This is a genomic window from Kitasatospora sp. NPDC038210, from assembly GCF_055600605.1.
Genome location: NZ_JBVJYK010000002.1, coordinates 457,563 through 572,905, shown reverse-complemented (window position 1 = coordinate 572,905; position 115,343 = coordinate 457,563). Strand labels below are relative to the sequence as shown.

Genomic DNA, 115,343 nt, shown 5'->3' with positions numbered 1-115,343 from the left:
TGGACACCGAGTCCCCGGTGCGGTTCGAGTACCTGGCCCGGTTCAACGGCAGCGCCTACCGGCCGCAGGAGGCCCTGAACGCCCGCGGTGTGTCGGCCCTCGTCGAGCGGGTCAACTCGCTCGCCGGAGGCCCCTACACCGGGATGCCGTTCAGCATGGTGATGGCCACCGGTGACAACACCGACAACCACGAGCTGGCCGAACTCGACTGGTACCTCAAGGTCATGGGCGGTGGCCGACTGGCCCAGAACACCGGCGACCCGAACCGCTACGAGGGCGTGCAGAACTCCGGCAACGCGGCCTACTGGAACCCCGAACTCGCCTACAGCGACGGCTACAAGGCCAAGGGCTTCCCGCAGGTGCCGGGCTTCCTCTCCGCCGCCGGCCGCCCCTTCGACGCGCCGGGCCTGCGCACGCCCTGGTACACGACGGTCGGCAACCACGACGACAGCATCGAGGGCACCCTGCCGGACCTCGGGCTGCTCAACGACCTCTACACCGGCCAGTACAAGCTGGAGGGCTGCGACGACGCCACGGCCGCCCAGCTGATGGACTCGCTGCGCCGCGACCCGGCGGGTGCCGTGCTGCTGCTCGCCAAGCTGATCGCCAACGGCGAGGCGGTGCGCCGGATCACCCCCGACGAGCGCCGGAAGCCGTTCACGCTCAAGGAGTTCGCCAAGGCCCACCTGGACCCGGCCGCCACCGGCGCGGGCCCGTACGGGCACGGCTTCACCTCGGACATGGTGGGCAGCGGGAAGCTCTACTACACCTTCCGCATCTCGGAGAAGGTGGTCGGCATCAGCCTGGACACCACCAACCAGGCCGGGTTCGCCGACGGTTCGCTGGGCACCGCGCAACTGCGCTGGCTGGAGCAGCAGTTGAAGGCGCACAGCGGGCACTGGTACGACACCAACGGGAACCGGGTGACCGGCGGCAGCACGGACGACCTGATCCTGGTCTTCAGCCACCACACCAGCACCAGCATGGGCAACCTGCTGCCGGACCCGCGGAACATCTTCGAGAAGCGGCACGACGGCAACGAGCTGGTGGCGCTGCTGCAGCGCTACCCGAACGTGGTCGGGTGGGTGAACGGGCACACCCACATGAACAAGATCACGCCGCACGGCCACGCGGTGCCGGAGCGAGCGTTCTGGGAGATCAACACCGCCTCGCACATCGACTACCCGCAGCACGGCCGGATCATCGAGGTCGTGGACAACGGGGACGCCACGATCTCGCTGTTCACCACTCTGATCGAGTCCTCCGCGCCGTACGGCACGGACTTCGGCAGCACCTCGGACGCCAATCTCGCGGCGCTCTACCGCGAGCTGTCGTACAACGACCCGAACGGGCGGGTGACGTCGCTGCTGGGCTCGGGCGAGGACCACAACACGGAGCTGCTGCTCGCCAAGCCGACCCGCTGACGGCCGACGGCTGACGGAAAACGGATGACAGCTGACAGATGATGAAATCTGTCAGCTGTCAGCCGTTCGCCGTCACTCCGCCGCGGGGCCCTCGGCCTCCGGGTACCGCCGGGGCGTCCAGACGACCTCCACGCCGCCGCCGCGCTCGACGGCCCGGGTCTGCGAGGAGCCGATCAGCAGGATCGTCCGCATGTCGACCAGCGCCGGGTCCAGCTCGCCGAGCCGGACGATCCGCACCCGCTCGGTCGGCCCGCCGACGTCGCGGGCCATCACCACCGGCGTCTCCGGCGCCCGGTACTCCAGCAGCAGGTCCCGGGCGAGGCCGACCTGGGTGGTGCGGGACTGCGAGCCCGGGTTGTACAGCGCGAGCACCAGGTCCGCCTCGGCGGCGGCGCGCAGCCGCTTGGCCACCACGTCCCAGGGCTTGAGCCGGTCCGAGAGCGACACCGTCGCGTAGTCGTGCCCGAGCGGGGCGCCGGCCCGGGAGGCGGCCGCGTGGGCGGCGGTCATCCCCGGCAGGACCCGCACCGGGACGTCCCGGTAGGCCTCCTCGCAGGCGACCTCCAGCACGGCGGTGGCCATCGCGAACACGCCCGGGTCGCCCGAGGAGACCACCGCGACCCGGTGCCCGCGCCGCGCGAGGTCCAGCGCGTACTCGGCGCGCTCCGACTCGACCTTGTTGTCCGAGCCGTGCCGGAGCTGGCCCGGGCGCTCCGGCACCCGGGCCAGGTAGGTGGTGTAGCCGACCAGGTCGGTGGCCTCGGCCAGCGCGCCGCGCGCCTCGGGGGTGAGCCAGAGCGGTCCGGCCGGCCCGGTGCCGACGACGGTCACGCTGCCGGTGCCCTCCGACAGCCGGAGCTCGGGCTCCAGCGGCGCGACCTTGCTCGGCAGCACCGCGACCGAGAAGTACGGCACCGTCTCCTCGTCGACCTCCGCGAGCGGCGCGATGCGCTCCCCAGCCATGAAGGCCCGCTCGACGTACTGGGCGTCCGCCAGCCGCCCTGCCCGCTCCAGGGCCCGGCGGACGGTCGGGAAGGTGCGCCCCAGCTTCATGATCACGGCGGAGTCGGCCGACGCGATCCGCGCCGTCAGCTCCTCCTCGGGCAGCGTGCCCGGGATGACGGTGAGCGTCTCCTCGGCCTCGGTCAGCGGCTGTCCGAGCCGGGCCGCCGCGGCGCTGACCGAGGTCACGCCGGGCACGACCTCGGTCGGGTAGCGGTGCGCGAGCCGCTTGTGCATGTGCTGGTAGGAGCCGTAGAAGAGCGGGTCGCCCTCGGCGAGGACGACGACGTCGCGGCCGGCGTCCAGGTGGGCGGCCAGCCGGGCGGCGGCCTCCTCGTAGAAGTCGTCGAGCGCGCCCCGGTAGCCGCCGGGGTGGTCGGTGGTCTCGACGGTGAGCGGGTAGACCAGCTTCTCCTCGGTCTGACCACCCGTCAGATAGCGCTCGGCGATCGAGCGCGCGATGGACCGGCCGTGCCGGGCGCTGTGGTACGCCACCACGTCGGCCTTGCCGATGAGTTCGGCGGCGCGGACGGTCACCAGCGACGGGTCGCCCGGGCCGAGCCCGACGCCGTACAGCCGCCCGATCGAGGCGTTCTGATGCTCCGTCATTCTTCCTCGCTCGCAATCGCGTTGACGGCGGCGGCGGCGATCGCGCTGCCACCGCGCCGGCCGCGCACCACCATGTGCTCCAGGCCGGAGGGGTGTTCGGCCAGGGCCTGCTTGGACTCGGCGGCACCGATGAAGCCGACCGGGACGCCGATCACCGCGGCCGGGCGCGGCGCGCCCGCCTCGATCATCTCCAGCAGCCGGAACAGCGAGGTCGGCGCGTTGCCGACGGCGACCACCGCACCCTCCAGCCGGGGCAGCCACAGCTCCATGGCCGCGGCGCTGCGGGTGTTGCCCATCTTCCGGGCGAGCTCGGGCACCGACGGGTCGGTGAGGGTGCAGATCACCTCGTTGTCGGCGGGCAGCCGCTTGCGGGTCACCCCGCTCGCGACCATGTTGACGTCGCAGAGGATCGGCGCACCGGCGTGCAGCGCGGCGCGCGCGGAGGCGACCACGCCGGGCGAGTACACCAGGTCCTCGACCAGGTCGACCATCCCGCAGGCGTGGATCATCCGCACCGCGACCTGGGAGACGTCCGCCGGGAGGGCGGCCAGATCGGCCTCCGCGCGGATGGTGGCAAAGGACTGGCGGTAGATGGACGCGCCGTCCTTCTCGTACTCGATCACTTCGTGGTCCTCCTGGCCTCGGCGACCGCCTCGGCCATCTCCTCGTTCGTCACCTCGGCGGCCGTGGGGGCAGCCGCCGGTCCGTTCACCGTCACCCGGTAGCCGTGCCCCGTGGCGAGCACGTCCACCCACCGCCCGGCCGGGTGGCCGCAGCGCCGTTCACAGCCCGACCAGTGGACGGGCAGCGCGTCGTGGCCCCCGCCACCGGCCGCGGACCGGGGGTCGGCGTCCAGCGCCCGGGCCGCGTCCGAGCGGACGTCGGCGAGCGACTTGGCGCACCCCGGCAGCCCGGTGCAGGCGGTGGCCCGCTCCCAGGGCGAGCCCGGCTCGGTACGGAAACCGGCCCCGGCGAGCGCGGGCAGCAGGTCGGCGGAGGCGCCGGGCACGACCGCACCGCGCCAGGGCGTCAGCCGCAGCTCACCGGCGGAAGCCGTCGCGGCGGCGACCAGCGCGCGCCACTGAGCGGCGCTCGCCCGGCCGAAGCGCAGGCCCACCGAGAGCCCGCCGGGAAGCGCGCCCACGGCGGGCGCCGCTCCGGCGAAGGCGGGCAGCGGCACCGAGCCGGCGGGCAGCAACTCGGGCACCTCGCGCAGGTGCCAGGCCGTTCGGCCGCTCGTCCGCAGGGCGTCCAGGAAGGAGCGGGCCGCGTCCAGCACGGCCGTCACCTCCTGCCCGGCCTCGACCGGGTGCCCGTGGCCCGCGCGCCCGAGGCGCAGCAGGGCGGGCCGGTCACGGTCCGCGGTGGCGGCCCCCGAGCCTGCGATCAATGTCACATCGGCGTCGAGCGCGGCGACGTCGCCCCGCCCGTCGTCCAGCGCGAACAGGAACTTGCCGGAGAGCCCGGCCGCCCACTCGCTCGCGCACAGCCGCGCGTCCAGTTCCCGTACCCAGGCCCGGACATCGGCGGAGTCCGTGCCGTCCAGCCCCGCCAGCGGCGAGGCGACGATGTTGCGGACCCGCTCGTGGGTGTCCGAGGGCAGCAGACCGACGGCGCGCAGCCGCTCCGCGAGGTCCGCCGCGCACTGCGGTGCCAGGCCGCGCAGCTGGACGTTGCCGCGCGAGGTGGTCTCCAGCTCCCCGTCGCCCAGGGCCTCGGCGGCCTCGACCAGGGCGAGCGCCTGACGGTCCGTCAGCAGGCCTCCGGGCAGGCGGATCCGGGCCAGGGCGCCGTCGTCGGCCTGGTGCAGACGCAGCGCTCCGGGGCAGGCGTCCCCGCGCCCCCGGTCGGGCACCTCCCGGTCGGGCACGGCGGCGCCCGGCGCGGTGGCGTCGGGTGTCGGTGGCATGGCGGCGAGCATACAGATGATCCGATCGCTTGCCTCCGTCCGCTGCATCACACTCCGGCGCACCCGCCGCGTACGCCGGGCGGCCGGTCCGCACGACGGACAGCCGTGCGCCGGGCGGTCCGGAGCCCGCGACCGAAAGCTCACTCTCCCCCAGGTCAGCCGTACCCCGTACGATGCTGGGCGGACGGTCCGGCGGACCGTCCGCACACGCCAGCGACGGCGCAGGGGAGGAAACCGGTGCAAGCCCGGTGCGGTCCCGCCACTGTGACCGCGGTTCACCGGGAAACCGGTCGGCCGCGGGAGCCAGGAACTCCTGCCGTCCTCCACCGGCCCGGGGCGCGGACCCCGAGGAAGGCAGAAATGCACCAGCGCTGTCGCATGCCCGCACACGCGTCCACGGCCGTCCCCACGGCCACTCCGGCTCACTTCACGGCCGTCCCGGCCCATTTCACGGCCGTCCCGGCCACCGACGAGGCCGGGAGGGCCTTCGCATGATCCTGCTGCTGTCGACGTCCGACACCGACCTGCTCAGCGCCCGTGCCTCCGAGGGGCCGGTGCGCTACCGGCTCGGCAACCCGGCCCGGCTGACCCCCGAGGACCTGCCCGCGCTGCTGGAGGGCACCGACCTCGTCGTGGTCCGCCTGCTCGGCGGACGCCGTGCCTGGCAGGAGGGCCTGGACGCACTGCTGGCCGGCCCCCGCCCGGTCGTGGTGCTGACCGGTGAGCAGGCCCCCGACGCCCAGCTGATGGAGCTGTCCACCGTCCCGGCCGGCATCGCCGCCGAGGCGCACGCCTACCTCGCCCACGGCGGCGCGGCCAACCTGGCCGAACTGGCCTCGTTCCTCTCCGACACCGTGCTGCTGACCGGCCACGGCTTCGCCCCGCCCGCCTCCGCCCCGGCCTGGGGCCCGCTGGAGCGCGAAGCCCGTACCGGCGACGGCCCGACGGTCGCGGTGCTCTACTACCGCGCCCACCACATGAGCGGCAACACCGCCTTCGTCGAGACGCTCTGCCGGGCGATCGAGGACCAGGGCGCCCGCGCCCGGGCCTACTACTGCGCCTCGCTGCGCGGCGCCGAGCCCGAGCTGCTGGCCGCGCTCGGCGAGGCCGACGCGATCGTCACCACCGTGCTCGCCGCCGGCGGCACCCGCCCGGCCGACGCACAGGCCGGCGGCGACGAGGAGGCCTGGGACGCCGGCGCGCTCGCCGCCCTGGACCGCCCGATCCTGCAGGCGCTCTGCCTGACCTGGTCGCGCGCCCAGTGGGAGGCCAGCGACGACGGCCTGTCCCCCCTGGACACCGCCACCCAGATCGCCGTGCCGGAGTTCGACGGCCGCCTGATCAGCGTCCCGTTCTCCTTCAAGGAGCTGGACGAGGACGGCCTGACGGTCTACGCCGCCGACCCGGAGCGCGCCGCCCGCGTCGCCGGCACCGCCGTCAGCCACGCCCGGCTGCGGTACGTCCCGGCCGCCGAGCGCCGCCTCGCGCTGGTGCTGTCCGCGTACCCGACCAAGCACGCCCGGGTCGGCAACGCCGTCGGCCTGGACACCCCGGCCAGCGCCGTCCGCCTGCTGGAGCGGCTGCGCGAGGAGGGCATGGACCTCGGGCACGACCTGCCCGGCTTCGACGGCACCGAGGACGAGGGGCACGAGGGCGACGCGATCATCCACGCCCTGATCGCGGCCGGCGGCTACGACCAGGACTGGCTCACCGAGGACCAGCTGGCCCGCAACCCGGTGCGCATCCCCGCCGCCGACTACCGCCGCTGGTACGCCACCCTCCCGCAGGCGCTGCGCGAGCAGGTCGAGGAGCACTGGGGCCCGGCCCCCGGCGAGCTGTACGTCGACCGCTCGCAGAACCCGGACGGCGACATCGTGCTGGCCGCGATCCGCTCCGGGAACCTGCTGGTCCTGATCCAGCCGCCGCGCGGCTTCGGCGAGAACCCCGTCGCCATCTACCACGACCCCGACCTGCCGCCGAGCCACCACTACCTGGCCGCCTACCGCTGGATCGAGGCCTCGCAGGAGGACGGCGGCTTCGGCGCCCACGCCGTGATCCACCTCGGCAAGCACGGCAACCTGGAGTGGCTGCCCGGCAAGACCGCCGCGCTGTCCGCCGAGTGCGGCCCGGACGCCGTGCTCGGCAACCTCCCGCTGGTCTACCCCTTCCTGGTCAACGACCCGGGCGAGGGCACCCAGGCCAAGCGCCGCGCCCACGCCACCCTGGTCGACCACCTCGTCCCGCCGATGGCCCGCGCCGACTCCTACGGCGACATCGCGCGCCTGGAGCAGCTGCTGGACGAGCACTCCAACATCGCCGCGATGGACCCGGCCAAGCTGCCCGCCATCCGCGCCCAGATCTGGACCCTCATCCAGGCGGCCAAGCTCGACCACGACCTCGGCCTGGACGAGCGCCCCGAGGACGACGGCTTCGACGACTTCCTGCTGCACGTCGACGGCTGGCTCTGCGAGGTCAAGGACGCCCAGATCCGCGACGGCCTGCACGTCCTCGGCCAGGCGCCGACCGGCACCGACCGCGTCAACATCGTGCTCGCCATCCTGCGCGCCCGGCAGATCTGGGGCGGGGTCAGCGCCCTGCCCGGCCTGCGCGAGGCGCTCGGCCTGGACGAGGCGGCGCTGACCCTCGGCGCCACCGACGCGGCCGAGGCCAGGGCCCGCGCCCTGGTCGAGGCCATGGAGGCGCAGGACTGGGCGCCCGAGGCGGTCGAGAAGGTCACCGCCGAGCTGCCGGAGACCGTCCGGGAGGCCGTCCACGAGGTGCTGACCTTCGCCGCCACCCAGGTGGTGCCGCGCCTGGCCGCCACCACCGACGAGCTGGACGCCGTGCTGCACGCGCTGCAGGGCGGCTTCGTCCCGGCCGGCCCGTCCGGCTCGCCGCTGCGCGGCCTGGTCAACGTGCTGCCGACGGGCCGCAACTTCTACTCCGTCGACCCCAAGGCCGTCCCCAGCAAGCTCGCCTGGGAGACCGGCCAGGCGCTCGCCTCCTCGCTGGTCGAGCGGTACACCGCCGACAACGACGGCGCGTACCCGCCCTCGGTCGGGCTCTCACTGTGGGGCACCAGCGCGATGCGCACCGCCGGCGACGACATCGCCGAGGCCTTCGCCCTGCTCGGCGTCCGCCCGGTCTGGGACGACGCCTCCCGCCGGGTCACCGGCCTGGAGCCGATCCCGCTGGAGGAGCTGGGCCGCCCGCGCATCGACGTGACGCTGCGCATCTCCGGGTTCTTCCGCGACGCCTTCCCGCACGTGGTCGCCCTGCTGGACGACGCGGTGCGCCTGGCCGCCGCCCAGGAGGAGGCCGACTCGGACAACTTCGTCCGGGCCCACGTCCAGGCCGACCTGGCGGTGCACGGCGACGAGCGGAAGGCCACCGTCCGCGTCTTCGGCTCCCGCCCGGGCACGTACGGGGCCGGCCTGCTCCAGCTGATCGACAGCCGCGACTGGCGCACCGACGCCGACCTCGCCGAGGTGTACACGGTGTGGGGCGGCTACGCGTACGGGCGCGGGCTGGACGGGCGGCCGGCCCGCGAGGAGATGGAGACCGCGTACAAGCGGATCACCGTCGCCGCGAAGAACACCGACACCCGCGAGCACGACATCGCCGACTCGGACGACTACTTCCAGTACCACGGCGGCATGGTGGCCACCGTCCGCGCGCTCACCGGCAAGGCGCCGACCGCTTACATCGGCGACTCCACCCGCCCGGAGACGGTCCGCACCCGGACGCTGACCGAGGAGGCCGCCCGCGTCTTCCGCGCCCGCGTGGTCAACCCGCGCTGGATCGAGGCGATGCGCCGGCACGGCTACAAGGGTGCCTTCGAGATGGCCGCGACGGTCGACTACCTGTTCGGCTACGACGCCACCACGGGCGTGGTCGCGGACTGGATGTACGAGAAGCTGACCCAGGAGTACGTGCTCGACCCGGTCAACCGGGAGTTCCTCGCGGGCGCCAACCCGTGGGCGCTGCACGGGATCAGCGAGCGCCTGCTGGAGGCGGCGAGCCGCGGGCTGTGGGAGCAGCCGGACCCGGAGCTGATCGCGCAGCTGCAGGCCGCGTTCCTGGAGACCGAGGGGGACCTGGAGGGCGACGAGGGCTGAGGTCTCCCGGGCGGTCTCGCGGCCTCCCGGTCTCGCGGACGGCCTCCCGGCCTCCCGGCCTCCCCGGACGGTCCCGCGGCCGTCCGGGGAGGCGGGGCGGCAGCTCGCTGACGGTGTTCCCGTAGTCCATTCGGGTGAGGGGAACACTGGTGGCGCACGCCGTCCGAGCGGACAATACGGGGCATGCCGCGCCGCACCGGTCCCACCAGCCCAGACCTGAGCACGACCCCCGCCGACGAAGCCCGGGAAGCGGAGGAACACGAGCCGCCCGCGCCACACCGCTACCGGGCGCGGCTCGGGGCGCTCGCGGCCGGGGCGGTACCGGTGCTCGCGTTCCCGGCGCCGGGACAGGCCTGGCTGGCGTGGATCGCGCTAGTCCCCGGACTGCTGCTGATGCAGCGGGCGCCCGGGGGCCGGGAGGCGGCGGTGCGCGGCTGGTGGTTCGGAGCGGGGTTCATCCTGACCGCGATGTACTGGCTGGTGCCGTCCATCGGGCCCGGACTCCCGGTGCTCGCGGTGCTGTTCGGGGCGCTGCAGGGCGCCGTCGGGTACACCGTGCACCGGCTGCTGCACCCGCCGCTGACCGCCCGTCGGGCCCTGCTCGCGCTGGTGGTCGTCCCGGCGGTCTGGGTGTCCGCCGAGTACGGGCGGTCCTGGCCGGCGCTGGGCGGGCCGTGGGCCCTGCTCGGCGCCACCCAGTGGCAGCACCCGGCGATCCTCGGGCTGGCCTCGGCGGGCGGGATCTGGCTGGTCAGCGCGGCGGTGGCGGCGGTGAACACCGGGGTGCTGATCGCGCTCACCGCGGTGCACTGGCGACCACGGGCCGTCGCGGCCTCGGCGGCGGTGCTGGTGGTGGCCTCCGGTCCGCTGCTGTTCGCGCTGCGCGAGGCGCCCGCCGGGGCCGGGGCCGTCACGGTCGCGCTCGTCCAGCCCGGCGTCGTGGAGGACCCGCAGGCCCGCTTCGACGCGAGCGCACGGGCCACCGCCGCACTGGTCGGACAGCCGGTGGACCTGGTGGTGTGGGGCGAGAGCAGCACCACGGCCGACCTGGACCACGACCCGGCCGCGCTGGACACGCTGCGCGGCCTCGCCGCGACCACCGGCGCCCGGGTCATCGCCGGGGAGGACGCGCGCAAGGCGGACGGGCGGATCTCCAAGGACGCGGTGCTGGTCTCCCCGGCCGGTGTGGTGGACCGCTACCGCAAGATCCGGCTGGTGCCGTTCGGCGAGTACATCCCGCTGCGGCCGGTGCTCGGCTGGATCGCCGGGGTCAGCCGGGCGGCGGGCGAGAACCGGGCGCCCGGCACCGCCTTCCACCTGCTGCCGGCCACCGACCGGACGGGCGCTCCGCTGCCGGTCGGGGCGCTGATCTGCTTCGAGTCCGCCTTCCCCGACATGGCCCGCACCGCCGCGCGGGACGGCGCCCGGGTGCTCGTCTACCAGTCCTCGACCTCGACCTTCCAGCAGACCTGGGCGCCCGAGCAGCACGTCTCGCTGGCGGCGATCCGGGCGGCGGAAACCGGGCGGCCGGCCGTCCAGGCCTCGCTGACCGGGGTCTCGGCGGCCTTCGACGCGCAGGGCAGGGAGCTGGCCCGGCTCGGCACCGACGGCACCGGCGCGCTGACCGTCCGGCTGCCGCTCACCGAGCCCGCCACGATGACCTGGTACGACCGCGTCGGCGACGTGGTGCCGGCCGGGGCGCTGCTGGTCACGGCGGGGGCGGCGGTGGCGGCGGTGGCGGAGCGACGGCGCACGCGCGCGGAGCCGCGCCCGGCTCAGCCCTCCGTCGGGGGCCGGTAGACGCCGAAGGCGGCGCCCTGCGGGTCGCGCAGCACGGCGATCCGTCGGCCGCCCGGCATGGAGTAGGCGGCCATCAGCACGTCCCCGCCGAGGGCCACCGCCCGGTCGACGGTGTTGTCCACGTCGGCGACCGAGAAGTACGGCAGCCAGTGCGGCGGCACCTCCGGCGGGAAGGCGTCGCCCATCACCAGCATGCCGCCGAAGTCCTCACCGGCCAGGCCCCACTGGGTGTACTGCTCGGAGGGGGCGACGGACCAGCCGAAGACCGCCGGGTAGAAGGCGAGCGCGCCGTCCCGGTCCCGGGTGAGGAGCTCCACCCAGCCGAGCGAGCCCGGCTCGTTGAACACCCCGGCGCCCTTGAAGGAGCGGGCCTGCCAGAGCAGGAAGACCGCGTGGGAGCGGTCGGCGGCCACCGCGAAGCGGCCGCGGTCGAGGACGTCGGCGGGCGCCTTGAGGAGGGTGCCGCCGGCGCTCTCGACCCTGGCCGCGGTGGCGTCGGCGTCGGCCACGGCGAAGCAGATCGACCAGGCCGTCGGCTGCTGCGGCGCGTAGCGCGGGGTGATCGCGGCGACCGGGGTGTCCTTGAGGAGCATCTGGACGTAGTCGCCGTCCTCGGGCCGGTCGCCGTCGTCCTCCCGCCAGCCGAACAGCTCGCGGTAGAAGGCCCGGGCGGCGGTGGGGTCGGAGGTGCCCAGCTCGACCCAGCAGGGGCCGTCGGTGGTCACGGAGGTCTGCTTCATGGCGTCGGTTCTCCAGCTCGTTCTCGGCCCCCGGCCCTCTCCGCCCAGGATGCGGGGCAGGAGGGCCGGGGGCGGGCGCTGGTGGGCCGAACGGGGCGGGGCGGGAGACGGGACGACAGGAGGCGGGAAACAGAAAACAGATGACAGCTGACAGATTTCGAAATCCGTCAGCTGTCATCTGTCATCTGTCAGTCGTCACCCCCGCGGAGCACGCGCCACCGGGATCCAGAGCTCCGAGTCGGCGTCCTGCGACCCGGGGACGAAGCGGGTCCGCAGGATCTCCGGGCCCGGCCGGGCCTCGTACGGGTTGGACGGGAACCACTGGGCGGCTACGTCCCCCCACATCTCCTGCAGCGCCTGCGGGAACGGCCCGGAGTTGGTGAACACGGCCCAGGTGCCGGCCGGCACCTCCAGGACGTCCATGTCCTCCGGGACCTCGGCGCCCTCACGCGCCACCACCGCGTGCCAGTAGTCGAGCTCGGAACCCTCCTCGCGGTTCGGGGAGAAGTCGTCGCTCACCGACACGATGCCGACCGGGTCCTTGCCGCTCAGGGCCGTGATCCGCTCGACGGTCTCCTTGCCGAGCCCCTTGATGAACTCGGCGATGTGCGGGTTGACCCCCAGCCAGACCAGGGGCACCCGGGCCTTCCTGCCGACGATCCGGAAGTCCGGCTTCTCGACGATCCGGTATTCCATGCTGCTGCTTCCTTCCACTACGAGTCGGAAGGACATCCGGGGCTGGGAGGTGAGCACCGCACCGTCGCGCCGGGCCTCCCCCGGCCCGACCCCGTGCATCGCCCGGAACGCCCGGGCGAACGCCTCCCCCGAGGTGTATCCGTACCGGACCGCGATGTCGAGCAACGTCCGCTCGCCGTCGAGGACTTCGGCCCCCGCGACGGTCAGTCGCCGACGCCGCACGTACTCCGACAGCGGCATCCCGGCGAGCATCGAGAACAGCCGCCGGAAGTGGTACTCCGACGTCATCGCGATCCTCGCCAGCTCGGCCGCGTCGACCTCGCCGTCCAGGTGCCGTTCGATGTGCTCCATCGCCCGGTTCAGGTGCTCCAGCACTCCGACCCCGTCCTTCCTTGTGATCACCACCGTAGGAAGGACCCACCCTGCCGCACCCGACGATCGGTGCCCGCTCCGGTCGGGTACCGATCGCCGGGTCGGCGGCGGGAGCCGCAGGTCAGACCAGGCCCTGGGCCAGCATCGCGTCCGCGACCAGTTCGAAGCCCGCGATGTTGGCGCCCACCACGTAGTCCCCGGGCCGGCCGTAGCGCTCGGCGGTGGTGAAGCAGGAGTCGTGGATGTGCTTCATGATCCCGGCCAGCCGCTCCTCGGTGTGCCGGAAGGTCCAGGAGTCGCGCGACGCGTTCTGCTGCATCTCCAGCGCGCTGGTCGCGACGCCGCCCGCGTTCGCCGCCTTGCCCGGGCCGAACGCCACCCCGGCCTCCTGGAACACCCGGACCGCCTCCGGGGTGGTGGGCATGTTGGCGCCCTCGGCGACGGCGAGCACACCGTTGCGGACCAGGGCGAGCGCGTCGGCCTCGGTCAGTTCGTTCTGGGTGGCGCAGGGCAGCGCGACCTCGCAGGGCACGCTCCACACCCCCGGCCCCTCGACGAACCGCACGTGGCTGCCGCGCAGTTCGGCGTACTCGGAGACCCGGCCGCGCCGGACCTCCTTGACCTCCTTGAGCAGGCCGAGGTCGATACCCTTGTCGTCCACCACGAAGCCGGAGGAGTCGGATGCGGTCAGCACCGTGGCGCCGAGCTGCTGCGCCTTCTCGATCGCGTAGAGCGCGACGTTGCCCGAGCCGGAGACGACCACCCGGCGCCCGTCCAGGCTCTCGCCGCGGCTGTGCAGCATCTCGGCGGTGAACAGCACGCAGCCGTAGCCGGTGGCCTCGGTCCTGACCTGCGCACCGCCCCAGCCGAGCCCCTTGCCGGTGAGCACGCCGGCCTCGTAGCGGTTGGTGATCCGCTTGTACTGGCCGAAGAGGTAGCCGATCTCGCGGCCGCCGACGCCGATGTCCCCGGCGGGGACGTCGGTGTGCTCGCCGAGGTGGCGGTGGAGCTCGGTCATGAAGGACTGACAGAACCTCATGATCTCGGCGTCCGAACGGCCCTTGGGGTCGAAGTCGGAGCCGCCCTTGCCGCCGCCGATCGACAGCCCGGTGAGCGCGTTCTTGAAGATCTGCTCGAAGCCGAGGAACTTGACGATGCCGAGGTTCACCGAGGGGTGGAAGCGCAGCCCGCCCTTGTACGGGCCGAGGGCGCTGCTGAACTCCACCCGGAAGCCGCGGTTGACGTGGATGTCGCCGGAGTCGTCCGTCCACGGCACCCGGAACATCAACTGCCGCTCGGGCTCGCAGATCCGCTCGATGATCCGGGCGTCGAGGAGTTCGGGGCGGCGGGCGAGCACCGGGGCCAGGGTCTCCAGCACCTCGTGGACGGCCTGGTGGAACTCCGCCTCCCCCTTGTTGCGGCGGACCACGTCCGCGTAGAGGGTCTCGACCGCGCGCTGCTCGGCGTCGAAGCGGAGCCGGGTCGCGGTGTCGGTGGTGATGCCGGCGGCGACGGTGCCGGTGGTGGAGTCGGGGCTGCTCATGGGCATCTGATCAGGACCTTCCGTTGTCGTCGGTGGTCGTGCGCGGGTGCGTTCCCGTGCCCAGGAAACGGGAGGAAGTCTCGCAGTGTCGACACCCCGGGCCGCCTCCCTTCCACATGTTGGAACGCCGGACGGCGGCCGCGCGGGAACACGCGAGGCGGGCGGGGTGTTGTGCGCCTCCGCAGTCGTGCCCCGCACCTTCCGCCAGTTGTTCAAATTGGAACAACCGAGTACGGTCGACTTCCGATCCATCCCGGATCCCGACCGAACCCGGTCCGCCCCCCGATCGACGAAGGCCCGCCCATGCCTCAACCCGGCCCCGCCACGGTGCGCTCGCGCGTGCGCATCCCGCTGACCTTCCCCGACGGCTACCGCGCCGGGGCGGAGGTCTTCACCTTCCACGGCCTCGCCGACGGCGCCGAGCACCTGGCGCTCGCCCTCGGCACGGTCCCCGAGGGCGGGACGCCGCTGGTCCGGCTGCACTCCGAGTGCCTGACCGGCGACGTCTTCGGCTCCGAGCGCTGCGACTGCGGGCCGCAGCTGCGCGAGTCGGTGGAGCGGATCAGCGAGGCCGGCGGGTACCTGCTCTACCTGCGCCAGGAGGGCCGGGGCATCGGGCTGTACAACAAGCTCGACGCGTACGCCCTGCAGGACTCCGGGTTGGACACGTACGACGCCAACACCGCGCTCGGCCTGCCCGAGGACGGCCGGGACTACACCGCCGCCGCGCAGATGCTCGCCGCGCTCGGCGCCACCGGCATCGACCTGCTGAGCAACAACCCGGACAAGGCCGCGCAGTTGGCCGGCCTCGGCATCTCGGTGCGGCACCGGGTGCCGACGGGCGTGCACCTCTCGGAGAGCAACGTGCGGTACCTGACGGCGAAGGTGGAGCGGACGGGACACTCGATCGAGCTCTCCCGGCTGGTCGGCTGAGCCGGCCCGGCCGGCCCGCGGTCGCACCCGCCGAACCCCGTCAGGCCCGTCGGACCCCGTCAGGCCGTCAGGCCGTCAGGCCGTCGCAGGGTCAGGCGTCCCGGAACCCGATGACCCGTTTGACCGCCCCGCGCACCCGCCGGTCCAGCGCCGTCAGCGGCAGCCTCTCGCGGTAGTACGCCGGGGACGCCGCCGGCCGCGCGCCGAAGCTCTGCTTGAAGTGGGCCAGCGAGGACTCGGGCCTGGCATCACCCATGTCGTAGAGGCGGCTCCCGACCGCGCACGCGTCCTCGATCGCCAGCCGGTGCAGCAGGTGGTTGGCGTGGACCGGATGCGCCAGGCTCCGGTCCATGGCCCCGCGCCAGTACTTGGTGTGGGTCCCGTGCCGCAGCACGACGATCGCGGCGGCCGGCTGCCCGCTGCACCTGGCCAGCCAGATCGCGCAGGAGGAGCCGAACCGCTCCGCGACCGCCTCCAGGAGCCGCGGCGGTTCCTCCCGCCGCCGGCGCCACCGGGCCAGGGCGAGCGGCTCGTTCTGCTGCTCGGCCCAGCGGACGACCGACTCCTCGTAGAGGCGCCGGAACTGCGGCACCAGCCGCCCGCTCCGGTCCACCTCCACCTCGACGTCCTCGCGTTCGGCCCGCCGTACGCCCCGGCGCACCTGCTGGTGGAAGCGGTGGGACCAGACCTCCTCCCACCCGCCGTCGAGGTCGAGCAGGTAGGTCGTGCGGTCGACCGCCGCGAAGGCCCCCGGCGCGACCTCGTTCCAGACCGGTGCGGAGCCGGGGCCGAACCGCACCGCCACCCGCAGGGCGGGCCGGTCCGCGAGGTCGGCGAGGACGAGCCGGGCCTCCCGCGCGTCCGGTGCGCCGTCCGGCACGACGGCGCCGCCGACACCCCACCCGGGCCAGGACTCCTCGGTCAGCAGCCGCATCGGCCGGCGCCGGTGCCGGACCAGCGGCACGAGGAGCCGCCGGCCGTCGACGAACCGGTACAGCCGGCTCGCGTCCTCCCACGGCCAGGCCTCGCACAGGCAGTCCAGCCAGGTCGGCGTCTGCGTCACCAGCGCGTCGGCGTCGCGCGCGATCAGCTCCCACCACACCTCGCGCGGCGCCGGACTGGTCACCTCGACACCGGCGGGAAGCGTCCTGGGCATGGCGCGCCGACTCCTCTCCGGCTGAATCCGGCGGGGCCCCGGTTCCCGTCCGGCCGGTCCGGCGGGACCCCGGTTCCCAGGCTAGGTTCGCCCGCGGGCACCCGCCCGTCCGGCCGGGGGGCGTCGCCGTGGCCGGGCAGCGAGCGGGGGTCGGGTCATAAAATGGGCACGCCGGCCCGCCGGCTGCGGGCCGCGTCCGGACCGGGGTGGGCCGACGACGGGAGCTGCTGGTGGTGAGCAACGGAGCCGGCCCGTCCGCTGCCGTCCTCCGGTCGGTGCGGACCCGGGGCAGGGCTCTCCTCGGCTCCGCCAAGGGCTACGACCCGCTGCTGCGCAACGCGCACGTGCTGACCCTCAGTTCGCTCCTGACCTCCTTCTTCGGCGCCCTCTACTGGGCGCTGTCCGCCCACTGGTACAGCCCGGCCACCGTCGGCCGGAACGTCGCCGCCGTCTCCGCGATGATGTTCCTCGGCGGGATCGGCCAACTGAACCTCGCCAACGCCATGGTGCGTTTCGTGCCCTCCGCCGGGAAGCGCACCGGGCGGCTGGTGGGACTGGCCTACCTCACGGCCGCGGCGGTCACCCTGGTGTTCGCGGCCGGGCTGGTGCTGCTGATCCCCGTGGTCTCACCGGGGCTCGGTTTCCTGCACACCTGGGGCCTGGGCCTGGCCTTCGTCGTGGCCACCGCCGGCTACGCCATCTTCAACCTGCAGGACGGCGTCCTCACCGGCCTCCGACGGCCGGACTGGGTGGCGCTGGAGAACGGGCTCTTCTCGGTCGAGAAGATCGGGCTGCTGGGTCTGTTCGCCGTCGTCGGCGCGCAGAACGGGATCCTGCTCTCCTGGATGGTCGGGCTCGCGTTCGCCCTCCTGGTGACGAACACCTTCGTCTTCGGCCGCGCCGTGCCCCGGCACGAACGCACCCCGCCCAAGGCCCGCGCGGACACCTCGGCCCCGACCTTCGGCTACATCGCCGCGGACTACCTGGGCGCGATGTGCTGGCTGGCGGCGGTGAACCTGCCCCCCGTGATGGTGCTCAACCGCCTCGGTGCCGCCGACAGCGCGTACTTCTCACTGGCCTGGATGGTGCCGTTCGCGCTCTACTGCTTCAGCTCCAACATGGGCTACTCGCTGGTGGTGGAGTCCGCCCGGGACATCACCCGGCTCGACGACTACCGGCGGGTGCTGCGGCACTCCGGCCGGGTGCTGGTGGCGGCGGTCGTGGTGCTGATCGCGGTCGCCCCGTGGGCGCTGCGCGTGTTCGGCCGCGAGTACGCCAGCCACGGCACGGTCGCCCTGTGGCTGCTCGCCCTGTCCGCACTGCCGAACCTGCTCAACACCACCGTCGTGGCGCTCTCCCGGGCCCGGCGCCGGATGGGCGTGGTGGTGGGCGTGCTGGCGGCGCTCGCGGTCGTCGTGCTGGCGCTGACCGCGCTGCTGCTGCCGGTGCTGGGCATCACCGGCGCGGGCGCGGCGTGGCTGATCGGCCAGACCCTGGTGGCGGCCGTGCTGCTGTGGCGCCGCTCCTGGTGGCTGCCCACCCCGCCGCGGTGACGGGGCCGGGGAGCGGCCGCACCACACCCCGGCCCCGGCTCCGTTCCCGTCCCGGCCCCGGCCCCGTTCCCGTCCCCGTTCCGTGCCGCTCAGCGGCCGGCGCGCAGCACGGTGCGCTGGATGCCGAGGCACACCAGGGGAAGGGCGATCAGGACGGCCGCCCAGAAGGCGCTGTGGCCCCAGAGCCCGGCGATTCCGCGGTAGACCGGCCCGGCCACCGGGATGCGCAGCGCCTCCATGGGGCCGAGCGGCGGCGGCAGGGCGCCGAGCACCACCGTGCCGAGCAGCCAGAGGGCGAACAGCCGGCGGGCGGTGCGCGGCGCGGCCAGCGTGCCGGCGACCGACACGGCGGCCAGCAGCAGGGTGAAACCGGCCTGGTAGTCGGCGCCGACCTGGCCGGTGCCCCAGGACGCCGGGGTCGGGTGGTGCCCGGTCGCGGCCAGCCGTACCTCGACGGTGGCCCACAGCAGGACGACCAGGACGAAGGTGCTGCCGAGCACGAAGCGGGCGCGCTCCCGCGCACCGGCGCTGCCCGGGCTCCAGTCCCGCGCGGCGGACGCGGCCCCGGTCCGGCCCGTCCCGGTCCGGCTCCCGCTCCCGCCTGTCGCGGTCCGGCCTGCCCCGGTCCGGCCGGTCGCCGTTCGGCCGGTCGCGGTCCCGCCGGCAGCCCCGCCACCGCCCCTCGTACCGGCCCCGGCCCCGCCGCCGGCCGCCGAGGCCCGCGCCAGGCGCCGCCACTGCTCGGCCGTCCGCCGCCGGGCCTCGGACGCCGCGATCGACAGCCGGGCGGCGCGCTCGGCCAGCACCACGGCCAGGACGACCCCGACCGCCGCCGCCACCCCGGCCCAACTGCCCATGCCGCCCTCGAACACCACCACCCGGTCGACCACGGCGGGCGGCGGCTTGAGCACCGTCATCGGCGGCCCGAGCCGCAGGTAGCCGATCGCCGCGGCCCCCGCCGCGGCCAGGGCCAGCGTCCCGCGGCCGACCCGGGCGGGGAACACCGCCAGGACGAGGGCGGCCGCCAGGGCCGCACCCAGCTGCGGCGCCACCGACCGGGCCGCGAGCTCGCCGGCCGTGCGCAGCCGGTGGCCGAACGGGCCGTTCGGCAGGATCGCGAGGCCGTTGCCGGCGTCGACGCTGGTCCGGGCGAGCGCGCCGGCCCAGAGCAGCAGCGCCAGGGCCGTGCACACCAGCAGGGCCGCGGCCGCCTGGCGCGGCACGGCGATCCGGGCGTTGCCCCACCACACCCGGGCCCGGGGGACGAGGTGGGCCCACAGCCGCCGCGCGACCGGTTCCCGGCCGTCCGGCACCCGCCCGGGCGCCTCCTGCGTGCCGCCGGCCGCCCTGGCCCGCAGCGCCTCGGCGGCGACCAGGACCGCGCAGCCGGCCACCGTCCCGGGGTCGGCGCGCACCGCGCGGCGGCGCAGCGCGGACCAGCGGCGCCGCACCCCGTCCGCCGTCCCGCGGCCGGTCGGGGTCCTGGCCCAGGCGGCGAGCACGACGTCCACCACGACCGCGGCCACCACGGCGAGGACGGCCGACACCTGCGCGGGCAGCGGCAGCCGGTGCAGCGCGGTGGGCAGCGGGGACAGCCGGCCCAGCAGCCGGGCGTGCTCCTCGGGCTGGACGGTCAGCCAGACCGCCAGCCGGTAGGCCTCGGCCCGTTCCTCGGCGCTCAGGCCGTCCCCGGTGCGCCGGCCGCCGCCGAGCTCCCGGGCGGCCCGGTCGGTGTCCGCGACGACCTGCGGCACCCGGGCGAGCGCGATCAGCCGCCCGCAGTGCTCGCCGTGGCACTCCGGGTGGTCGCAGTCGTAGCGGGCGGCGACGGTCGAGACCGAGCCGGCGAGCAGGTCGTCGACGAAGGCGACGGTGTCCGGCCCGGCGGCGATCCGGGTGAGGCCGGCCGCGTCGACCGGGCGCTCGCGGTAGACCGGGGTGGCCGAGGGCGCGAACGCGGCGCCGAAGGCGAGGACGGCGAGTGCGGCCGCGTCGGCCCGCCGGGCACCCCTGGCGCTGTCGACCGCCCGCAGGTACTGCAGGTCGAACAGGGTGTCCCTGACCTCGTCGCGCAGCCAGTCCAGCAGGTGCTGCGCCCCGCCGTCGACGAGCCACTCCGCCGCCTCCGCGGAACGGTTCAGCATGCTCCAGGCCAGCACGGACGGGGCGTGGTACGGCTCGCCCAGGAAGGTGACCGGCCGGTGGGTGTGGCCGCCCGCGCCGCCCGCGGACGCGCCCTGGGGGCGCACGACCGCCGGGCTGGCCCCCTCCAGCCAGCCGGTGACCTGCTGGGCCTTCCAGCGGTGGGCCGGGTTCCTGGTCAGCAGGCCCTGGAGCAGCATCAGCCGGCGCGGGTCGGTGACGCCCGAGAGGTCCGCCTCCTCCCCGAAGACCAGGTCGTACTGCAGCACCTCGTCGCTGACCAGCAGACCCTCCGCGTCCAGGTAGTGCGGGCGGCCGGAGAACAGCTCGTACAGCACGTTGCCCAGGCCCCACCACGGCCCGGCCGGGTGGTTGGCCCCGGCGAGCTGCTCGGGGGCCATGTAGGCGATGGTCACCTGCATCTCGGGCGAGAAGCTGCGGCTGGCGGTGAGGCGGGCGACGCCGCCGAAGTCCGCGATCACGAACTCCCCGGGGCCGCCGCCGGGGCGCACCAGGATGTTGGAGGGCTTGAAGTCCACCGGGTTGCGCTCGATCCGCCGCTGCCAGAAGTCGAGCATGGCGACGAGTTCGCGGATGATCCGGTCGGTCTCCCGCGGATCGGTGTGCCGGCCCTTGTCGTGCAGGGCGGCGATGTGGTCGGCGAGGGTGACCGGCAGGTACTCCATGGCCACCCAGGCGCACTCCACGCCTGCGTGCTCGACCTGCCCGAAGTCGATGATCCCGGGAACGTGCCGCCGGTAGGCCGGGGTGCGCAGGTGCCGCAGCAGTTCGACGTCCATGGCCTGGCCCGCCCGGGCCACCTTGACCGCGGCGTCCCCGCCGCCGTCCGTGCGCCGGACGTGCCAGACGGTTCCCTCGGTGCCCGAGCCGGCGACCTCGTACGGCTCGTAGCGGTTCAGCAGGGCCGCGGGGAAGGCGCCGCCGAAGTGGCCGCCGCGGGCGGGGGCCGGCCGCCGCAGGACGGTCCGCGGGTCGGCGTCGCGGGGCGGGACGACCCTGGTCGGCGCCTCCGGGTGGGTACCGCGCGGCGGGACCACCCTCGTCGGCGCCTCCGGGTGGGCGCGGAACCGCTTGAGCCGCGAGGGCGGGCCGGCTGCCGGGTCGTCCTCGGGGCGCCCCCAGGGCCTCCGGTCCACCCGTGTGCGCGGTCCCGATCCCGTCGGCGCACCGTCGGCCATCCTGCAGCTCCCCTTCCAGCCGACATCTTGACGCGTCATCATCTCGCAGTCACCGGCCGGAGGTTGCCGACTTCGACCGGTTCCCGACCGGCCCGTGGCCAAGCTGTTACCCGCCCGGCGACCACGGGCCCCTCCACGCCCGGCGCGGTCGTGGGCCGCGCCCGGCGGTGGCGGTCGGGCACGCAGCGCGGCCGCACGGCCACGGATCCGGGCTGTCGTTCCGGGCCGGGCCGGTGCACCCTGGACGGAACGGGGGGTTCGAGGAGGAGACGCCCGATGCCCGTGCCGATCCCCGCGGACGCCGCGCCGACGGTCGCCGAGGCGGGTCCGGCCCCGTTCGCGCGGACGGCCGGCGCGGCGGCGGCCCTGGGCGGGCACGGCCCGTCCACGGCACGCGCCTCCCGCTGCACCACGCGCCGCCCAGCGCCCCGCGGGCCGCTGGAGGAGCAGGCGGGACGCCGGATGCCTAGAGTGGGGAGGCACAGCGGCTGCACGGCTCCGCGGGCGCTGTCCCCTCCTTCGGGAGCTCACGGGAGTCCACGAATGAACGATGCGCAGACCGCAGCGGCCGACGGTGCGCGAGCACCGGTGGACCTGCACCTCGCCGTGCCGGAACTGACCGACCGCCTGCTCGGACGCGCCGCCGGTGGACAGTGGCTGGACGCCTTCCTGCTGAGCGCCGGGCTGGTCCAGGTGGTCGAGGACGTGCTGCAGGGCACCGCGTGGCGCCCCCGCCGGCTGGTGGAGCACCTGGCGAAGGGCGGTCCGCCCGCAGCGGTCGGGGCGGCCCGGGCCGGGCTGCGGACCGCGACCGGCCTGTGGCTGGCCGCACCGCCGGCCCACCGGTTGCACGCGTGGTGCGGGCGGATGGCTGCGCTGCGTGACCGTCTCGCGCTGCGGGCGCTCCGGGACGGCCCGGCGACGGACGACCGGGCGACGAGCGGCCCGGCGGCGAACGATCCGGACGGTCCGGACGGTCCGGACGGTCCGGACGGTCCGGACGGTCCGGATGCCGGCCGGGACGCCGCCCTGTGTGCCGAACTGCGCGCCGCCGTGGACGAGTTGGCCCGGCTGCCGGGAGCCCGGCGGCTGTTCTCCGACGCGGTGCAGCGCCCTCCGGCCTGCTTCCGCAGCTTCGACCAGCACCCGCAGGACTGCGTCGCGCTGGCCCGGCTGGTCCACGCCCGCCACCCGGACCGTCACCGCCCGGTGCTGGTCCTGGGCGTGCGCACCTCCGGCAGCTACCTCGCCCCGCTGCTCGCGGCCCAGCTGCGCCGGCTCGGCCACCGCGCGGTGACGGTCGGAACCACCCGACCCGGTGCGGCACTGCTGCCGGGGCGGACGGCGGCGGTGCGCGACCTCCGGCGCCGGGGCGCCCTGGTGCTGCTGGCCGACGACCCGCCGGTGACCGGCGGCTCCCTGGCGAATCTCGCCGCGCTGGCCGTCCACGACGGTTTCGACCCGGCGGCGGTCGTGCCGGTCCTCGCCACCCTCGACGACGCGGGCGCCCTGCCGCCCGCCCTGCGCGGCCTGCCGTGCGTGACCCTGCCGGGCGGCGCCTGGCACGTCCGGACGCTGCTCTCCCCCCGGGCGCTGACCTCCCTGCTGCCCGCCCTGCTGCCGCCCGGACGACGGCTGCTGGACCTGTCGGTCGGCCCGCAGGGGCCGCTCTCCCGCCGCGCTCACCTGGCGGTCACCTGCACGGCCCGGACGACCGGCCCGGACGGCGCGGTGGAGAGCCTGCCACTGCTCGCCGAGTGGACCGGCGTCGGCTACTTCGGGGCGTACGCACCGACCGTCGCCGGGGTGCTCAGCGGGCTGGTCCCGCGGCAACTCGGCTTCGCCGACGGGGTGCTGCTCCGGGCCCTGCCCCCGACCGGACCGGCGGAGGAACCTACGGACGGCCCGACGACCGCGCCGACGCGGGAACCGCCGGACAGCCCGGCGCAGGAACCGCCGGACGGCCCGCCGACCGACCGGTGCGTCCCGCCCGCCGAGGTCGCCCGGTACGTGGCCGCCCGCCGGCGCCTGCTGGCCGTCCCCGCCGACCGGAGCCTGCGGCTGGCCGGCCGCGACCCCGTCTGGGAGGCCGCCGCCCGCCAGCTCGCACCCGCCTTCGGGCGCCTGCACACCGTGCTGCGCCCGACCCTGCTCGACCCGCTGACCCGCACCCTGCTGGCCTCCGACCGCCCCTGCGTGACCGACGGCCTGACCGCGCGTCACCGCTGGACCGCCGACGGCGCCGGCGGCTGGTACAAGACCGGCTACGCGGACGGCGCCTTCGGCCACCTCAACCTGGCCAGCTACGACGCCGCCTACGATCTCGCCGGCGCGGCCGAGCGGCCCGACGGGCCGGACCGCCCGCGGGCGGACGGGGACGCCGAACTGCTCGCCGCGTACCGGCGGGCCACCGGCGAGGAGGTCTCCGCCGCCCGGTGGTGCCTGCTGAGGCTCGTCCAGGCCCGGCACGCCGCCGTCCAGGACGGGCTGACCCCCTCCGAACGCACCCGCGCCGACGCCCGACGGGCCCAGGCCCGGGCGGTGCAGCGCTTCCTCGCCGACGTCTACCTCGCGGACCTGGACGAGGAGCCCCGGGGCCCGTGCTGCGTCCTCGACGTGGACGGCGTCCTGGAGTACGACGTCCTCGGCTTCCCGGTCTCCTCCCCCGCCGGCGCGCTGGCCCTGCGCGCCCTGCGCGCCCACGGCTACCGCACGGTGATCGCCACCGGACGCTCCGCCCCCGAGGTCGCCGACCGCTGCGCCGCCTACCGGCTGGCCGGCGGGGTCGCCGAGTACGGGGCCGTCCTGGTCGACGCGGCGACCGGCGGCGCCGAGGTCCTGCTCGACGACGGGCGCCGCCTCGCCGGCGACGGCGGGCTGCCGGAACGCCTGGGCTCGCTGGACCCGCCCGCCGTCACCGATCCGCTCGCCCGCTGGTGCGTGCGGGCCTCGGTCCGCGCGCCGCAGGACGGCCGACGGCACGCCCTGCCACCGGAGACCGTCGCCGCCCTCCTCGACGAGGCACCGATCGGCGAACTCTTCACGACCGTCCCGGGCCGGGCCCAGACCGACTTCGTCCCGCGCGGCACCGGCAAGCTCGCCGGAGCCCGCGCCCTGCTGACCCGCCTCGGGGCCGACGGACCGCCCGCGCTGGCCGTCGGCGACGGCATCGCCGACGTGGAACTGCTCGGCTGGGCGTCGCTCGCCGCCGCCCCCGCGAACGCGGAACCGCCGGTCCGGGCGGCCGGCGTCGCGGTGACCCGCCACGCCTTCCAGGCCGGGCTCACCGACGCCGTGGGCCGGCTGATCGGCCACCGCCCCGGCGGCTGCCCGCGCTGCCGGGCCCCGCGACCGCCCGCCGACGCCCGCGCGCTGCTGGCCGTCCTGGCCGTCCCGGAAGCCGGCCGGACGGGCGCGCCGCTGCGCCTGGCCCGGCTCGCCACCCAGGCCGCGCGCACCGCGGCGACCTCACCGACCCACCGGGGCCCGGGCAGATGAGCCGCCACCACGTCCTGCTCCCCCGGTACTCCCCCCGGCTGCCGCACGGCCGGCCGGACCGGGACGGCGGCGCCGCGCGGCTGCCGCTCTCCCCCCGGGCGCTGCTGCCGCTGCGCCGCCCGCCGCTGGTCTACGGCCCCGCCGACCGGCTGAAGGCCCGCCGGATCGCCCGTCGGCTGGGACTGGACGACCCCGGCGCCCTGCGGCCGGTGGCCCCCGGTCTGACCGACGTCCTGGTGCTCTCGCTGCAGACCCCGGGCCAGGCGCGGCTGGCGGTCAAGCACGCCCGCAACGGCCCCGCCGTCACCTCCCTCGACCACGAGTGGCGGGTGCTGCAGGCCCTGGCCGCCGACGACCGGCTCGGTGCCTGGCGCGCCCTCGTCCCCGCCCCCGTCCGCCGTCGGCTGACCGGACCGCTGCCGCTGATCACCGAGAGCTGGCTGCCCGGGACCACCGCCGACCGGCTGCTCCGGGACGGCCTCGGCACGGACACCGCGGTCGCCGAGCACGCGCTCACGGCCATCGCCGGACTGCACCGGGCCACCGGGCGCACCGAGGCCGCCACCGGCCGGCTGGCGGACTGGGTCGACGAGCCGCTGGCCACGATCCGGGCCGGCATCCCCTGGTGCCGCACCGGGACCGGAGCCGCCGGGCTGGCCGGCGTACGGGCCCGGCTGCGCGCCGGCCTGGCCGGCGCCGAGACCACCGTCGCCTGGACCCACGGCGACTTCCACGCGGGCAACGTCCTGCTCGACGAACGCTCCGGTCGGGTCACCGGCGTGATCGACTGGGGCGGCGCCCGGCCCGACGGCCCCTGCGCCATCGACGCGTACACCTTCGTCATCGCCCTGACCTGCCGCCGCGAGGGCCGCCAGCTCGGCACCGCCCTCCGGGAGATGGTGCGCCGCGGCGCCCTGCCCGGCCCGGACCTCGCCCTGATCGACGGCACCCGCACCGACCTGGTGGACCTGCGCCGGGGCGGCCCGGCCGGGCCGCCGGACGGCGCCGTGCTTCCGCTGCTGACCTGGCTCTGGCACATCGTGTCCAACGTGACCAAGTCCCCGCGCTACGCACGCAGCCACTGGTGGGTGACCCGCAACGTGACCCCGCTCCTGGAGGAGGCAGCCACATGGCCGGCGACCCGGCCGTGACGCCGTTGTCGGCGCCGAGGCCGCAACCGCCCACCGGGACGACGCGCGACCGCCCCCGGCGGTCCCTGCGCCTGCCCGCGCTGACGGCACGCCTGCTGCTGCCGGTGTCCCTGCTGCTCTGGCTGCTGGCGCTGCGCCACGTCGACCTCGACCGGATGGGCGACCTCGGCCTGCTGCAGGTGCTCCCCGTCCTGTACTGGGTCGCGGCGGGCCTGCTGACCGTGGGCTTCGTGCTCGCCCTGCGGGACCGCAGCCTCCGCCAGTGGTGGCTGGCCGCCTACGTCCTCGCCCTGATCGCGGTCGTCCACGCCACACCGACCCTGCTCTACGCCAACCTGCGGTACTCCTGGGCCTGGAAGCACGTGGCGGTGATCGACGCGATGCTCCGCCACGGCGGGGCGGTCCCGCACGCCGCCCTGCTCGACCCCTACAACCAGTGGCCCGGCTTCTTCGTCCTCAACGGCCTGCTGCTGAGGGTCACCGGACTGCACTCCGCGCTCGGGTACGCGAGCTGGGGGCCACCCCTGTTCAACGCACTGCTGCTCGCCCCGCTGCTGCTGCTCTACCGGGCGATCAGCTCGGACCGGACGGTGGTGTGGGGGGCGGTCTGGATCTACTTCTCCTGCTCCTGGGTCGGCCAGGACTACTTCTCCCCGCAGGCGTTCGCCCTGGTGCTGTACGTCACCGTGATCGCCGTCGTGGTGCGCCGGCTGCCCGACCGGAGCGTCCCGCGCGCACCCGGCCGGGCGCCGCCGGGAGGGGCGCCGCCGGGAGGGGCTCACCGCTCCGCCGCTCCCCGGGCGGCGAACGGGGCGGCGGGCGGCGGCGCGGCGGGGGCCGTGACGGCGAGCGGGGCGCGGGCCGGCGGCGCACGGGCCCCGGCGTGGGGGCTGCGGCTCCCGATGGTCCTGGTGCTGGAGGCCGCGATCGTCTGCTCGCACCAGCTCACCCCGCTGATGCTGATCAGCTCGCTGGCCGCGCTGGCGCTGCCGCGCCGCAACCGCCGGGTGGTCCTGCCCCCGCTGCTGGCCGCGGTCGTGATGACGGCGGTGTGGGACGCCACGGTGGCACGCCCGTACCTGGCCGCCAACTTCGGCCAGTTCGTCAAGGCGCTCGCCACGCCGGACTCCAACGTCACCTCCGGGTTCGCCAACCTCGGGACCGCCCCCGCGGACCAGGTGATGGTCGACTGGATCGACCGCGGGCTGACGGCGGCAGTGGTCCTGCTGGCGGTGATCGCGCTCGTCCGCCGTCCCTGGGTCCGGCGCACCCCGCTGCCGTACCTCCTGCTGGCCCCGGTGCCGCTGCTGGCTGCCAACAGCTACGGCGGCGAGATGCTCTTCCGCACCTACCTGTTCATGCTGCCCGCGGCGGCGTTCCTGGTGGCCGCCCTCGTGCTGCGGCCGACACCGCGGCCACGGCTGCGCTCGGCCTGCGCGCTGGTCCTGCTGCTGGCCGTGCTGGGCGGGCTCTTCTTCGGCTACGACAGCAAGGAGCGGATGAACCGCTACACCACCGCGGAGGTCACCGCGACGCAGCAGCTGTTCGCGGCGGCGCCGCCGTACTCGGTGGTGGTGTCCGTCACCGGGAGCGTGCCCGGGATCTACGACCACTACGAGGACCACCCCCAGGTGCGGCTGGCCGAGACGAGCGAGCCGACCCGGAAGCTGTTGACGCAGGACCCGCTCGGCGGGCTGGAGGCGGCGGTCGGGTTCACCCACCCGGGCGTGCCCGCGTACCTGATCCTGAGCCGGGCCCAGGCCGCCGAGACCTCGGTGACCGGCGTGCTGCCGGCCGACACGGTGGACAAGCTCTCCGAGGTGGTCGCCCGCACCCCCGGCTTCGAGCTCGTCTACAGCAATGACGACGCCGTGGTCTACCGCTTCGTCCCCAACCCGCTGCCCGGCCAGGTGCCCGAGGCCGCCCCGCCGGCCGCCCTGGCGCCGTTGCAGCCCTTCCTCCGGCAGGGAGGCGGCCCGTGAACAACGATCCGTCCGTGAACGGCGGCCCGTCGGTGCGCGGCGAGGCCTCCGTGGACTCCGCGAAGAACGACCCCTCGGTGGACGACGGCCCGTTCCCGGACGGCGCTCCGGCCGGGGACAGCGGCCCGTCCGCGGCCGACGTCCGGCTCGGCTGGGCGCTGGCCGTCTCCGGCTGGCTGACCCTCGCCGTCTACGCGCTGGCCGACGCGAACCCCGTCCGGGTGGCCGTGTCCGGCGTGTTCCTGCTCTGCTGCCCGGGCCTGGCGGCGGTGCGCTCGGCCCGGCCACGGCTGGCCGCCGCGGGCGCGCCGATGGGGCGGCTGGAGTCCTGGGTGATGGTGGTGGCCCTCAGCCTGGCCATCGACACCCTGATCATCGTGGCCTTCTACCTGACCGGCGGCTTCATCAGCGGCTGGGCACTGGCCGCCGCGGCCGGTGCCACCACCCTGCTGGCGCTGCCGCAGTGCTTCCCCCGCCGACGGCCCCCGGGCGGCCCACCACGGGCCGGACGGCGGGACGGTGGCCGGACGGGCGGACGCCACCGGAACGGCAGCCGGGACGACCACCGGGACGACCATGAGCCCGGCCGCAGGAACGAGCACCGGGCGCACGACCGCGACCGCGGGCGCGGTGGGCGGCGCCGGCGGCGGGCCGCGGCGGCCGGGGCCGGAACGGCGGGGCTGCTGCTGGTCGCCGCCTGCGCGGGCGGCGGCGCCTCCTCCTCACCGTCCGCCGCCGGGTACTCCGGCGGGGCCGCGGGCGGGACGAGTGCCCCCGGCCGGGCCCCGGCCGACCCGGCGGCCCCCGGCTCCTGGCACCTGGCCTTCCAGGACGGGTTCGACGGCGACCGGCTCAACCACTCGAACTGGACCACCTGCTACGACTGGAACCGGGACGGCTGCACCAACGCCGGCAACCACGAGCTGGAGTGGTACCGGCCGCAGCAGGTGACCGTGGGCGGCGGCGACCTGACCCTGACCGCGAACCGGTCGGCCACCGAGGGCAGCGACGGCACGACCTACCCGTGGACCTCCGGCATGGTCTCCACCGGCCGGGACTCCTGGAACGCGCAGCCGCGCCACACCTTCACCTACGGGTACTTCGCGGCCGCGGTGCGCATCCCGTCCGAGGCCGGCATGTTCCCCGCGTTCTGGCTCCTGCCCGAGTCCCGCACCACACCGCCGGAGCTCGACGTCGCCGAGTTCATCTCCACCACCCAGTACGTCCAGATGACCGTGCACTACACCGGTCCGAACGGCGAGGACAAGGACCAGTGGGAGCGCTACGGCCCGCAGGACTTCCCGGCCGGCTACCACGTGTTCGCGGTCGACTGGGAGAGCGACTCCCTCACCTGGTACGTCGACGGCGTGCAGCGCTACCAGGTGACGGACCCGGAGAAGATCCCGCACACGGCGATGGAGGTGCTGCTCAACCTGGCGGTCGGGTACCCGAGTTCACCGCCGCAGAGCGTCGACACGGCCCGCATGACGGTGGACTGGGTACGGGTCTGGCAGCACTGACCCCGGCAGTCCCCTGCTCAGGGCACGGCTCAGGACGCGGGTCGGGGCACGGCTCAGCGCGCGGTTCGGGGCACGGCTCAGGACGCGGCCGGTGACGACCCCGGCGGCCCGCCGACCGGGCTGCCGAGGCCGGACCGCAGCCTCCGGTAGGCGCGCCAACCCTTGGTGCGCAGGCGTTCGGGGAACGGGGAGACGGGTGCGCCGGTGCCCTCGACCCACTGGCCGAACAACTGTGGAGGGGTGTCCCGGCGCACCATCAGCCGGGCGATCCGCAGCGGCTCGTCGGCCGTGGAGCTGAAGGCGTCGGCGACGGCGCAGGCGCTGGTCCAGCCGGCTTCCTGGACGCAGCGGCGCACGGCCGGGCTGGAGTAGCCGTGCGGGTAGGCGAAGGAGTCGACGGAGTGGCCCAGCAGGTCCTCCAACCGGCCCTTGCAGCCCCTCACCTCGTCGTTCAGCCGTGGCCGGGAGAGGGTGTCGAGCTGGGGGTGGGTGCGGGAATGTCCGCCGATCTCGACGCCGAGCGCGTCGAGGTTGAGGAGCTGGCGCCAGCTGAGCATCTCGGCCGGCGGCAGCAGACTGCCCTCGGCGGGGTGGCCCGGGGTGCGCAGGGCACCGGTCGTCACGAACACGGTGGCGGGCAGGTCGCGTTCGGCGAGGAGGGGGGCGACGGTCCAGTAGAAGTCGGCGAAGCCGTCGTCGAAGGTGAGCACCGCGCAGTGGTCGGGCATGGGAGGGCCGCCCCGCAGGGCGGTGACCAGTCGGTGGAGCGGGACCACCAGCCGGCCGGCGTCGGCGAGCCGATCGAGCTGTTCGCCGAACACCCGTGGTGTGACGGCGAACGGGGCGATCCACTCGGGCGGGTCGTCGGACACCGAGTGGTAGAGGAGCACCGGAACGACCGGTGTCACCGCACACCTCCCGACCGGCTCCGTAGGGCGGACGTGGCGGACGTGGCGGACGCGGCCGAGGCGGCGGGCACGGCGGAGGCACCGCCCGGCTCGACGGACGGCACGGCGGAGGGCTCCCGCGCGGCCCGGGGCGCGACGAACGCCCGCGCACGGCCGAGCGCGTACCCGGCCACGGTGAGCGCCACTCCGGCGGCCAGCGCGCCTGCGCGCCGCGGCCCGCCGCCACCGGGGCGCAGACAGCCGCCGAACGCCCGCGGGACGGTCGAGCGCAGGTAGCGCCGTTCGCTGGAGAGCGCGGCGTCGGCCCCGCGGTGGCGCGCCACGGCGGCCTTGGACCAGCCCTCGGCGAAGCAGCGGGAGCGGAAGTAGGAGAAGCCGGCCCGGCCGGGCGGCACGTGGTGGTGGACGACGGCGGCCGGCTCGTGGAGCAGCAGCGCCCCTGGGTGGCGCTCGGCGACGCGGAGGCAGAACTCGGTCTCCTCGCAGCCGAGCGGCCGGGTGCCGACGCGGCCGAGGTCGGTGCGGAAGCCTCCGACGGCGAGCACCTCGGCGCGGCGGAAGGACATGTTCGCGCCGATGAAGTTCCGTACGGCGCTGCGGTGGACGGGCAGCCCGCGGTACGAGCAGCCGACCACCCAGTCGAACTCGGGCGGGAACCAGCCCGGCCGCCCGCCGTCCTCCCAGCGGGCGACCACCAGGCCGCCGACGCCGTACACCTCCGGATCCCGGTAGGGCGCGAGGAGGCGCACCGTCCAGTCGGGTTCGGCGGCCGCGTCGTCGTCGAGGAAGGCGACCACCTCGTGACGGGCGGCACCCACTCCGGTGTTGCGGGCACCGGACAGGCCCTGCCGCTCCCGGTTGGCGAGGACGCGCACGCCGTCGAACGCCGCCTCGGCCCGGCGGGCGAGGGCCGGGCAGTGGTCGACGACCAGCAGGATCTCCTCGGGCGGTTGCCGCTGGGCGTGCAGGGAGCCGATCGCCTCGCACAGGTCGTCCCAGCGGTCGAGCGTGTAGGCGCAGACGATGACGGAAAGGCCCGGGGTGTTCACGGCCGCCTCCGTTCGGTTGTCGGGTCCGCGGTCGGCGGGAGCCCGGCCGTCGAGCGCCCGGTTGTGCGAACTCCGTCCGCCGGAGCCGCGGCTGTCGGGGTCTCAGCCGCCGGCGGCGCGCAGGCCGGGAGCCACCGTGGCAGGGTACACAGCAGCGGGACGGCGAGGACGGTGGCGGCGATCAGCCAGGCCAGGCCGACCCCGACGAGGCCGAACGGCGGCAGCAGCCAGACCGTCAGGCCGAGGACGAGGACGCAGTAGACCCCCTGCAGGGCGACGATCGGGACCAGCCTCCGGCGGGCCCTGGCGGCGTCGACCGCGACGCTGAGCACCAGGTGCGGCAGGGCGGACAGGGCCAGCAGGCGCAACAGGGCGGTGCCGTGCTCGGCGTACTCGGCTCCGAACAGGGACAGCACCCACGGCGCGGCCGCCACCGTGACCAGCACCCCGGCCGTCACCAGGACACCGGCGTGCCGCAGCACGCGGCGACCGTGCTCACCGAGCCGGCCGGGTGCCCCGGCGGCCTCGACGATGAGCGAACTGCCCAGGTTGAGGGCGACGAGGTAGAACGTGTACGCGATCACCCAGGCGAGCGAGTAGTAGGCGATCTGATCCGGCCCGAGGGTGTCCAGGACGACCAGCGGGACGACGGTCGCGGCGGTCAGCCGCAACAGGGCGCCCAGGTAGTCCGCGGTCGCGTAGCGGGCCAGCCTCGGGACCGCCGTGGCGCCCTCCCGGCCGGCTGCGCCGTCGGAGGCGCGGGCGGCGGTCCGGGCGGGAGCCCGGCCGGAGGCGCGGGCGGGGGCCCGGCCGGGCAGGATCCGGCGGAAGAGCAGGACGTTGGCGGTGAGCAGGGCGGCCAGCAGCGCACCGGCCCAGGACACCAGGATCCCGGCCCGCAGTGCCCAGCCCGCCAGGACGGCCAGCAGCACGATCTTGACCACGGCGAACACGGCGTTCTCGCCGAGCACCCAGCCCGGGCGGCGCAGCCCGGTCAGCGCGCCGTCCTGGAGGGCGAAGAGCGTGTAGCCCGCGGTCATGGCCAGGAAGGCGACGGCGACGGGCGGGCTGCGCAGGAAGCCGAGGTCCGGTGCGATCGCCGGAACGAGGACGAGGAAGAGGCCGCCGACCAGCAGGGCGGCGGCCGTGGCGATCAGGTAGCAGCGGATCAGCAGGCTCCGCGCGCCCCGGCCGACGGCGGGCAGGAACCGGATCAGGACGTCGGTGAGGTCGAGCTGGCCGATCTCGGAGATCAGCACCACCGCCGTGAGCACCGCGTAGCTGAGGCCGACGAACTCCGAGCCGTACCAGCGGGTGGCGAGCATCCAGAAGACCGCGCCGAAGGCGGCGGTGAGGAGCGAACTGGCCGTCAGCACGTGCCCGTTGCGCAGCAGGGGTTCACCCGCCGTCAGGGCGCGCACCCGGGCCCGCAGCAGGCTGGCGTACGAGCACTCGCAGGGCAGCGGCAGCGGGCAGGAGCAGGCGGCCCGGCCCCGAGTGGGGACGGCGGAGGGCACGGCGGCGGGCACGGCGCGCGTGGACACGGCGGGTTCACCCCGCCGTCCGGACCGAGGCCCGGTGCCGGCGCAGGCTGCGCGCGTAGCCGAGCGGTCCGTAGACCAGGCCCTGGAGTTCGAGCCGGGCCAGGCGCCTGCCGGGCCGGCGGTCCACCGCGCCCGGGTCCGGCCGGGTGCGTGCGCGGCGGACCGCGTACCGGAGGCCGCTGGGGAGGCGGCGCAACAGGGCGGGCAGCATGGCGGGTTCGTGGTGCAGGGCGGCCGCGAGGTAGGCGCCGAAGCCGGCGCCGTAGCCGAAGGCCTGGGCGGGGACGGCGTCCATGGTCCGCCGGTGGCGGTGCCAGACGATGGCGTCCGGCGCGTAGGCGATGGCGTGGCCGGCGACCAGGATGCGGAAGAACGACAGCAGGTCGTCGCCGCCGCGGGCCGGGGTGCCGGTGCCGGTGGCGGGGTCGAAGCCACCGAGGGCGCGCAGCCGGGCGGTGCGGAAGGCCATGTTGGCGCCGGAGCCGAAGCGGCCCGCCGCGAACGGGAAGAGCGGGTCGGCGGGCCCGTCGGCGAGGGTCCAGGTGCGGGCGGCGAAGCCCTTGGCGAAGCCGCCGTGGCACTCCAGGGCGGCCTGGGCGGGGGTGTCGAGCTCGGCGGGCAGGATCAGGCCGGTGACACAGCCGATCCGCCGGTCCTCGGCGAAGGTCTGGGCGAGGGCGGCGATCCAGCCGGGGTCGACGAGGGTGTCGTCGTCGGTGAAGGCGGCGATCTCGCCGCGGGCGGCGGCGAGCCCGGTGTTGTGGGCCCGGGCCAGGCCCGCCACCGGCTCGCGCAGGTAGCGGACCCGGTCCCGGTACCGGTCCCGGATCAGTCGTTCGGCGGTGTCGTCGGCGGGGGCGTTGTCCACGACGATGACCTCGAACTGCGGATAGCCGTTCCGCAGCAGGGAGTCGAGGCACGATCGCAGGAGGTCCGCCCGGTTGTGAGTCGCGACGATCACGCTGACCGTGACCGGGTCCGCGGGCACCCGGGCGCGGCCTACCCGACCAGGGCGCGCCGCGGGTGTCGCGGTGGACAGGGAGGGAACTCGCAGTTCCCGGTGAGCGGCGTCGACCAGCGCCCGGCGCAGCGCGGCGCTGTGGCCTGCTGCCCCGGTGGCGGTGACCAGACCGAGCGGGTGTCCGTGCAGCCGCACCAACGCCAACACGCGTCCGTCCGGGGCGGCGGCACCGAGACCTTCGGGCGAGCGCAGCCCGCTCGGTTCGTCCAGGTCAAGGTCGACGACACGGACGGGGGTGTGGAGCGAGTCACGAGCGGCGGGGCGCGGGCAGGCGGCTCCGGCGCGCCGGTCGGTGCCATTCATCAGCGCTCCCCCGCGGGGGCGTCCGCCGAGGACCGGGCGCCGGGGCGCTCGGCGATCAGGGTCCTCAGCACCCGGCGGCCGTCGGAGACGGCGTGCAGGTGCGAGCGACCGCTGCGGCGGGGGAGTTCCAGGCTCGGCACTTCGGCGATCCGCAGCCCGGAGCGCAGCGCGTGCGCGACCATCTCGGCCTCGATCTCGAAGCCGGTGGACCGCAGGTCGAGCGCGTCCAGGAAGGAACGGCGGAAGGCGCAGTAGCCGTAGCACAGGTCGGTGAGGCGCGCGTCGTAGAGCCGGTTCACGACGGCGAGCAGGGCGCGGTTGCCGAGCGAGCGGACCCGGGTGAAGTCGAGTGAGCCGCCGCCGGCGATGCAGCGCGAGCCCTTGACGAAGTCGAACCCGTTGTCCAGGAAGTGCAGGAAGTGCGGGATCTCGCCGGGCCACATGGAGCCGTCGGCGTCCATCATGACGATGTACTCGCCACTGGCGGCGGCGAACCCGGTGCGCAGCGCGTTGCCCTTGCCGCGGCCGCGCTGCTGCACGCTGCGCACCGTCGGCAGGCAGTACCGGGCCATCGGGACGGTGGCGTCGCTGGACGCGCCGTCGACCAGGATGACCTCGTCCACGCAGCGGGGGATCTGTTCGAACACCCAGGGGATGTTGCGGGCCTCGTTGTGGGCCGGGATCACCAGGCTGACCGTCTGGGTGGTGACGACGCCGTCGCCGGAGCGGCGCATCGGCCGGTCGGTGCGGCGGCGTCCGCCGCGGTCCTCGGCGCGCCGGTTCGGGTGGTCCGGCACGGCCCGGTCGGGGGCCGAGGGGGCCGAGGGGGTGGTGGCGGGGGTCGTCGGGGCGGTCAGGGCCGTCGGGGCGACCGGAGCGGCTGGAGCAGCCGGTGGGGTGAGGAGCGCCGCGGAGGGGGCGGCCTCGGGTGAGTGGCCGGGCGAACCGTCGGCGGATGCGTCCGCCGCGGCGGTGGGCGACCCGTCGGGCGCGGTGTCGGGCGCTCGGCGGCCCGGTCCGGCCTGCGCCGGCGAGGAGCCGGAACTCCGGGCGCGGCGGGAGTCTGCGTCGGGGGGCATGGTGATGCTCATGGAGCGGCCTCTCGGGGGGAGGCGGTGGGCGGGCGCCGGCGGGGCGCGGGCCTGGATTATGGCGAACGGGCGACCACGCGGGCGGATACGCGCGGGTCGAGCCCTGCGGGGAAGCCCGGGGAAGGGCCCCGGAGCTGCCGATACGATGTGGAGAGCACTGGGGCGGCCGAAGGGGGTGCGCACCGCCGTCGCGCTCCCGGCGCCCGGAGGCGCCGATCGTACGAACTGGCCTATGTCCTCCCACCCCTGCGGGTGGGGGCCAGACCCCATCCTCGTCCAGTACGGACAGTCACGTCAAGGGTGTTTTGCCCGCTTTTACAGCAACTTTTGGTGACGTTCAGTGATAGTCGGCTGAACCGGGCCTGACCTGGCAACTCCGCCCCGACCCCGCCCCGCGGACGGCTCAGCCCTCGACGGGACGGCCCTTCGGCTCCTCCACGATCCGGCGGGCGATCTCGGACGGCCGCACCGGGCGGCCGAAGTGCCAGCCCTGCGCCCAGTCGCAGCCCATGGTCCGCAGCCGTTCGGCGTCCTTGGCGGTCTCCACGCCCTCGGCAGTGACGTTCAGCCCGAGCGCATGCGCCATCGACACCAGGCCGCTGACGATCCGCCACCCGGTGGACTCGTCCTTCCCCGGTTCGTGCAGGTCGCCGACGAAGGAACCGGCGATCTTCAGTCCGGAGACCGGAAGGTCGCGCAGGTAGGCGAGGTTGGACCAGCCGGTGCCGAAGTCGTCCACGGCCAGCGACACCCCGAGGTCGACCAGACCGTGCAGACTGCGCAGCGCCTCGTCCTCGGGGCCGACCACCGTCGACTCGGTGATCTCCAACTGCAGCCGGGCCGGGTCGAGTCCGGTGCCGTCCAGGATCCGGGCGAGGTCGTTGACCAGTGCGGCGTTGCGGGCCTGACGGACCGCCAGGTTGACGTTGAGCTGCGGCGCGTCGTCACCGAACCGCTTGATCCAGTCCGCGGCCTGACCGCACGCCTGCTCCAGCACCCAGCGGCCGAGCGGCATGATCAGGCCGGTCTCCTCGGCGGTGGTGACGAACTCGTCCGGGCCGAGCACGCCCAGCTGCGGGTGACGCCAGCGCACCAGCGCCTCGACGGCAGCCAGTCGGCCGTCCGCCAGCCGGTAGAGCGGCTGGTAGTCGATGAAGAACTCGCCGCGGTCGAGGGCCGCGGGCATCCGCACCGACACCGCGTAGCGGCTGACCGCGCGGGCGTTCTCCTTGGGGTCGAACAGCGTCCAGCGGCCGCGGCCGGCCTCCTTGGCGCGGTACAGCGTGAGGTCGGCGGCCCGGACGGCGGCACCCGGGGTGGTGGTGGACACCCGCCGCTCCAGCACGCCGACGCTGGCGCCCACGGCGAGCTTGTGGTCGCCGATCAGCACCGGCCCGGCCAGCGCCGCGAGGACGGTCTTCGCCGCGGCCACCGCCTCCTTCTCGCCCCGGCACTTCTCCAGCAGGACGACGAACTCGTCGCCGCCGAGCCGGGCCACCAGGTGCCCCAGCGGGGTGAGGGCGGCCTTCAGCCGGGCGGCGACGGCGGACAGCAGCTGGTCGCCCATGTCGTGGCCGAGGCTGTCGTTGACCACCTTGAAGCCGTCGAGGTCGACGTAGCAGAGGCCGAAGCGGGCGCCCGGCTCCGGGTCCTCGAACAGCTTCTCCAGCCGCTCGAAGAAGGCCGCCCGGTTGGGCAGGCTGGTCAGCGGGTCGTGGGTGGCCTGGTGGCGCAGCCGCTCCTGGAGCCGGTAGCGGTCGGTCACGTCCTCCAGCATCGCCACCTGGTACTGCGGGGTGCCGTCGTCGTCGCGGATCAGCGAGACGGTCAGGTGGGTCCAGACCACCTCGCCGTCCTGCCGGTAGTACGGCTTGTCGAACTGGAAGTACTCGCGCTTGCCGCTGATCAGCTCCTCGTACGCCTCCCAGACGCCCGGGGTGTCCTCGGGGTGCACCAGGTCGCCGACCCGGCGGCCGACCATGTCCGCGGGCCCCGCGCCGAACAGCTCCTGCAGGGCCCTGTTGACGGCCAGGATGTTGCCGTCGGTGTCGCCGATGCCGATGCCGATCGCGGCGCTCTCGAACAGCGCGCGGAACCGGGCCTCGGAGGCGCGCAGCGCCCGCTCGGCCTCCTTGCGGGCGGCGTCCGCGGCGGTGCGGATCGCCTCCTGCTCGCGCAGCGTGCGCTCCCGCAGGGCGGCGGCCCAGCCGGAGGCGAACGCGCCGGTCAGGGCGGGGCCGCGGTCGTCGGTGAGCGACTGGGCCTGGAGCAGCTCGACCGCCCGGGCCAGCAGCACCGGGTCGGTGAAGTGCGCGTCGACCAGCTCGGCGCCGGCCTGCGCGGCCAGCTGCGGCTCGAACGGCGCGTCCTCCTGGGCGCGGTGCAGCAGGGCGGCCGTGCGGGCCACCAGGCGGTTGAGCAGGCCGGGGTGGACGACGATGCCGTGGTCGGCGGAGAGCAGCCGGGACCACTCCTCGTGGAACCGCTCGGCACTGCCGACGGGGGTCCCGGTCATGTCCGTGCCCCTGTCGGTGTCCGTGCCCCTGTTGATGTCCGTGCCCCTGTCGGTCCGGCGGACCTCGTGGGCCCCGCGTGCGGCGGGCGGTGCCCGGCTCCGGTCCCGGCTCCGGTCCTGCCCCAGGTCACCGCGCAGCAGGGTACGGCCGCCGCCCGGTGCGCTCCCCGGCCGTCGGTCTCCCGCTCGCTGCCTCCACTCAAGGGCGGAACCCCACGCCCGCCACCCCGGTCATCCGCTCGGGGTGCTCGCCGACCGACTCCGGCTGGTCCGGGCGCCACTGCGGCAGGTAGACCACGCCCGGCTCGACCAGCTCGAAGCCGTCGAACATCGAGGTGATCTGCTCGCGGGTGCGCATGGTCAGCGGGGTCGGCGTCATCCGGTAGAGCTTCTGGTGGTCCTCCGCCTGGTCCGGGCGGCCCTCCAACGAGGCGTGCGAGAGGACCAGGGCGCTGCCGGGCGGCAGCACGTCGCGGATCGCGCCGATCAGCTTCCACGGGTCCTCGGCGTCGCTGACGAAGTGCGCCACGGCCACCAGCAGCAGGCCCAGCGGCTCGCCCTCCGCCAACAGCCCGGCCACCTCGGGGCGGGCCAGCAGATCGTCGACGTCACGCAGGTCGGCCTGGACGACGGCGCAGGCCCCGTCCCCCTCCAGCAGCAGGCGGCTGTGCGCGACGGCGACCGGGTCGCGGTCGACGTAGACGACCTTCGCCTCGGGGCGGATCGCGCGGGCGATCTCGTGCACCGCGCCGAAGGTCGGGATGCCGGAGCCGATGTCCAGGAAGCGGGTGATGCCCTGCTCCGCGAGGAAGGTCACCGCGCGGCGCAGGAAGGCGCGGTTGGAGCGCATGATCTGCGGCAGCTCCGGCCACAGGGCCATCGCCTTGCGGGCCATCTCCCGGTCGACCTCGAAGTTGTGCGAGCCCCCGAGGTAGTAGTCGTAGACCCGCGCGGCGTTCGGTTTGTCCAGGTCCGTACCCTCCGGTACCCAGCTCGGTCGCCGCATGCCTGTGACTCCTTCACTCCGGTCAACGGGGAGGCAGTGCCGCGAGGGCACTCCTGTGACAGCTGAGACTACAAGCACAGAAGATCCTCCTCCGCACCCCGAACGGGTGCAAGCGGAGTGCCGGGCTCCTGGCGGCCGGCGGACCGTACGGCCGGTGCGGGCGGGCCGCAGGGCGGGCCGGGGCGTGGCGCCCGGCGGTGCACCGGCCGGGCGTGTCGCGTCGGCGTGGTGCCTCCGGCAGGCCGGGGCGCTCCTGCCGGAGCCGGGGGCGCGGGCGCTCCTGCGGTGCCGCGGGCGCGGGCGCTCCTGCGGTGCCGCGGGCGCGGGCGCTCCTGCCGCGCCGGGGGCACGGGTGCGTCCCACAATGAGCTTGATGACCTTAGCCATCGAGGACTACGCCCTCATCGGCGACCTGCAGACCGCCGCCCTGGTGGGCCGGGACGGATCGGTCGACTGGCTCTGCCTGCCCCGCTTCGACTCCCCCAGCTGCTTCGCCGGGCTGCTCGGCGACCAACGCCACGGCGCCTGGCGACTGGCCCCGGCCGGCGCCGCCGAGTGCCACGCCCGCCGCTACCGGGGCGACAGCCTGGTGCTGGAGAGCGAGTGGCAGGCCCCCGACGGGCGGGTGCGGATCACGGACTTCATGCCGCAGCGCGGCCAGGGCCGGCAACGCGACCCCCAGCTGATCCGGATCGTCGAGGGCCTGGACGGCACCGTCCCGATGCGCGGCACCCTGCGGCTGCGCTTCAACTACGGGCGGATCGACCCGTGGGTCCGGCGCACCGAGCACCACCGGGTCGCCGTCGCCGGGCCGGACTCCGCCTGGCTCCGGGTGCCCGCGGGCGTCCACACCTACGGGCTGGACGGCGTCACCATCTCGGAGTTCACCGTCACCGCCGGGCTCCGCGTGCCCTTCGTCCTCACCTGGCAGCCCTCGCACCTGGCCTCCGCCCCGCGCACCGACCCCGAGCAGGCGCTGCTCGCCACCCTCGACCGCTGGCAGCACTGGGCGTCCGGCTGCCGCTACCAGGGCGAGTGGCGGCCGGCCGTACTGCGCTCGCTGCTCACCCTCAAGGCCCTCGCCTACGCCCCCACCGGCGGGATCGTGGCGGCCGCCACCTCCTCCCTGCCGGAGCGGATCGGCGGCCTGCGCAACTGGGACTACCGGTTCTGCTGGCTGCGGGACTCGTCGATGACGCTCTCCGCCCTGCTGCGCGGCGGGTTCCGGGAGGAGGCCGCCGCCTGGCGCCGCTGGCTGCTGCGGGCCATCGCCGGCGGCCCCCGGCACGTCCAGGCCGTGTACGGGGTCGCCGGGGAGCGGGTGCTCGGCGAGACCACCGCCGACTGGCTGCCCGGGTACGAGGGTTCACGGCCGGTCCGGTTCGGCAACGCCGCCGTCGACCAGCTCCAACTCGACGTCTACGGCGAGGTGGTGGACACCCTCCACCTCGCCCTGCTGGCCGGGCTGCCGATGGAGCGGCACGTCTGGACACTGCTGCGCTCGCTGATGGACCACCTCGAACGGCACTGGCACGAACCGGACGAAGGGCTGTGGGAGGTGCGCGGCGGGCGGCGGCACTTCGTCCACTCCAAGGTGATGTGCTGGGTGGCCGCCGACCGCGCCGTCCGGCTCGCCGAGGCCACCGGGCTGCCTGCGCCGGTCGACCGATGGCGGGCGCTGCGCGACACCGTCCACGCCGACGTCTGCGCGAACGGCTACGACCGTCGGCTCGGCGTGTTCGTCCAGCACTACGGCGGGCGGGGGCTGGACGCGGCCACGCTGTTCGTGGTCAAGAGCGGCTTCCTGCCGCCGGACGACCCCCGGGTGGTGCGCACCGTGGACGCCGTCCGGGACGGGCTCGACCACGGCGGACTGGTGCGCCGCTACCGCGCCGGGCCGCACGGCGACGGGCTGCCCGGCGGCGAAGGCGCCTTCCTGGCCTGCTCGTTCTGGCTCGCCGACGCGCTCGCCGCGACGGGGCGCACGGACGAGGCGCGGACGCTGTTCGCGCGGGTGGTCGGACTCGCCAACGACGTCGGGCTGCTCTCCGAGGAGTGGGACCCGTACGCCGGGCGCCAACTCGGCAACACACCGCAGGCGTTCAGCCATGTGGCGCTGGTCAACACCGCGTTCGCGCTGGCCGAGCCGCGGTAGCGGCGGGGCGGGAGGGGGCGGATGCGTCCGGGGCGGGGCGGGCGAGGTGGCGCGCGCCCGGGTCGGGGCGAGGTGGCGCGGGGCTAGGGTGGCCTCGTGGATCCCAACCACTACCGGTTCCGGGGCGTGTGGCGATTCGCGGCGCCGACGCCCGCGGTGTTCGCCGCGCTGGAGGACGTACGGAGCTATCCGCTGTGGTGGCCCGAGGTCCGGGAGGCCAGGCCGACCGGGGAGGACTCCGGGGAGGTGGTGGTGCGCGCCCTGCTGCCGTACCGGCTGGTGATCGGCCTGGAGAGACGACGGCGCGACCCGGCCGCCGGAGTCCTGGAGGCGGAGATGCGGGGCGACCTCGTCGGGTGGCTGCGCTTCACGGTGCGGGCGGAAGGCGCAGGCGGGAGTGGTGACGTTCTCGGGGCCGGCAGTCGGGTGCTGTGCGAGCAGGACACCCGACCCCGGAAGGCGCTGCTGCGCCGGCTCGCCCTGCCGCTGCACCCGGTGTTCCGGGCCAACCACGCGGTGATGATGCGCCGGGGGCGGCACGGTCTGGCGGCGTACCTGGCGAGCGGGCCGGACGCCGGGGCACGGCGGACGAGCGACGGCGGACGACTTTCAGCGGACGGATGACAGCTGACAGATTTCGAAATCTGTCAGCTGTTATCTGTTCGCTGTCGGCTGTCGGCTGTCCGCGGCCGCCCGGCCGCCGTCGCCCGGCCGCCGTCGCCCCTCACCCTCACCCTTCGCCCCCGGGAACAGCCACCGCCGCAGCGCCCGCGTCACCACCGGCAGTGCCGCGTACGTCATCAGCACGCTGATCAGCGGTGCGGTGACCAGCGGCCGGACGGCCACCGGCAGGCCGGTCAGGTGCGGCCCGATCACGATCGCGGAGACCACGACCAGGGGCGCGATGGCGACCGTGGAGGCCACCGCCATCTTCCAGCGCACCGGCGGCCGGCGCTGCGCGGCGCCCGGGGTGGTGGCGAACCAGCCCTCCATCCCGTGGATCTCGTGCCGGTGCACCTCGTGGTGGTGGCCGTCGGCCGCGGCGAAGCAGGCCGCCCGCACCGGGGAGGTCTGCCAGGAACGGAACGCCTCGGCGTCCCGGAAGTGCAGCAGGAGATGCCAGGGCTCGCCCGGGCCGGAGGGGCGCAGCAGCCCGGTGCCGAGGTTGCCGGCGTGTTCCGTGGCCGCGGCGAGGATGTTCTTCGCCCACAGCTCGAAGGCCTCCTCGTAGCCCGGCTCCACCCGCCGCGCCACGAACAGGGTGAACTCCTCGGCCTGCCCGTCCTGCTCCTCGACCGTCCCCTGCACCGTCGCCGCCATCCTCGCCGCCCCTCTGCCCGTACGTCGCCGTGGGAGCCCGTGCGTCCCCGTGCGTCCCCGCACGTCCCCGTCACGTCCCGTACAACCCGTACGTCCCCGTTGTCTGCGGCCGCGCGTCCGACCGGCCGCGAGCCGCGGGGCAGCCTACGGGCCGCCCGGTGTTCCGCCCACCCGTGCCCGAACCGTGGGACGCACGTTCCCCTCCGGGGCTAGCGTGGCCGGAGCGTCCCCACGCACCGGAGGCCTGCCCATGACCGCCACGCCCGCCCCACCTCCCGACCCCGCCGCCCTTCCGGCTCCCACCGGCGCCGACGGCTTCGACTTCACGTCACCGTTCAGCCGCGCCGGCACCGGCAGCAGCAAGTGGGCCCGCGCGGGCGGAGCCCCCGGGGTGATCCCGATGGGCCTCGCCGACATGGACCTCCCCGGCCCGCCCGCCGTGGCCGAGGCCCTGCGGCGGCGCGCCGACCACCGCGCGTACGGGTACACGGTGTGCGACCCGGCCGGCCGCATGCTGGTCGCCGACTGGTACCGCGCCCGGCACGGCGTCGAGGTGGATCCGGACTGGGTCCTGCTGCTGCCCTGCGGCCCGCGCACCGCCCTGCGCGTCCTGCTGGAGGCCGTACGGGCGCACACCGGTCGGCCGCAGCCGCCCGTCCTCTTCCCGACCCCCGAGTGGGGCGGCTTCGCCCAGCTCTGCCGCGCCGCCGGCCTCCCGTACCGGGAACTGCCACTGCACCTCGGCCCGGGCGGGTACCGGATGCCGCGCGGCCCGTTCCCCCGCCCCGCCGCCGCCGTGCTGCTGAGCAGCCCGCACAATCCGTCGGGCACGGTGTGGCCGAGCGGCGCCGTCCGCGGCCTGGCCGGCTGGGCGGCGGACAGCGGCGCGTTGCTGGTCTCGGACGAGGTGCACGGCGACCTCACCCACCCGGGTTTCAGGCACTCGGTGGCCGTCACGACCGCCGACCCGGAGGACCGGCACCGCGTCGTGACGCTCAACTCGGTCGGCAAGACCTTCAACTGCTCCGGCATCCCGAGTAGTTGGGCGCTCATCCCGGACCCGGCCCTGCGCACCCGGCTCACCGACGCCCTGGCCGGCTACGGCCTGTGGGAGGGCGGCCTGCTGGAGCAGACCGTGCAGCAGGCGGCGCTGCGCGAGGGCGGCCCGTGGCTGGACGCGCTGCTCGCCCACCTGGTCGCCGCCCGCACCCGGCTCACCGACCGGCTCGGGCCCGCCGTCCGTTCGGCCCCGCGGGCCTCCTACCTGCTCTGGCTGGACGCCGCCGCCCTCGGCCTGCCGCCCGCCTCCGCCCGGCAGGCGCTGCTGGAGCGCTGCGGCCTGGAGTCCTCCGACGGCTCCGAGTTCGGCCCCGGCGGTCACGGTTCGCTGCGGTTGAACTACGCCCTGCCGGGCTCGGTGCTGGACACCGTCCTGGCGCGGTTGGAGCGGCTCGCCCCCGGATGAGGACAGCCACCGACGACCCGCCGGTGACCACGGCATGTGCCGCGGACAAGCACGCCGAGTGCACACCGGGCCCACACCGCGCGCAGCCCCTCCCCGAACCCCCGCCTCACCCGTTCGCCACGCCCCTGACCTGCAGAAACGAACGTTCACACGATATTTGCGAAGCGCCCCCGCATGCTCCGTAGCAGACTGGGCAGGGTAGACCGGGCCGCAATCGTGATCCCGAGGATGGTGAGTCCGGTGATACCGATATCCCACACCACTCCGCCCGACCGGCAGAGCGCACCAGCACCCCCACCGGGGGTGACCCCGTTGACCGAATCGGGGGCGCGCAGCCACGTGTCGGGCGTCTGCTTCAAGATCGGACCGCCCCGACTGGTGGGCGTCGAGGTGGAGTGGTTCGTCCATGACGATCGATGTCCCACCCGGCCCGTCCGGCCGGAACTGCTCCACGCCGCGCTGGAGTCGCTGCCTCTCGGCGGCGCCGACGGCACCTCGCTCCCCTCCGGTTCGCGCCTCACGCTCGAACCCGGCGGACAGGTCGAGCTCAGCTCCCCGCCCGCCACCGGCCTCGTGGCCTGCGTCGACGACACCCGACGCGACCTGACCGCCCTGCGCGCCGCCTTCGCGGCACAGGGCCTGCGCCTCACCGGCACCGGGACGGACCCGCTGGCCCGGCCCCGGCGGATGGTGCTGGACCACCCCCGCTACCTCGCGATGGAGCGCTTCTTCGATTCCGCCGGGCCCTGGGGCCGGATCATGATGACGGGCACCGCATCCGTGCAGGTGTGCCTGGACGCCGGCGACGCGGAGGGCCCGCACGCGGTGGACCGCCGCTGGCAGCTGGTCCACCGGCTGGGCCCGGTACTGGTCGCCGCCTTCGCCAACTCCCCGCTGCTGGACGGCAGGCCGACCGGCCACCGGTCGACCCGGCAGGCCGTCTGGTCCCGGATGGACCCGACCCGCACCCTGGCCCCGGAGCCGGACCACGGCGACCCTCGCGAGGCCTGGGCGCAGTACGTGCTGGACGCCGAAGTGCTGTGCGTGCAACGACCGGAGGGCCTGCCGTGGACCGCCCCTCCCGGACTGACCTTCCGTGACTGGATCCGCGGCGCGGGCGAACGCCCGCCCACGCTGGCCGATCTGGACTACCACCGCACCACCCTCTTCCCACCGGTGCGCCCGCGCGGCCACCTGGAGCTGCGGATGATCGACGCCCAGCCCGGGGACGGCTGGATGGTGGTCGCCGCGCTGGTGACCTCGCTCCTGGACGACCCGCTGGCCGCCGACGCCGCACTGGCCGCACTGGAGCCGCTGGACTCCACGGACCGGAAGCAGGGGGCCGACGGTCCGCGACCGCCGCGCAGCGAGGTCTGGCGCCGGGCCGCCACCCTGGCGGTCGCCGATCCCGAGCTGCGCCGCGCCACCCTCACCTGCTTCGCCGCCGCCGACGCCGCACTGGGCCGCCTGCCCGGTGCCGGGCGGCTGCGCACCGCCGTCGCCGAGTTCGCCGAGCGCTACCCCGCACGCGGCCGCTGTCCGGCCGACGACCAGCTGGACGCCCTGCGCTCCGGCACCCGACGCACTCCCACGGAGGAGGCCGCACCATGACCGACGTCCGACCGAACGGCCCGACCGCAGCCCCCACCGGGGCACCCGGAACGCCCCGCGACACCGGAGCAGTCCGCGGCGTCGAGGCGGTCCGCGGCATCGAGGCGGCCCGCGGCGTCGAGGACCTGCGCGACACCATCGCCGCCGAGCTGCTGGCCGCCCGCGCCCGGACCGCCGCGCTCACCGACTGCGTCGAGGACGGCGACCTCACCGCCCAGCACTCCCCGCTGATGTCCCCGCTGGTCTGGGACCTCGCACACATCGGCAACCAGGAGGAGCTCTGGCTGCTGCGCAACGTCGGCGGCCGCGACCCGATGCACCCGGAGATCGACGGGCTGTACGACGCCTTCCAGCACCCCCGCGCCGAGCGCCCCGGCCTGCCGCTGCTGCCGCCCGCCGAGGCCCGTGCGTACTCCCACGAGGTGCGCGGCCGGGTGCTGGACATGCTCGCCGCCAGCCCGCTGGAGGGCGCACCGCTGCTGGAGGCCGGGTTCGCCTTCGGGATGATCGCGCAGCACGAACAGCAGCACGACGAGACGATGCTGATCACCCATCAGCTGCGCAAGGGCGAGCCGGCCCTGGCCGCTCCCCCGCCGCCGCCCGCACCCGCCGACGCGGCCGCGCTGCCCCCCGAAGTCCTCGTTCCCGCCGGCCCGTTCACCATGGGCACGGACACCGAGCCGTGGGCGCTGGACAACGAGCGCCCGGCCCACACCGTCGACCTGCCGGCCTTCCTGCTGGACACCACGCCGGTCACCAACGCCGCCTACCAGCGCTTCATCGCCGACGGCGGCTACGACGACCCGCGCTGGTGGGCGCCGGAGGGCTGGGCCCACCGGCAGCAGGCCGGCCTGAGCGCCCCGCTGTTCTGGCAGTACCGGGCCGGCGAGTGGCTGCGCCGCCGCTTCGGCGTGGTCGAGCCGGTCGCACCCGACGAGCCGGTGCTGCACGTCAGTTGGTACGAGGCCGACGCGTACGCCCGGTGGGCCGGACGGCGGCTGCCGACCGAGGCGGAGTGGGAGAAGGCGGCCCGGCACGACCCGGCGACCGGCCGCTCCCGCCGCTACCCCTGGGGCGACGGGGCACCCGGCCCCCAGCACGCCAACCTCGGCCAGCGCCACCTGCGCCCGGCCGCGGCCGGCAGCTACCCGGAGGGACAGTCCCCTTACGGTGTCCGGCAGTTGATCGGCGACGTGTGGGAGTGGACGGCCAGCGACTTCCGCGCGTACCCGGACTTCCGGGCCTGGCCGTACCGGGAGTACTCGGAGGTCTTCTTCGGCCCCGAGCACAAGGTGCTGCGCGGCGGCTGCTTCGCGGTGGCGCCGGTCGCCTGCCGGGGCACGTTCCGCAACTGGGACTACCCGGTCCGGCGGCAGATCTTCGCCGGCTTCCGCACCGCCCGTGACGCGGAGCGCGCCTGATGTGCCGTCACATCGCCTACCTGGGCGAGCCCGTGGCGCCGCAGGACCTGATGGTGCACCCGCCGTTCGGGCTGTACCGGCAGTCCTGGGCACCCCGGACGCAGCGGCACGGCACGGTCAACGTGGACGGCTTCGGCCTCGGCTGGTACGCGGACGGCGACGAAGTGCCCGCCCGCTACCGCCGGACCGGGCCGATCTGGGCCGACGAGACCTTCGCCGACCTCGCCCGGGTGGTCCGCACCCGCGCGCTGCTGGCCGCCGTGCGCTCCGCCACCGAGGGCTGCGCGGCGGGCGAGAGCGCGGCCGCACCGTTCGCCGCCGAGCGCTGGCTGTTCAGCCACAACGGCGCGGTGGCCGGCTGGCCGGGCAAGCTGGACGCCCTGGCCTCGCTGCTCCCGCCGGCCGAACTGCTGGAGCTGGAGGCGCGCACCGACTCGGCCCTGCTGTGGGCCCTCACCCTGCACCGGCTGCGCGCCGGCACCGGGCTCGGCGAGGCCCTGGCGGGCACCGTCGCGGATGTCGCCGCGCACACCACCGGGCGGCTCAACCTGCTGCTGACCGACGGCACCGCGATCGCCGCGACCACCTGGGGCGACACCCTGCTGCACCGGACCCTGCCGGGCCTCGGGACGGTGGTGGCCTCCGAGCCGTACGACGACGAGCCCGGGTGGACACCCGTGCCGGACGGCGCGCTGCTGCTGGTCGACGGGCACGGCGCCACCGTCCGCCCGCTGCCGAGCCACTACTGACTCCCCACCCTCCCTTCATCTTCTGAACAGAGGAACCACCCTGTCATGGACACCTTCGATCTCACCCGACTGCTGCCCGCCGACCACTTCAGCACCGCGCTGCGCCACGACGTGCAGCACGGCCTGACGTCCGAACCCAAGCGGCTGCCGCCGAAGTGGTTCTACGACGCGCGGGGCAGCGAGCTGTTCGAGGAGATCACCCGGCTGCCCGAGTACTACCCGACCCGCGCCGAGCGGGCCATCCTGACCGCCCGGGCCGGCGAGATCGCGGCCGCGACCCGGGCCCGCACCCTGGTCGAGCTGGGCTCCGGCTCCTCCGAGAAGACCCGGCTGCTGCTGGACGCCCTGCGGGCGCTCGACACCCTGGAGACCTACGTCCCGGTGGACGTCAGCGAGAGCGCGCTGACCGCCGCCGGCTCCGCGCTCGCCGCCGAGTACCCCGGACTGGCGGTGCACGGCGTGCTGGCCGACTTCACCGCCCGGCTCGGCCTGCCCCCGGAGGGCGGCCCCCGCCTGGTCGCCTTCCTCGGCGGCACCCTCGGCAACCTGCTGCCCGAGGAGCGCGCCGTCTTCCTGCGCGGTCTGCGCGCCGCCCTCGACCCGGGCGACTTCCTGCTGCTCGGCACCGACCTGGTCAAGGACCCCGCGGTGCTGGTCGCCGCGTACGACGACTCCGCCGGGGTGACCGCCGAGTTCAACCGGAACGTGCTCAACGTGCTCAACCGCGAGCTGGGCGCCGACTTCGACCCGGACGCCTTCGAGCACGTCGCGCTCTGGGACGCCGAGCGGGAGTGGATCGAGATGCGGCTGCGCTCGCTGCGCTCGCAGACCGTGAAGATCCCGGCCCTGAACCTGCCGGTGCACTTCGCCCGCGGCGAGGAGCTGCGCACCGAGGTGTCGGCCAAGTTCCGCCGCGAGCGGGTGGCCGAGGAGCTGGCGGCGGCCGGACTGCGGCTGAGCCACTGGTGGACCGACCCGCAGGGCCGCTTCGGGCTCTCGCTCTCCGCCCCCGTCTAGGCGGCGCCGCGGGGAACCGCCGGGAACCGCCGGGAACCATCGTGGACCGCCGGGGAGGTGGCCGGGGACTGCCGGGGACGTGGGCGAAAGGCTCAATTTGCTTGTTCACCTTACGAATTCTTGAACGGCGAATTGGCCTGCCGGTGTACAAGACTTAAACGAACAAGGGTTACGATCTCGATTACCGAGCTCAGTGTTGAGTACCAGGAGTCAGATCGTGAGCGTCACCCAGAAGCCCTCCGGGGCGGTCGAGGCCCCCGCGCCCGGCCGCCTCGGCTTCGTCGTCTTCATCACCGCCGCCGCGGCCCTCGGCGGGTTCCTGTTCGGCTACGACAGCTCCGTGATCAACGGTGCCGTCTCGGGCATCCAGGAGAAGTTCGGCGTCGGCGACGGCGTGACCGGCCTGATCGTCTCCTCGGCCCTGCTGGGCTCGGCCGTGGGTGCGGCGGTGGCCGGCCGGTTCGCCGACCGGTACGGCCGCATCAAGGTCATGAAGGCGGGCGCACTGCTGTTCGCGGTCAGCGCCGTCGGCTCGATGCTGCCCTTCTCCGCCTGGGACCTCGCGCTGTGGCGCGTCCTCGGCGGCGCGGCCATCGGCATCGCCTCGGTGATCGCCCCGACCTACATCGCCGAGGTCGCACCGACCAAGTACCGGGGCCGGCTGGCCTCCTTCCAGCAGGCCGCGATCGTTCTCGGCATCGCGATCTCCCAGTTGGTCAACTGGCTGCTGGCGAACTCCGCCGGCGGGGACACCCGCGGTCAGCTGCTCGGCCTGGAGGCCTGGCAGTGGATGCTGGGCATCTGCGTCGTCCCGGCCGCGGTCTACTTCGTGCTCGCCTCGGTCATCCCCGAGTCCCCGCGCTACCTGATCCAGGCCGACCGCCTGGCGGACGCCCGCAAGGTGCTCACCGAGGTCGAGGGCGAGGGCGTGGACGCCGACGTCCGGATCGCCGAGATCCAGGGGCTGATCGCCTCCGACCACCGCCCGCGCTTCCGCGACCTGCTCGGCGGCCGCTTCGGCCTGCTGCCGATCGTCTGGGTCGGCATCGGCCTGTCGGTCTTCCAGCAGCTGGTCGGCATCAACGTGATCTTCTACTACTCGTCGATCCTGTGGCAGTCGGTCGGCATCGACCAGAGCAACTCGCTGCTGATCAGCTTCATCGGCTCGGTCATCAACATCCTCGGCACCGTGATCGCGATCGTGCTGGTCGACCGGATCGGCCGCAAGCCGCTCGCCCTGATCGGCTCGGTCGGCATGGCGGTCGCGCTCGGTGCGGCCGGCTGGGCGTTCTCCTCGGCCACCGGCAGCGGCGACAACCTCACCCTGCCCGACCTGCAGGGCACCGTCGCCCTGATCGCCGCCAACGCCTTCGTGCTGTTCTTCGCGATGTCCTGGGGCGTGGTCGTCTGGGTGATGCTCGGCGAGATGTTCCCGAACCGGATCCGCGCCGCCGCGCTCTCCGTCGCCGCCTCCGCGCAGTGGATCGCCAACTGGGTGATCACCGTCTCGTTCCCCTCCATGGCGCGGTGGGACCTGTCGGTGACCTACCTGATCTACGCCGCCTTCGCGGCGCTCTCCATCCCCTTCGTGGCGAAGTACCTGAAGGAGACCAAGGGCATCCGGCTGGAGGACATGGGCTGACAGTCGGACATCGGCTGATCCGACAGTCGGACCTTCGGCCCCCGCACCCTAGCGCGATCCGCGCGGGTACGGGGGCCGAATCGTTCACTCTCTGCGGTGGACCGAGCACCTCCGGTACTCCTGTGCGGCAGGAGGGATGTGTCCTTGATCTTCAACCGGCTTCGCACCCGCAGGACCGCAGCCACCGCACCGACCGGCGGCTGCCCGTACGCCCACACCCACGCGCACCCGCAGGCCCGCGGCGACCTCTCGGCCCCGGGCGCCCACCCGCAGACCGCGCCGACGCCCCTGCCGCCCCAGCCGGACGCGCCGACGCTCTCGCTCCCGCTCCCGCCGTCGGCTTCGGCTTCGGCTTCGGCTTCGGCTTCGGCTTCGGCTTCGCAGGATGCGCAGCAACTGCCCTCCGAACCGCCGCCGTTCACGGACCCGGCGCAGGCCGCGGACTTCATCCGGCAGTTCCACCACGAGCAGCCCGCTGCCGGGTCGCCGGAGCCGCGGCTGCGGGCCGTCCTCGACGAGATCGACCGCACCGGGAGCTACCGGCACACCCCCGCCGAACTCACCTACGGCGCCAAGCTCGCCTGGCGCAACGCCGCCCGCTGCATCGGCCGGCTGTACTGGCGCAGCCTGGTGGTCCGTGACCTGCGCCACCTCACCTCGGCCGACGAGATCGCCGCCGAGTGCTTCGAGCACCTGCGACTGGCGGGCAACGGCGGGCGGATCCGCCCGGTGGTCTCGGTGTTCGCCCCCGACCGTCCGGACCGCCCGGCCGCCCGCATCCTCAACCAGCAGTTGGTCCGCTACGCCGGTCACCGGGTCGACGGGGAGGCCGACGGGGTGGTCGTCGGTGACCCGGCCGGCGCCGCGCTCACCGTCCGGGCCCGCGAGCTGGGCTGGAAGTGCGCCGAGGACCGCTTCGAGGCGCTGCCGCTGTTGGTCCAGGAGCGGCCCGACGAGCGCCCCGCCTGGTACGAACTGCCGGACGACACCACGCTGGAGGTGCCGCTCAGCCACCCCGACCACGCCTGGTTCGCCGACCTCGGGCTGCGCTGGTACGCGGTGCCCGCGATCAGCGACATGACGCTGGAGATCGGCGGCGTCCGCTACCCGGCCGCACCGTTCAACGGCTGGTACATGGGCACCGAGATCGGCGCCCGCAACCTCGCCGACGCCGACCGCTACGACATGCTCGGCACCGTCGCCGAGCGGCTGGGCCTGGACACCTCCAGCGACCGCACGCTCTGGCGCGACCGCGCGCTGATCGAGCTCAACATCGCCGTGCTGCACTCCTTCCAGGAGGCCGGGGTGACGATCGCCGACCACCACACCGAGTCGGAACGCTTCCTCAAGCACGTCGCCCAGGAGGAGCGCCTCGGCCGGCCGACCCCGGCGGACTGGAGCTGGATCGTGCCCCCGGTCTCGGGCGGGCTGACGCCGGTCTACCACCGGTACTACGACCCGGTGGACCCGGCCCTGCGGCCGGCCTTCGTCGCGCGCGACCCCTGGTAGCCCGCGGGTCCGAGAGCTGCGGACGGGGAGGACGAGAAGGACCCCGAGGACCCGGAGGGCACGGAGCACAAGGAGGCCGCGGAGCGCCGGACGACGCGGACGCGGGGGCCTACTGGCGCGGGGCGAGGCGCTCGAAGCGCAGGGCGAGCCCGTCGAGCAGGGCCTCCAGGCCGGTCTCGAAGGCGCCCTCGTCGACCGTCCCCCGGTGCCCGGCCAGCCGGTGGGCTTCGCCGAGGTGCGGGTAGTCGGCCGCGTCGTAGACCTCGGCGTCCGCCGGGAAGCCGGCCGCGAAGGAGGCCAGCGCGGAGCCGGTGACGAAGTAGCGCATCAGGGCACCGATCCTGGTCGCCTGGCCGCGCGGCCACCCGGCCTCGACCAGGTGCCCGAAGACCGCGTCGGCCAGGCGCAGCGCGTTCGGCCGCCGCCCCGGGCCCTGGGCGAGGACCGGGACGATGTTGGGGTGGGCGGCCAGCGCGGCGCGGTAGGACCGGGCCCAGTCGCGCAGCGCCTCCGGCCAGGGGGTCCAGGCCTCCCCTGCCGCGGCGACCGCCCCGGCGGGCCCGGGCGCCCGGGCGGGCCCGAACATCGACAAGTCGACTTCGCCGATGACGCTGTCCACCACCGCGTCCAACAGCTCGTCCTTGGTGGCGAAGTGGTTGTAGAGCGAGGGCCCGCTGACCGACAGCTCGGTGGCGAGGCGGCGGGTGGAGAGGGCGTCCAGCCCTTCGTCGTCGATCAGTCGCAGAGCGGTGACGACGATGCGCTCGCGGCTGAGCAGCGGGGTGCGTGGGCGGGCCATCTCGGCGGCGTCCTCCGGTTCGTCCGGTCGGGTGCGGTGGGGACCGATTCTGGCAGGTGCCCCTTCCCAGCGCGGGCCGGGCGGGGCTACAGTCCCCCCATAAAACTTGCAGCGCTAGTTTAATCGGCCCGGACCTCCCCCCGGGTCCGGCATACGGGATTCGGGAGCCGCCGTGAACCTGGAGTTGTCCGAGGAGCAGAGCGCCGTCCGGGACCTCGCCGCCGCCTTCACCGACCGCGAGATCGTGCCGTACGCCACCGAGTGGGACCGCGCCGAGTCCGTCGACCGCGCGATCGTCGGCAAGCTGGCGAAGGTGGGCTTCCTCGGCCTGACCATCCCCGAGGAGTACGGCGGCAGCGGCGGCGACCACCTCGCGTACTGCCTGGTCCTGGAGGAGCTCGGGCGCGGCGACTCGGCCGTGCGCGGCATCGTCTCGGTCTCGCTCGGCCTGGTCGCCAAGTCCGTCAACGGCTTCGGCACCGAGGAGCAGAAGCGGCACTGGCTGCCCAGGCTCACCTCGGGCGAGGCGCTCGCCTGCTTCGCGCTCACCGAACCCGGCACCGGCTCGGACGCCGCCAACCTCACCACCCGCGCGGTGCGGGACGGCTCGGACTGGGTGCTCAACGGCACCAAGACGTTCATCACCAACGGCACCTGGGCCGATGTCGCGCTGGTCTTCGCCCGCACCGGCGGCGACGATCCCGAGCAGGGGGGCCACCGGGGCATCACCGCCTTCCTGGTCCCCACCGACCTGCCCGGCTTCACCCGCACCGAGATCCACGGCAAGCTCGGCCTGCGCGGCCAGGCCACCGCCGAACTCTCCTTCGAGGACGTCCGGGTGCCGGACGGCGAAGCCCGGCTCGGCGAGGTCGGCAAGGGGTTCACGGTCGCGATGGCCGCGCTGGCGAAGGGCCGGATGTCGGTCGCCGCCGGCTGCGTCGGCATCGCCCGCGCCTGCCTGGAGGCCGCGGTCCGTTACGCGGGCGAGCGCGAGCAGTTCGGACGGCCGATCGCCTCGCACCAGCTCGTCCAGGAACTGCTGGCCGGCATCGCCGTGGACGTCGAGGCGGCCCGGCTGCTCACCTGGAAGGTCGCCGACCACATCGAACGCGGCCTGCCGTTCGCCACCGAGTCCTCCGTCGCCAAGCTCTACGCGAGCGAGGCCGCCGTCCGGGCCGCCAACAACGCGCTCCAGGTGTTCGGCGGGTACGGGTTCATCGACGAGTACCCGGTCGGCAAGTACCTGCGCGACGCGCGGGTGATGACCCTCTACGAGGGCACCAGCCAGATCCACCAACTGCTCATCGGGCGCGCCCTCACCGGCATCAACGCCTTCTGACCCACCCCTTTCCGCTAAGGAGCCCGACGACGTGCGTCCCGTCTACTTCGCCGCAGCCCGCCGCACACCCATCGGCCGGCTGCGCGGCGCGCTCGCCACGGTCCGCCCGGACGACCTCTCGGCCACCGTGCTGCGCGCCCTGCTCGCCGACGTACCCGCCCTCGACCCGGCCCGGATCGACGACGTCTACTGGGGCGCCGCCAACCAGGCCGGCGAGGACAACCGCAACGCCGCCCGGATGGCCGTCCTGCTGGCCGGCCTGCCGGAGAGCGTCCCCGGAGCCACCGTCAACCGGCTCTGCGCCTCCGGACTGGAGGCCGTCACCCTCGCCGCCCGGGCGATCGGCTCCGGCGAGGCCGACGTGGTGCTCGCCGGCGGCTGCGAGTCGATGACCCGCGCCCCCTTCGTGCTGCCCCGCCCCGACGAGGCGCTGCCGCACCGGATGGAGACCTACGACACCCGGCTCGGCTGGCGGCTCACCAACCCCCGGATGGCCGAGCTGCACGGGGTGCTCAGCATGGGCGAGACGGCCGAGGAGGTCGCCACCCGGTACGGCATCACCCGCGAGCGCCAGGACGCCTTCGCGCTGCGCAGCCACCAGCGCGCGGCGGCCGCCCGCAAGGACGGGCACTTCGACGCCGAGCTGATCCCGGTCCAGCGGCCGGACGGGGTGACGGTCGGCCAGGACGAGGGCATCCGGGAGGACACCAGCCTGGCGAAGCTCTCCGGGCTCAAGCCGGTCTTCCGGCCCGGGGGCACCGTCACGGCCGGGAACGCCTCGCCGATGAACGACGGCGCGGCCGGGCTGGTCCTGGTCAGCGAGGAGGCGCTGCGCGACCTCGGCCTCCAGCCGCTCGGCCGGTACGTGGCCGGTGCCTCGGCCGGGGTGCACCCGGACGTCATGGGCATCGGGCCGGTGCCCGCGACGGCGAAGGTGCTCGGACGGGCCGGCTGGACGCTCGCCGATCTGGAGACGGCCGAGCTCAACGAGGCCTTCGCCGCCCAGGCGCTGGCCTCCGCCGACGGCATCGGGTTCGACCCGGAGCAGGCCGACGAGCTGGTCAACCCCAGCGGCGGGGCGATCGCCCTAGGCCACCCGCTGGGCGGCTCCGGCGCCCGCATCCTCACCACCCTGCTGCACCGGATGCGCCGGACCGGCGCCCGGCGCGGCCTGGCCACCATGTGCGTGGGCGTGGGGCAGGGTACGGCCGTGCTGGTCGAGAACGTCTGACAACGGACCGAGAACGTCTCACAACGGACAGGGACGGACTGTCCGCTGTCGCCACTCACTCTTCCTTCCAAGGAGTTCACATGACCCGTTTCGCGGGGAAGGTCGCCGTCGTGACCGGCGCGGCGCAGGGCATCGGTGCGGCCACCGCCCGCCTGCTGGCGGAGGAGGGCGCGGCGGTCGCCGTCGTCGACCTCAGCGCCGAGCGGGCGGCCGGGACGGTCGCCGAGATCACCGCCAAGGGCGGCACCGCCCGGGCGTACGGCTGCGACGTGGCCGACTACGACGCGGTCGAGGCGGTGTTCGCGCAGATCGCGGCCGACCTGGGCGGGGTGCACGTCCTGGTCAACAACGCCGGGATCACCCGGGACAACCTGTTCTTCAAGATGCCCAAGGCCGACTGGGACGCGGTGCTGACGGTCAACCTGACCAGCGCGTACAACTGCAGCCACGTCGCGCAGAAGTACATGGTGGCGCAGAAGTACGGGAAGATCGTCTCGCTCAGCTCGCGCTCCGCCCTCGGCAACCGCGGCCAGGCCAACTACGCGGCCGCCAAGGCCGGCATCCAGGGCCTCACCGCCACCCTGGCGATCGAACTCGGCCCGTTCAACATCAACGTCAACGCCGTCGCCCCGGGCTACATCGCCACCGCGATGACCGCGGCCACCGCCGAGCGGGTGGGCGCCACCGCCGAGGACCACCAGACCGAGGTGGCCGCCCGCACGCCGCTGCGCCGGGTCGGACAGCCGGAGGAGGTCGCGTCGGTGGTGGCCTTCCTCGCCAGCGAGGACGCCTCGTACGTCAGCGGGCAGACCCTCTACGTCAACGGCGGCGCGCGCTGACCTGACGGCGGCTTACCGGGCGCCGGTGAACTTGGTAAAGTTGGCCAACACGGTGAAAACTGTGAAGACGATGGTGATTTGCTGACGGAGCGTCAGACGGCCGTCCCAGATGCGGGGTTACCTTCCCCTGGGGCGGCCTTTACCTTTTCGCGTGGCCGAGCGTGACCATGCTCTTGATCGGACTACCCCACCAAATGACTATGGCATGATCATGTTGCAGTCGATGGGATGGCCGGACCGACCCGACCTGACCAGGTCGGGCCCAGCGTCCCCCTCAAGGAGTCCCATGGGCAGCCCCGCTTCCCTCCGCCGCGCCCTGGCTCTGCTCGCCGTCGGGGCCACCGCCCTCACGGCCGGCACCGTCGCAGTACCGGCCGTCGGCACCGCGACCGCCGCCCCCTCGCACGACCTCGCGGGCGTCCACGTCCGCCCGGCCTCCTTCGGCCACCACAACGCCCAGGCGCGCCCGGCGCCGCTGACCACCACCCAGTGCGTCAGCCAGATCGGCATCCACTGCTACTCGCCGCTGCAGTACCGCGAGGCCTACAACCTCAACCCGCTGTACCAGCAGGGCGTCACGGGCAAGGGCCGCACGATCGTCATCGTCGACTCCTTCGGCTCGCCGACCATCCAGCACGACCTGGAGGTCTTCGACAAGCAGTGGGGCATCCCGGACACCAACGTCGAGGTGGTCAAGTGGGGCAACGTCCCCGTCTTCGACCCGACCAACCCCGACCACACCGGCTGGGCCGGCGAGACCACGCTGGACGTCGAGTACGCCCACGCGGTCGCCCCCGACGCGCACATCATCCTGGTCGAGACCGGCGTCGCCGAGACCGAGGGCACCACCGGTCTGCCCGAGATGATGGACGCCGAGAAGAGCCTCATCAAGCAGGGCCGCGGCGACGTCATCTCGCAGAGCTTCGGCGCCACCGAGAACACCTTCCCGGGCTTCGACAAGGGCGACTTCAAGTCGATCACCGACCTGCGCTACGCCTTCCAGGCCGCCGCCGACCGCAACGTCACCGTGCTCGCCGCCTCCGGCGACAACGGCGCCACCGACGCCAAGGAGAACGGCACCGACCTGTACCCGTTCAAGGTCAACTCCTGGCCGTCCTCGGACCCGCTGGTCACCTCCATCGGCGGCACCCAGCTGACCCTGGACGACAGCGGCAAGCGCACCGCGGACGACAAGGTGTGGCACGACAGCTACGGCGCCGGCGGCGGTGGCGTCTCCGGCGTCTTCGAGCGTCCGTGGTACCAGGCCGGCGTCGCCAACGTCACCGGCAACCACCGCGGCACGCCGGACATCAGCATGAGCGCGGCCGTCGACGGCGGGGCCTGGACCTACGAGTCCTACGACCCGACCGCGGTCGGCTGGCACCTCACCGGCGGCACCAGCGAGGCCACCCCGATCTTCTCGGGTGTCGTCGCGCTCGCCGACCAGCTCGCCGGCTACCGCCTGGGCCAGATCAACTGGCGCCTGTACGGCCTGAGCCTGCTCCCGAGCCAGTGGAGCGGCATCAAGGACGTGAAGGAGGGCGACAACGGCTGGAACGGTGTCACCGGCTACAACGCCACCCCGGGCTACGACCTCTCCAGCGGCCTGGGCACCGTCGACGCGGCCAAGTTCGTCCACGCGATCGCCGGTCGGTGATCGGGTGTCGGCCCGGTCAGGCGGTAGCGGCTGACCGAGCCGACAGCCGGCACGGCTGACCCGGCTGACACGGCTGACAAATGACAGCGGACAGCTGACAGATTTCGAAATCTGTCAGCTGTCCGCTGTTTTCTGTCTGCTGTGCGCCGACTTCGATGCGCCGCTTCCCGGCTCCCGTCGCCCGTCAGCCGGTGGCGGCCAGCTGGGCGAGGTAGCGCTCGGCGGCGCGGAGCTTGCGGCCCTCCGGGCCCGGGAGGTAGGCGCGCAGCTCGATGATCTCCGGGGCGATGCGGATGGCCTCCGCACGGTCGGTGATCGATCGCCAGCACGCCTCGGCGTTGGTGGCCGCCTGCTGGGTCTCCGGGTGGTCCGGGCCCTGCGAACGGAGCAGCGTCAGGGCCACTTCGCGGTAGATGTCCGCGGCCTCGGCCGGGCGGCCCGCGAGCCGGCACACGTGTGCGCGGACCTGCCGCACCTGGAGCACCGGCTCGGAGACGGCGCCGTGCTCGGCGATGGCCTCCAGTTCGAGGGCGAAGGCCAGGTCCGTCGCGGCGGCGTGGTCCCCGGCGTCGGCGCTGCGGACGATCCGCCCGATGATCTCGCGGTAGTCCGCACGCGGCCGGCCGTCGGCAGCAGCTTCGGCCGGGGCCGGGGCCGGGGCCGGCGCCTCGGCGGGGGCCTCCGCCGGCGCGGGCGGAGCATCGGCCGGCACCTCGTCCTGCGGCGCCTCGTCCTGCGGAACGGCGTCCGCAGGCACCTCGTCAGCGGGCACGGCGTCCGCAGGCACGTCGTCCGCAGGCACGTCGTCCGTCGGCTCGGTCTCGGGCGTCTCCTCCGTCACCGTTTCCGCGACGACGGCGACATCGGCGTCCCCGGCCGTCTCCACGGCCTCCGCGGTCGCCACCGCGTCCTCCACCGAGGGGAGTTCGGCCTCGACGGCGGCGTCCGCAGCCTCCGGCCGGCCCTTGTGGAGCGTGACGCCCGCCGGGGGCAGGGTGTCCGCGGGCGCGGCGTCGGCCGGGGCAGGCTTGCGCAGGGTCACGCCCGACGCCACCACGTCGGTCCCGGAGGACCCGACCGGCTCGAAGGACTCGGAGGCTCCGGAAGGCTCGGAAGACTCCGAGGACCCGCCCGCCTTCAGCAGGCTGACCGGGCGGGCCGGCCGGGGCGGGGTGGGCGGCACGCCCGGCTTGACCAGGCTCACCGGGCCGCCGACGCCCACCGCAGCGGCGGCAGGGGCCGGCACCGGCGGCGCGGCGACGCCGTCCTGCGGCTGCGCGGGGCGAGGCAGCGACGGTGCCGGGGGCTGCGGAAACTCCGCGGGCACCGCGTCCGCACCCCGGTCCGCGGCCCGCACCGGGTCCGGCACCTGCGGCAGGTCGGCCGACGGGCCGTCGCCGCGCCGCGCGGTGTTGCGGAAGACCGGGCGGTCCGGGGTGTGCGTGGCCAGGATGACCACGTCCGGCCGCAGCACCGAGTACACCTGCTGCCGCAGCTGCTCGGGCGCGAGCACCTCGCCCGCACCGGGCCGGCCACCGTGCAGCGCCTCGATCAGCGCGCGGGTGAAGGTGCCGATCTGCTCCGGGTCCGGGCTGACCACGGCCCACAGCGGAATGCCCTCGCTGAGCGGCGAGACGGTGCCCTGGAGGTACGGCCAAGCATTCTGGTCGGCGCTCAGGTCGGCGATGACCAGGGTCTGCCACTCGGCCGGACGGTGGCTCAGTTCGGCTGCGATGGCCTGCCAGGGCAGACCGTCCTGCTTGGCGTCGCGCAGCGTCAGCTGCAGCTGGCCGCCGCGCTTGTCGGCGACCACGTGGCCGCCCACGTGCACCAGCAGCGGCCCGGGGTGCCGGGAGGCGGCACGCAGGTGGGCGAGGACGGTGTGCGGGTCGCTGGCGCCCGGGAGGTGGACCGCGTCCACCGCGTCGGCCGCGAGCAGCACCTGCGGGGAGACCGCGGCGAGCATCGCGGAGAGCACCGGCGCCTGGGCCGGTCCGCCCCGGCCCCAGGTGCGGCGCCCGGAGTTGCCGTACCCGCCCTCGATCACCAGGATCCGTCCGCGCGGCGCGGCACCGAGCCCCCCGGCAGCGGCGGCGGCCGCGCCGGGCAGGCCACTCGGTGCACCGCCCGCGGCCGGGAACGGAGGCGGCGTCGCCGGGGACGCCGCCCCTGCGGCCGGCAGTCCGGTGAGCGTCCAGCCGGTCGGCGGGACGGGGGGCGCGGCGGGAGACACGGCAGGCGGCCCAACCGGAGGCGCCGGCACCTGCGCAGGCTGCTGCGGCACGAGCGGAGCAGACACGGCAGCAGGCACTGCCAGAGGCGCGGCAGCGGGCACCGGAGCAGGCATCTGAGCCGGTACGGCCGGGGGCGCGGGCGGCGGCTCGTAGAGCGCCGGGGGCGCGGGCGGCGGCTCGTAGAGCGCCGCGGGCCCGGGCGGGTGCTCCTCGGACGGGAGGCGCGGGCCCGGCGGCGGTACGGCGTCCCAGGGGCCCGAGTCCGCAGTCGGGTCGGGACCTCCGGAAACCGCTGTCGTCTCCGCCATCTCCTGGTCACCGCCCCGCCCCGCCGCTCCCGCGGCGTCTGATGCCCTTGCCTGCATGGTGCCAGCCACCACACTCCGTGCGCCGCCACCCTACGAGATCCCGCCGCACCCGATCCAGGCCGGGTGGCCGATCGGCGCGCCACCGCCCCCGCGCCGGCCGCTATCGTGCCGTCATGACCGGTACCGACCGCCCGTTGCTCTTCCTCGACGTGGACGGACCGCTGATCCCCTTCGGCGCCCCGCCCCCGGGCGGCTACCCCACCTACCGCAGCCCGTACGGCTCCGGCACGGCCACGGGCGGGAACCCGTTGGTGGCCCGCATCGACCCGGCGCTGGGGCCGCGCCTGCTCGGCCTGCCGTGCGAACCGGTGTGGGCGACGACCTGGCTGGCGGACGCCGACCATTGCGTCGCTCCGTGGCTGGGGCTGCCGCAACTGCCCGTCGTGGACTGGCCGGTGGAGGAGGAGGACGAGCCGGGCGGGGTGCACTGGAAGACCCGCACACTGGTGGCCTGGGCCGCCGGCCGTCCGTTCGCCTGGGTGGACGACGAGATCACCGAGGCGGACCGCCGCTGGGTCGCGGCCCACTCCCCCGCCCGCACGCTCCTCCACCGGGTGGACCCCCAACGCGGCCTCACCGAGGCGGACTTCACCGCCCTGGACACCTGGCTGCGCGCCACCTGAACACGGGTTCCCCACACGGGATCCGGGCACGGCACCCGAGCACCGGGTCCCCACACGGGATCCCCACGCGAAGTCCGGACACGAACCGCCGATCGGTCGGCTACGGCGGCGTGCACGGCCCGACCGCGAGACGTTCCGCGGCGGACCCGACGAGCGCCGCCACCGCCGCCACCACCGCTTCCTCGAACTCGGCTTCGCACTCCTCGGGTTCGGCCGGAGCAGCCACGTCGCGCACCGCCCCCGCTCCACGACCGACGACCCGCGACCCCGCCCGCACGGCAACGGCGGATGCCACGCGGGCCGGGGACGGTCCTGCCCCGGCTCAAGCCCTCAGGACCCGGCGAGCAGGTCCCGCAGCAGGGCGACGGTGTCGGCGTCGAGGTCGCGGCCGGTGCGGCGGCTGAGGGCGTCCAGCCGGTTGACGGCGCGCAGCAGCTGGTCGCGGGCGCCGGCCGAGGCGTAGGCGTAGAAGAGGTCCCGGTGCAGGAGTTCGACGTCCGGGGCCACCGCGAGGCCGCGGAAGACGGCCGCCTCGGCGCTGCGGTGGTCGCCGTACTGCAGGCGGCGGGCGGCCAGTTCGTGGGCGGTGTCGACGATCGCCGCGATCATGTCCTGGCGCTCGGCCTCGGCCCAGCCGTACGAGGCGGGCGGGGCCTCGGCGAACGGGGCGCCGCGGACCAGGGCGAGTGCGTGGGCCAGGGCGGCGTCGGCGGTGGCACTGGTGCTGCGCATGCCGCGCCGGTAGAGGCTGCGGAACTCGTCCCAGTCGCAGGTGACCGCCGGGGCGAAGGAGTAGCCCTCGGTGGTGTCGGTGGGCAGGAAGGCGCGCCCTTCGGGCGAGGTGCCGAACCAGGCGGCCAGGTCGGCCAGTTTGTCCGGCAGCGGACTCTTCGCGTCTGCCGTGGTGGGGTGCGGATCGAGGTGCGCGGCGCCGGGGTGCAGGTCGTGGTCGAGGGCGTGGTGGTCGGAGCCGGGGCGCAGCGCGAGGTAGACGGCGAGTTCGGTGAGCCGGGGCAGCGCGCCGGCTTCGGCGGTGCCGAGCACCCCGGCGACGTCCACCGGGCCGAGCAGCCGGATCCGCGGCGCGTTGCGCTGGGCGTGCGCCTCCGGGGAGCGCAGGATGGCGAGCAGGTCGTCGCTGTCACTGCGGCCGGGGGTGGTCCGGGCGACGGGGGCGACGGCTGCGGGGCCGGGCTCGGCCGCCGGTCCGGGCGTCCCCGACGGGCTTCCGGCCTCGGCTTCGTCATCAGCCTCGACGTCGGCCTCGACGTCGGCCTCGGCCTCGGCGGTCGGCTCCGCAGCCGGCACCGGCTCCTCGCCCGGGCCCGGCTTCGGCACGACCGGAACCACCGGCACGACGGCGAGCACGGCCGTCGGAGTGTCCACGGCCTCCGCGGCACCGCCGGCGGCACCGTCGGCAGCCCCCGCAGCGGCCTCCTCGACCTCGGACACGCTCGGCCGCCGCAGATCCCGGGTGGCCTCGTCGCCCGCGGCGTGCCGCCCCTGCCCGTTGACGGCGAACCGGGCCGGTCCGGCCGGAACCGCACTCGACCCGCCGGGAACCGCACCGCCCGACGCCGCACCGCCGGACGCCGTACCGCGCGACGCACCACCCGAAGCCGGACCACCCGACGCGCCGGCCGGCAGCGGCGCCGGAGCGGGCGTCACCGGGTCCGTGCCCGCGAACGGGCTGGCGCCGGTGCCGATGACCCGGGCGAGCAGCCGCGGACCGGCGGCCGCGTCCGTACCGCTCTCGCCCGCACCGCCCGAGGCCCCGACGGCGGCCAGCACCGGTACGGCAGCGGGCAGTTCGGTGGTGTCGGTGTCCTCCGGACCGTCCAGGGTCCAGGCCGGGGCGGGGTGCTGGGTGGTGTCGTCGGCGGCCCGGAGCAGCTCGGCGACCTGGTCGTACTGCCGTCCGCTGAGCCGCTGCAGCTCGACGGTGAGGTGCAGGCCGGGGATGGCGGCCTGGCCGGTGGCGGGGAGCGTCCAGCGGGCCACCGGGCCGGTGCCGCGCTCCGGGGCCCGGGTGATGACAGCGACGCAGGTGCGCGGGCGGGCGTCGAGCAGCCGGCCGAGTTCGGCGGGGACCTCGCCGCCGGGCTGCTGGGCGCAGAGCACGATCTCGGGGGTCCACGACTCGTCGGCCTGGCCCCGGCTGCGGGCGTCGCGCGGGCCGGCGGCCTCGGCGGCGACCAGGGTGGCGCGGGCCTTGGCGGTGCGCGGGCCGAGGGCGGCGAGCGCCGCCTCCAGGGTGGGGTGACGGTGCACGCGTTCGGCGGCCGGGCCGCTGATCGGCACCTCCTCGGCGAGGTCGACCAGGTGCAGGTGGAGCCGGTCGGCGAGCGGGCTGTGGGCGAGCTCGATGGCGAGGGTGCGCAGCACGTCGCGGGCGTCGTCCGGGTGGCCGGAGAGGTGGAGCAGCCGGACGGCCTCCAGGTCGGCGAGGACCACCGAGCCGTCGGGCGAGGTGCCGAGGGTGACCAGCGCGGGGTACGGCGCGGCGGTCTTGCGGGCCTGCGCGGGGCTCAGCATGTCGCCGGAGTCGGCGCTGCACCACCAGACGTTGGCGGCGTGCGCGGCGCGGAACGGCGCGATCGGGGTGGCGGGGCCGGACAGGTGCAGCTCGACGGTGTGGCCGGGGGTGATCCGGGCGGCGACGATGGCGGGCAGGCGCTTGCCGCCGCGCACGGTGTTGCGGGCCAGGGTGCGCAGGGCGCGGTCCAGCAGTTCCAGCCCGGCCTGGTCCTGCCGGGCCATCAGCTCGTTCTCGAAGGCGGCGGCCTCGGCGGCGGGCATCGCGATGCGGTGCCGGGGGCGGCGGGCGCGCTGCTGGGTGCCGCGCTTGTGGGCGACGGTGCCGATCATGATGGCGGCGAGCAGGACGCCGACGGTGGAGGCCGTGAGGGCGATGGTGTAGTCGTCGCTGGGGGCCGGGTCGGCGTGTGCGGCGGGGGCCGGCGCGTGGGTGGGCGGCGCGTGCGTCGGCGCCGGGGCCGACTGCGGCGCGCCCTGCGAAGGCGCGGGCGCGGGGGCAGGAGCGGGCGCGGGCGCAGGGGCGGGCGCGGGCGCAGGGGCGGGCGCGGGGGCAGGGGCGGGCGCGGGCGCAGGTGTGGCGGCTGCCCCCGGCACCGTGAGCACCATCCCCGGCACCACCACGTCCGGGTCGGTCAGCTGCTCCCCGTCCGGCGCCTGCACCCCCTTGTTCGCCTCGAAGAGCTTCGGCCACTCCTCGCCGTCCCCCAACTCCCGCTGGGCGATGGCGGACAGGCTGTCCCCGGGCTGCACGGTGACGGTCCGCTGCCCGTTCGAGCCCGCACCCGGTTCCGTGCCGGCCTGCGGTGTCGTCCCCTGCGGAGCGCCCTGCGCAGCCCCCTGGGGAGCACCCTGCGCCGTACCGCCCGAGGGGGCGGGCGCCGGCGCCGGGCTCTTCGCCTCGTCCGGCTTGGCGTCCGTCGGCATCAGCAGTTCCCAGCCGGGCTGGATCGGCCGGTCGGCGTCGAAGCGGGTGCCCGAATCATCCATCGCCCGGCCGTCGTTGAGCTTGGCGATCTCCACCCACCTTTCTCCCGAGCCCAGTTGGCGCTCGGCGATGGACCACAGGCTGTCGGCCGGCCGGCTGTCCCGCACGGTGTAGGTGGGCTGCTGTTCGGCGGCGGGCGCGAGCGCGGGTGCGGACTGCACGGCGGGGAGCGCGGCGCGCTGCACGCCGGGGGTCAACTGGGCCTGGACGGCGGGGGTGTGGGCCAGTTCGGGGACGGCTGCGAAAGCCGAGCCGGCCACCGGCAGCAGGGCGAGCACCGAACCGACCAGTCCGGCCGCGAGCCGCTGGCTCCAGCCGAATGCCGGGATCCGGCGGGCGATCCGGCCGCGCAGCTGGGCGGGGATCTCCAGCAGCACGGAGAACGCGAAGCACGCCCAGGCGAGCCAGCCGACCACCACCAGCGCCCACAGGAACAGCCGTCCGTCGTCCGGACTGGTGAGCGCCTCGCCCACGCCGCCCGGCGCGACCTCGCCCATCCCGGCGACCGCGTGGGTGCCGTACAGCAGCAGCGCGGGAACGCCGAACAGCAGGACGAGCAGGGTGACCAGCGCGGCGAGCGCCGTGATCAGGGCGCCCCCGCGGCCGCGTCCGCGCGGCGGTCGGGGCGCCGGGGCACCGGGCCGTCGCGCGCCCCCACCGCCTCGATGTGAGGCCCCGGCCCGGCCGTTGCGGGCCCGGGCGGTTCGGGCCTGGTCCTGGGCGGTTCGGGCCTGGTCCTTGGCACGTGGCGCGGCCATCAGTCGGTCTCCGCTTTCTCGACTCCGTGGACGAGGGTCGCACTGCCCCTGCCCGTTACCTTCCGCTCCCCGAGGGCGCCCAGCAGGACCGGCCGGTAGTCGGCCTGCACGGTGACGGTGACGACCTTGCCGTCGCCGGAGAACTCGATGCCGCCGGCCCGCAGGCCGTACAGGCCGAGGTAGGCGTCGGCGGCGTCCCGCACGTACTGCTCCTGGACCTTGAAGCCCTTCCCCTGCAGCACGGCGGCCTGGTCGAGCTGCTGTCCGCCGACCCGCGCGGCTTCCTGGGCGTAGGCGTCGGTGCGCTCGGCGACCCGTAGCCGGCCGCCCGCGTCGATCACCAGGGCGATGACGAGCACGACGTAGGCCGCGCAGATCGCGACGAAGAGGGCCACCGCGCCCCGGTCGGACCGTCGCGCCCGCACGGTTCGCCGCAGACGGCTCAACACCCGCATCCCCTCCCCCCGATCCGCACGTCCCTCTCCCCACCGGCCCCCACCGGGCGCCACTCGGTACCGTTGTGTCATCCCCCGAGCGCTCTCCGCTTGCGTCTCCCCCGCGCGGGCCGCCTCCAATCCCCCGTTTTCCCGGTGGTGGCGGCGCGCGCCCTCATGCGCCCCGGTAACGGTCCACCACCGAGGTGAACTCTCCGACGAGGTGCTTCGTCACGGGCACCCCGGACGGTCCGCCGATCAGGTCGGCCAGTTCGACGTCACAGACCACCGTGACCTTGACGGTCCGGACGGCGCCGTCCGGCAGCTTCAGCTGCCCGCCCTCGACGTGCACGTCCTGGTTCCGGCAGACCACGCCCTGCTGGCCCAGCGTCGCCAGGGCGGAGTCCTTGGCCTGCGCCTGCGTCTGCGCCGCGGTCGGATCGCGCTGCAGCGAGGCAGTCCGGGCTCCGGCACGGGCGGCGGCCTCGACGGTGCCGGCCGCGGTCTGCACCCGCCCGGCGGCGACGGCCACCAGGATCAGCCCGACCACCGCCGGCGCGACGATCGCCGCCTCGATCGCGACCCCGCCCCCGTCCCGGCGCAGCCGTCGCCACCGGCGCAGTGCCGGGAACCCCCGGCTCACGGCTTCACCACCGGCGGTACGAAGCGCTCCCGCGGCGCTTCGGCGAACTGCCGGATGACGGGCGCCGAGAGCCCGGGTATCAGCAGCGGCGGTGTCAGCTCGACGGTGACGCGGATGGTGGTGGCCGAGCTGCCGTCGGTCCTCACCTCGTACCCGTGCGCCCCCTGCCGCTCCAGGAAGTCCCGGGCCTGCCGCACCGCCGCGGCGTTCTTCTGCTCGTCCGTCGCGTTCCCCTGCACCCGCCCGGCGTCCACGCCCTCGCGGGCCGCGGTGAGCGCGACCTGCCGGTCGAACCAGATCAGCCCGGCCTGGACGGTGATCAGCAGGAGCAGCAGGACGACCGGGAAGACGATGGCGAGACTGACGCTCATCGACCCCTGGTCGCCACGACGGGCCGGACGCTTCATCCCTTGGTGGCCCCGCCCGCGCCGCCGGCGCCGCCCGGCATGTTCGGGTCCTGCTGGACCTTCTGGACGACCTTGTCCTTCAGCAGGTAGAGCGCGGTCGCGACGGCGCCCGCCACGAAGACCAACGCGATGATGGCGAGGGCGAGTTCGATGCTGATGGCGCCGCGGTCGCCGCGCGCGCGGGCGGCCCGTAGCCGGCCCAGCCGCAGTGTGAACAGCAGCAGGGCGAACTGCACGGGCAGCAGCGCGGGTCGCAGCACCCGGCTTGCCAGGTCGGCGAGTCGAACGTACATCGGTTTCTCCGTATGTGGTGTGGTGTCAGCTGCTCTGGCTGATCGGTCAGTTGAGCATCTGGTGGAGCGCGGGAAAGACGATCAGGACGGTCATCAGCAGCGTCAGGGCGGCCCCCGGCGCGACCATCCGCTCGCTGTCGGCGTTGGCCCTGGCGAGGTCCTCGGCGAGCAGTTCGCCGCGCAGGCCCTTGGCGCGGGCCCGCAGGGTGTCGTACACGGCGGCGCCGTCGGTGCCGGACAGCCGCATGATGTCGGCCACGTCCTGCAGCGGGGTGAGGCCCAACTCCTCGGCCAGCGCGTCGAGTCCGGCCCACGGCGGGAGCCGGTCGGTGGCCGCGCGCTCCAGGGCGTCGCGGATCCGGCGGAACACCGCGCCCCGGCCGACCGAGGCGGCCCGGCGCAGCGCCTCGGCGGGGCCGCAGTCGGCGGCCCGCTCCAGCGCGACGAGCTCCAGGTAGGCGGCGATGCCGTGCAGGTACTCGGTGCGCGCCTCCTTGGCCTCGCCGCGCACGACGGCGTCCGGGACGAACCACAGCAGGCCGGCCAGCAGCGGCCCGACGACCAGCGGCAGCGCGAAGGGCAGGCCGATGTCCATCAGCACGGCCATCGCGCCGAGGTAGGCGGGCAGCACCAGGCCGAGCGCGGCGAACAGCAGCTTGTGCACCATGAACCGGGCCGGGGTGCGGCCGATCAGGGCGAGTTCGCGGCGCGGGACGGAGACCCCGCGCAGCCGGACGGACCGCTCGCCGATCCGGTCGTACCAGCGCGGACGTTCGTCCGGGTCCTGCGCGCGGTCCGCGGGTACGGCGTGCAACCGGTCCAGCGCCTGGCGCAGGTCCGGGGGTGCCGGCCGCAGTTCGGCCACCAGCAGGGCGAGGCCGCCGGCCGCGACGGCGCCGGCCAGCACGGACCAGGGGGAGATCACCGGACCTCCCCGAGCTGCTCGGTCGGCTCCTGCTCGCGCGCCGGTGCGCCCGTGCCCCGCCCGCTCCTGCTGCGCCGGTCCGGCGTGAGCAGCCGGGGCACCGGCGGGTGGGAGGCCAGCGCCCGCATCCAGGCGATGATCGCCACGAACAGGGCGGCGACCACGGCCAGGACCAGCTGGCCGAGGAAGGTGCCGTACGGCCGGGTGTACTCGGTGTTGAAGGACCCTATGCTGACGACCAGCACGATGATGCCGACCAGCCAGCGGATGGTGGTCCGGTGCTTGGCCCGGTCCGCCTCGATGGCGCGGCGCTGGCGGACCTCGTCGCGGACCGAGTCGGCCATGTCGGACAGCGTGCGGGCCAGGCCGGGGCCGCTGTCCCCGGCCCGCAGCACGAGCGCGGCGAGCACCTTGTCGGCGGTGGCGTCGGCCAGGCTGTCGGCGAAGGCGTGCAGCGCCTCCTCGGGCCGCCAGCGGGCCTGCAGCCGGGCCGCGAGCTCGCCGACCTCGTCCTCCAGGGCGGCGGGGGCGGTGCGGCGGCTGGTGACGATGGCCTGGTTGAGGCCGACGCCGAGCAGCAGCACGTCGGCGATCCGCTGGGTCCACTCGGACAGCGCCTCCAGGCGCTCGATCCGGTGGGTGTCCGGGCGGGTGGTGTCGAACAGCCAGGGCAGGCCGAAGACGGCCAGCGGCACCAGCAGCGCGGTCAGCGGGATGCCGGTGAACAGCCAGGCCAGCGGCGCGCCGACGAGCGCGAGCGGCAGCTGGACCCGGCGCAGCCGCACCATCCGGGCAGGGGCCGCCCCGGGGGCTCCGTACCAGAAGACGTGGGCGCGCCCGGCGAGCGGGTTGGGCCGCCCGGCGGTGTCCTCGTCGGCGGGCTCGCTGCCGCGGGCCCAGGCCACCAGGGCGACCAGGCCGCCCGCGACCGCCAGCCCGCACAGGGCGAACAGCAGCATCACCGCGCGCCACCGCCGATCCGCAGCTGCAGCGGGGTGGCCCAACTCCCGTACCGGGAACCGAGCAGGCCGGCGTCGAAGCCGGCCCGGCGCAGGTCGTCCAGGCACTGCGGCGGGGTGTGCGGGACGGCCCGCGGCTCACCGAGGTCCGGCCGGGGCCCGAAGACGGTGTTCAGTGCGGGCCTGCCGCTCTCGCCGAGGCCGGTGACCTCCAGGACGTGGGAGACGAAGCGGTGCCGGCGGCCGCCGACGGCGGTCTCGTCGACCATGCTGACGTGCACGATGAGGTCCAGGGCGTTGGCGGTGAGCCGGTAGGCGAGCGAGTCGGTCATGTGCGAGCCGTACTCCAGGCAGAGTTCGGCGATGCGGTCCACCACCATGTGCGGGCCGCGGGCGTGCAGGGTGCACATCGAGCCGCCCTCGCCGTTGGTCATCACGCGGAGCATCGGGACGACCTCGCCGGAGCGGACCTCGCCGACGATGATGCGCGAGAGCGTCATGCGCAGCGCGGCCGGGATGAGGTCGCCGATCGTCAACTCCCCGGCGAGCCGCCCCTCGACGCGTTCGCCGTTGCCCTCGCGGGCCTCCATCGGGACGACCTGGCGCAGGTGCCCGAGGGTGTGCAGCCAGAGCTCGAACTCCGACTCCAGGGTGCCGATCCGCTCGTCCGGCGGGATCTCGGCGGCCATGGCGCGCAGCAGGCTGGTCTTGCCGACGCCCTGGGTGCCGGTGATCATCACATTCTTCCGGGCCCGGATCGCGGCGGCCAGGAAGGCGGCCAAGGTGCCGTCCAGGGTGCCGAGTTCGACCATCTCCGGCAGCGTCGCGGAGGCCACCCGGTGGCGCCGGATCGCCACGTACGGGCGGGGCGTCACCTCGGTGAGCGCCTGCAGGCGCATGCCGCCCTCAAGCCGGAGCGCGAGGGTCGGGCTCGCGGTGGACAGGCTGCGCTCGCCGCCGCCGTGCTGGCGGGCCAGGTCCTGCAGCAGCTCGACGAGTTCGGCGTCGCTGTCGGCCACCGGCGGGACCTGGCGCAGGGGTTGGTGCACCTTGGAGACCCAGACGTCGTCGCAGCCGTTGATCAGGATGTTCTCGATCTCCGGGTCGTCCAGGTAGGGCTGGAGTCGCCCGGCCCGGAAGAGCAGGTCGAAGACGGCCTCGGCGAGGGCGCGGTCCTGCTCCCGGGTGGGCGGGATGCCGTGGGTCTGCGCGTAGGCGTCGGACCAGCGGGCGACGGACTCCTCGATCAGCGCCCGGCCGCGCTGGCGGCGGGTGGCGCGGTCCGGCTCGGAGCCGGAGGTGGCGGTCAACCTGCTGATCTGCTGGTGCAGTTCGGCCGCGACCTGGCGTTTGAGCTCCCGGGCGACCTGCGGGTCGACGGCCGGCCGGGTGGCGGCGCCGCGCACGTCCAGCGAGGGCAGCTGGGAGGGGACGGCGGTGGGCGCGGCCGCGCCGGGAGCGACCGGGCCCGGCACGACGGGCTGCGGCATCGGCGCGGCCGTCGGCGTGGGCGCAGGCGCGGGCGTCGGCGTGGCCCAGGGCAGTGCGGCCGGGTCGGCCGCCGGGTGCCGGTGCAGGGGGCTACCGCGCACGGAGCACCTCCCCGGGATTGTGCGGGTACTGCCCGTTCACCTGTACCTGACCATCCGTCACCACCGGTTGCTGAAGCGGGTACTGGTCCTCGGGCTCGGCCGGATCGGGCGACTGGACGTGCGCCGGGAACGGCGCCGGAGCGGCCGGCTGCGGCGCCAACCCGGCCAGCGGCGCCACCGGACCGGTGGTGATCACCGGCGGGACCGGCTGCGGCGGCGTGTACGACGGCGGCTCGGCCTCGCCGGGACCGTAGGGCGACTGCCCGTACCCGGCCTGGCCGTACGCCGTCGAGCCGTGGGCCGTCGAGCCGTACGCCGTCGCGCCCTGGGCGGGCTGCGCGTAGGCCGACTGCCCGGAGCCCGTCTGGCCGTACCCGCCCTGCCCGTACGCGGCCTGGCCGTACGTGACCGGGGCGGGTGTCGGCATCGGCCGGGCCGGCACCGACGGCGCGGGCACCACCGGTGTCGGCACCGCGGCCGCCAGCGGTGCGCCGGCCGCCGGCGCACCCGCCGCCGGAGCGGGCGCCACCGGCCGGGCGGGTGCCTGCCCCGGCACCGACCCGGGGGCCGGATTCGGCACGAGCCGCTGCCGTCTGCGCCGGACCAGCAGCTGCACCTCGTCCGCCGCCGACCGCGCCGTGCGCATCAGCTCGGAGCGGATGAACCGCCGGTCGGTGGTGTCGCCGCCGTCGGAGAGCACCTTGGCGGTCCGGGTGGCATGCGGCAGGACGCCGAGCACCGGCAGCCCGAGTTCGCGCGACACCTCCGCCCGGGTGTACGGCCCCTCGGCGACCAGCATCAGCCCGAGCGCGTCCGACCCGGTGCCGCCGGAGGCGAGGTCCTCGACGAGGGCGGACAGCCGGGGCCGGACGGCGCTCAGCCCGCGCAGCGTGGTCCGCACCGTCACCGCCACCACGTCCGCCCGGCGGGCCAGCACCGCGCTCGCGCCGGTGGCGCCGGAACGGCCGAGGTCCACGATGACGTCGTAGCCCTGCTGCTCGATGCCCTGCAGCAGCTCGGCGAGCGGCTCCCAGGTGTAGGCGAGGCCGGGGGCCTGGGTGGGGTCGGTCAGCCCGGGCAGCAGCAGGCGTTCGGCGTCGCCGTCGGGCGAGAGGTCGATCAGCTGCTCCCAGATGGTCTGCGCGAGCAGCCCGCGCCGGTCGGCGACGGCCAGGTTGCGCAGCCCGTACACCGCCTCGACCCGGCCCTCCAGGGCGCCCGCGAGCACGGCGCCGCCGTCCGGGTCGGCCTCGACCAGCAGGATCCGCCGACCGGGCTGGAGCGGCCAGGCCAGCAGCAGCGCCAGCGCGGTCGTGGTCGCGCCGGGCGCGCCCGGGCCGCCGACCACCGCGATCACCGCCATCAGGCGCCCCCGGTCGCGCTCGGGGCTCCGGCGGAAGGCGCACCCGCGGCCGGCGCACCGGCCGACGGCGCGCCGGCGGCGGGGGCACCGGCGGCCGCAGCGCCACGCGGAGCCAGCAGCACCTGGATCCGGCCGCTCGCCACCCACTGCGCCAGCCGCGGCCCGTCGGCCGTGCCGACCGCGACGTCGATCACCTGGCTGCCGTCGGTGTCCGCCCGGCCGACGGTGATCACCGTCGCGGGCAGCGAGTCGGCCCGGCCGTTGTCGGGCGTGAAGACCACGACCAGCTGCACCCCCGGCTGGAGCCGGCTGGCGGGCAGCTGGCTGCGCTTGGCCGACACGCCGACCACGATCTGCCCGGGCTGCACGGTGAGGCCCTGGGCGAGGTCCCCGCTGGTGAGCATGGCGCCGCGCTTGAGGTCGGTGGCGGCGCGCATGCCGATCGCCTTCGCGCGGTCCTGGGCCGACACCGGGTGCAGCGCCGGGTCACCCGCGATCCGGGCCACCACCAGGTCGTCCTCGGTGATCACCTGGCCCCACGGCACGTCCCGGGCGAGGGCGAGCACCGCGACCCGCTGACCGGTGCTGTTGTAGAGGACGGCCCCGCCCAGCCCGCCGGCCGCGATCAGCGCGACCGCCATCGCCAGCACCGCAGGGCGCCGCCGCCTCGCCCGCATGGTCCGCGCGGGCGCGTGCGGTGCCGCCCGCCCCCGGCCCTTGCCCTGAGCGCCGCCCTGCTCCTGCTGCTCCGGGAGCGCCACGGACGCCCCGGCGCCCGTGGGTGTGCCGGATCCCGGCGTCGCGAATGTACGGTTCTCCACCGGGTTCCGCCCTTCCCTCGTTCGTTGCCGGCTCGTCAGTCGTCGAATCGCCCTGGTGACGTGGTCAGTTGAGTACCTGCACCTCGGCGACCTTGAGTGTGAAGAGCGGACTGGTCTGCTTCATGGGGATCGTGAAGGTCCGCGGGTTCGGTCCGCCGACGACGGCGACGGCAACTTCCCACTTCATCGTCACCGTGGCGTTGTACACCCCGTCCTTCTGCTTGCCGGACGCGGCCTTGAACACGAAGCCGCAGTCCGGGGACTGGGCGGCGCCGTACTTGGGGTCGTACGGCGTTCCGGCCGTCGCACAGCTGGTCGCGAGGTCGTTGCCGAAGTCCCAGTACGACTCGACCAGCTTGGGGGTGACGGTCACCGAGATGCCGTGCACCGCCGCCGTCTTCGGCTCGGGCGTCGCGGCGTTGTCCGCCCAGAGCCACACCGGGGAGTTGACCACCGCCGTGCCGCCGGGCGCCACCCGGCCCACCGGCTGCCCGAAGACGAGCTTCTTCTTCGCTTCCTCGACGGCCCTGGAATCGTCCAGTGCGGTCGCCGCGCCGCCCGGCGCGGTGGCCAGGAAGACGATCTGGGCGCCGTCCTGGCCCCCACCGGTCTGCGGACAGACCTTCGAGTAGAGCGCGCCGTCCTTCGGGTCGTGGTTCTCCCAGGCCGGGTCGCCCGCCGCCGGCGGGTCGTCCAACTCTCGGAAGTAGCAGCCCTCACCGCTGTCGAACCAGCCCCACTGCGGGTCGTAGCAGGCCCAGGGCACACCGTGGTAGCTGCAGAGCTGCGGGCCGCTGTCCGATCCGCCGCCTCCGCCGCCTCCGCTCGCTTTCGTGGAGCCCGGCGCGGGGGTCTTTCCGCCGGAATTGGCGCCCGCGCAGATCACGTTCGGGAAACACTGCTCGGCACCGCCGCTCGGCGGTTCGTCCGCCGTCGCCGACACCGCCGAGGACAGCAGCACACCGGCCGACAGCGACGCGACGACCGCGAACCGCCGGGCCGGTTTCCGCGCGTTCAGCATGTCCGGTCCACCTCCCGCTTGAACTCGTAGATCAGCCAATGTGCTTGGAACAGTCGCAGCGACGCGGTCGCGACATACCTGTTCAGGCGCTGGGCCGGATCCTTCGCGGCCCCGGTGACGGCGTCGACGCGGTGCCAGCCCGTCAGATCGACGCAGTCCTCGATCACTGCGGTTTGCGGATCGGTTTTCAGACCCACGGACTTGACCACCGGGGAATTGCGCGGTGTTCCGGTCATCACCACTTTGGCGTCGTGGAGTTGCCGGAGACCGGCGAGGGCGTCGGACAGGGCGCGCCCGGAGGAGTACTGCTCCAGCGCGTACCCGTCCGAATCCGATCGCCCGAAGAGCTCGGCCTGGGCCTGCCACCAATCCTGATACGCCCTCAGGGCCGCCCGCCCGGTCGCCCCTTCCGGGCCGTCGGTCGGCGCGATCGAGGCGTTTGAGGAACCACTCGAAGGAGTTACCGGAGCCACTCCCGCAACCGTGGGCGCCGCCGTCCCGAGGTGATCGACGGAACCGCCGGAACCAGTGCCCGCACAAGCACCGAGCAGCAACGCCAGAACCGCCCCACCGACCCCAACCGCCCCAGGGCGCAACACATTTCCGCGCTGCCGCATTGCCCCACCTCGTCGCGACCGACCCGGTCCGTGATCCACGGCCGCCAGAACAATTCCGCCGTCCCGCCGGTCTTTCCGCTGGGGATCGATTCTTCGCCAACCCACCCCATCACGGCAACACCTCAGGCCCCCTGACCTTACGCGGAAGGCGGTTCCGTCGGGGCACTTTCCCGCCACAGAACGGCCAACAGTTCTTCGGAAAGCGACAATCCGGCCAATGCGCCCCGAACCGCGGCCCGATTGCGCATCAACAGGCGCCCGCCGTGCGGCGGAACGAGCAGGCGCGCGCCCGGCGCACCCGAACTACCGGCCGACTCTCCCCCGTCCGTCAGCGCCGCCACGGCGGGCTGGAGGTCGAGCGGGGCGACGGCCGCGGGGGCACCCGGGACACCCTGGCGCAGGACGGTGGTCAGGGCCCGGCTGAACGAGCCGTCACCGCCCGGCAGTACGGCGTCCCGGCCGCGTCTGCCCGGGGTGTACCGACCGATCCGGCCCCACAGCGGGACGCGCGAATAGCTCAGCAGTTCGCCCGCGCTGTCCTCGCCGCCGCGCTCCAGGGCCGCCCAGGCGTCCCGGTCGGCCACCGCGTCGACCACCAGCAGCGCCTCCTCCTGGTCCCCGTGCACCATCGCGCTGACCACCCAGTCCCAGGCCAGGCCCCGGCGGTAGGCGTTGTCGGGGGTGCTGCCGCCGGTGACCAGGGCGAGCCGGCGCCCGCGCGGGTCGGCGACCAGCTGACCGACCAGGCAGACCACCAGCCAGCGGCCGGGGTGCTGCGCCGCGTCCCGCACGGCGGTGAGCATCGCGTTCGCGTCCGCCTCCGGCGGCGCCGTGACGACCCGACAGCCGGCCGCGCCGGTGTCGAAGCACATCCCGGGCAGCACCTCCGCGAGCAGCCGGGCACCGTCCGGTGCGAGCGCCGCACCGCCGAAGGCCCGGTCGGGCCCGCCGTCCGCCCCGATCACCACCAGATCGACCCCGCCCGCCATCGGTTCCCCCTCCTGGCCGGCCCCGGCGCTCCCGGGGCCGCCGCCCTCACTGCGGTCCGCCGCGCTTCGCGGACGGGCCGCCGTCCGCGTCGCCGTTCCCGGTCCGCGTCACCGTTCCCGGTCCGCGTGACCGTTCCGCCGCCGCCGCCGCCGCCGGGCAGGCTATCGCCCGGGCGGCCTCCGACGGGGCTCCCGACCCGCCCGCTCAGGGACCATGGGCCCTATCGACGCACGCGCCGACCGAGGACGATCGGACGCATGGAGCGTGAGGACCGAGTGGAGACCCTGAGCGAGGCCGAGTGCCTGCGGCTGCTCAGCACCGTGCCCGTCGGGCGCGTGGTGTACACCGAGCACGCACTGCCGGCCGTCCTGCCGGTCTCCTTCGAGGTCCTGGACGGGCGGCTGGTGCTCGCGGTGCGCCGGGGAAGTGCCACCGCGCGCGGGCTCGACGGCACGGTGGTGGCCTTCCAGGCCGATCTGCTGGACCCGGTCACCCGCACCGGGTGGAGCGTGCTGGTGCACGGGCGGGCCGACGCGGTGCGCGATCCCGAGCAGGTGCGGCGGGTGCTGCGTTCCGGGCTGCGGCCGTGGGTGGGCGACCCGGAGCCGCTGTTCGTCGCGCTGGTGCCGGAACTGGTGAGCGGTCGGCGGCTGTTCCCGACCGGGCAGGGCGCCGTGGGGAGCGCCGCGCTGCGGCCCTGAGCAGCCGGGCAGGCCGCCGCGGCCCCGGGCCTGGTTCCTGTTCCCGCCTCGGACTCGGTTCCGGTTCCGGGGTCGGTTTCCGTCTCGGGCTCGGGCTCGGGCTCCTGACAGATACCGGTGGGTAGGCATACGCTTCCGGCGTCCTGGCCCCTCCGCGGGCCCGTCCCCCTCCAGGAGCGCACCGTGACGACCTTCGCCTCCCTCGCCGACCTCACCGCCGCCGTCGGCACCGAGCTGGGCACCAGCGAGTGGCACACCATCGAGCAGCGGCAGATCGACCTGTTCGCCGAGGCGACCGGCGACCACCAGTGGATCCACGTGGACCCGGAGCGGGCCAAGGAGAGCCAGTTCGGCTCGACCATCGCGCACGGGTACCTGACCCAGTCGATGATCCCGGTGCTGGCGAAGGAGTGCTACGCCGTCGAGGGCGTGCGGATGGCGCTGAACTACGGTTCGGAGAAGGTGCGCTTCCCGGCGCCGGTGCCGGTGGGCACGGCGATCCGGGCCACCGCCGAGCTGCTCTCGGCGACCGAGGTGCCCGGCGGCGTCCAGGCCGTGGTGCGCTTCACCATCACGAGCGAGCGGAGTGCCAAGCCGCACTGCGTCGCGGAGACGATCACGCGCTTCTACGCCTGACCGGGCGGGCTCCGGGTACGCCGATTGGACCGCGCCGGGCCCTCCACCAGGTCCGGACGGCCCACGGCGAGTAACCTCCGACGAGATGGTTGTCGTACCGCAGTGACCCCGGCCGACGGCCGTGACCACGGCCGTCACCGAGGTGCGCGCCCCGGCCTGCCCGGTAGCCGTGACCGTCCTTGGAGGAGCCGTGCCCCGCCCCGTCCCCTGGTTCTCCCGCCTCGCCGGTCTGTCCTCGCAATTCGCCCCGCCCGCCGCCGGCCCCACCGCCGACCGCGCCGTCCCCGGGCTGGCCGGGCTGCCCCGGGCCGCGTGGCACCGGGTGCGGACCGACGCGTTCGGCGCCGAGCCCCGGGGCGAGCGACTGGCCCGGATCCGCCGCTCCCCGCAGTTCGCCGACGGCGCCTTCCGCAACCCGGTACCGACCCGCCGCCTGGTGTACGAGCGCAGCCCGCTGGAGATCACCCGCGCCCAGCTGACCGGGGACAAGACCCGACGGGCCCCGGCCGCCGCCGTACCCGTGCACCGGCTCCTCCCGGGCGACCTGGCCACGCCGCCGGAGTCCGGACTGCGGCTGACCTGGCTGGGCCACGCCACCGTGCTCGCCGAGATCGACGGACGGCGCGTCCTGCTCGACCCGGTCTGGGGCGAGCGCTGCTCCCCGTTCGGCTGGACCGGCCCCAAGCGGCTGCACCCGGTGCCGCTGCCGCTGTCCGAACTCGGGCCGGTGGACGTGGTCGTGGTCTCCCACGACCATTACGACCACCTGGACATGGCCACCATCCGGGCACTGGCCGGGACGGCGGCCGTGTTCGCCGTGCCGCTCGGGGTCGGGGCGCACCTGGAGCACTGGGGCGTGCCGCCCGAACGGATCGTCGAGCTGGACTGGTGGGAGTCCGCCGAGGTCGCCGGACTGACCCTGACCGCCACGCCGGCCCGGCACTACTGCAGCCGCGGCCCGCGCACCAGCAGCCTGTTCCTGTGGGCCTCCTGGGTGGTGGCCGGCGACAGTCACCGGATCTTCCACAGCGGGGACACCGGATACTTCCCGGGCTTCGCCGAGATCGGCCGCCGGCTCGGCCCGTTCGACGCGACGATGGTGCAGGTCGGCGCGTACAGCGACTTCTGGCCCGAGGTGCACATGACGCCCGAGGAGGGTGTCCGGGCGCACCTGGACCTCGGCGGCGAGCTGCTGCTGCCGATCCACTGGTGCACCTTCAACCTGGCGCTGCACCCGTGGGAGGAGCCGGCCGAGCGGGTGGTCACCTCCGCCCAGGTGCTCGGGGCACGCCTCGCGATGCCCCGGCCCGGCAAGCCCTTCGAGCCCGCCGACCCGCCCGCCCTGCGCCTCTGGTGGCGCGCCGTCACCGCCCCGCGCGGCGTCGAACCGCCGACCGAGGAGCGGGCGGCCGCAACGGGTGCCGAGGCGGAGGCTGCCGCCCCCGCGTCGGCGGCCTCGGCCGCGTCGGCCACGGAGACGGCCGAGCCGCGCGAGCAGGTGACGGAGTTCAGCTGACAACTTTCAGCAAACAGATTTCAACATCTGTTCGCTGAAATCTGTTCGCTGCCAGCCGGCCATGAGCCGGCATCACCCTCACCCGCGAGGACCTCCCGCAGTGCCCGGGCCTCCTTGACCAACCGGCTCGACCCGGCACGCTCCGCCAGCGCCCTCACCTCGGCCAGCGGCCCGCCGGCCCCGGTGCGCCGGGCGCAGTCGGCGGCCAGCGCGGCCAGGTCGCCCAGCCCCCGCAGGGACGGTTCGGCCTCGCCCAGCAGACCCGGTAAGGCCGGACCGGGCGCCGACCACACCGTCGCGCGGGCCGGTCCCCGCCGCCAAGGCGAGCGCCGCGCCCAGCCGGGTGGCCAGGACCGCGCCGCAGGCCACCAGCCCACCCGGCTCCCGCCCGAGCAGGTCGCCGTAGAGCTCTCCGCGCGCGGCGAGCACCAAGAGCGCGTCCACCGTCGCCGTCCGGTCCTCCACGTGCCGGGCGCCCAGGCCGTACGCCAGTGCGAGGTGCAGCGCCGGCCCGGCCGGGCCGCCGGACTCGGCGAGCGGCGGCAGGCAGCAGCCGGCGCCGCGCTCGTCCCGGTCCGGCGGGGCACGACCTGACTGGAACGTGTTCTACACCGCCTCCGGGGTAGGCCGAGTTATCCAGGTCACACCACGGCACGGTTGGCTTCTGCCACTATGACCTCGTGACCGACCTGACCGCACCGCCCGTCCCGGCCGCCCCGGACACCCGATCGACCTCCCCGTTCGCCGAGCTGCTGGAGCTGGAGCAGCTGGACGAGAACACGTTCCGGGGCTACTGCCACGCCGGTGCCCCGATGCGCGCCTTCGGCGGCCACGTCGCCGCACAGGCGATCGTCGCCGCGGGGCGCACCTGCGAGGACCGCCGCCCGGTGCACTCGCTGCACGGCTACTTCCTGCTGCCGGGCACCCCGACCCGCCCGATCGACTACGTGGTCGAGCGGGTGCGCGAGGGCGTCTCGTACACCACCCGCCGGGTGACGGCGGTGCAGAAGCGGAACGAGATCTTCTCGCTCACCGTCTCCCTCAAGCACCCCGAGCCGGGCGCCGACCGCCACCGCGAGATGCCGCCGCTGCCCGGCCCCGAGTCGCTGCCGGACGCCGTCGCCAACGCGCCCGAGGAGGTCCGCCGGACGGTCGCCCTCACCGGCGGCTTCCGCGACCTCGACGTCCGCTTCGTCCCGCCGGGTGCTCCCGGGGTGCCGCCGTCCGTCCCCGGGCTGCTCCAGCACTTCGTCTGGATGCGCACCGCCTCCCGGCTGCCGGACGGAGACCCGCTGCTGCACGCCGGTGCGCTGGCCTACCTGTCGGACCTCACCCTGGCCTCGACCGCCGGGCTGGACGAGCAGCCGAACTTCTTCCAGCGCACCGAGCCGCCGACGCTGCTGATGGCCTCGCTGGACCACGCGATGTGGTTCCACCGCCCGTTCCGGGCCGACGAGTGGCTGCTGTTCGCCCAGCGCAGCCCGTCCTCCTCGGACGGCCGCGGACTGGCGATCGGCGAGTTCTACGACCGGGCCGGCCGGCTGGTCGCCTCGGCCGTCCAGGAGGCGCTGATCCGTCGGCAGGACTAGGGCCCGTCTTCGAACCCCCGTCGGCCGCCCGAAGGGCGGGCGGGCGGCGTTGGGGTGGCGTGCATCGCAAGGCGGAGGACGGGGGCACCTCCCGGCCGCCAGGCTTGGGGAGCGTCGCCCCGCAGGCGAGGGTTTGAAGACGGGCCCTGGCCCTGCCGCACCCGGGTGACCCCCGGGCGAACGGAAGGGGGCCGGTCGGCGTCATACTCCTGAGCGGCCCCGGCCCGTATCATGGTGCGGGTGACCAAGGTTGACCTGTCACCACGGCCGGTGGAGGCGATGTCTCCGCGTCAGCTCGAACGCCGCGAAAGCCTGATCGCGGCCGCGCTCGCCCTGGTGAACGAGATCGGCGTCGAGCGGCTGCAGATGAAGCAGGTCTGCGAGCGGTCCGGAGTCGCCCTGGGGACGGCGTACCGCTACTTCTCGTCCAAGGACCACCTCCTGGCGGCGGCGATCGCCGAGTGGCACCGCCTGCTGCTGGCCGACCTGGTGGCCGAGCTGCGCGGGCCACGGGCCGGGCTGGGGGACACCGACCGGGCGGTCCGGTTCGTCCGGGGCGGGATGCGGGCCTACCAGCGGCAGCCCGAACTCGCCCGGCTACGGGTGGCCGTCGCCGCCTCCACCGATCCGTTCGCCAGCGAGGCGCTGCAGGGCATGGCCCGGGCCGACAGCACCGCCCTGCAGGCGGTGACGGCCGACGTGCCGGCCGCGTCCAGCGACCTGGTGCGGCACATCGTCGCCCACGCCTGGCAGGGCGAACTGACCGCCTGGGTGACCGGCCGCACCACCCTCGGGGACGCCCGGCGGCGGCTGGAGGACGTGGTGCGGCTGGTGCTGACCCCGTACGAGACGCAGTACCCGGCCCCGTACGAGGTCCAGTCCACCGGCTGACTCCCGCCGGGCCCGGGCCGGACCGCCGACCGACCCTCAGGCGGGTCGGGTCGGCACTCCGAGCGCGGGTACGGGCGCGGGCACGGGCGCGGCCGGACCGCGCAGCCGGACCGCGCGGTCAGACCACCGTCACGGGGTGGGCCACCACCGCGCCGAACAGGTAGCCCTCCCGGTTGAAGACCGCCCGCTCGGGCTGGCCGTTGCCCCGGCGGTCCGTCGCGCGGGCGCGCAGCTCGTACCGGCCGGGCCGCCCGGGGCGCCAGTCGAAGCTCCAGCGCGTCCAGTCGTCGGCGCGCGACCCGCCGTGCAGCACGGCGCGCCGCCAGGTCCGGCCGCCGTCGGTGCTCACCTCGACCCGGCGCACCGCCGCCGTGCCGGACCACGAGCGCCCGTGCAAGCGGTGGACGCGACCGGCCTCCAGCACCGCGCCCCGGGCCAGTTCGAACGCGCTCCGGACCACCTGCGCGGTGAGCGGCGCGCCGCCGCCCGGCGGGTGGTCGGGGCCGAACATCCGGTAGAAGTCGGTGTTCCACGGCGAGTGGAGGGGGTGGTCGGCGACCTCGATGCTGCCGACCCACTTGATCGAGGCGATGCCCACCCAGCCGGGCACCACCAGCCGCAACGGCGCGCCGTGGTCGGGGGTCAGCGGCTCGTCGTTCATCTCGTACGCGAGCAGCGCGTCCTCCAGCGCCTTGGCGATCGGCAGCGGGCGGCGTACCGGGCCGTGGTCGACGCCGTCGACGACGTAGTGCGCGTCCAGGCCCGTCGGCAGCACGTCGACCGCCTCCCCGGTCAGTCCGGCCGCCCGCAGCACCTCGGCCAGCCGGACGCCCCGCCAGAGCGCCGAGCCGATCGCACCGAGCGTCCACGGCGTACCCGGGGCGCGTCGGCCCTGCTGGCGGCGGAAGTAGTCACGGCCGTTCCCGGCGCATTCGATCACCGCACCGATCCGGGTCGCGGGCAGCGCCCGCAGCGCCGCCAGGTCGAACTCCACGGGCCGTTCGGCCGTCGGGGCGCCGCGCAGACCGCTGCCGAACAGCCGCAGCCGCCAGGTGTCGGCGTCGATCAGCGGGGTGCCGGTGTGGTTGCGGACGAAGAACCGCTCCACCGGCACGTGCCGGCCGACGGTCGGCCGGCCCTCGGCGTCGCGCAACGCCTCCCAGCGCATCTCGGCGTTGGTGCCGTGCGGGACGAACCACTCGGCGGGCAGCGGCTTGACGATCCCCGACGTGGCGTCACCGGGCGCATCGGCCGACACGGCATCGCCCGACACGGCATCACCGGGTATGGCATCAAGGGACGGAACGCTGCCGGACGTGGCACCGCCGGACGCGGCGTTTCCGGACATGGGGCCTGGCACCTCCTCGGCGACCACCCGGCCCGGGGCAACACCGGTGCGGCCGACGCGGGCACGGTGGGCGCCCCGGCGGCGGAGAGCGTTCGTACGGTGCCCGAACCGCGCTCCGTGCTCCCAGCGTAGGCGCTCCTGCGCGGTACGTAACCACGGCGGGGGCGGTCGGCCCGCGTCCGGCGCGCCTCCCGGCGTGCCGCGCGCCCCCGGGCGTACGGCGCGGTCCCCGGGGGTCGGTCCGGTGCCCGCGCTTGACCTTCCCACCGGTGTGAACACCTACGGTCCTCGCTGTCGGAGGAATCCACCGCCCACCGAGGAGTGCCGTCATGCCGTCCACCCCCGCCCCGCTCGCCCCGCTCGCCCCGCTCGCCCGGATCGTCCAGGGCTCCGGCCCCGGCCTGCTGCTCGCGCACGGCGCCGGCGGCAGCGCCCGCGACAACTGGGGCCCGCTGGTGCCCGACCTGGCCGTCCACCGCACCGTCGTCGCCCCCGACTACCCCGGCTCCGGCGAGAGCCCGTTCGAACCCGGCGGCCCCACCCTGGACGAGTTGGCCGAGCGGCTGGTCGCGACCGCCGACGCGGAGGGCCTGGACACCTTCGACCTGGCGGGCTACTCGCTCGGCGCCGCCGTCGCCGTCCGGATCGCCACCCGCCACCCCGAGCGGGTCCGTTCGCTGCTGCTGCTCGCCGGCGTGGCCGGCGGCTCGGCCCGGATGCGGCTGCTCTCCGAACTGATCGTCGACCTCGGCGAGCGGCCTGACGACCTCGCCCGCCTGGTGCTCACCGTCGTGCTCGGCGGGACCTGGGTGGACGCCCTGCCCGCCGAACAGCTCGCCGGGCTGCTGGAGGCACTCAAGTCCCCGCTGTCGGACGGCTTCCGCCAGCAGTTCCGGCTCGCCGCCGAGGCCGACGTGCGGGCGGAGCTGGGCGCGATCGCCGTGCCGACCCTGGTCGTCGGCACCGCCGAGGACATGCTCGTCCCCCCGTCCCAGCACCGTCTGCTGGCCGAGGGCATCCCCGGCGCGCGCTACGTCCGACTCTCCAGCGGGCACCTGCCGGTGGTCGAGGCGCTGCCCGAACTGCGCGGCGTGGTACTGGAGTTCGTCAAGGGCCTGGACGAGGGCTGACCGGGCGGGCCGGGCCGCGAGAGCAGGGCCGCGAGAGCCCGTCCGAGAGGGCCGGGCAGGCGGGAACACCCCGGCCGACCGCGACGTTCGCCCGATCATGCGCATCGGAGAACTCGCCAGCCTGACCGGGGTGTCCACCCGGCTGCTCCGCTACTACGAGGAGCAGGGCCTGCTCCGGCCCGCCCGCACGACGGCCGGCTACCGCGAGTACGGCGAGGAGGACACCGTACGGGTGTGGCAGATCCGCAGCCTGCTGGCGGCAGGACTGACCACCCGGGTCATCGGCGAACTGCTGCCCTGCGCCACCGGCCCGGTCCCGGTCCTGGAGTCCTGTCCGGACCTGCTCGCCACGCTGCGCGGCGAGCTCGCCGAACTCGACGCCCGGATCGACGACCTCACCGGCAACCGCGCCGCCCTCTCCCACTACATCGCCACCGCGCACGTCCCTGACGCGGAACACGCAGCCTGACGGGACACCCCTCCACCGTCCCGGCCGGCTCCCCGGCCGGCCTCCGGGAAGTCGCCGCCCGGCCACCGCCCGGGTCGCCGTCGGCGATCGATCGGCACGGCGCTGACCAGGGCGTACGCCCCGCTCGGGAGGGATGGGGCGTACGCGGCCAACCGACGCCCAACCCCCGTCCGGACTTCACCCGCGCGTACCGACCGTTCACGCCGCGATGGCAACCTCCGGGTCATGAACGCCAGCCCTCAGGCGCCCTACCAGGAACCGCGCTTCCCGCTCCCGCAGCGGCACCGTCGTCTGCTCGCCTGCACCGCCGTCCTCGCCTCCATCGCCCTCGGTGCCCTGGGCGTCGGCGCCACCGTGGAAACCGTCGAACACGGCTCCCTCGTCAGCACCACCGCCACCGCCGGCAAGTAACCGCACCCCAGCTCCCAGCACCGCCGCCCGCAGTCCGGGCGCGGTGCTTCCGTCTTCCCGGCCCCGTCCTCCCGGCCCCGTGACGAAGCCGCCGTCCACGGCAGCCGTCCGCCGGCACCGTGCCATGCTGGGCCGAAACGTTCCGGTCAGGGGAGGACAGATGGTCGAGGACGGACACCGGGGCAGTGGCAGCCCGACGGATGCCGGGCGAGCGCCGCACTCAGGCTTCGACGTGGCCCGGCGGGGCTACGACCGGGCCCAGGTCGACGAGTACTTCGCACTGCCGGCGCAGCGGCGCCCCGACCGCCCGCAGTTCGACCTGGTCCGCCGCGGGTACGACCGGCGTCAGGTCGACGAAGCCATCACGCTCACGCGCGCAGCCGGCCCCGTACCGCCCACCCCGTAGCCGGGCCAGGTAGCCGGCCCCGGAACCGGACGGAAGCGCCGGTCGCACCGGACCGGCACCCACCGCCCCCTGCTCGGCACCGTGCTGGCCGCTACCGCCCTGCCCGTCCCGGCCGCCGGACGGAGGAAGGACGCCGGGCGGGCGCTACGCGCGCTGTCCGGTGCGGGGGCCCGGGGGCGACGGGATGAACGGGGCCGGGCGGGAGTGGCGGCCGGTGCCGGGGGTGGGCTGGAGGTCCGGGGCGGGGGCGAAGCGGGCGGCGTGGGGTCGCAGGTGCCAGGTCGGCGGGCGCTTGGGCTGCGGGGTCGGGGTGATCAGGCCGAGCCGGTGGAGGAGGTCCAGGGCGTCGCGACGCAGGGCGGTGCGGTCGGAGAGGTAGCGGGCCGGGAGGCCGTACTCGTCGGTGATGTCGCCGAGGACGCCGTCTATCAGCGCGTCGGCGATCGGCACGTCCCCCTCGCTGGTCTCCGCGGGCAGCGGGCGGACCTCCTCGACCAGGCGCTCGACCAGCAGCAGGGTGGCCTGGGCGAGGGTGCCGGCGCCGGGGAGGGCGAGGTCGGTGAGTTCGGCGGCCGGGTCGAGCAGGGCGACGCCCTCGGCGCGCAGTTCGGTCTCCAGGCCGAGGAAGTCGGCGAGCGCGGCGGGACCGCTGAGCCGGTGCTCGTGCAGCCAGGTGCGGCAGTCCTCGGGGAGGTCGGCGGCGAGGACGGCGGGCGTCTCGGCGAGGAGCCGGCGGACGGCGGTGGCGGGTTCGGCCTCGGCGGCGCGGCGGACGAGGTCGGCGGCGTCGGCGGCCAGGGCGGGCGGGCCGACCGGGACGGCGCGGGCGAGTTCGCGGTCCACGGTCAGGACGAAGGTGTCGGCAGAGGGGTCAGCAGAGGCATCGGCGGCGGGGTCGGCAGAGGCATCGGCGGCGGGGTCGGTCGGCAGTTCGCCGAGCACCTGCCATCCGGCCAGCGCGGCCAGCGCCATGTCGAGGTCGGCCGGGTCGGCGGTCAGCCCGGGGGCGGCGGCCCGCATCGCGTCGAGCAGCCTCCGGTACTCCAGCTGCTCGGGGGCGTCGACCAGCAGGGCCAGGGCGAGGGCGAGTTGGGCGTAGCCGCCGGGGGTGAACGGCGCGCCGGTGGCGGGGTGTTCGAGGCGGCGGGCGGCGCCGGGGCCGAGGCCGGCCTTGCACAGCCGGGCGTGCCAGGGGCCGACGTCGAGGCGGTAGCCGAGCAGGGTGTCGAAGCGCTCGGCCAGCCAGTCGCGGTGACGGCGGATCAGCGGGAAGCCGTCGGCATGCGGACCGGAGGCGGTGACCAGCGGGTGCGCCAGCAACAGCCGTGCGGCGATCCGGCGTTCGGCGGCGGGGAGCTCCTCGCCGGAACGATCCTGCGCGACCACGGGCGGAGGCGGGCCCGCAGTCGCGGCTTCCTCCGACATCAGCGGGATGCGCTCGGGCTTGCGGTGCCTGCCGGGCCTGCCCGGCTTGGCGCCTGACCGGACGACGGGCAGCTCGGCGGAGTCGCGCCGGGCGCGGCGCAGTCCGCCGTCGCCGCGGGCCTCACGGGAGCGCGCGGACGCGAAACCGTGGGCGGTGGGGCCGTGCCACCAGCTGACGTCGGGGTCGGCGGGCTCGGCCGGCGCGCCGAGGTGGCGGGCGGGGTAGAGACCGAAGGAGGCGGTGCAGAGGTCGTCGGCGGCGCCGGGGGTCGCGGCCGCGAACCAGTGGGCCAGCCGCAGCAGCCCCGGGTCGGGAGAGAGGGCGACGTCCTGGCCGGCACCGTGGGCGCCACCGGCGGCCCGTGCGTCGTCGGCACCGTCCGCGGCGCCGGTCCCGGGTTCCACATCGCCGGTGTCGGCGGCGGCGGCATCGAGGGCGTCGGCCGCATCGGCCCGCGCGGCTCCGCGTACGGCGAGGACGGCGGCGGCGGTCCCCCGACCTGCCCCGCCCGTACGTCCGTTCGGCCGACCGGCCGCCACCCGGGTGGCACCGACCGCGTACTCCTGCTGATCCATGTCGGAGTCCAGAGTAGACGGTGCCCGGGTCACCCGGTGGCAGCAACCGCCCTCCTGAGGAAGTCTCCGCAAGAGCCCTGGAATCGGCCGCTGCCCCTCCGCTCCGCGGCCCACCGCTCCCCGGCCACGCCGTCACCCGCCCGACGCCGCCCGGGTTACGCACCGGTAACCTACCCTTCCGGCCCCCGTTCGGCTCCCTTAGGGTCGGTACGGACCCGCCACCACCGGTACGGATCCGCCACCGCCCGAGCCCCGGAGGCCACGCCGGCATGAGCGAGCCCCCGCGAGCGATTCACCAAGAGGTGCACATGAGCATTCGTACGACCACCCGTGCCGTCCTCGGTGCGCGCCTGCGGTCGGCCGGCGGCCTGCTGGGCGGATTCGCAGCCGCCTCGGCGGCGCACCTCGGCTCGATCCTGTCCGGCGCGTCGGTGCTGCAGAACGCCACCAAGCCGGCGCTGATGCCGCTGCTGGCGGCGCACAGCGTCGCGGCGGCCAGGACCGCCGAGCGGGAGGCGCCGAATCTGCTGGCACCGGCGCTGCTGCTGAGCGCGGGCGGGGACGTGCTGCTCCAGCTGAAGAACGACCCCGCGTTCCTGGCCGGCATGGGCTCCTTCGCCGCCGCGCACGTCTGCTACGTGACGATGTTCGTCCAGCGCGGGGCGCTCACCGACCGCCGGCGCGCCCTCGTGGTCGCGGCCGCGTACGCGACGGCCTGGGTGGCGCTGGTCGGTCAGCTCTGGCCGGACCTCGGGGACCTGCGGGTCCCGGTGGCCGGCTACAGCCTGCTGCTGACCTCGACGGCCGTCACCTCGGCCGGACTGGGCTGGCGGACCGGACTGGGCGGGGCACTGTTCCTGCTCTCCGACACGCTGATCGCCACCAAGCTGGCGAAGTGGCGGGAGCTGCCGGGGCATCAGTTCTGGATCATGGCCACCTATGTGCTGGCCCAGTACCTGCTGGCCGGCGGCCTGCTCGCGCACGAGGAGGGACGCGCCCAGGAGGACGGCACCGCCGAGTGGAGCGGGCTCGCCCGGCGGACCGGAGTCGCGCCGCTGGAGCCCCGGACGGTCTGAGCCGTTCGACCTGCCTGACCTGCGACCCGTCCGAACTGCGGACCCGGCGGACCCGGCGGGCCTGCCGACCCGGCGGACCGCCCGACACCGCACCGCACCGCCGGTCCCGTCAGGGTCCGGCGGTGCGGCACAGGGGTATCGGGACGCCATCAGGCACCGCGCCTCCGGAGCAGCCAGAAGCCGCCGACGCCTCCCGCGAGCAGGGCGAGGCCCCCGGCCAGCTCCGCCGGGTTCTCCGCGACCGAGCCGCCGAGGCCGGTCTGCACGGCACCGTGCGGGGCGACCTGCTGGCTGCCGGCGCCGGACTGCCCGAGCGAGCCGGCCCACTCCCCCGCCGCCTTGCCCCAGTCGCCGAGGCTCTTGTCGGGGGTGGCGGGGGCGGCGGAGGTGACGGTGGCGACGGTCACCGTGGTCGAGAAGGCGCCGCCGTCCGGACAGGTGCCGTCGACCTTGCTGTCCCCGGACTGCTGGGAGGCCAACCGGGCGGAGCCGGTGTGCTTGCCGTCCGGGCCGAGGGTGAGGGTCGCCGGGCCGCCCTCGAAGGCGGCGGAGCGGGCGGTGATGGTCTTGGCGTCGGGCTTGTCCGACTTCTCGCAGGAGACCGTGACCGTCACGGTCTGGCCCGGTGCGGCCTGGGACGGGCTGACCGAGGCCGAGCCGTCCCTGGCGGAAGCGAGGGGGGCCGTCAGGCCGGTCAGCGCCGTCGCGCCGATCAGGGCGGCGGCGGCCGTACGCATGGGGCGCATGCCGGAACCTCCGGGATTCTCGGGCGCAGCCGGGGACTCCCATGTCCACGTGGTCGATCAACCGCACCCGGTCATTCACCGACGGTAGGCACCCGCCCCGCACTCAGCCAGCGCTCAGGACCGTTCGGGTTACTGCACCGCTACCCGAGGTCACCGGCCGGGCGACCCAGCGGCCCCGGCGATCGGGGTGCTCACAGGTCGAGGTCCACCACGACCGGCGCGTGGTCCGAGGTGCCCTTGCCCTTGCGGGCCTCGCGGTCGACGTAGCTGTCGGTGACGGCGTCGGCGAAGGCCTTGTTGGCGTACGTGAGGTCGATCCGCATGCCCCGGTTCTTGGGGAAGGCCAGCTGGCGGTAGTCCCAGTAGGTGTACGGACGGTCGTACTTCAGCGGGCGCGGCACGACGTCGTGCAGGCCGATCTCGCCGAGGGCCTCCAGGGCGGCGCGCTCGACCGGGGTGACGTGGGTGAGGCCCTCGAAGGCGGCGACGTCGAAGACGTCCTCGTCGGACGGGGCGATGTTGAAGTCCCCGAGGACGGCGAACGGACGGGTGCCGGCGGCGTCCTCGACGGAGGCCTTGCGCAGCGCCTCCAGCCACTCCAGCTTGTAGTGGTAGTGCGCGTGGCCGACCTCGCGGCCGTTGGGCACGTAGACCGACCAGACCCGGACCGGGCCGCAGGTGGCGGCGATGGCGCGCGGCTCGACGTCGGGCAGCAAGGCTCCGTCGGCGAGGTAGCCGGGCTGGCCGGGGAGGTCGCGCACGACGTCCTCCAGGCCGAGCCGGGAGACGATGGCGACGCCGTTCCACCGGCCGGTGCCGTGCGCTGCCGTCTCGTAGCCGAGCTCGCGGACCTCGTCGTACGGGAAGGCGTCGGCCGCGCACTTGAGCTCCTGGAGGCAGAGCACGTCGGGCTTGGCGCTCTCCAGCCACTCCAGGAGCTTGGGCAGCCGCGCGGTGACGGAGTTGATGTTCCAGGTGGCGATGCGGACGGTCACGGCGGGCGGCCTTCCCGGTGGTTCGGTACGGACGGGGTGCTGACGGGGTACGAACGGGGCGGGCCGGCCCTCGTGAGGGAGGCCCACCCCGAACATACCGTCCGGCACTGACGATCCGGACGGCCCCGGCGCGCGGCCGCCGGCCGGGTCAGCGTGCGGGCCGGACCACCGCGGCCGAGCCGCCGCCGCGCCGCACCGGTTCGGCGGCGGCCACCCAGCGCCCGTCCGGCAGCCGTTCCACGCCCGTGGCGGCGCCGATCTCCGCCACGCCGGTGAAGGCGTGCCCGAGCGCTTCCAGTCCGGCCCGCTCGGGCAGCGCCAGGAAGGCGGGCTCGGCCTGCGTCGCGACGGTGTTGCGCTGGCTGGCGCGCGGCGCGGCGATCGCCTGCTCCAGGCTCAGGCCGCGGTCCAGCCGTCCGAGCAGCACCTGCAGGGTGGTGGTGATGATGGTCGCGCCGCCGGGGCTGCCGGTGGCGAGGAAGGGCTCGCCGTCGCGCAGCACGACGGTCGGCGACATCGACGAGCGCGGCCGCTTGCCCGCGCCCGGCAGGTTGGGGTCGGGGACGCCGGGGGCGAGCGGGGTGAAGTCGAAGTCGGTCAGCTCGTTGTTGAGCAGGAAGCCGCGGCCGGGGACGGTGATGCCGCTGCCGCCGGTCTGCTCGATGGTGAGCGTGTAGGAGACGACGTTGCCCCAGCGGTCGGCGACCGTCAGATGGGTCGTGTTGGGGCCCTCGTACGGTTCGGCCACGGCCTGGCCGGTGTCGGCGCAGTCGGCCGGGTGGCGCGGGTCACCGGGGGCGAGCGGGCTGGTCAGCGCGTGGTCGGGGCTGATCAGGCAGGCCCGGGAGGCGGCGTAGCGCTCGGACAGCAGTTGCCTGGTGGGGACGTCGACGGAGGCCGGGTCGCCGACCCAGCGGTTCCGGTCGGCGAAGGCGATCCGGGAGGCCTCCAGGAAGTGGTGGTAGTACTGCGTGCCGCTGTACGCGGAGACGTCCCCGCCGTCCTCCAGGATGTTCAGCGCCTCGCCGACGGTGGTGCCGCCGGAGCTGGACGGGGCCATCGAGTAGACGTCGTAGGCACCGTGGGCGACGTGGGTGGGAGCCTGGTCGCGGACCCGGTAGGCGGCGAGGTCGGCGGCGTCCACCTTGCCTGGGCGGGCGTTGCGGCCGGAGGCCGGGTCGACCGGCGGGTGCTGCAGGGTGTTGACGACGTCCTCGGCCAACTTCCCCCGGTAGAAGGCCTTCACGCCGTCCTTGGCGAGCAGCCGGTAGGTGGCGGCGAGGTCCGGGTTGCGCAGGACGCTGCCGACCTCGGGGGGCTTTCCGCCGGGCAGGTAGAGCGCGGCGGTGGCCGGGAAGTCCTTGAACCTGGCCTGGTTGTCGGCGGTCTGGCCGCGGAAGGTCTCGTCCACGACGAAGCCGTTGTCGGCGATCCGCTCGGCGGGTTCGAGGGCCCGGGCGAGCGAGCGGGTGCCCCACTGGCGGAGCGCGGCGTCCCAGGTGGCCGGGGTGCCGGGGACACCGACGGAGAGGCCGCTGGTGACGGCGTCGGCGAAGGGCAGCGGCTTGCCGTCCTCCAGGAACAGCCCGGTGTCGGCGGTGCGGCCGGCGGTCTCCCGGCCGTCGATGGTGTGCACCCGGCCGGTGGCGTGGTCGTAGTAGACGAAGTACCCGCCGCCGCCGATGCCGGAGGAGTACGGCTCGGTGACCCCGAGGGCTGCCGCGGCGGCGACCGCCGCGTCCACGGCGTTGCCGCCGTTGCGCAGCACCTCGATCCCGGCGGCGGTGGCGTCGGCGTCGACGGTGGCCACCGCGCCGCCCCAGCCGACCGCCTCGGGCACCTTCGGCGGCGGGGCCGCCGCCCCGGCCGGCAGTGCGGTGGACCAGACCAGTGCGGTGGTGAGCAGCAGTGGTGGTGCCAGACGGGCCAGAGCCCTCATCCGAGTCCTCCTGAGTCGACGTCAACTCAGTTGTTCCACAGGAGGGATGATCCGACAACCACACGACGCCGCTACCGGCGGGTAGTTGACGAGACGGAAGCACGGACGACAGAGTTCAGCGAACAAAGTTCAGCGAACAGATTTCATCATCTGTCCGCTGAACTCCGTCGGCCCCAGGGCAGCACCCGGCATCCCCCACCACCGCCCGCATCCCCCACCGCCGCGGCGCACTACAGCGCGCTGCGCTCCACCCGCCGCCGCTTGATGGTGCGGAAGCGCCGGGCCACCTGCCGGGCGAGGTCGGCGGCGCCGACCAGGCCGGCCTCGTTGCCGAGGGCGGCGTGCACGATGGCGGCCTCCGGGCGGAAGCCGCGGCCGGTGAGGGTGCGGCGGAAGGTGTCGCGGGCCGGTCCGAGCAGCAGGTCGCCGGCCTCGGAGACGCCGCCGCCGATGACGAAGCGGCCCGGGTCCAGCCCGGCGGCCAGGTTGGCGATGCCGACGCCCAGCCAGGTGCCGACCTCGTACAGCAGCTCGATGGCGGTCGGGTCGCCGTCCTGCGCGGCCTCGGTGACCAGCGGGCCGGTGATGCCCTCGACCGTCCCGCCCGCCCGGGCCAGCAGCGGCTGCACCACCGGGGACTCCTCGGCGACCAGCTCGCGCGCGTCACGCACCAGCGCGTTGCCGGAGGAGTACTGCTCCCAGCATCCGCGGTTGCCGCACGGGCAGCGGTGGCCGCCGGGCAGCACCTGCATGTGCCCGAACTCGCCCGCCAGCCCGTACTTGCCGCGGTCGACGTAGCCGTCCCGGACCACCGCGCCGCCGATGCCGGTGCCCAAGGTGAGCATCACCATGTGGTCCTCACCGCGCCCGGCGCCGAAGCGCCACTCGGCCCAGGCGGCCGCGTTGGCGTCGTTCTCCACGATCACGGGGAACCGCAGCCGCTCGCTGAGCGCCTGCTGCAGCGGCTCGTTGCGCCAGTTGAGGTGCGGGGCAAACAGCACCCGGGAGCGGTCGGCGTCGACCCAGCCGGCCGCGCCGATGCCGACGGCGTGGACGTCGTGACGGTCGGAGAGCTGCAGCACCAGCTCGACGATGACGTCCTCGACCACCTTGGGGCTCTTGCTCTTGTCCGGCGTGTCGGTGCGCAGCTTCTCCAGCACCTTGCCCTCGCCGTCCACCACCCCGGCGACCACCTTGGTGCCGCCGATGTCGACGCCGATGGTGGGCAGTCGCAGTATCCCTGCGGGCAGGGCACGGCGGCGGCGCTCGGCGCGCGGACCGAGGCCGAGCAGGGTGGGCAGGACGGGCGGCCGGGTGCTGCCTTGAGGGCTGGTCACGGCTGCGGACGCTCCTCACGGGAGTCGGGGACGGAGGGACGGGCCAGCTCGTGCGAGAGCTCGGCGAGGTCGGAACCGCCGGCCATCTCGGTGGTGAGCTGTTCCAGGCTGATCTCGGCGCGCGGGTGGCTGCCCGCCATCCGGCCGCGCTTGAGCAGGGTGAAGTGGTCGCCGACCAGGTACGCGTGGTGCGGGTTGTGGGTGATCAGCACGACCCCGAGTCCGGCGTCGCGCGCGGCGGTGACGTACTTGAGCACCACTCCGGACTGCTTGACGCCGAGCGCCGCGGTGGGCTCGTCCAGGATCAGCACCTTGGCGCCGAAGTGCACGGCGCGGGCGATCGCCACGCACTGGCGCTGGCCGCCGGACAGGGTGCCGATCGGCCGGTCGACGTCGTGCAGGTCGATGCCCATCCTCGCGAGGGCCTCGCGGGTGGTGGCGCGCATGCCGTCGGCGTCCAGGCGCAGGCCGCCCCAGCGGCGCGTGCCCCGTTCGGAGCCGAGGAAGAAGTTGCGCCAGACCGGCATCAGCGGGACGACGGCGAGGTCCTGGTAGACGGTGGCGATGCCGCGGTCCAGGGCCTGGCGCGGGGAGTCGAAGGCGACCTCCTCGCCGCCCACGGTGTAGCTGCCCTCGTCGTGCCGGTGCAGTCCCGAGATGATCTTGATCAGAGTGGACTTGCCGGCCCCGTTGTCGCCGAGCACGCAGCTGATCTCGCCGGTCCGCAGGGTCAGCGAGACGTCCTGCAGCGCCCGGACGGTGCCGTAGCTCTTGCCGACGCCGTCGAGGGAGAGCAGTTCGGTGCCCGCCGGTTCGGTGGTCGTCACGTGTTCGGTGCTCATCGCGGCCCCCGCTCGGCCCGGCGCTTGACGTAGGCGTTCAGCAGCGCGGCCAGCAGCAGCATCGCGCCGAGGAAGAACTTGAACCAGTCCGGGTTCCACTCCGCGTAGATGATCCCCTTGCTGGCCATGCCGAAGATCAGCGCGCCGAGCGCGGAGCCGACCACCGAGCCGTAGCCGCCGGTGATCAGACACCCGCCGATGACGGCCGCCACGATGTAGATCAGCTCGTTGCCGACTCCCTCGCCGGACTGCACCGTGTCGAAGGAGAACAGCAGGTGCTGGCCCAGCACCCAGGCGCAGAAGCCGACGCCCAGGTACAGCAGGGTCTTCGTCCGGGCGACCGGCACGCCGACCGCGCGGGCGGCGTCCGCGTCGCCGCCGACGGCGAAGATCCAGTTGCCGAAGCGGGTGCGCAGCAGCACCCAGCTGCCGACCACCAGCAGGCCCAGCCACCACCACACGGTGGCCTTGACGGTCAGTCCGCCGATGGTGACCTCGGAGGCGAACAGCCGGCGGCAGGACTCGAAGCCCTCCATGTCGGCGATCGGCTTGGTGGAGACGGTGCCCGAGACCGCCTTGGTGACGCCCAGGTTGGCGCCGGTCAGCATCAGGAAGGTGCCGAGGGTGACGATGAAGCTGGGTAGCTTCGTACGTCCGAGCATCCAGCCGTTGAACCAGCCGATCGCCAGCGTGGTCGCCAGCGAGACCACGACGCCGACCCAGGTCACCGCGGTGAACTGGTACGAGACCATCGAGGAGGTCAGCGCGGCGGTGGTGACCAGCACGCCGGCCGAGAGGTCGAACTCGCCGCCGATCATCAGCAGCGAGACCGGCACCGCCATGATCCCGATGGTGGACGCCGCGTAGAGCACGGTGCCCAGTGAGCCGAGCCGCAGGAAGGGCCCGGCGGCGACGGCGAAGACCGCGAACACCGCGACGGCGGCGATCAGCGAACCCAGCTCCGGGCGGGCGAGGAGCCGCCGCAGGGCCGCCGGACGGTCCTGGAGCAGGCCGTCCTGGGCGAGGAGGTCCGAGCTGCTCACCGGGTCCCCCTCGCGACGTACTCGGCGAGCGCGTCGGCGTTCTCCTTGGTGAGGATCTGCGGGCCGGTCTCGACCGGCTTGCCCCCGCCGAGCATGTCCAGGTTGGACTTGTAGAGCCAGAGCAGGTCGACGCCCTCGTAGCCCTGGAGGTAGGGCTGCTGGTCGACGGCGAAGCCGACGCTGCCGGACTTGAGCCCGGCCACCACCTGCTGTCCCAGGTCGAAGGTGTCCAGCTCCACGGGGCGGCGGGCGTCCTGGATGGCCTGCAGACCGGTGGCCGCCATCGGGCCGGAGAGGGTGAGCACGGTGTCGATGCTCGGGTCGGCCTGCAGCTTGGCGGAGACCGCGGCGCGGGCGTCGGGCATGTCGACGCCGTTCACGTAGAGCACCTGGAAGGACCCGCCGGCCTTGGACTGGGCGCCGGAGCAGCGCTGCTCCTGGCCGACGTTGCCCTGCTCGTGGATGACGCAGAGCACGTTCTTGCGCCCGCGCTTGGCCAGCTCGGCGCCGGCCGCCTGGCCGGCCGTGGACTCGTCCTGGCCGATGTGGGTGAGCGCGCCGAACTTCTGGGAGTACTCCTGGCCGGAGTTGATGGTGATGACGGGGATGCCGGCGGCCTTGGCCTTGGCGAGGACGTCGGCCATGGCGTCGCCCTTGGCGAGGGTGACCAGCAGGCCGTCGACCTTCTGGTCGATGGCGGCCTGGACGAGCTGGACCTGGTTCTGGGTCTGCGCGTCGTTGGAGTACAGGAAGGTGATGTTGTCCTTGGCGGCGGCCTGCTCGGCCCCCTTGCGCACGGTGTCCCAGAAGGCGTCGCCGGCCCCGGAATGGGTCACCATGGCGACCTTCCAGCGCGGGGTGGTGACGGCGCTGCCGCCGGTGGCCGCGGCCTTGGCGCGGGCCTCCTCGGCGCGTCTGCCTCCGGTACTGCTGCAGCCGGCCGCCGTGACCGCGAGGGCCAGGACGGCGCACACGGGCCAGAAGCGTCGGGACGGGCGAAAGCGGGTGATGCTCATCCCCATAGTCTCCCTGGCCCGGCCGTGCGCGATCGCACCGCCTCGCCCGGCGGCCGGAACGCCCTGGGAGGTAAGGTGCCCCGGGGGACCTTTCCTGGAAGTTCGCTGAACATCTGGTCCGGACGACCTTCGTCCGGATGACAGACTAGGCGCCGATCCGAATGGGGTTCATCACGCGAACGTGATGTTCCTCTCAGGTTCCGCACAGATTCGGACGGCAACCGATCCCCGGTTCTCCCCGTCTGATGACATTGACGTGCGTTCGGGCGACTGGGGCCCGGGCGGCGAGCGACCCGGATACGAGAACGCGATGGAACTGACAGGTACGCCATTCCTCATCCTCACCGTCATCCTTGTGCCGGTGTCCATCACAGTGGCGTTGCTGTTCTGGGGGAAGGTCGGCGGCCCGCAGCCGGTGAAGGCCCTCACCCGGATCGTCATGATCATGTTCTGCCAGGTCACGGCCGTGCTGATGGTCTTCGTGATGGTCAACAACGCCAACCTGATCTACGGGAGCTGGGACGACCTGCTCGGCACCGGCAACCACGTCCGCGCGGTGCCCCCGGTGCCGCCGGCGGACGCGGCCGGCGCGGGCGGGAGCGGTGACGCCGCCAAGGAACCGCCGAAGGTGAAGCAGAGCTTCGGCGGCGTGAACGACCCGGCGGTGCCCAACGACGTGCAGAAGACCACCCTCAAGGGCCAGGTCTCCGGCGTCGACGGCGAGGTGCTGGTCTGGCTGCCGCCGCAGTACAACGACCCGGCGTTCAAGGACAAGAAGTTCCCCGTGGTCGAGCTGATCCCGGGCTTCCCGGGCTCCTCCTCCACCTGGTACGGCACGCTCAAGGTCTCCGAGCAGCTCAAGCCGCTGATGCAGCAGGGCAAGGTCGCCCCGTTCATCCTGGTCTCGCCGCGCACCCTGCTGCTCGGCCAGAGCCAGGACGCCGGCTGCACCGACATCCCCGGCAAGATCAACGCCGACGCCTGGATCACCCGCGACGTCCCGCAGATGGTGCTGGACAACTTCCGCGCCGACCCGGCCTCGGACCGCTGGGCGATCGCCGGCTACTCGGCCGGTGCGCACTGCGCGGCCAAGCTGTCGCTGGCCCACCCCAACCGGTACCGCGCCGCCATCGCGATGTCCGGCTACAACGACCCGGCGACCGAGAAGGACTCGCTGGTCGGCAAGGACCCCAAGCTGCGCGAGGCCAACAACCCGGTCACCATCCTGAAGGCCGCCCAGCAGCCGCCGAAGGTCGCCATGCTGATCAGCGGCGCCAAGGGCGACGGCTACGAGGACGGCGAGGCGATCCGCGGCGCCGCCAAGGCCCCGACCACCGTCCAGGTCGAGGAGGGCACCGGCCCGCACACCACCGAGATGTGGAAGAAGATGGTCCCCGGCGCCTTCCAGTGGCTGACGTCGATCATCCCGGCCCAGTAGCGGCCGACCGCACGCGCGAGGGCCCGCCGCGACATCGATCGCGGCGGGCCCTCGCGCGTGCCGGAGCCCCCGTCAGGCCAGTTCGAGCGCCAGGTAGAAGTCCACCCGGTCCTCCAGCCGGGAGAGGTCACGCCCGGTCAGTTCCTCGATCCGGCCTATCCGGTACCGCAGGGTGTTCACGTGGACGTGCAGCTGCGCGGCGCAGCGGGTCCAGGAGCCGTCCGAGCGCAGGAAGGCCTCCAGGGTGCGGACCAGGTCCGCCTGGTGCTCGATGTCGTACGCGATCACCTTGTCCAGCAGCCGGCTGCGGAACGCGCGGCGGACCTCGTCCGGGACGGCCGCCAGCAGCAGGACGTGCGAGGCGAGTTCCTCCGGGCCCGCGACGCAGACCCGGCCGACCCGGGAGGCGGCGATCCGGCGGGCGTGCCGGGCCTCCTCCAGGGCGCCGCGCAGGCCGCCGGCCTCGGAGGCGGGGGCGGAGACCCCGAGGGTGATCCGGCCCTCGGAGCCGAGCCCGGCCTCCAGCGGGGCGAGCAGGTCGCGCAGGGCGTCGGCGGGCACCGGGCTGTCCGGGGCCGGCAGCACCACGACGGCGCCGGCGCCCGTCCCGGCGACCAGCGCGCGGTCGGAGGTGGTGCCGAGCGCCTCCTCCAGGACGGCCCGGACGCTGCCCTCGGGCAGGCCGGTGCCCTCGGCGCTGAGCACCAGCCAGGAGGCGTCCTCCGCCGGGGACTTGGACTCGGGGCCCTCGTAGCGGGCGGCCATCGCCGAGGAGGCGTACAGGGTGCGACTGATCTCGGCCGGGTCGGCGTCGCGGCGCAGCAGTGCGAGCACCTCGTCGGCGAGGCGGCGGCGCAGCCGGCGTCCCTCGTCGCGGCGGTGGCGCTCGGCGGCGACCAGCCGGGCCAGGTTCTCGGCGAGCTGCTGGCGCTTGGTGGTCCACTCGGTGATGTCGCCGGCGACCGCGAGCATCCAGTCGGCGAGCGGCACCTCGTGCTCGGCGGAGGCCGCGGCGGGCAGCAGCGAGTAGGAGCCGGCGGCCAGACGGACCCGGTGCGGGGGGCGGCGGCGCTGGCGCTGGGCCGCGAGGTGGGCGCGCACCAGCTGGTCGCGGTCCTCGGCGGAGAGCCGGTCGGCGGGGCCGGCGATCACCGCGCCGGTGGGGGCGAGCACCCAGCAGTCGAGGTCGAGGTCGCCGCCGAGCAGGTCGAGCACCGCGTCCAGCCCGCCGCCGCCGGCCGCCGAGACGAGCAGCCGGTGCCGGTCGACCAGGGCCGCGAGGTCGGCGGCGCGGTCGGCGGAAACCTGACGGCCGATGAACTCGGTGACGGTGCCGAACGCGATGTCGTCGGGGACGGCCAGCAGCGGCATCCGGTGGCGGCGGCAGGCCTCGACCAGGTCCTCGGGCACCGGGCCGACCTCGGCCTCGCCGGCCGCGAGGGCGACCGCGCCGCCGGCCGCGAGGGTCCGCACGAAGCGTTCGGAGTCGGCCGGGACGGTGCGCCAGAGCATGCCGGTGAGCACCAGCTCACCGCCGTGCAGGTAGCGGCCGGGGTCCTGCAGGTCCGTCGTCATCACGCCGCTGACCTGCCGGTCCAGCTCTTCCTCGGCCGCGAGCAGGCGCAGTCGCGGGGCACCGGGGGCGAGCAGGTCACGGACACGCATCCGCGGACTCCTTAGGGCTGGATCGAGGGGATCGAGAGGGGGATCAGGGGGGGTCGAGCGGGGGGACGGGCAGGGGGTTCGGGCGGGGGGATCGGGGGGGGATCGGGGGGAAGGGGGCACCGGGCCGTCGGTCCGGGGGTCACAGTGTGCCCGAACATCCGTGCTCGGTGTTACGCACCAGCGGGCGGCCGGATCACGGGCCCGTAGCCCGTCCGTCACGGCCGGATTACGGTCGTAGGTAGCACCCGGCGAACACCTGGGCTGCGAGATTCTGCTCCTTAGAGGAACGTACAGGATGCCGGGCGGGACCACAGCCGGGGCTTCATGCCATCGGTGACTGCCAGTGGGCCGCGTCACAGGGGTTCACTGGGCGACACGCCGCCGGACACCCGGCGGGCGACGACTTGAGGAGACACCCGCATGGAGTTCCTTCGGCCCGCCACCTGGGACGAGGCACTCGCGGCGAAGGCTGAGTACCCGACCGCACTGCCCATCTCGGGCGGGACGGACGTCATGGTCGAGATGAACTTCGACGTGCACCGGCCATCCGCGATTCTCGACCTGAACCGCATCACCGAGCTCACCGAATGGTCCAACGACGGCAGCGTCGTCAAGCTCGGCGCCTCGGTCCCCTACACCCGGATCATCGACGAGCTGTCCGGGCCGCTGCCCGGCCTCGCCCTGGCGGCCCACACCGTCGGCTCGCCGCAGATCCGGAACCGCGGCGGCGTCGGCGGCAACCTCGGCGGCGCCTCGCCGGCCGGTGACGCGCACCCCGCGCTGCTGGCGGCCGGACGGGACGTGTTCGTCGAGGCGGCCTCGGTGCGCGGCACCCGGATGATCCCGATCGACGAGTTCTACGTCGGCGTGAAGCGCAACAGCCTGGAGGCCGACGAGCTGATCCGGGCGGTGCACATCCCGGTGGCGGACGGCCCGCAGCAGTTCTCGAAGATCGGCACCCGCAACGCGATGGTGATCGCGGTCTGCGCCTTCGGCTTCGCCCTCCACCCCAGGAACGGCACCGTCGGCACCGGTATCGGTTCGGCTGCCCCCACGCCGCGCCGCGCCGTCGAGGCCGAGGAGTACCTGCAGGGCGTGCTCGCCGAGCGCGGGCTCTGGGAGTCCGGCGAGCTGCTGGGCGCCGAGGTGATCCAGCGGTTCGGCGAGCTGGTGAAGGACGCGGCCTCGCCGATCGACGACGTCCGGGGCACCGCCGACTACCGGCGCCACTCCCTGGCCGTGATGGCCCGCCGCACCCTCACCTGGTGTTGGAACGACTACGGCAAGCAGATCAGGAGCGCGGCATGAGGGTCACTTTCACCGCCAACGGCAAGCCCGTCGAGGCCGACGACGTGTGGGAGGGCGAGAGCCTGCTCTACGTGCTGCGCGAGCGGGTCGGCCTGCCGGGCTCGAAGAACGCCTGCGAGCAGGGCGAGTGCGGCTCCTGCACGGTCTACCTGGACGGCGTCCCGGTCTGCTCCTGCCTGGTCGCGGCCGGCCAGGTGCAGGACCGCGAGGTCCGCACGGTCGAGGGGCTGAGCGAGGAGAACGGCGAACTGGGTCTGGTCCAGCAGGCGTTCATCGACGCCGGCGCCGTCCAGTGCGGCTTCTGCACCCCCGGCCTGCTGGTGCAGACCGACGCCCTGCTGGAGCACGACGCCCAGCCGAGCGACAACGACATCCGCGAGGCGCTGTCCGGCAACCTGTGCCGCTGCACCGGCTACGAGAAGATCATGGACGCGGTGCGGCTCGCCTCGGCCCGCAAGTGCGCCGGGAAGGGTTCGGCATGACCACCAGGACCATCCAGGGCCAGAAGAACCTGCAGAACATCAACCAGGCGTCCAAGGACGGCATCGGCGGCTCGCCGCTGCGCCCGGACGGCAATCTGAAGGTCAAGGGCGAGTTCGCCTACTCCTCGGACATGTGGCACGAGGACATGCTGTGGGGCATGGCGCTGCGCTCGCCGCACCCCCGCGCCAACATCCTCTCGGTGGACATCTCCGAGGCGCTCAAGGTGCCCGGCGTGTACGCGGTGCTGACCCACGAGGACATCCCCGGCTCGAAGTACTACGGGCTGGAGATCCAGGACCAGCCGGCCCTGGCGATCGACAAGATCCGGTACCACGGCGAGGCGATCGCGCTGGTCGCCGCCGACCACCCGGAGACGGCCCGCCGCGCGGTGAAGAAGATCGCGGTCGAGTACGAGGTGCTCACCCCGATCGTCACCGAGGAGCAGTGCCTCGACCCGGAGACGCACGGCTACGTCCACGAGCCGCACGAGTACAAGTCGCACGCTTACGGCAACATCTGCCACGAGCAGCGGCTGGTCTCCGGCGGCGGCGTGACCGACGAGGTACGGGCCCTGGCGGACGTCATCGTCAGCGGCGACTACGAGGTCGGCATGCAGGACCAGGCCTTCCTCGGGCCGGAGTCCGGCCTGGCGGTGCCCGCCGAGGACGGCGGCATCGACCTCTACATCGCCACCCAGTGGCTGCACGTGGACCGCGAGCAGATGGCCCCGGTGCTGGACCTGCCCGAGGAGAAGGTCCGGCTCACCCTGGCCGGCGTCGGCGGCGCCTTCGGCGGCCGCGAGGACATCTCGATGCAGATCCACGCCTGCCTGCTGGCCCAGCACACCGGCAAGCCGGTCAAGATCGTCTACTCCCGGGACGAGTCCTTCTACGGCCACGTGCACCGCCACCCGGCGAGGATGCACTACGAGCACGGCGCGACCCGCGACGGCAAGCTGGTCTTCGCCGACTGCCGGATCGTGCTGGACGGCGGCGCCTACGCCTCCGCCTCGCCGGCCGTGGTCGGCAACGCGGCCTCGCTCGGACACGGCCCGTACGTCATCCCGAACGTCCGGATGCACGCCATCGCGCTCTACAGCAACAACCCGTCCTGCGGGGCGATGCGCGGCTTCGGCGCCGTCCAGGCCGCGTTCGGCTACGAGTCGCAGATGGACAAGCTGGCGGCCGAACTGGGCATGGACCCGGTGGAGTTGCGGCAGCTGAACGCGATGTCGGAGGGCGACTTCATGCCCACCGGCCAGCAGATCGACTCACCCGCGCCGGTGGCCGAACTGCTGCGCCGGGCCAAGGAGATGCCGCTGCCGCCGCCGCTGGACACCGAGCACCTGGACGTCCGCGCGCTGCCCGGCGCGCTGTCCAACACCTCGCACGGCGAGGGGATCGTGCGCGGCGTGGGCTACTCGGTCGGCATCAAGAACGTCGGCTTCTCCGAGGGCTTCGACGACTACTCCACGGCCCGGGTGCGGCTGGAGGTCATCGGCGGCGAGCCGGTCGCGATGGTGCACACCGCGATGGCCGAGGTCGGCCAGGGCGGCGTCACCGTGCACGCCCAGATCGCCCGCACCGAGCTGGGCGTCGAGCAGGTCACCATCCACCCGGCCAACACCGAGGTGGGATCGGCCGGTTCGACCTCGGCCTCGCGCCAGACGTACATGACCGGCGGTGCGGTGAAGCTGGCCGCCGAGGCGGTCCGGCGGGAGCTGATCGACAAGGGCCGACGGCGCTACGGCTGGAGCCACAAGGACATCGTGCTGGCCGGCGGCAAGGTCGTCTCGGAGAGCGCCGGCGTCCTGGTCTCCATGGTGGACCTGCTCGGCGACGAGGCCATCGACCTCACCCGCGAGCACCACCACCGGCCCACCCAGCCCTTCGACAAGGAGACCGGCCAGGGCTTCGGCCACGTCCAGTACACCTTCTGCGCCAACCGCGCCGTGGTGGACGTGGACGTGGAGCTGGGCCTGGTCAAGGTGGTCGAGCTCACCGCCGTCCAGGACGTCGGCAAGGCGCTCAACCCGCTCTCCGTGGTCGGCCAGATCCAGGGCGGCTGCACCCAGGCGCTCGGCCTCGCGGTGATGGAGGAGATCATCGTGCGGGACGGCAAGGTCCGCAACGCCTCCTTCACCGACTACCTGATCCCCACCATCCTGGACACCCCGCCGATCCCGGTGGACGTCCTCGAACTTCCCGACCCCCACGCGCCGTACGGGCTGCGCGGGGTGGGTGAGGCGCCGACCGTCTCGGCGACGCCGTCCATCGTGGCCGCCATCCGCAACGCCACCGGTCTGGCGCTCAACCGGATCCCGGTCCGCCCGGAGCACCTGACCACCGAACAGCCCGGCTGATCCCGGCAGTTCACGCTTCCCCGGGGCGGCGACCGTCTTCCCCGCCGCCCCGGGGGCACCACCCCCCACCCGCTGCCCTGCCCACGCCGGGGTCAGCAGCGGTGCGCACCACCCTCCAAGCACCGCCGGCACTCCCCCTCATTTCGAGTGCCCCCCAGTGAGTCGATGCGTCCCCCTACGCCGCTTCGTTGACCGGCAGTCAGGTCGGCTCGCCCACCCCAACCCCCTTTGACACTTGGGAGTGGACATGACCAGGATCCCCACGGAGCCCGGCACCACCGAAGACAGACCCGCCGGGGGCGACACCCACCCGTCGTCCCCGGCCCCCCGCCCGTCGAGCGCACTGGACGCCTACTTCAAGATCTCGGCCCGGGGCTCGACGCTCGCCAACGAACTCCGCGGTGGTCTCACCACCTTCATGGCGATGGCGTACATCATCCTGCTCAACCCGCTCATCCTGAGCGGCGCGGACGTCACCGGCGTCAAGCTGGACCACGCCGCACTGACCACCGCCACCGCGCTGGCGGCGGCCGTCACCACCATCCTGATGGGCGTGGTCGGCAACGTGCCGCTCGCCCTCGCCGCCGGCCTCTCGGTCTCCGGCGCGGTCTCCGCGCTGGTCGTGCCCCACACCACCTGGGCGCAGGCCATGGGCCTGTGCGTGATCTACGGCCTGCTGATCGTGCTGCTGGTGGTCTCCGGACTGCGCGAGAAGATCATGAACGGCATCCCGCTGCCGCTCAAGCACGCCATCACCATCGGCATCGGCCTGTTCGTCACCGTGATCGGCCTCTACAAGGCCGGGTTCATGCACACCGGCGGCCCCACCCCGCTGTCCCTCGGCCCGACCGGTGAACTCGCCGGCTGGCCGGTCCTGGTCTTCTGCGTCACGCTGCTGTCGATCTTCGTCCTGATGGCCCGCGGCGTCCGCGGCGCGATCCTGATCGGCATCGCCGGCGGCACCGTGCTCGCGGTGATCGTCAACAAGGCCGCCCACGTACCCGCCACCGCCTGGAAGAACTCCGTACCGGTGTGGCCCGGCAGCCCGGTCTCCGCGCCCGACTTCAGCCTGTTCGGCCACGTCGACCTGTTCGGCGCCTTCGGCGCCCGGGGCATGGGCGCGATCAGCGCCTCGGTCGCGGTGTTCACCCTGGTGCTGGCCGGCTTCTTCGACGCGATGGCCACCATCATCGGCGTCGGCACCGAGGCCGGACTGGCCGACAAGCAGGGCCGGATGCCCGGTCTGTCCAAGGCACTGTTCATCGACGGCGCCGGCGGCGCGGTCGGCGGCCTGGCGGGCGCCTCCGGCCAGACCGTCTTCGTCGAGTCCGCGACCGGCGTCGGCGACGGCGCCCGCACCGGCCTCGCGTCCACCGTCACCGGCGGGCTGTTCGCGCTGATGCTGTTCTTCTCGCCGATCGCCGGCATCGTCCCGGTCGAGGTGGCCTCCGCCGCCCTGGTCGTGATCGGCTCGATGATGATGAGCCAGGCCCGGCACATCGACTGGTCCGACCGCGAGGTGGCCATCCCGGCCTTCCTCACCTGCGCACTGATGCCGTTCACGTACAGCATCACGGCGGGCGTCGCGGCCGGCGTCATCTCGTACACGGTGATCAAGGCCGGGGTCGGGCGCTGGCGCGAGCCCGGGGCACTGATGTGGATCCTCACCGGGGTGTTCGTGCTGTACTTCGCGCTCACGCCGATCAAGTCCTGGCTCGGCGTGCACTAACCGGCCCCGCCGGCCCCGTTTCGCGGCCGGCCCCGCCGGTTCCGTGAGCGCCACCGGCCCCTCGCAACACCGCCGCCGTACGGGATCGTTTCCCGTACGGCGGCGTCCACCGCTACTGTCGAACCGTGTAAGGAGCCTCCGCCATGCAGGACATCGCCGAGCAGCTGCAGGCCTGGCACGCGGCCGGGCGTGCGTTCGCCGTGGCCACCGTGGTCGGCGTCTCCGGCAGCGCACCGCGCGATCCCGGGGCGGCGCTGGCCGTGGACGCGGACGGCGAGGCGATCGGCAGCGTCTCCGGCGGCTGCGTCGAGGGCGCGGTGTACGAGCTGTGCCAGGCCGCGATCGAGAGCGGCGAGCCGGTGCTGGAACGCTTCGGCTTCAGCGACGCGGACGCCTTCGCGGTCGGCCTGACCTGCGGCGGAGTCCTGGACGTGTTCGTCCAGCCGGTCGTGCCGGGGGCCGACGCCGGACTGGACGCGGGGATCGCCCACATCGCCGCCGGGACACCGGTCGCGCTGGTGCGCGTGATCGCCGGACCGGCCGTGCTGCTCGGCGCCACCCTCGCGGTCACCGCCGACGGCCTCTCCGGGGCGCTGTCCGTCGGGCCGTCCACCGTCGGCGGGCTGGAGCGGGCGATCGTCGCGCAGGCCCGGGCGATGCTGGAGGCCGGACGCACCGGCCGGCTCGTCCTCGGCCTGGACGGGCGCCCCTGCGACGAGCACGAGCTGGGCACCGTCACCTGCTTCGTCGAGTCCTACGTGCCCCCGCCGCGGATGCTGGTGTTCGGGGCGATCGACTTCGCGGCCGCGGTGGTGCGGATCGGCAAGTTCCTCGGCTACCACGTCACCGTCTGCGACGCCCGGCCCGTCTTCGCCACCACCCGCCGCTTCCCGGAGGCCGACGAGGTCGTCGTCGACTGGCCGCACCGGTACCTGGACTCCCAGCTCGGCCGGATCGACGGACGCACCGTGCTCTGCGTGCTCACCCACGACGCCAAGTTCGACATCCCGCTGCTCGAACGCGCCCTGCGGCTGCCGGTCGGCTACGTCGGCGCGATGGGCTCGCGCCGCACCCACCGGGACCGCGAGGCGAAGCTGCGCGAGGTCGGGCTCACCGAGGCCGAACTGGCCCGGCTGCGCTCCCCCATCGGCCTCGACCTGGGCTCGCGCACCCCCGAGGAGACGGCGGTCTCGGTCGCCGCCGAGATCATCGCCCGCCGGCGCGGCGGCAGCTGCCTGCCGCTGAGCGCCGGCGACGGACCGATCCACCACGACACGGCCCGGGCGGCGGCGGACGACGACGCCCGCACCGGTGCGGAGGAGGCGCGGCCGCGGCGGACCCACGCCGCCTGAGCGTCACGTTGCGTGCCCACCGGGGCGGCGGGACGCTGGAGTTGCGGACTCGGCCCGAGCCCGGGAAGGAGCAGCGACCATGCGCGCCCTGCTGGAAGTCATCCTCGACACCGAAACCTCCAACAAGCTCATCGCCGACGGCTCGGTCGGCCCGGTCGTGGAACAGGCCATGAGCCAACTCAAACCGGAGGCGGCGTACTTCTTCGCCCGCAACGGGCGCCGGGCCATGCTGTTCGTCCTGGACATCCCGGACGAGGCCTCGGTGGTGACCACCTGCGAACCGTTCTGGCTGCAGCTCAAGGCCGACGTCCAGCTGCACATCTGCATGAACGCCGACGACCTGAGCGAAGGACTGTCCCGGCTGGGCCGCCCGTCCTCCTGATCAGTCGCCCAGCGCCAGCTTCACGCCGAAGCCCACCACGACCGCACCGGTCACCCGGTCCATCAGCCTGCGCGTGGCCGGCCGGCGCAGCCAGCCCCGAAGCACCCGGGCGAAACCCACCAGCACCGTCGACCAGAGCACGCCCTCCACGACGTGGACGCAGGTCAGCGCCACGCCGGCGGCGAAGTGCGGGGCCCCGGCGGGGATGAACTGCGGGAGCACGGCCACGTAGAAGACCCCGACCTTGGGGTTCAGCAGGTTGGTGAGCGTGCCCCGCCGCCAGCCGTGCCCGAACCCGCCCTCCGTCGGCTCGTCCTCGGCCGCCACCCGGGCGCCCCGGTCGCGCAGCATCCCGATGCCCATCCACACCAGGTACGCGGCGCCCGCCCAGCGCAGGACGTCGTACGCCAGCTGCGAGGCGGTCAGCAGCGCCGTCACCCCCGCCGAGGTCAGCGTCCCCCAGATCAGCGTCCCGGTCTGGATCCCGAGCACGACCCCCCAAGCCTGCCGCCGCCGCCCCAGCGCGGACGTCCGCAGGACCAGCGCGGTGTCGATCCCGGGCGTCAGCGTGAGCAGCCCCACGACGAGGGCGAAGGACCACAGCGCGGTTGTCATCTCCATGGCCCCGGATGCTCTCACAGGACCCGGACGGGGCCTCGGGCGGCGTCAGTCCGCCGACCCGGGCGGAACGACCCATCGGGTCGGCTGACCGGTGACGGCAGCGATCATGTCGTAGTCGCCGTCGTAGTGGAGCACGGTGACACCGTGTCGTTCGGCGGTCGCCGCGATGACGAGGTCCGGCACGGACAGCGCCCGCCAGTTGCCCTCGGACGTCAGGAGCGCCTGCACCTCGATGGCCCGGTCCCACACCTCGTCGGGTGTGGGCAGCCGGTCGAAGCCCAGCAGGCCCTCCCGGATCCGGTCGGCGTCGGCCTTGGACCGGGCGCTGTGCATGATCTCAAGCTCGACGGCACCGCAGATCGCGAGCCGCCCCTCACGGAACAACCGGTCGACCAGAGCTCGGACCGGCGGCTTGGAGTGGCGGGCGAAGACCGACTCGTCGACGAGGAAGCGCTCACTCACCCGTGTCCACCGGCCCGGTCAGATCCGGCAGCCCACCCTCGGCGAGCCAGTCGAGGAACTCCTGGCCTTTGCGGCGCTTCACTGCGTCCTCAAGGGCGGCGTTGACAGTGGCGACCTTGGTCGTCGTACCGAAGATCTCGGCAGCCTCGGCGAGCAGTTCGTCGTTGACGTCGATCACGGTACGGGTCATAGCCGACCTCCCGGAACGGAGCGGGATCTGAGATATCAAATTCGAGCGTAGCTGATATCACAGGCCCCGCTGGTCCGTTCCGGTGAGAGTCACCCGGTCAGGTGACGTTGAGGCGGGCGGCGAGGCGCAGCAGGCCGGGGCTGAGACGGGAGAGGAAGCGGGCCGCCTTGGCCTCGGGGGTGACGGGGACGACGGGCCTGCCGGTGCGGACGGCGGCGAGGACGGCGGTGGCGACCTTCTCCGGGGGGAAGCCGCGGCGGGCGTAGAGCTTGGCGGCACGGGCCTGCTTGGCGGCCTGTTCGGCGGCGGTGGTGGCGGAGAAGGTCGAGGTGCGGGTGATGTTGGTGTTGACGATGCCGGGGCAGATGGTGGAGACGCCGATGCCGTGGTCGACGAACTCGGCGCGCAGGCAGTCGGAGAGCATGAACACCGCGGCCTTGCTGGTGGCGTAGGCGGTGAGCGCCTTGGAGGGCAGGTAGGCGGCGGCCGAGGAGACGTTGACGATGTGGCCGCCCTGGCCGCGGTCGGCCATCAGGGTGCCGAACGCGCGGCAGCCGTGGATCACGCCCCAGAGGTTGACGTCCAGGACGCGCTGCCACTCCTTCTCGGTGGTCTGCAGGAAGGTCCCGGAGTGACCGATTCCCGCGTTGTTGACCACCACGTCGGGCACCCCGTGCTCGGCGGCGACGGTCTGCGCGAAGGCGTCCACCGCCGCACCGTCGGAGACGTCCACCCGGTAGGCGTGCGCCGCGGGGCCGATCAGCGAGGCGAGTTCGGCGGTGCGCTCGGCGGACGCGAGGTCCAGGTCGCAGACCACCACCCGGGCACCCTCCTCGGCGAAGGCCAGCGCGGTGGCCCGGCCGATGCCGCTGCCGCCGCCGGTGACGACCACCAGCCGGCCGTCGTCCAGGGCCGGTCGCTCCCCCGCGGCCTCGCCGGCGCGGCCGGCCTCCGTACGGGCGGTGAACTCGCGGACCATTCCGGCCACGGTGGCTCCCTTCTCCAGCAGCGCCGACCAGTGGCCGGCGTGCAGCGTCCTGCGGGTGAGGTCGGGCACCCAGCGCTCCAGGCCCTCGGAGAGGTAGGTACCGACGTAGCGGTCCCGGGTGAGGGTGATCAGCTGGACCGGCACGAGGGTCGGCCGCTCGCGCGGACTTCCCATGGTGGGGCGGAAGTTGGCCCGGTACAGCTCGATGCCGCGCACCGCGTCGCGGCGCAGACTGCGCTGCGGGTGGTCGGCGCGCGGGGTGACGCGCTCCAGGTCGCGCAGCACCCGCGGCCAGGCCCGGGCGAGGCCGAGGCGCCAGACGCCGGGGGCCAGGTAGGGCAGGTGGAAGGCGGTGATGTACCAGGAGCGCAGGCCCTGGTGGAGCAGTTGCCGCAGGTGGCGCGGGGTGGGGCGGCGCAGCCGGTGGCGCAGCCAGTACCCCATGTGGTCCAGGCTGGGGCCGGACATGGTGGTGTACGACGCGATCCGGTGCTCGGCGCCCGGCGCGGTGACGGCTTCCCAGGACTGTATCGAGCCCCAGTCGTGGGCGACCAGGTGGACCGGGCGGTCCGGACTGACCGCGTCGGCGACGGCGAACAGGTCATCGGCCAGCCGCTCCAGGCGGTAGCCGTCACGGTCCGCGGGGACGCCGGACTCGCCGGCGCCGCGGACGTCGTAGCGGACCACGTGGTGGTCGCGGGCGAGGTCGGCGGCGATGTCGTCCCAGACGGCGTGGGTGTCGGGATAGCCGTGGACGAGGAGGACGGTGGGGGCGGCCGGGTCGCCCTGCTCGAAGACGGCGAGCGGCAGGCCGCCGGAGTGGACGGTCCGGCGGCGGGTCGGGGTCGTCATCGGGTGGCCTCCAGGGTGCTCGGCTCGGCGGTCGTTGCGGCGGGCGCGGGCGCGGCGGATCCGGGCCCGGCGGGCGCGGGCGTCGCGGTGGTCGCGGTCGCGGTCGCGGTCGAGGTCCAGCGGCGGACGTGCGGCAGGTCGTCGTCCAGCCAGTAGGCGTCGTCCTCGGTGACCACCAGCAGCTCCTCGAACTTGATGCCCACACCGCGGAAGCCGATGTGCGGCTCGACCGCCCACAGGCCGGGGGTGGGCGCGTGCCGGGACGCCCGCCCGTCCGCCCAGAGCGGTGAACGGCCGTGCAGGCGCTCGGAGATGAGCTCACGACCGAGGGTCTGCAGGGTGCGCACACCGAAGCCGAAGACGTTCACCCCGGCCGGGCCGCGGGCCACGGTCCGGGTGACCTGGTGGCCGATCACCCGCCCCGGGTAGACCTGGTGACGGTTGTCGTAGCCGTGCGCGGCCAGCTGCGCGTCCACCGCCGCGTACACCTCGTCGAGGGGCTTGCGGGCCCGCACCTCGGCGAGGATCAGCTCGCGGTAGACCCGCAGGTCGGCGGCGAGCCGGTCCCAGACCCGGTTCTCGCCGACCTTGCCGCCGTAGCCGATGTCGGCGGTGTAGCCGTCCACGACCGGCGCGCAGTCCAGGACGTACGGCATGCCCTCCTCCAGGCGGCGGTTGCCGGCGAAGAACTGCAGCGGGGTGTGGAAGTGCCGGAACGCCGTGCGGTCCCCGAACCAGGCGAACGGGACGTGGAAGAAGTCCTGCACCCCGGCGGCGACCAGACGGCGGCGCAGCTCGGCGGTGGCCTGCCGCTCGGTGACGCCGGGTTCGATCCAGGCGGCGACCTGTTCGGCGCAGTGGTAGGCGAGCTGCTGGGTCTCGCGGAAGCGGGCGAGGTCGCGCTCGGTGTAGCGGAAGGCGGGGGTCGCTTTCGCCATGGCGGGGCTGCTCCTTCTAGAGGTCGAGCACGAGGGTCTCACCCTCGGCGGCCCGGGAGACACAGGGCAACAGGGCACCGGCGGCGCGCTGCTCGGGGGTGAGGCGGCGGTCCCGGTGGTCGGGAGAGCCGGCCAGCAGGCGGACCTCGCAGGTGCCGCAGAAGCCCTGGTGGCACGAGTACGGGAGGTCCGGGCGGGCCTCGCGCAGCACGTCCAGGGCGGACCGGTCGGCGGGCACGTCGAGGGTCGGGCCAGCCGTGCCGAGGCGGACGGCGAAGGGCTCGCCGTCGGTGATCGGAGCGGCGCCGAAGCGCTCGAAGTGCAGCGCACCGCTCGGCCCGTCGGCCCCCTCCGGGCCGCCGTCCAGGGCCCGCTGCACGGCGGCGAGCATCGGGGCCGGGCCGCAGCAGTAGACGGCGGCGCCGCGCGGGGCGTGGGCCAGCAGCTCGGCGCCGGTGGGGACGCCGCCGTGCTCGTCGTCGGTGCGCAGGACCACCCGGCGCGGATCGAGGGCGCGCAGCTCGTCCGCGTACGGGAGGGTGTCGGCACTGCGGCCGACGTGCACCAGGCGCCAGTCCAGGCCGTGGAGCTGCGCCTCGCGGGCCATCGGGAGCAGCGGGGTGATGCCGATGCCGCCGGCCAGCAGGAGGACGGCGGGTTCGGCGCAGAAGGCGAAGCCGTTGCGCGGGCGGCGGGCGGCGAGGCGGGCGCCGGGGTGCAGGGCGTCGTGGATCTCGACGGACCCGCCACCGCCCCCGGGCAGCCGCCGGACGGCGATGCGGTAGGCGGTGCGGTCGGCCGGGTCACCGGTGAGGGAGTAGTGGCGCTCGCGGCCGGAGGGCAGGGCGAGGCGCAGGTGGGCACCGGGCTGCCAGGCCGGCAGCGGGCCGCCGGAGGGGTCGGCGAGCTGCAACTCGACGACGTCGGCGGCCAGTTCGCGGCGCGCGGTGACGACCAGCTGCAGCTGCGGGGTGGGGCGGCTGAACGGGCGGCGGGGGTTGCGGCGCAGCAGGGGGCCGCCAAGGGCCGGGGAGTAGCGGTCACCGAAGGCGGTGAGCCAGCGCATGAACGCGTCGGCGCGCGGGCGGCCGTAGAGGTCGGGGGGCGGGGTGAGCAGGTCCATCCGGCGGGGTTCCTTGGCGTCGGGAGAGGCGTCGGGCGGGGCGTCGGGCGGGGCGTCGGGCGCGGGGCAGGTGACGGCTGACAGATGACAGATGACAGATGACAGATGACAGATGACAGATGACGTTCTCTGAAATCTGTTCGCTGTCATCCGTTCGCTGAACCCTGTCGGCCGTCAGCCGCGCGCGGCGGCCGCGCGGGCGGCCGGCGAGGTGGCGAGGTAGCCCAGCGCCTGGCTGGAGGACCCCTCCTGGGTCGGGTGGTAGCCCGGCCGCAGGTACCGCAGCCCGGAGCGGATCGACCCGATCGGGTCCGGCAGCAAGCCGCGCTTGGCGATCCGCCCGGCCTCGCGCCAGCTGGGCTTGAGCCGCCCGGCCAGGGTCGGGTCGGCCGCGAGCAGGAAGCGGGCGCCGCGCACCCAGAGGTGGACCAGCAGCGGCCCGGACACCGCCATCCCGCGGATCCGCCGGAAGTAGCCCGGGTCCAGGTGGACCATCAGGTCGTAGGCGACGCTACGGTGCTCGACTTCCTCGGCGCCGTGCCAGCGCAGCAGGTCGAGCATCGTCGGGTCGGCCTTGGCCCGGTCCAGGCCCGGGGAGTTGAGGGCCCAGTTGCCGAGGAACGCGGTGAAGTGCTCGATGGCCGCGATGAACGCGACCCGCTCGATGATGTTCTCCCGCCGCCGCGCCGGCGCCAGCCCCGGCTTGTCGCCCAGGACCCGCTGGAACAGCCAGGAGACCTGCCGGACGTACGGACGAGGGTCCAGCCCCTGGCCGAGCAGGTGGTCCAGGACTTCCTGGTGCGCCTCGGCGTGGATGGCCTCCTGCCCGATGAACCCGAGGACCTCCTCGCGCAGTTGGTCGTCCCGGATGAGCGGCAGCGCCTCCTTGAACACCTTGACGAACCAGCGCTCGCCCTCGGGCAGCAGCAGGTGCAGCACGTTGATGACGTGGGTGGCCATCGGCTCGTCCGGGATCCAGTGCAGTGGCAGCTGGGCCCAGTCGAAGCGGACGTCCCGGGGCTCCAGGACGAGGCTGTCGTGCACGCGTGCGGCGGGGGCGGCGAGGGCGGGGACGGGGGTGGATCGGGGCATGGCAGGCCCTCCTGACCTGGGAGCGGCGGCTCGGCTCAGGGAAACGTACTCGCGGGTAGCGGCCGGGACAAGGGTTTCGGCGACCCTTATCGACATCGAGTCTAATAAGTGATGTGCACCGCTGGACGCTCCCGGAAACATCCCGGGAACCACACGGGGAACCGTGCGACGGACCCCGCGGCGGACCCCGGCGAAAACGCGCGGCGAAAACGCGCGGGCCCCGCCGGACACGACACGTCCGGCGGGGCCCTGCGGGCGGACGGCTCAGACCGCCATCGCCAGCATCAGCGGCGCCGCCCGGGCCGCCAGCAGTTCGGCGGCGGCCTTCAGCTTGTGGATGTTGTCCGCCGACATGGAGGTGGCCAGGCAGCCGACCGTGCTGCCCGCCGTGATCGGCACGGCGGCGCACACCGTGCCCAGCGCGTACTCCTGGATGTCCAGCACCGGTACGGTGGCCGGCTGCCGCTCCAGACGGTGCATCAACTGGTCGGCGTCGGTGACCGTTCGGGAGGTGAGCCGGGCGACCGGGTGCCGGGAGAGGTGGTCGCGCCGGGCGTCCGAGTCCAGCTGGCTGAGCAGGCACTTGCCGATCGCACTGGCGTGCGCCGTGGCCCGGAAGTCCACCCACTCCTGGACCGCCGGGGCGTAGTCGGCCGCCGAGACCGCCTCCACCGACAACTCGCCGTCGTGGTAACGGCTGAAGTACACCGCGGCGCCCAACTCGTCCCGGAGTTCGGCCAGTTTGCGGTTCAGTCGGGCATTGACCAGCTGCTCGCGGTTGTTCTGCCCGAGCAGGGCGAAGGTGCCGCCGAGCACCCAACCGCCGTCCTGGCACTGGAGGTAGCCTTCGATCTCCAGGATCTCCGCGAGCCGCCGTACGGTCGGCAGCCCGAGCGAGGTCTCCCGCGCGAGGCCCACCAGGGTGGCGCCGTCGGGGTGGCGGTCGACCGCCTCCAGCAGTCTGAGGGCGTGCTGCAGGGAGGTGAACGGGCCGGTCAGGCCCTGGTCCAGCGCGGCGTGACGACCCGGGGCTGGTGTCGACATGTCGTCCCCTTCCGATGTCCCCCCACGGAGCGACCGCGGGCACGCACCAGCCTATCGACCCGGCGGGCCCGACGACTGCCGTCCGTGAATATCCGTGAACATTCCGTGGAGCAACCTCCGGTCGACCTGGGGAAACGCACCCCGGAGGTCACGGTTCGGCGGTTACGGCCCGGTAGCAACAACCGGCAGTGACGACCCGGCACCGGCCCGGAGCGAGCCGCCCGGGGCCGAACGCCGCGGCGGGCCCCTCCCCCACTGCCCAGGGGGGAGGGGCCCGCCGTGCGGCCACCGGGTGCGGGCCCGGTGACCGGGGAGGGTGGTCGGTCGGCAGCGGCCGTCAGCCCTCGTCGCCCGCGCGCAGCTTGGCGACGGCGGCGGCCAGGCGGGCGCCGTACTCCTCGTCCGCGGCGTGGAAGTGGGCGAGGTTCTTCTCGACGATGTCGTCGCGGGTCACCTGCGCCAGGAAACCGGCGATGTTGTCGATCAGGCGGGTCTTCTCCCCGGCCGACATCAGCCGGTAGAGCTCACCGGCCTGGAAGAAGTCGTCGTCCTTGCTGTGGGCCGGCGTGGTGTAGGTGCCGGTGTGGCCGTCGACCTTGACCGGCGCGGCGAGCGCGGCGTCGGTCTGGGCCGGGCCGTCGTACGAGTTGGGCTCGTAGTTCTTGCCGCGGCCCGCCGTGTTGGCGGCCATGAGGCCGTCCCGCCCGTAGTTGGCGGCCTCGGTGGCGCGCGGGGCGTTCACCGGCAGCTGGGTGTGGTTGACGCCGAGGCGGTAGCGCTGGGCGTCGGCGTAGGCGAACAGCCGGCCCTGGAGCATCTTGTCCGGGGACGGGCCGATGCCGGGCACGAAGTTGTTCGGCGAGAACGCCGACTGCTCGACCTCGGCGAAGACGTTCTCCGGGTTCCTGTTGAGCACCAGGCGGCCAACCTTGACCAGCGGGTAGTCGGCGTGCGGCCACACCTTGGTCAGGTCGAACGGGTTGAAGCGGTAGTCCGCGGCCTCGGCGACCGGCATCAGCTGGACGTAGAGGGTCCAGGACGGGAACACCCCGCGCTCGATGGCCTGGTGGAGGTCGCGCTGGTGCGAGTCGGCGTCGGCGCCGAGCACCTCGGCGGCCTGGTCGCCGTCCAGGGAGCGGACACCCTGGTTGGTCTTGAAGTGGTACTTCACCCAGTAGGCGTCGCCCTCGGCGTTGACCCACTGGTAGGTGTGCGAGCCGTAGCCGTTCATGTGGCGGTACGAGGCCGGGATGCCGCGGTCGCCGAACAGCCAGGTGATCTGGTGGGTCGACGCGGGCGAGTGGGCCCAGAAGTCCCAGACGTTGTCCGCCTCCTGCACGCCGGTGTACGGGTCGCGCTTCTGCGAGTGGATGAAGTCGGGGAACTTGATCGGGTCCTTGATGAAGAACACCGGGGTGTTGTTGCCGACGAGGTCGTAGTTGCCGTCCTCGGTGTAGAACTTCAGCGCGAAGCCGCGCGGGTCGCGCACCGCGTCGCTGGCGCCCAGGTTGCCGGCCACGGTGGAGAAACGCAGGAAGACCTCGGTGCGCTTGCCGACCTCGGAGAGGAAGCCCGCCCGGGTGTACCGCGAAACCTCGTCGGTGACCTCGAAGTAGCCGTAGGCGCCGGAGCCGCGGGCGTGCACGACGCGCTCCGGGATGCGCTCCCGGTTGAACCGGGCCAGCTTCTCCAGCAGCTGCTGGTCCTGGATCAGCAGCGGGCCGTACTCGCCGGCCGAGGCCGAGTTCTGGTTGTCGGCGATCGGGGCGCCGGACTCCGTGGTCAGGATCTTGGACATGGAGGGTCCTTCAGGTGTCGATAAGGGCGGTGCGTGGAGAGTGGGCTGACGATCCGTCGGGCTGTCGCCCCGGCCGGGGGTTCAGGCCCCGAGCAGTCGCCAGGCGGCCGCGCGGCGGCGGGAGGAGTGCTCGCCGTCGGGACCGTCGGTCGGGCGGAGCGCCGCGACGGCGGCGCCGACGGCGGCCGGGTCCGCCAGCGGGCGGGCTGCGGTCAGCGCGGCGGCTTCGTCGGCGGTCAGCCCGGCCTCGGTGAGGGCGGTGGCGGCCTCGTCGGCCGGGACGGCGTTGAACCAGCGCAGCGCGAGGGCCGCGCG

The 115,343-nt window shown here is 74.5% G+C and carries 92 protein-coding genes, 1 pseudogene and 1 riboswitch (2 of these 94 cut by a window edge); of the genes and pseudogenes, 41 read left to right on the top strand and 52 right to left on the bottom strand.

Annotated elements, in window-relative coordinates; genetic code table 11:
• On the top strand, positions 1–1,424 hold the 3' portion of the coding sequence (locus ACZ7KX_RS06000; RefSeq protein WP_470325497.1) for a TIGR03767 family metallophosphoesterase. It extends 316 nt beyond the left edge of the window; the window shows 1,424 of its 1,740 coding nt (coding positions 317–1,740); its start codon lies off the left edge, out of view; the stop codon is at positions 1,422–1,424.
• 72 nt (positions 1,425–1,496) lie between these two features.
• Here the strand turns inward: ACZ7KX_RS06000 and ACZ7KX_RS05995 are convergent, their stop codons facing one another.
• Genes ACZ7KX_RS05995 through ACZ7KX_RS05985 form a run of 3 tightly spaced genes read right to left on the bottom strand, consistent with a single transcriptional unit; the run spans position 1,497 to position 4,944 of the window.
• Positions 1,497–3,035 carry a precorrin-2 C(20)-methyltransferase gene (locus ACZ7KX_RS05995; RefSeq protein ID WP_470325496.1) on the bottom strand — a complete coding sequence of 513 codons (1,539 nt, stop codon included), beginning with the start codon at positions 3,033–3,035 and terminating at the stop codon, positions 1,497–1,499.
• Positions 3,032–3,658 carry a precorrin-8X methylmutase gene (locus ACZ7KX_RS05990; RefSeq protein WP_350524196.1) on the bottom strand — a complete coding sequence of 209 codons (627 nt, stop codon included), beginning with the start codon at positions 3,656–3,658 and terminating at the stop codon, positions 3,032–3,034. Before ACZ7KX_RS05990 ends, ACZ7KX_RS05995 begins: the two co-directional genes overlap by 4 nt.
• Positions 3,655–4,944 carry a hypothetical protein gene (locus tag ACZ7KX_RS05985; RefSeq protein ID WP_470325495.1) on the bottom strand — a complete coding sequence of 430 codons (1,290 nt, stop codon included), beginning with the start codon at positions 4,942–4,944 and terminating at the stop codon, positions 3,655–3,657. Before ACZ7KX_RS05985 ends, ACZ7KX_RS05990 begins: the two co-directional genes overlap by 4 nt.
• A 227-nt stretch (positions 4,945–5,171) precedes the next feature.
• Positions 5,172–5,257: riboswitch (cobalamin riboswitch) on the top strand.
• Positions 5,258–5,435: 178 nt separating this feature from the next.
• Between ACZ7KX_RS05985 and cobN the strand changes: the two genes are divergently transcribed.
• Both cobN and lnt read left to right on the top strand, forming a co-directional pair.
• Positions 5,436–9,062 carry a cobaltochelatase subunit CobN gene (cobN, locus tag ACZ7KX_RS05980; protein WP_470325494.1) on the top strand — a complete coding sequence of 1,209 codons (3,627 nt, stop codon included), beginning with the start codon at positions 5,436–5,438 and terminating at the stop codon, positions 9,060–9,062.
• A gap of 183 nt (positions 9,063–9,245) precedes the next feature.
• Entirely contained in the window at positions 9,246–10,862 is a 1,617-nt protein-coding gene (gene lnt, locus ACZ7KX_RS05975) for an apolipoprotein N-acyltransferase (protein ID WP_470325493.1), read from the top strand.
• On the opposite strand, the gene ACZ7KX_RS05970 is transcribed toward lnt, so the two are convergent.
• The 3 genes from ACZ7KX_RS05970 to gdhA form a co-directional block, all read right to left on the bottom strand.
• Positions 10,838–11,602 (bottom strand): VOC family protein, encoded by a 765-nt coding sequence (locus tag ACZ7KX_RS05970; protein ID WP_470325492.1) that lies wholly within the window; start codon positions 11,600–11,602, stop codon positions 10,838–10,840. The two genes, lnt and ACZ7KX_RS05970, sit on opposite strands and share 25 nt — an antisense overlap.
• Before the next feature lie 195 nt (positions 11,603–11,797).
• Positions 11,798–12,673, bottom strand: a complete 876-nt coding sequence (locus ACZ7KX_RS05965; RefSeq protein WP_470325491.1) for an AraC family transcriptional regulator — start codon at positions 12,671–12,673, stop codon at positions 11,798–11,800.
• A gap of 118 nt (positions 12,674–12,791) precedes the next feature.
• Positions 12,792–14,219, bottom strand: coding sequence for an NADP-specific glutamate dehydrogenase (gene gdhA / locus ACZ7KX_RS05960; protein ID WP_470325490.1), 1,428 nt, complete (start codon positions 14,217–14,219; stop codon positions 12,792–12,794).
• Between the two features lie 297 nt (positions 14,220–14,516).
• On the opposite strand from gdhA, the gene ACZ7KX_RS05955 reads away from it, so the two are divergent.
• The gene (locus tag ACZ7KX_RS05955) at positions 14,517–15,146 is read left to right on the top strand and encodes a GTP cyclohydrolase II (protein ID WP_470325489.1); all 630 of its coding nucleotides are present in this window, start codon (positions 14,517–14,519) and stop codon (positions 15,144–15,146) included.
• A gap of 91 nt (positions 15,147–15,237) precedes the next feature.
• On the opposite strand, the gene ACZ7KX_RS05950 is transcribed toward ACZ7KX_RS05955, so the two are convergent.
• On the bottom strand, positions 15,238–16,302 hold the full coding sequence (locus ACZ7KX_RS05950) for a GNAT family N-acetyltransferase (protein WP_470325488.1): 1,065 nt from the start codon (positions 16,300–16,302) through the stop codon (positions 15,238–15,240).
• Between the two features lie 230 nt (positions 16,303–16,532).
• On the opposite strand from ACZ7KX_RS05950, the gene ACZ7KX_RS05945 reads away from it, so the two are divergent.
• Positions 16,533–17,855: a lipopolysaccharide biosynthesis protein gene (locus ACZ7KX_RS05945; RefSeq protein WP_350526247.1), complete on the top strand. Its 1,323-nt coding sequence runs from the start codon at positions 16,533–16,535 to the stop codon at positions 17,853–17,855.
• An 89-nt stretch (positions 17,856–17,944) separates the two neighbouring features.
• Here the strand turns inward: ACZ7KX_RS05945 and ACZ7KX_RS05940 are convergent, their stop codons facing one another.
• A complete protein-coding gene (locus tag ACZ7KX_RS05940) occupies positions 17,945–21,154 on the bottom strand; it encodes a protein kinase domain-containing protein (protein WP_470325487.1) in 3,210 nt (1,069 codons plus the stop codon).
• Between the two features lie 585 nt (positions 21,155–21,739).
• On the opposite strand from ACZ7KX_RS05940, the gene ACZ7KX_RS05935 reads away from it, so the two are divergent.
• Genes ACZ7KX_RS05935 through ACZ7KX_RS05920 form a run of 4 tightly spaced genes read left to right on the top strand, consistent with a single transcriptional unit; the run spans position 21,740 to position 29,347 of the window.
• Positions 21,740–24,694 carry an HAD hydrolase family protein gene (locus ACZ7KX_RS05935; RefSeq protein WP_470325486.1) on the top strand — a complete coding sequence of 985 codons (2,955 nt, stop codon included), beginning with the start codon at positions 21,740–21,742 and terminating at the stop codon, positions 24,692–24,694.
• Complete coding sequence (locus tag ACZ7KX_RS05930) at positions 24,691–25,845, top strand: phosphotransferase family protein (RefSeq protein WP_470325485.1); 1,155 nt, start codon at positions 24,691–24,693, stop codon at positions 25,843–25,845. Before ACZ7KX_RS05935 ends, ACZ7KX_RS05930 begins: the two co-directional genes overlap by 4 nt.
• Positions 25,824–27,827 (top strand): glycosyltransferase, encoded by a 2,004-nt coding sequence (locus ACZ7KX_RS05925; protein WP_470325484.1) that lies wholly within the window; start codon positions 25,824–25,826, stop codon positions 27,825–27,827. Before ACZ7KX_RS05930 ends, ACZ7KX_RS05925 begins: the two co-directional genes overlap by 22 nt.
• The gene (locus ACZ7KX_RS05920; protein ID WP_470325483.1) at positions 27,824–29,347 is read left to right on the top strand and encodes a glycoside hydrolase family 16 protein; all 1,524 of its coding nucleotides are present in this window, start codon (positions 27,824–27,826) and stop codon (positions 29,345–29,347) included. The genes ACZ7KX_RS05925 and ACZ7KX_RS05920 overlap by 4 nt, the downstream gene beginning before the upstream one ends.
• A gap of 77 nt (positions 29,348–29,424) precedes the next feature.
• Here the strand turns inward: ACZ7KX_RS05920 and ACZ7KX_RS05915 are convergent, their stop codons facing one another.
• The 7 genes from ACZ7KX_RS05915 to ACZ7KX_RS05885 form a co-directional block, all read right to left on the bottom strand.
• Positions 29,425–30,255 carry a polysaccharide deacetylase family protein gene (locus tag ACZ7KX_RS05915; protein ID WP_470325482.1) on the bottom strand — a complete coding sequence of 277 codons (831 nt, stop codon included), beginning with the start codon at positions 30,253–30,255 and terminating at the stop codon, positions 29,425–29,427.
• On the bottom strand, positions 30,252–31,304 hold the full coding sequence (locus tag ACZ7KX_RS05910) for a glycosyltransferase family 2 protein (protein ID WP_470325481.1): 1,053 nt from the start codon (positions 31,302–31,304) through the stop codon (positions 30,252–30,254). The genes ACZ7KX_RS05915 and ACZ7KX_RS05910 overlap by 4 nt, the downstream gene beginning before the upstream one ends.
• On the bottom strand, positions 31,301–32,848 hold the full coding sequence (locus tag ACZ7KX_RS05905; protein ID WP_470325480.1) for a lipopolysaccharide biosynthesis protein: 1,548 nt from the start codon (positions 32,846–32,848) through the stop codon (positions 31,301–31,303). The genes ACZ7KX_RS05910 and ACZ7KX_RS05905 overlap by 4 nt, the downstream gene beginning before the upstream one ends.
• Before the next feature lie 7 nt (positions 32,849–32,855).
• The gene (locus ACZ7KX_RS05900; RefSeq protein WP_470325479.1) at positions 32,856–34,172 is read right to left on the bottom strand and encodes a glycosyltransferase family 2 protein; all 1,317 of its coding nucleotides are present in this window, start codon (positions 34,170–34,172) and stop codon (positions 32,856–32,858) included.
• Positions 34,172–35,251, bottom strand: a complete 1,080-nt coding sequence (locus tag ACZ7KX_RS05895; RefSeq protein WP_470325478.1) for a glycosyltransferase family 2 protein — start codon at positions 35,249–35,251, stop codon at positions 34,172–34,174. Before ACZ7KX_RS05895 ends, ACZ7KX_RS05900 begins: the two co-directional genes overlap by 1 nt.
• A gap of 415 nt (positions 35,252–35,666) precedes the next feature.
• Positions 35,667–37,778, bottom strand: coding sequence for a putative bifunctional diguanylate cyclase/phosphodiesterase (locus ACZ7KX_RS05890; protein ID WP_470325477.1), 2,112 nt, complete (start codon positions 37,776–37,778; stop codon positions 35,667–35,669).
• A gap of 199 nt (positions 37,779–37,977) precedes the next feature.
• A complete protein-coding gene (locus ACZ7KX_RS05885) occupies positions 37,978–38,784 on the bottom strand; it encodes an SAM-dependent methyltransferase (protein WP_470325476.1) in 807 nt (268 codons plus the stop codon).
• 373 nt (positions 38,785–39,157) lie between these two features.
• On the opposite strand from ACZ7KX_RS05885, the gene ACZ7KX_RS05880 reads away from it, so the two are divergent.
• Positions 39,158–40,939 carry a glycoside hydrolase family 15 protein gene (locus ACZ7KX_RS05880; RefSeq protein WP_470325475.1) on the top strand — a complete coding sequence of 594 codons (1,782 nt, stop codon included), beginning with the start codon at positions 39,158–39,160 and terminating at the stop codon, positions 40,937–40,939.
• A 96-nt stretch (positions 40,940–41,035) separates the two neighbouring features.
• On the top strand, positions 41,036–41,563 hold the full coding sequence (locus ACZ7KX_RS05875; RefSeq protein ID WP_470325474.1) for an SRPBCC family protein: 528 nt from the start codon (positions 41,036–41,038) through the stop codon (positions 41,561–41,563).
• A gap of 30 nt (positions 41,564–41,593) precedes the next feature.
• On the opposite strand, the gene ACZ7KX_RS05870 is transcribed toward ACZ7KX_RS05875, so the two are convergent.
• Positions 41,594–42,259 (bottom strand): antibiotic biosynthesis monooxygenase, encoded by a 666-nt coding sequence (locus ACZ7KX_RS05870; RefSeq protein WP_470325473.1) that lies wholly within the window; start codon positions 42,257–42,259, stop codon positions 41,594–41,596.
• Between the two features lie 250 nt (positions 42,260–42,509).
• On the opposite strand from ACZ7KX_RS05870, the gene ACZ7KX_RS05865 reads away from it, so the two are divergent.
• The 7 genes from ACZ7KX_RS05865 to ACZ7KX_RS05835 all read left to right on the top strand — a co-directional run bounded on the left by ACZ7KX_RS05865 (position 42,510) and on the right by ACZ7KX_RS05835 (position 51,673).
• Complete coding sequence (locus ACZ7KX_RS05865) at positions 42,510–43,724, top strand: MalY/PatB family protein (protein ID WP_470325472.1); 1,215 nt, start codon at positions 42,510–42,512, stop codon at positions 43,722–43,724.
• Positions 43,725–44,027: 303 nt separating this feature from the next.
• Positions 44,028–45,335: an ergothioneine biosynthesis glutamate--cysteine ligase EgtA gene (gene egtA, locus ACZ7KX_RS05860; RefSeq protein WP_470325471.1), complete on the top strand. Its 1,308-nt coding sequence runs from the start codon at positions 44,028–44,030 to the stop codon at positions 45,333–45,335.
• Positions 45,332–46,756: an ergothioneine biosynthesis protein EgtB gene (gene egtB, locus ACZ7KX_RS05855; RefSeq protein ID WP_470325470.1), complete on the top strand. Its 1,425-nt coding sequence runs from the start codon at positions 45,332–45,334 to the stop codon at positions 46,754–46,756. The genes egtA and egtB overlap by 4 nt, the downstream gene beginning before the upstream one ends.
• On the top strand, positions 46,756–47,505 hold the full coding sequence (gene egtC / locus ACZ7KX_RS05850; RefSeq protein WP_470325469.1) for an ergothioneine biosynthesis protein EgtC: 750 nt from the start codon (positions 46,756–46,758) through the stop codon (positions 47,503–47,505). The genes egtB and egtC overlap by 1 nt, the downstream gene beginning before the upstream one ends.
• A 45-nt stretch (positions 47,506–47,550) precedes the next feature.
• Positions 47,551–48,522 carry an L-histidine N(alpha)-methyltransferase gene (gene egtD / locus ACZ7KX_RS05845; RefSeq protein ID WP_396553858.1) on the top strand — a complete coding sequence of 324 codons (972 nt, stop codon included), beginning with the start codon at positions 47,551–47,553 and terminating at the stop codon, positions 48,520–48,522.
• A 217-nt stretch (positions 48,523–48,739) separates the two neighbouring features.
• Entirely contained in the window at positions 48,740–50,164 is a 1,425-nt protein-coding gene (locus ACZ7KX_RS05840; protein ID WP_470325468.1) for a sugar porter family MFS transporter, read from the top strand.
• Positions 50,165–50,302: 138 nt separating this feature from the next.
• Complete coding sequence (locus tag ACZ7KX_RS05835; protein ID WP_470325467.1) at positions 50,303–51,673, top strand: nitric oxide synthase oxygenase; 1,371 nt, start codon at positions 50,303–50,305, stop codon at positions 51,671–51,673.
• A gap of 109 nt (positions 51,674–51,782) precedes the next feature.
• Here ACZ7KX_RS05835 and ACZ7KX_RS05830 read toward each other — a convergent pair whose 3' ends face one another.
• Positions 51,783–52,472: a TetR/AcrR family transcriptional regulator gene (locus ACZ7KX_RS05830; RefSeq protein WP_470325466.1), complete on the bottom strand. Its 690-nt coding sequence runs from the start codon at positions 52,470–52,472 to the stop codon at positions 51,783–51,785.
• Positions 52,473–52,644: 172 nt separating this feature from the next.
• Here ACZ7KX_RS05830 and ACZ7KX_RS05825 point away from each other — a divergent pair, with 172 nt between their 5' ends.
• From ACZ7KX_RS05825 to ACZ7KX_RS05810, 4 genes are all read left to right on the top strand, one after another.
• Positions 52,645–53,811, top strand: a complete 1,167-nt coding sequence (locus tag ACZ7KX_RS05825) for an acyl-CoA dehydrogenase family protein (protein WP_470325465.1) — start codon at positions 52,645–52,647, stop codon at positions 53,809–53,811.
• A 31-nt stretch (positions 53,812–53,842) separates the two neighbouring features.
• Positions 53,843–55,042: a thiolase family protein gene (locus tag ACZ7KX_RS05820; protein ID WP_470325464.1), complete on the top strand. Its 1,200-nt coding sequence runs from the start codon at positions 53,843–53,845 to the stop codon at positions 55,040–55,042.
• Between the two features lie 80 nt (positions 55,043–55,122).
• The gene (gene fabG, locus ACZ7KX_RS05815; RefSeq protein WP_470325463.1) at positions 55,123–55,881 is read left to right on the top strand and encodes a 3-oxoacyl-ACP reductase FabG; all 759 of its coding nucleotides are present in this window, start codon (positions 55,123–55,125) and stop codon (positions 55,879–55,881) included.
• Positions 55,882–56,167: 286 nt separating this feature from the next.
• Entirely contained in the window at positions 56,168–57,538 is a 1,371-nt protein-coding gene (locus ACZ7KX_RS05810) for a S53 family peptidase (RefSeq protein WP_350526272.1), read from the top strand.
• 184 nt (positions 57,539–57,722) lie between these two features.
• Here ACZ7KX_RS05810 and ACZ7KX_RS05805 read toward each other — a convergent pair whose 3' ends face one another.
• Positions 57,723–59,585 (bottom strand): hypothetical protein, encoded by a 1,863-nt coding sequence (locus tag ACZ7KX_RS05805; RefSeq protein WP_470325462.1) that lies wholly within the window; start codon positions 59,583–59,585, stop codon positions 57,723–57,725.
• A 668-nt stretch (positions 59,586–60,253) separates the two neighbouring features.
• On the opposite strand from ACZ7KX_RS05805, the gene ACZ7KX_RS05800 reads away from it, so the two are divergent.
• The gene (locus ACZ7KX_RS05800) at positions 60,254–60,763 is read left to right on the top strand and encodes an HAD domain-containing protein (protein ID WP_470325461.1); all 510 of its coding nucleotides are present in this window, start codon (positions 60,254–60,256) and stop codon (positions 60,761–60,763) included.
• Positions 60,764–60,863: 100 nt separating this feature from the next.
• Here the strand turns inward: ACZ7KX_RS05800 and ACZ7KX_RS05795 are convergent, their stop codons facing one another.
• From ACZ7KX_RS05795 to ACZ7KX_RS05730, 14 genes are all read right to left on the bottom strand, one after another.
• The gene (locus ACZ7KX_RS05795) at positions 60,864–60,998 is read right to left on the bottom strand and encodes a hypothetical protein (RefSeq protein WP_470325460.1); all 135 of its coding nucleotides are present in this window, start codon (positions 60,996–60,998) and stop codon (positions 60,864–60,866) included.
• A 95-nt stretch (positions 60,999–61,093) separates the two neighbouring features.
• The gene (locus tag ACZ7KX_RS05790; protein WP_470325459.1) at positions 61,094–65,044 is read right to left on the bottom strand and encodes a LysM peptidoglycan-binding domain-containing protein; all 3,951 of its coding nucleotides are present in this window, start codon (positions 65,042–65,044) and stop codon (positions 61,094–61,096) included.
• Positions 65,044–65,439 carry a hypothetical protein gene (locus ACZ7KX_RS05785; RefSeq protein ID WP_396547997.1) on the bottom strand — a complete coding sequence of 132 codons (396 nt, stop codon included), beginning with the start codon at positions 65,437–65,439 and terminating at the stop codon, positions 65,044–65,046. Before ACZ7KX_RS05785 ends, ACZ7KX_RS05790 begins: the two co-directional genes overlap by 1 nt.
• A gap of 214 nt (positions 65,440–65,653) precedes the next feature.
• A complete protein-coding gene (locus ACZ7KX_RS05780) occupies positions 65,654–66,121 on the bottom strand; it encodes a TadE/TadG family type IV pilus assembly protein (RefSeq protein WP_470325458.1) in 468 nt (155 codons plus the stop codon).
• On the bottom strand, positions 66,118–66,492 hold the full coding sequence (locus ACZ7KX_RS05775; RefSeq protein WP_350525546.1) for a TadE/TadG family type IV pilus assembly protein: 375 nt from the start codon (positions 66,490–66,492) through the stop codon (positions 66,118–66,120). The genes ACZ7KX_RS05780 and ACZ7KX_RS05775 overlap by 4 nt, the downstream gene beginning before the upstream one ends.
• Before the next feature lie 32 nt (positions 66,493–66,524).
• Positions 66,525–66,821, bottom strand: coding sequence for a hypothetical protein (locus ACZ7KX_RS05770; RefSeq protein WP_470325457.1), 297 nt, complete (start codon positions 66,819–66,821; stop codon positions 66,525–66,527).
• A 46-nt stretch (positions 66,822–66,867) separates the two neighbouring features.
• Positions 66,868–67,746: a hypothetical protein gene (locus ACZ7KX_RS05765; protein ID WP_470325456.1), complete on the bottom strand. Its 879-nt coding sequence runs from the start codon at positions 67,744–67,746 to the stop codon at positions 66,868–66,870.
• The gene (locus ACZ7KX_RS05760; RefSeq protein ID WP_470325455.1) at positions 67,743–68,705 is read right to left on the bottom strand and encodes a type II secretion system F family protein; all 963 of its coding nucleotides are present in this window, start codon (positions 68,703–68,705) and stop codon (positions 67,743–67,745) included. Before ACZ7KX_RS05760 ends, ACZ7KX_RS05765 begins: the two co-directional genes overlap by 4 nt.
• Positions 68,705–70,297, bottom strand: a complete 1,593-nt coding sequence (locus ACZ7KX_RS05755; protein WP_470325454.1) for a CpaF family protein — start codon at positions 70,295–70,297, stop codon at positions 68,705–68,707. Before ACZ7KX_RS05755 ends, ACZ7KX_RS05760 begins: the two co-directional genes overlap by 1 nt.
• Positions 70,287–71,660, bottom strand: a complete 1,374-nt coding sequence (locus ACZ7KX_RS05750) for a CpaE-like family protein (RefSeq protein WP_470325453.1) — start codon at positions 71,658–71,660, stop codon at positions 70,287–70,289. Before ACZ7KX_RS05750 ends, ACZ7KX_RS05755 begins: the two co-directional genes overlap by 11 nt.
• Positions 71,660–72,421, bottom strand: a complete 762-nt coding sequence (locus tag ACZ7KX_RS05745; protein WP_470325452.1) for an SAF domain-containing protein — start codon at positions 72,419–72,421, stop codon at positions 71,660–71,662. Before ACZ7KX_RS05745 ends, ACZ7KX_RS05750 begins: the two co-directional genes overlap by 1 nt.
• 124 nt (positions 72,422–72,545) lie before the next feature.
• Positions 72,546–73,502 carry a hypothetical protein gene (locus ACZ7KX_RS05740; protein WP_470325451.1) on the bottom strand — a complete coding sequence of 319 codons (957 nt, stop codon included), beginning with the start codon at positions 73,500–73,502 and terminating at the stop codon, positions 72,546–72,548.
• Positions 73,496–73,975 (bottom strand): hypothetical protein, encoded by a 480-nt coding sequence (locus tag ACZ7KX_RS05735; RefSeq protein WP_396547978.1) that lies wholly within the window; start codon positions 73,973–73,975, stop codon positions 73,496–73,498. Before ACZ7KX_RS05735 ends, ACZ7KX_RS05740 begins: the two co-directional genes overlap by 7 nt.
• A gap of 281 nt (positions 73,976–74,256) precedes the next feature.
• Positions 74,257–75,108, bottom strand: coding sequence for a hypothetical protein (locus ACZ7KX_RS05730; RefSeq protein ID WP_470325450.1), 852 nt, complete (start codon positions 75,106–75,108; stop codon positions 74,257–74,259).
• Between the two features lie 258 nt (positions 75,109–75,366).
• Here ACZ7KX_RS05730 and ACZ7KX_RS05725 point away from each other — a divergent pair, with 258 nt between their 5' ends.
• From ACZ7KX_RS05725 to ACZ7KX_RS05700, 6 genes are all read left to right on the top strand, one after another.
• A complete protein-coding gene (locus ACZ7KX_RS05725) occupies positions 75,367–75,810 on the top strand; it encodes a pyridoxamine 5'-phosphate oxidase family protein (protein WP_470325449.1) in 444 nt (147 codons plus the stop codon).
• 183 nt (positions 75,811–75,993) lie between these two features.
• Positions 75,994–76,446 (top strand): MaoC family dehydratase, encoded by a 453-nt coding sequence (locus ACZ7KX_RS05720; RefSeq protein WP_350525535.1) that lies wholly within the window; start codon positions 75,994–75,996, stop codon positions 76,444–76,446.
• A gap of 289 nt (positions 76,447–76,735) precedes the next feature.
• Positions 76,736–77,962, top strand: coding sequence for an MBL fold metallo-hydrolase (locus tag ACZ7KX_RS05715; protein WP_470325567.1), 1,227 nt, complete (start codon positions 76,736–76,738; stop codon positions 77,960–77,962).
• Between the two features lie 114 nt (positions 77,963–78,076).
• Entirely contained in the window at positions 78,077–78,556 is a 480-nt protein-coding gene (locus ACZ7KX_RS05710; protein ID WP_470325448.1) for a hypothetical protein, read from the top strand.
• An 86-nt stretch (positions 78,557–78,642) separates the two neighbouring features.
• Positions 78,643–79,551: an acyl-CoA thioesterase gene (locus ACZ7KX_RS05705; RefSeq protein WP_470325447.1), complete on the top strand. Its 909-nt coding sequence runs from the start codon at positions 78,643–78,645 to the stop codon at positions 79,549–79,551.
• Between the two features lie 240 nt (positions 79,552–79,791).
• Positions 79,792–80,442 (top strand): TetR/AcrR family transcriptional regulator, encoded by a 651-nt coding sequence (locus ACZ7KX_RS05700; RefSeq protein WP_350525531.1) that lies wholly within the window; start codon positions 79,792–79,794, stop codon positions 80,440–80,442.
• 118 nt (positions 80,443–80,560) lie between these two features.
• Here ACZ7KX_RS05700 and ACZ7KX_RS05695 read toward each other — a convergent pair whose 3' ends face one another.
• Positions 80,561–81,790: a sulfite oxidase gene (locus ACZ7KX_RS05695; RefSeq protein ID WP_470325446.1), complete on the bottom strand. Its 1,230-nt coding sequence runs from the start codon at positions 81,788–81,790 to the stop codon at positions 80,561–80,563.
• Between the two features lie 329 nt (positions 81,791–82,119).
• On the opposite strand from ACZ7KX_RS05695, the gene ACZ7KX_RS05690 reads away from it, so the two are divergent.
• The 4 genes from ACZ7KX_RS05690 to ACZ7KX_RS05675 all read left to right on the top strand — a co-directional run bounded on the left by ACZ7KX_RS05690 (position 82,120) and on the right by ACZ7KX_RS05675 (position 84,206).
• Entirely contained in the window at positions 82,120–82,920 is an 801-nt protein-coding gene (locus ACZ7KX_RS05690) for an alpha/beta fold hydrolase (RefSeq protein WP_470325445.1), read from the top strand.
• A gap of 97 nt (positions 82,921–83,017) precedes the next feature.
• Entirely contained in the window at positions 83,018–83,389 is a 372-nt protein-coding gene (locus ACZ7KX_RS05685; protein ID WP_470325444.1) for a MerR family transcriptional regulator, read from the top strand.
• A gap of 225 nt (positions 83,390–83,614) precedes the next feature.
• On the top strand, positions 83,615–83,800 hold the full coding sequence (locus ACZ7KX_RS05680) for a hypothetical protein (RefSeq protein ID WP_470325443.1): 186 nt from the start codon (positions 83,615–83,617) through the stop codon (positions 83,798–83,800).
• 160 nt (positions 83,801–83,960) lie between these two features.
• Positions 83,961–84,206, top strand: coding sequence for a hypothetical protein (locus ACZ7KX_RS05675; RefSeq protein ID WP_470325442.1), 246 nt, complete (start codon positions 83,961–83,963; stop codon positions 84,204–84,206).
• Positions 84,207–84,350: 144 nt separating this feature from the next.
• On the opposite strand, the gene ACZ7KX_RS05670 is transcribed toward ACZ7KX_RS05675, so the two are convergent.
• Positions 84,351–86,207, bottom strand: a complete 1,857-nt coding sequence (locus tag ACZ7KX_RS05670; protein ID WP_470325441.1) for a DUF2398 family protein — start codon at positions 86,205–86,207, stop codon at positions 84,351–84,353.
• Between the two features lie 308 nt (positions 86,208–86,515).
• Here ACZ7KX_RS05670 and ACZ7KX_RS05665 point away from each other — a divergent pair, with 308 nt between their 5' ends.
• On the top strand, positions 86,516–87,283 hold the full coding sequence (locus ACZ7KX_RS05665; protein WP_470325440.1) for a lysoplasmalogenase: 768 nt from the start codon (positions 86,516–86,518) through the stop codon (positions 87,281–87,283).
• Between the two features lie 149 nt (positions 87,284–87,432).
• Here the strand turns inward: ACZ7KX_RS05665 and ACZ7KX_RS05660 are convergent, their stop codons facing one another.
• The 7 genes from ACZ7KX_RS05660 to ACZ7KX_RS05630 form a co-directional block, all read right to left on the bottom strand.
• On the bottom strand, positions 87,433–88,029 hold the full coding sequence (locus ACZ7KX_RS05660) for a hypothetical protein (protein WP_470325439.1): 597 nt from the start codon (positions 88,027–88,029) through the stop codon (positions 87,433–87,435).
• A 191-nt stretch (positions 88,030–88,220) separates the two neighbouring features.
• Positions 88,221–89,024 (bottom strand): exodeoxyribonuclease III, encoded by an 804-nt coding sequence (locus ACZ7KX_RS05655; protein ID WP_470325438.1) that lies wholly within the window; start codon positions 89,022–89,024, stop codon positions 88,221–88,223.
• Positions 89,025–89,172: 148 nt separating this feature from the next.
• Positions 89,173–90,963, bottom strand: coding sequence for a gamma-glutamyltransferase (gene ggt, locus ACZ7KX_RS05650; RefSeq protein WP_470325437.1), 1,791 nt, complete (start codon positions 90,961–90,963; stop codon positions 89,173–89,175).
• 230 nt (positions 90,964–91,193) lie between these two features.
• On the bottom strand, positions 91,194–92,300 hold the full coding sequence (locus tag ACZ7KX_RS05645) for an ROK family glucokinase (RefSeq protein ID WP_350525520.1): 1,107 nt from the start codon (positions 92,298–92,300) through the stop codon (positions 91,194–91,196).
• The gene (locus tag ACZ7KX_RS05640) at positions 92,297–93,142 is read right to left on the bottom strand and encodes an ATP-binding cassette domain-containing protein (RefSeq protein WP_396547952.1); all 846 of its coding nucleotides are present in this window, start codon (positions 93,140–93,142) and stop codon (positions 92,297–92,299) included. The genes ACZ7KX_RS05645 and ACZ7KX_RS05640 overlap by 4 nt, the downstream gene beginning before the upstream one ends.
• A complete protein-coding gene (locus tag ACZ7KX_RS05635) occupies positions 93,139–94,185 on the bottom strand; it encodes an ABC transporter permease (protein ID WP_470325436.1) in 1,047 nt (348 codons plus the stop codon). The genes ACZ7KX_RS05640 and ACZ7KX_RS05635 overlap by 4 nt, the downstream gene beginning before the upstream one ends.
• On the bottom strand, positions 94,182–95,195 hold the full coding sequence (locus tag ACZ7KX_RS05630) for a sugar ABC transporter substrate-binding protein (RefSeq protein ID WP_470325566.1): 1,014 nt from the start codon (positions 95,193–95,195) through the stop codon (positions 94,182–94,184). The genes ACZ7KX_RS05635 and ACZ7KX_RS05630 overlap by 4 nt, the downstream gene beginning before the upstream one ends.
• Before the next feature lie 367 nt (positions 95,196–95,562).
• Between ACZ7KX_RS05630 and ACZ7KX_RS05625 the strand changes: the two genes are divergently transcribed.
• Positions 95,563–96,639: an alpha/beta hydrolase gene (locus ACZ7KX_RS05625; RefSeq protein WP_470325435.1), complete on the top strand. Its 1,077-nt coding sequence runs from the start codon at positions 95,563–95,565 to the stop codon at positions 96,637–96,639.
• Between the two features lie 72 nt (positions 96,640–96,711).
• On the opposite strand, the gene ACZ7KX_RS05620 is transcribed toward ACZ7KX_RS05625, so the two are convergent.
• Entirely contained in the window at positions 96,712–98,304 is a 1,593-nt protein-coding gene (locus ACZ7KX_RS05620; RefSeq protein ID WP_350525515.1) for a PucR family transcriptional regulator, read from the bottom strand.
• Between the two features lie 420 nt (positions 98,305–98,724).
• Here ACZ7KX_RS05620 and ACZ7KX_RS05615 point away from each other — a divergent pair, with 420 nt between their 5' ends.
• The 6 genes from ACZ7KX_RS05615 to ACZ7KX_RS05590 all read left to right on the top strand — a co-directional run bounded on the left by ACZ7KX_RS05615 (position 98,725) and on the right by ACZ7KX_RS05590 (position 105,920).
• On the top strand, positions 98,725–99,612 hold the full coding sequence (locus tag ACZ7KX_RS05615) for an FAD binding domain-containing protein (RefSeq protein ID WP_470325434.1): 888 nt from the start codon (positions 98,725–98,727) through the stop codon (positions 99,610–99,612).
• Complete coding sequence (locus ACZ7KX_RS05610) at positions 99,609–100,094, top strand: (2Fe-2S)-binding protein (protein WP_350525513.1); 486 nt, start codon at positions 99,609–99,611, stop codon at positions 100,092–100,094. The genes ACZ7KX_RS05615 and ACZ7KX_RS05610 overlap by 4 nt, the downstream gene beginning before the upstream one ends.
• Positions 100,091–102,457, top strand: a complete 2,367-nt coding sequence (gene pucD / locus ACZ7KX_RS05605) for a xanthine dehydrogenase subunit D (RefSeq protein ID WP_470325433.1) — start codon at positions 100,091–100,093, stop codon at positions 102,455–102,457. Before ACZ7KX_RS05610 ends, pucD begins: the two co-directional genes overlap by 4 nt.
• 247 nt (positions 102,458–102,704) lie before the next feature.
• On the top strand, positions 102,705–104,186 hold the full coding sequence (locus ACZ7KX_RS05600; protein WP_470325432.1) for an NCS2 family permease: 1,482 nt from the start codon (positions 102,705–102,707) through the stop codon (positions 104,184–104,186).
• A gap of 143 nt (positions 104,187–104,329) precedes the next feature.
• Complete coding sequence (locus ACZ7KX_RS05595; RefSeq protein ID WP_470325431.1) at positions 104,330–105,538, top strand: XdhC family protein; 1,209 nt, start codon at positions 104,330–104,332, stop codon at positions 105,536–105,538.
• Between the two features lie 79 nt (positions 105,539–105,617).
• Positions 105,618–105,920 (top strand): hypothetical protein, encoded by a 303-nt coding sequence (locus ACZ7KX_RS05590; RefSeq protein ID WP_470325430.1) that lies wholly within the window; start codon positions 105,618–105,620, stop codon positions 105,918–105,920.
• Here ACZ7KX_RS05590 and ACZ7KX_RS05585 read toward each other — a convergent pair whose 3' ends face one another.
• The 10 genes and pseudogenes from ACZ7KX_RS05585 to alc all read right to left on the bottom strand — a co-directional run.
• Complete coding sequence (locus ACZ7KX_RS05585) at positions 105,921–106,541, bottom strand: LysE family translocator (RefSeq protein ID WP_470325429.1); 621 nt, start codon at positions 106,539–106,541, stop codon at positions 105,921–105,923.
• Between the two features lie 45 nt (positions 106,542–106,586).
• Positions 106,587–107,003, bottom strand: a complete 417-nt coding sequence (locus ACZ7KX_RS05580; RefSeq protein ID WP_470325428.1) for a PIN domain-containing protein — start codon at positions 107,001–107,003, stop codon at positions 106,587–106,589.
• Positions 106,996–107,193 (bottom strand): type II toxin-antitoxin system VapB family antitoxin, encoded by a 198-nt coding sequence (locus ACZ7KX_RS05575; protein ID WP_470325427.1) that lies wholly within the window; start codon positions 107,191–107,193, stop codon positions 106,996–106,998. Before ACZ7KX_RS05575 ends, ACZ7KX_RS05580 begins: the two co-directional genes overlap by 8 nt.
• A 97-nt stretch (positions 107,194–107,290) precedes the next feature.
• Positions 107,291–109,033 (bottom strand): SDR family oxidoreductase, encoded by a 1,743-nt coding sequence (locus tag ACZ7KX_RS05570; RefSeq protein ID WP_470325426.1) that lies wholly within the window; start codon positions 109,031–109,033, stop codon positions 107,291–107,293.
• On the bottom strand, positions 109,030–109,971 hold the full coding sequence (locus ACZ7KX_RS05565) for a M24 family metallopeptidase (protein WP_470325425.1): 942 nt from the start codon (positions 109,969–109,971) through the stop codon (positions 109,030–109,032). The genes ACZ7KX_RS05570 and ACZ7KX_RS05565 overlap by 4 nt, the downstream gene beginning before the upstream one ends.
• Before the next feature lie 16 nt (positions 109,972–109,987).
• A complete protein-coding gene (locus tag ACZ7KX_RS05560; RefSeq protein ID WP_470325424.1) occupies positions 109,988–111,094 on the bottom strand; it encodes a PDR/VanB family oxidoreductase in 1,107 nt (368 codons plus the stop codon).
• A 174-nt stretch (positions 111,095–111,268) separates the two neighbouring features.
• Positions 111,269–112,186, bottom strand: coding sequence for a metal-dependent hydrolase (locus tag ACZ7KX_RS05555; RefSeq protein WP_470325423.1), 918 nt, complete (start codon positions 112,184–112,186; stop codon positions 111,269–111,271).
• 264 nt (positions 112,187–112,450) lie between these two features.
• Positions 112,451–113,230: an IclR family transcriptional regulator gene (locus ACZ7KX_RS05550; RefSeq protein ID WP_350525503.1), complete on the bottom strand. Its 780-nt coding sequence runs from the start codon at positions 113,228–113,230 to the stop codon at positions 112,451–112,453.
• Between the two features lie 337 nt (positions 113,231–113,567).
• Positions 113,568–115,028, bottom strand: a complete 1,461-nt coding sequence (locus ACZ7KX_RS05545) for a catalase (protein WP_470325422.1) — start codon at positions 115,026–115,028, stop codon at positions 113,568–113,570.
• A gap of 294 nt (positions 115,029–115,322) precedes the next feature.
• Positions 115,323–115,343, bottom strand: a pseudogene (gene alc, locus ACZ7KX_RS05540) (allantoicase); its annotated part runs 1,089 nt beyond the window's last position; the annotation flags it as partial.

What these genes read in the sequence shown, in the direction of transcription:
- cobN (WP_470325494.1), top strand. Translation starts at nt 5,436, where the DNA reads ATGATCCTGCTGCTGTCGACGTCCGACACCGACCTGCTCAGCGCCCGT.
- ACZ7KX_RS05970 (WP_470325492.1), bottom strand. Translation starts at nt 11,602, where the DNA reads ATGAAGCAGACCTCCGTGACCACCGACGGCCCCTGCTGGGTCGAGCTG.
- ACZ7KX_RS05750 (WP_470325453.1), bottom strand. Translation starts at nt 71,660, where the DNA reads ATGGCGGTGATCGCGGTGGTCGGCGGCCCGGGCGCGCCCGGCGCGACC.
- ACZ7KX_RS05695 (WP_470325446.1), bottom strand. Translation starts at nt 81,790, where the DNA reads ATGTCCGGAAACGCCGCGTCCGGCGGTGCCACGTCCGGCAGCGTTCCG.
- ACZ7KX_RS05610 (WP_350525513.1), top strand. Translation starts at nt 99,609, where the DNA reads ATGAGGGTCACTTTCACCGCCAACGGCAAGCCCGTCGAGGCCGACGAC.
- ACZ7KX_RS05570 (WP_470325426.1), bottom strand. Translation starts at nt 109,033, where the DNA reads ATGACGACCCCGACCCGCCGCCGGACCGTCCACTCCGGCGGCCTGCCG.
- ACZ7KX_RS05955 (WP_470325489.1), top strand. Translation starts at nt 14,517, where the DNA reads ATGCCTCAACCCGGCCCCGCCACGGTGCGCTCGCGCGTGCGCATCCCG.
- ACZ7KX_RS05900 (WP_470325479.1), bottom strand. Translation starts at nt 34,172, where the DNA reads ATGAATGGCACCGACCGGCGCGCCGGAGCCGCCTGCCCGCGCCCCGCC.
- ACZ7KX_RS05830 (WP_470325466.1), bottom strand. Translation starts at nt 52,472, where the DNA reads ATGGCCCGCCCACGCACCCCGCTGCTCAGCCGCGAGCGCATCGTCGTC.
- ACZ7KX_RS05930 (WP_470325485.1), top strand. Translation starts at nt 24,691, where the DNA reads ATGAGCCGCCACCACGTCCTGCTCCCCCGGTACTCCCCCCGGCTGCCG.
- ACZ7KX_RS05660 (WP_470325439.1), bottom strand. Translation starts at nt 88,029, where the DNA reads ATGCGCCCCATGCGTACGGCCGCCGCCGCCCTGATCGGCGCGACGGCG.
- ACZ7KX_RS05775 (WP_350525546.1), bottom strand. Translation starts at nt 66,492, where the DNA reads ATGAGCGTCAGTCTCGCCATCGTCTTCCCGGTCGTCCTGCTGCTCCTG.
- ACZ7KX_RS05730 (WP_470325450.1), bottom strand. Translation starts at nt 75,108, where the DNA reads ATGGCGGGCGGGGTCGATCTGGTGGTGATCGGGGCGGACGGCGGGCCC.
- ACZ7KX_RS05685 (WP_470325444.1), top strand. Translation starts at nt 83,018, where the DNA reads ATGCGCATCGGAGAACTCGCCAGCCTGACCGGGGTGTCCACCCGGCTG.
- ACZ7KX_RS05550 (WP_350525503.1), bottom strand. Translation starts at nt 113,230, where the DNA reads ATGTCGACACCAGCCCCGGGTCGTCACGCCGCGCTGGACCAGGGCCTG.
- ACZ7KX_RS05615 (WP_470325434.1), top strand. Translation starts at nt 98,725, where the DNA reads ATGGAGTTCCTTCGGCCCGCCACCTGGGACGAGGCACTCGCGGCGAAG.
- ACZ7KX_RS05555 (WP_470325423.1), bottom strand. Translation starts at nt 112,186, where the DNA reads ATGCCCCGATCCACCCCCGTCCCCGCCCTCGCCGCCCCCGCCGCACGC.
- ACZ7KX_RS05885 (WP_470325476.1), bottom strand. Translation starts at nt 38,784, where the DNA reads ATGCGGCGACCGAGCTGGGTACCGGAGGGTACGGACCTGGACAAACCG.
- lnt (WP_470325493.1), top strand. Translation starts at nt 9,246, where the DNA reads ATGCCGCGCCGCACCGGTCCCACCAGCCCAGACCTGAGCACGACCCCC.
- ACZ7KX_RS05725 (WP_470325449.1), top strand. Translation starts at nt 75,367, where the DNA reads ATGGAGCGTGAGGACCGAGTGGAGACCCTGAGCGAGGCCGAGTGCCTG.
- ACZ7KX_RS05950 (WP_470325488.1), bottom strand. Translation starts at nt 16,302, where the DNA reads ATGCCCAGGACGCTTCCCGCCGGTGTCGAGGTGACCAGTCCGGCGCCG.
- egtB (WP_470325470.1), top strand. Translation starts at nt 45,332, where the DNA reads ATGACCGACGTCCGACCGAACGGCCCGACCGCAGCCCCCACCGGGGCA.
- ACZ7KX_RS05800 (WP_470325461.1), top strand. Translation starts at nt 60,254, where the DNA reads ATGACCGGTACCGACCGCCCGTTGCTCTTCCTCGACGTGGACGGACCG.
- ACZ7KX_RS05595 (WP_470325431.1), top strand. Translation starts at nt 104,330, where the DNA reads ATGCAGGACATCGCCGAGCAGCTGCAGGCCTGGCACGCGGCCGGGCGT.
- ggt (WP_470325437.1), bottom strand. Translation starts at nt 90,963, where the DNA reads ATGAGGGCTCTGGCCCGTCTGGCACCACCACTGCTGCTCACCACCGCA.
- ACZ7KX_RS05985 (WP_470325495.1), bottom strand. Translation starts at nt 4,944, where the DNA reads ATGCCACCGACACCCGACGCCACCGCGCCGGGCGCCGCCGTGCCCGAC.
- egtC (WP_470325469.1), top strand. Translation starts at nt 46,756, where the DNA reads ATGTGCCGTCACATCGCCTACCTGGGCGAGCCCGTGGCGCCGCAGGAC.
- ACZ7KX_RS05560 (WP_470325424.1), bottom strand. Translation starts at nt 111,094, where the DNA reads ATGGACCTGCTCACCCCGCCCCCCGACCTCTACGGCCGCCCGCGCGCC.
- ACZ7KX_RS05575 (WP_470325427.1), bottom strand. Translation starts at nt 107,193, where the DNA reads ATGACCCGTACCGTGATCGACGTCAACGACGAACTGCTCGCCGAGGCT.
- ACZ7KX_RS05880 (WP_470325475.1), top strand. Translation starts at nt 39,158, where the DNA reads ATGACCTTAGCCATCGAGGACTACGCCCTCATCGGCGACCTGCAGACC.
- ACZ7KX_RS05680 (WP_470325443.1), top strand. Translation starts at nt 83,615, where the DNA reads ATGAACGCCAGCCCTCAGGCGCCCTACCAGGAACCGCGCTTCCCGCTC.
- ACZ7KX_RS05865 (WP_470325472.1), top strand. Translation starts at nt 42,510, where the DNA reads ATGACCGCCACGCCCGCCCCACCTCCCGACCCCGCCGCCCTTCCGGCT.
- ACZ7KX_RS05770 (WP_470325457.1), bottom strand. Translation starts at nt 66,821, where the DNA reads ATGTACGTTCGACTCGCCGACCTGGCAAGCCGGGTGCTGCGACCCGCG.
- ACZ7KX_RS05545 (WP_470325422.1), bottom strand. Translation starts at nt 115,028, where the DNA reads ATGTCCAAGATCCTGACCACGGAGTCCGGCGCCCCGATCGCCGACAAC.
- ACZ7KX_RS05925 (WP_470325484.1), top strand. Translation starts at nt 25,824, where the DNA reads ATGGCCGGCGACCCGGCCGTGACGCCGTTGTCGGCGCCGAGGCCGCAA.
- fabG (WP_470325463.1), top strand. Translation starts at nt 55,123, where the DNA reads ATGACCCGTTTCGCGGGGAAGGTCGCCGTCGTGACCGGCGCGGCGCAG.
- pucD (WP_470325433.1), top strand. Translation starts at nt 100,091, where the DNA reads ATGACCACCAGGACCATCCAGGGCCAGAAGAACCTGCAGAACATCAAC.
- ACZ7KX_RS05790 (WP_470325459.1), bottom strand. Translation starts at nt 65,044, where the DNA reads ATGGCCGCGCCACGTGCCAAGGACCAGGCCCGAACCGCCCAGGACCAG.
- gdhA (WP_470325490.1), bottom strand. Translation starts at nt 14,219, where the DNA reads ATGCCCATGAGCAGCCCCGACTCCACCACCGGCACCGTCGCCGCCGGC.
- ACZ7KX_RS05870 (WP_470325473.1), bottom strand. Translation starts at nt 42,259, where the DNA reads ATGGCGGCGACGGTGCAGGGGACGGTCGAGGAGCAGGACGGGCAGGCC.
- ACZ7KX_RS05895 (WP_470325478.1), bottom strand. Translation starts at nt 35,251, where the DNA reads ATGCCCCCCGACGCAGACTCCCGCCGCGCCCGGAGTTCCGGCTCCTCG.
- ACZ7KX_RS05675 (WP_470325442.1), top strand. Translation starts at nt 83,961, where the DNA reads ATGGTCGAGGACGGACACCGGGGCAGTGGCAGCCCGACGGATGCCGGG.
- ACZ7KX_RS05640 (WP_396547952.1), bottom strand. Translation starts at nt 93,142, where the DNA reads ATGAGCACCGAACACGTGACGACCACCGAACCGGCGGGCACCGAACTG.
- ACZ7KX_RS05890 (WP_470325477.1), bottom strand. Translation starts at nt 37,778, where the DNA reads ATGACCGGGACCCCCGTCGGCAGTGCCGAGCGGTTCCACGAGGAGTGG.
- egtD (WP_396553858.1), top strand. Translation starts at nt 47,551, where the DNA reads ATGGACACCTTCGATCTCACCCGACTGCTGCCCGCCGACCACTTCAGC.
- ACZ7KX_RS05620 (WP_350525515.1), bottom strand. Translation starts at nt 98,304, where the DNA reads ATGCGTGTCCGTGACCTGCTCGCCCCCGGTGCCCCGCGACTGCGCCTG.
- ACZ7KX_RS05665 (WP_470325440.1), top strand. Translation starts at nt 86,516, where the DNA reads ATGAGCATTCGTACGACCACCCGTGCCGTCCTCGGTGCGCGCCTGCGG.
- ACZ7KX_RS05670 (WP_470325441.1), bottom strand. Translation starts at nt 86,207, where the DNA reads ATGGATCAGCAGGAGTACGCGGTCGGTGCCACCCGGGTGGCGGCCGGT.
- ACZ7KX_RS05600 (WP_470325432.1), top strand. Translation starts at nt 102,705, where the DNA reads ATGACCAGGATCCCCACGGAGCCCGGCACCACCGAAGACAGACCCGCC.
- ACZ7KX_RS05810 (WP_350526272.1), top strand. Translation starts at nt 56,168, where the DNA reads ATGGGCAGCCCCGCTTCCCTCCGCCGCGCCCTGGCTCTGCTCGCCGTC.
- ACZ7KX_RS05995 (WP_470325496.1), bottom strand. Translation starts at nt 3,035, where the DNA reads ATGACGGAGCATCAGAACGCCTCGATCGGGCGGCTGTACGGCGTCGGG.
- ACZ7KX_RS05590 (WP_470325430.1), top strand. Translation starts at nt 105,618, where the DNA reads ATGCGCGCCCTGCTGGAAGTCATCCTCGACACCGAAACCTCCAACAAG.
- ACZ7KX_RS05740 (WP_470325451.1), bottom strand. Translation starts at nt 73,502, where the DNA reads ATGCTGAACGCGCGGAAACCGGCCCGGCGGTTCGCGGTCGTCGCGTCG.
- ACZ7KX_RS05585 (WP_470325429.1), bottom strand. Translation starts at nt 106,541, where the DNA reads ATGGAGATGACAACCGCGCTGTGGTCCTTCGCCCTCGTCGTGGGGCTG.
- ACZ7KX_RS05690 (WP_470325445.1), top strand. Translation starts at nt 82,120, where the DNA reads ATGCCGTCCACCCCCGCCCCGCTCGCCCCGCTCGCCCCGCTCGCCCGG.
- ACZ7KX_RS05565 (WP_470325425.1), bottom strand. Translation starts at nt 109,971, where the DNA reads ATGGCGAAAGCGACCCCCGCCTTCCGCTACACCGAGCGCGACCTCGCC.
- ACZ7KX_RS05935 (WP_470325486.1), top strand. Translation starts at nt 21,740, where the DNA reads ATGAACGATGCGCAGACCGCAGCGGCCGACGGTGCGCGAGCACCGGTG.
- ACZ7KX_RS05760 (WP_470325455.1), bottom strand. Translation starts at nt 68,705, where the DNA reads ATGCTGCTGTTCGCCCTGTGCGGGCTGGCGGTCGCGGGCGGCCTGGTC.